The organism is Bradyrhizobium sp. LMTR 3 (genome assembly GCF_001693485.1).
In the GTDB taxonomy this organism is placed as follows: domain Bacteria; phylum Pseudomonadota; class Alphaproteobacteria; order Rhizobiales; family Xanthobacteraceae; genus Bradyrhizobium.
The window spans coordinates 1-110697 of the sequence record NZ_MAXC01000033.1; the positions used below are offsets into that span (position 1 = coordinate 1).

The 110697-nt window shown below is 61.6% G+C and carries 115 protein-coding genes and 2 pseudogenes (1 of these 117 only partly in view); 68 read left to right on the plus strand and 49 right to left on the minus strand.

What is annotated here, in order from left to right; all coding sequences use genetic code 11:
• Positions 1-295, plus strand: a 295-nt coding sequence (locus tag LMTR3_RS38945) for a hypothetical protein (protein WP_210184723.1), incomplete at its 5' end; no start/stop codon positions are given.
• Positions 296-465: 170 nt separating this feature from the next.
• The gene (locus LMTR3_RS38625; protein ID WP_176721956.1) at positions 466-639 is read left to right on the plus strand and encodes a hypothetical protein; all 174 of its coding nucleotides are present in this window, start codon (positions 466-468) and stop codon (positions 637-639) included.
• 185 nt (positions 640-824) lie between these two features.
• Here LMTR3_RS38625 and LMTR3_RS20730 read toward each other — a convergent pair whose 3' ends face one another.
• The 4 genes from LMTR3_RS20730 to LMTR3_RS20740 form a co-directional block, all read right to left on the minus strand.
• Positions 825-1166 (minus strand): DUF6894 family protein, encoded by a 342-nt coding sequence (locus tag LMTR3_RS20730; RefSeq protein ID WP_349643818.1) that lies wholly within the window; start codon positions 1164-1166, stop codon positions 825-827.
• Between the two features lie 1137 nt (positions 1167-2303).
• The gene (locus LMTR3_RS20735; protein ID WP_176721957.1) at positions 2304-2705 is read right to left on the minus strand and encodes a hypothetical protein; all 402 of its coding nucleotides are present in this window, start codon (positions 2703-2705) and stop codon (positions 2304-2306) included.
• Positions 2706-3745: 1040 nt separating this feature from the next.
• On the minus strand, positions 3746-3922 hold the full coding sequence (locus LMTR3_RS38630) for a hypothetical protein (protein WP_176721958.1): 177 nt from the start codon (positions 3920-3922) through the stop codon (positions 3746-3748).
• A gap of 77 nt (positions 3923-3999) precedes the next feature.
• Positions 4000-4224 (minus strand): helix-turn-helix domain-containing protein, encoded by a 225-nt coding sequence (locus LMTR3_RS20740; RefSeq protein WP_065747334.1) that lies wholly within the window; start codon positions 4222-4224, stop codon positions 4000-4002.
• 506 nt (positions 4225-4730) lie between these two features.
• Here LMTR3_RS20740 and LMTR3_RS20745 point away from each other — a divergent pair.
• The 3 genes from LMTR3_RS20745 (at position 4731) to LMTR3_RS20755 (ending at position 6333) form a co-directional block, all read left to right on the plus strand.
• Entirely contained in the window at positions 4731-5183 is a 453-nt protein-coding gene (locus LMTR3_RS20745; protein WP_065746896.1) for an Hsp20 family protein, read from the plus strand.
• Between the two features lie 85 nt (positions 5184-5268).
• Positions 5269-5592 carry a hypothetical protein gene (locus LMTR3_RS20750; RefSeq protein WP_065747335.1) on the plus strand — a complete coding sequence of 108 codons (324 nt, stop codon included), beginning with the start codon at positions 5269-5271 and terminating at the stop codon, positions 5590-5592.
• Between the two features lie 471 nt (positions 5593-6063).
• Positions 6064-6333 (plus strand): hypothetical protein, encoded by a 270-nt coding sequence (locus tag LMTR3_RS20755; RefSeq protein ID WP_349643814.1) that lies wholly within the window; start codon positions 6064-6066, stop codon positions 6331-6333.
• Between the two features lie 832 nt (positions 6334-7165).
• On the opposite strand, the gene LMTR3_RS20760 is transcribed toward LMTR3_RS20755, so the two are convergent.
• The 3 genes from LMTR3_RS20760 to LMTR3_RS20770 form a co-directional block, all read right to left on the minus strand.
• Positions 7166-7402 carry a hypothetical protein gene (locus LMTR3_RS20760; RefSeq protein ID WP_065746897.1) on the minus strand — a complete coding sequence of 79 codons (237 nt, stop codon included), beginning with the start codon at positions 7400-7402 and terminating at the stop codon, positions 7166-7168.
• Between the two features lie 560 nt (positions 7403-7962).
• Entirely contained in the window at positions 7963-8175 is a 213-nt protein-coding gene (locus LMTR3_RS20765; RefSeq protein WP_245319958.1) for a 4-fold beta flower protein, read from the minus strand.
• A 438-nt stretch (positions 8176-8613) separates the two neighbouring features.
• Positions 8614-9615 (minus strand): alpha/beta fold hydrolase, encoded by a 1002-nt coding sequence (locus LMTR3_RS20770; protein ID WP_065746898.1) that lies wholly within the window; start codon positions 9613-9615, stop codon positions 8614-8616.
• 200 nt (positions 9616-9815) lie between these two features.
• Between LMTR3_RS20770 and LMTR3_RS20775 the strand changes: the two genes are divergently transcribed.
• Complete coding sequence (locus tag LMTR3_RS20775) at positions 9816-10445, plus strand: phasin family protein (protein WP_065747338.1); 630 nt, start codon at positions 9816-9818, stop codon at positions 10443-10445.
• 178 nt (positions 10446-10623) lie between these two features.
• Here the strand turns inward: LMTR3_RS20775 and LMTR3_RS40350 are convergent.
• The 4 genes and pseudogenes from LMTR3_RS40350 to LMTR3_RS20800 all read right to left on the minus strand — a co-directional run.
• Positions 10624-10855, minus strand: a pseudogene (locus tag LMTR3_RS40350) (IS110 family transposase); the annotation flags it as partial.
• Positions 10856-11646: 791 nt separating this feature from the next.
• Positions 11647-12030 carry a PRC-barrel domain-containing protein gene (locus LMTR3_RS20790; RefSeq protein WP_065746900.1) on the minus strand — a complete coding sequence of 128 codons (384 nt, stop codon included), beginning with the start codon at positions 12028-12030 and terminating at the stop codon, positions 11647-11649.
• 553 nt (positions 12031-12583) lie between these two features.
• Positions 12584-12850 carry a hypothetical protein gene (locus tag LMTR3_RS20795; RefSeq protein WP_065746901.1) on the minus strand — a complete coding sequence of 89 codons (267 nt, stop codon included), beginning with the start codon at positions 12848-12850 and terminating at the stop codon, positions 12584-12586.
• A 59-nt stretch (positions 12851-12909) separates the two neighbouring features.
• Entirely contained in the window at positions 12910-14193 is a 1284-nt protein-coding gene (locus LMTR3_RS20800) for a DUF892 family protein (RefSeq protein WP_065746902.1), read from the minus strand.
• Between the two features lie 180 nt (positions 14194-14373).
• Here LMTR3_RS20800 and LMTR3_RS20805 point away from each other — a divergent pair, with 180 nt between their 5' ends.
• Both LMTR3_RS20805 and LMTR3_RS20815 read left to right on the plus strand, forming a co-directional pair.
• Entirely contained in the window at positions 14374-14898 is a 525-nt protein-coding gene (locus LMTR3_RS20805; protein WP_065746903.1) for a DUF421 domain-containing protein, read from the plus strand.
• Positions 14899-15658: 760 nt separating this feature from the next.
• On the plus strand, positions 15659-16657 hold the full coding sequence (locus LMTR3_RS20815; protein ID WP_065746905.1) for a zinc-binding metallopeptidase family protein: 999 nt from the start codon (positions 15659-15661) through the stop codon (positions 16655-16657).
• A gap of 694 nt (positions 16658-17351) precedes the next feature.
• Here LMTR3_RS20815 and LMTR3_RS36710 read toward each other — a convergent pair.
• Complete coding sequence (locus LMTR3_RS36710) at positions 17352-17870, minus strand: septal ring lytic transglycosylase RlpA family protein (RefSeq protein WP_084029773.1); 519 nt, start codon at positions 17868-17870, stop codon at positions 17352-17354.
• A 1475-nt stretch (positions 17871-19345) separates the two neighbouring features.
• Here LMTR3_RS36710 and LMTR3_RS40355 point away from each other — a divergent pair.
• Positions 19346-19927, plus strand: a complete 582-nt coding sequence (locus tag LMTR3_RS40355) for a DUF6894 family protein (protein ID WP_502686657.1) — start codon at positions 19346-19348, stop codon at positions 19925-19927.
• Between the two features lie 8 nt (positions 19928-19935).
• Here the strand turns inward: LMTR3_RS40355 and LMTR3_RS20825 are convergent, their stop codons facing one another.
• From LMTR3_RS20825 to LMTR3_RS20835, 3 genes are all read right to left on the minus strand, one after another.
• On the minus strand, positions 19936-21204 hold the full coding sequence (locus LMTR3_RS20825) for a DUF892 family protein (protein WP_065746907.1): 1269 nt from the start codon (positions 21202-21204) through the stop codon (positions 19936-19938).
• Between the two features lie 326 nt (positions 21205-21530).
• Positions 21531-22010, minus strand: a complete 480-nt coding sequence (locus LMTR3_RS20830) for a DUF2269 family protein (protein WP_065746908.1) — start codon at positions 22008-22010, stop codon at positions 21531-21533.
• On the minus strand, positions 22010-23287 hold the full coding sequence (locus LMTR3_RS20835; RefSeq protein ID WP_065746909.1) for an SDR family oxidoreductase: 1278 nt from the start codon (positions 23285-23287) through the stop codon (positions 22010-22012). Before LMTR3_RS20835 ends, LMTR3_RS20830 begins: the two co-directional genes overlap by 1 nt.
• Before the next feature lie 249 nt (positions 23288-23536).
• Between LMTR3_RS20835 and LMTR3_RS20840 the strand changes: the two genes are divergently transcribed.
• Genes LMTR3_RS20840 through LMTR3_RS20855 form a run of 4 tightly spaced genes read left to right on the plus strand, consistent with a single transcriptional unit; the run spans position 23537 to position 25596 of the window.
• Positions 23537-24175 (plus strand): phosphatase PAP2 family protein, encoded by a 639-nt coding sequence (locus tag LMTR3_RS20840; RefSeq protein ID WP_065746910.1) that lies wholly within the window; start codon positions 23537-23539, stop codon positions 24173-24175.
• Positions 24162-24767 (plus strand): cupin domain-containing protein, encoded by a 606-nt coding sequence (locus LMTR3_RS20845; RefSeq protein WP_065746911.1) that lies wholly within the window; start codon positions 24162-24164, stop codon positions 24765-24767. Before LMTR3_RS20840 ends, LMTR3_RS20845 begins: the two co-directional genes overlap by 14 nt.
• The gene (locus LMTR3_RS20850; RefSeq protein WP_065746912.1) at positions 24764-25111 is read left to right on the plus strand and encodes a DUF3147 family protein; all 348 of its coding nucleotides are present in this window, start codon (positions 24764-24766) and stop codon (positions 25109-25111) included. Before LMTR3_RS20845 ends, LMTR3_RS20850 begins: the two co-directional genes overlap by 4 nt.
• A complete protein-coding gene (locus LMTR3_RS20855; RefSeq protein WP_065746913.1) occupies positions 25108-25596 on the plus strand; it encodes a DUF3147 family protein in 489 nt (162 codons plus the stop codon). Before LMTR3_RS20850 ends, LMTR3_RS20855 begins: the two co-directional genes overlap by 4 nt.
• A 12-nt stretch (positions 25597-25608) precedes the next feature.
• Here LMTR3_RS20855 and LMTR3_RS20860 read toward each other — a convergent pair whose 3' ends face one another.
• Entirely contained in the window at positions 25609-26124 is a 516-nt protein-coding gene (locus LMTR3_RS20860; protein WP_065746914.1) for a YciE/YciF ferroxidase family protein, read from the minus strand.
• Between the two features lie 145 nt (positions 26125-26269).
• On the opposite strand from LMTR3_RS20860, the gene LMTR3_RS20865 reads away from it, so the two are divergent.
• The gene (locus LMTR3_RS20865) at positions 26270-27340 is read left to right on the plus strand and encodes an ROK family protein (protein ID WP_065746915.1); all 1071 of its coding nucleotides are present in this window, start codon (positions 26270-26272) and stop codon (positions 27338-27340) included.
• Between the two features lie 283 nt (positions 27341-27623).
• Here the strand turns inward: LMTR3_RS20865 and LMTR3_RS20870 are convergent, their stop codons facing one another.
• A complete protein-coding gene (locus LMTR3_RS20870) occupies positions 27624-28799 on the minus strand; it encodes a zinc-dependent alcohol dehydrogenase (protein WP_065746916.1) in 1176 nt (391 codons plus the stop codon).
• 133 nt (positions 28800-28932) lie between these two features.
• Between LMTR3_RS20870 and LMTR3_RS20875 the strand changes: the two genes are divergently transcribed.
• The 6 genes from LMTR3_RS20875 (at position 28933) to LMTR3_RS20900 (ending at position 34120) form a co-directional block, all read left to right on the plus strand.
• The gene (locus LMTR3_RS20875) at positions 28933-29724 is read left to right on the plus strand and encodes an SDR family NAD(P)-dependent oxidoreductase (RefSeq protein WP_065747339.1); all 792 of its coding nucleotides are present in this window, start codon (positions 28933-28935) and stop codon (positions 29722-29724) included.
• 646 nt (positions 29725-30370) lie between these two features.
• Entirely contained in the window at positions 30371-31354 is a 984-nt protein-coding gene (locus tag LMTR3_RS20880) for a DUF3618 domain-containing protein (RefSeq protein ID WP_065746917.1), read from the plus strand.
• Positions 31355-31365: 11 nt separating this feature from the next.
• Positions 31366-31947 (plus strand): hypothetical protein, encoded by a 582-nt coding sequence (locus tag LMTR3_RS20885; protein ID WP_065746918.1) that lies wholly within the window; start codon positions 31366-31368, stop codon positions 31945-31947.
• Positions 31944-32360 (plus strand): phage holin family protein, encoded by a 417-nt coding sequence (locus tag LMTR3_RS20890; protein WP_065746919.1) that lies wholly within the window; start codon positions 31944-31946, stop codon positions 32358-32360. Before LMTR3_RS20885 ends, LMTR3_RS20890 begins: the two co-directional genes overlap by 4 nt.
• On the plus strand, positions 32357-33091 hold the full coding sequence (locus LMTR3_RS20895) for a hypothetical protein (protein ID WP_065746920.1): 735 nt from the start codon (positions 32357-32359) through the stop codon (positions 33089-33091). Before LMTR3_RS20890 ends, LMTR3_RS20895 begins: the two co-directional genes overlap by 4 nt.
• Positions 33092-33874: 783 nt before the next feature.
• On the plus strand, positions 33875-34120 hold the full coding sequence (locus tag LMTR3_RS20900; RefSeq protein ID WP_065747340.1) for a hypothetical protein: 246 nt from the start codon (positions 33875-33877) through the stop codon (positions 34118-34120).
• A 420-nt stretch (positions 34121-34540) separates the two neighbouring features.
• Here LMTR3_RS20900 and LMTR3_RS36720 read toward each other — a convergent pair whose 3' ends face one another.
• Positions 34541-35077, minus strand: coding sequence for a DUF6766 family protein (locus LMTR3_RS36720; protein WP_210184724.1), 537 nt, complete (start codon positions 35075-35077; stop codon positions 34541-34543).
• A 512-nt stretch (positions 35078-35589) separates the two neighbouring features.
• On the opposite strand from LMTR3_RS36720, the pseudogene LMTR3_RS20905 reads away from it, so the two are divergent.
• Positions 35590-35790 (plus strand): annotated as a pseudogene (locus LMTR3_RS20905) (DUF892 family protein); the annotation flags it as partial.
• A gap of 561 nt (positions 35791-36351) precedes the next feature.
• Here LMTR3_RS20905 and LMTR3_RS20910 read toward each other — a convergent pair.
• From LMTR3_RS20910 to hspD, 4 genes are all read right to left on the minus strand, one after another.
• Positions 36352-36612 carry a hypothetical protein gene (locus LMTR3_RS20910; protein WP_065746922.1) on the minus strand — a complete coding sequence of 87 codons (261 nt, stop codon included), beginning with the start codon at positions 36610-36612 and terminating at the stop codon, positions 36352-36354.
• Positions 36605-36835, minus strand: a complete 231-nt coding sequence (locus tag LMTR3_RS36730) for a hypothetical protein (protein WP_349643815.1) — start codon at positions 36833-36835, stop codon at positions 36605-36607. Before LMTR3_RS36730 ends, LMTR3_RS20910 begins: the two co-directional genes overlap by 8 nt.
• A 28-nt stretch (positions 36836-36863) precedes the next feature.
• A complete protein-coding gene (locus LMTR3_RS20915; protein WP_065747341.1) occupies positions 36864-37184 on the minus strand; it encodes a hypothetical protein in 321 nt (106 codons plus the stop codon).
• 68 nt (positions 37185-37252) lie between these two features.
• On the minus strand, positions 37253-37711 hold the full coding sequence (gene hspD, locus LMTR3_RS20920; protein ID WP_065746923.1) for a small heat shock protein HspD: 459 nt from the start codon (positions 37709-37711) through the stop codon (positions 37253-37255).
• Between hspD and LMTR3_RS37850 the strand changes: the two genes are divergently transcribed.
• The gene (locus LMTR3_RS37850; protein ID WP_141686728.1) at positions 37704-37928 is read left to right on the plus strand and encodes a hypothetical protein; all 225 of its coding nucleotides are present in this window, start codon (positions 37704-37706) and stop codon (positions 37926-37928) included. The two genes, hspD and LMTR3_RS37850, sit on opposite strands and share 8 nt — an antisense overlap.
• 1244 nt (positions 37929-39172) lie before the next feature.
• On the opposite strand, the gene hemA is transcribed toward LMTR3_RS37850, so the two are convergent.
• On the minus strand, positions 39173-40408 hold the full coding sequence (hemA, locus tag LMTR3_RS20925; RefSeq protein WP_065746924.1) for a 5-aminolevulinate synthase: 1236 nt from the start codon (positions 40406-40408) through the stop codon (positions 39173-39175).
• A gap of 61 nt (positions 40409-40469) precedes the next feature.
• Positions 40470-41108, minus strand: coding sequence for an SCO family protein (locus LMTR3_RS20930; protein ID WP_065746925.1), 639 nt, complete (start codon positions 41106-41108; stop codon positions 40470-40472).
• A 187-nt stretch (positions 41109-41295) separates the two neighbouring features.
• Here LMTR3_RS20930 and LMTR3_RS20935 point away from each other — a divergent pair, with 187 nt between their 5' ends.
• From LMTR3_RS20935 to LMTR3_RS20970, 11 genes are all read left to right on the plus strand, one after another.
• Positions 41296-42051: a carboxypeptidase regulatory-like domain-containing protein gene (locus LMTR3_RS20935; RefSeq protein ID WP_065746926.1), complete on the plus strand. Its 756-nt coding sequence runs from the start codon at positions 41296-41298 to the stop codon at positions 42049-42051.
• A gap of 132 nt (positions 42052-42183) precedes the next feature.
• Positions 42184-43314 carry a metallophosphoesterase family protein gene (locus LMTR3_RS20940; protein WP_065746927.1) on the plus strand — a complete coding sequence of 377 codons (1131 nt, stop codon included), beginning with the start codon at positions 42184-42186 and terminating at the stop codon, positions 43312-43314.
• 11 nt (positions 43315-43325) lie between these two features.
• Positions 43326-43781: a c-type cytochrome gene (locus LMTR3_RS20945; RefSeq protein ID WP_065747342.1), complete on the plus strand. Its 456-nt coding sequence runs from the start codon at positions 43326-43328 to the stop codon at positions 43779-43781.
• 108 nt (positions 43782-43889) lie between these two features.
• A complete protein-coding gene (locus LMTR3_RS20950; protein ID WP_065746928.1) occupies positions 43890-45347 on the plus strand; it encodes a cbb3-type cytochrome c oxidase subunit I in 1458 nt (485 codons plus the stop codon).
• Positions 45344-47032 (plus strand): cbb3-type cytochrome c oxidase subunit II, encoded by a 1689-nt coding sequence (locus LMTR3_RS20955; RefSeq protein ID WP_084029739.1) that lies wholly within the window; start codon positions 45344-45346, stop codon positions 47030-47032. Before LMTR3_RS20950 ends, LMTR3_RS20955 begins: the two co-directional genes overlap by 4 nt.
• Positions 47033-47038: 6 nt before the next feature.
• A complete protein-coding gene (locus tag LMTR3_RS20960) occupies positions 47039-47230 on the plus strand; it encodes a hypothetical protein (protein WP_065746929.1) in 192 nt (63 codons plus the stop codon).
• Positions 47190-47399: a hypothetical protein gene (locus tag LMTR3_RS36735; protein WP_084029740.1), complete on the plus strand. Its 210-nt coding sequence runs from the start codon at positions 47190-47192 to the stop codon at positions 47397-47399. The genes LMTR3_RS20960 and LMTR3_RS36735 overlap by 41 nt, the downstream gene beginning before the upstream one ends.
• Before the next feature lie 63 nt (positions 47400-47462).
• Positions 47463-47585, plus strand: coding sequence for a hypothetical protein (locus tag LMTR3_RS39860; RefSeq protein ID WP_283809312.1), 123 nt, complete (start codon positions 47463-47465; stop codon positions 47583-47585).
• 13 nt (positions 47586-47598) lie between these two features.
• Positions 47599-47721, plus strand: a complete 123-nt coding sequence (locus tag LMTR3_RS39865; protein ID WP_283809313.1) for a hypothetical protein — start codon at positions 47599-47601, stop codon at positions 47719-47721.
• A 57-nt stretch (positions 47722-47778) separates the two neighbouring features.
• A complete protein-coding gene (locus tag LMTR3_RS20965; protein WP_065746930.1) occupies positions 47779-48498 on the plus strand; it encodes a sulfite exporter TauE/SafE family protein in 720 nt (239 codons plus the stop codon).
• Positions 48495-50666, plus strand: a complete 2172-nt coding sequence (locus LMTR3_RS20970) for a heavy metal translocating P-type ATPase (RefSeq protein ID WP_245319960.1) — start codon at positions 48495-48497, stop codon at positions 50664-50666. Before LMTR3_RS20965 ends, LMTR3_RS20970 begins: the two co-directional genes overlap by 4 nt.
• Before the next feature lie 17 nt (positions 50667-50683).
• Here the strand turns inward: LMTR3_RS20970 and LMTR3_RS20975 are convergent, their stop codons facing one another.
• The 5 genes from LMTR3_RS20975 to groL all read right to left on the minus strand — a co-directional run bounded on the left by LMTR3_RS20975 (position 50684) and on the right by groL (position 55010).
• Positions 50684-51907, minus strand: coding sequence for an NAD(P)/FAD-dependent oxidoreductase (locus LMTR3_RS20975; protein WP_245319961.1), 1224 nt, complete (start codon positions 51905-51907; stop codon positions 50684-50686).
• A gap of 41 nt (positions 51908-51948) precedes the next feature.
• Positions 51949-52266: a c-type cytochrome gene (locus tag LMTR3_RS20980; RefSeq protein ID WP_245319962.1), complete on the minus strand. Its 318-nt coding sequence runs from the start codon at positions 52264-52266 to the stop codon at positions 51949-51951.
• 80 nt (positions 52267-52346) lie between these two features.
• Complete coding sequence (soxZ, locus tag LMTR3_RS20985; protein WP_065746933.1) at positions 52347-52673, minus strand: thiosulfate oxidation carrier complex protein SoxZ; 327 nt, start codon at positions 52671-52673, stop codon at positions 52347-52349.
• 21 nt (positions 52674-52694) lie between these two features.
• On the minus strand, positions 52695-53042 hold the full coding sequence (locus LMTR3_RS20990; RefSeq protein WP_245319963.1) for a thiosulfate oxidation carrier protein SoxY: 348 nt from the start codon (positions 53040-53042) through the stop codon (positions 52695-52697).
• Positions 53043-53366: 324 nt separating this feature from the next.
• Positions 53367-55010: a chaperonin GroEL gene (gene groL / locus LMTR3_RS20995; RefSeq protein ID WP_065746935.1), complete on the minus strand. Its 1644-nt coding sequence runs from the start codon at positions 55008-55010 to the stop codon at positions 53367-53369.
• 232 nt (positions 55011-55242) lie between these two features.
• Here groL and LMTR3_RS21000 point away from each other — a divergent pair, with 232 nt between their 5' ends.
• Entirely contained in the window at positions 55243-56187 is a 945-nt protein-coding gene (locus tag LMTR3_RS21000; protein WP_065746936.1) for a LysR substrate-binding domain-containing protein, read from the plus strand.
• 61 nt (positions 56188-56248) lie between these two features.
• Here the strand turns inward: LMTR3_RS21000 and LMTR3_RS21005 are convergent, their stop codons facing one another.
• The 6 genes from LMTR3_RS21005 to LMTR3_RS21030 form a co-directional block, all read right to left on the minus strand.
• Positions 56249-56896, minus strand: coding sequence for an ABC transporter ATP-binding protein (locus LMTR3_RS21005; RefSeq protein WP_065746937.1), 648 nt, complete (start codon positions 56894-56896; stop codon positions 56249-56251).
• Complete coding sequence (locus LMTR3_RS21010; RefSeq protein WP_065747343.1) at positions 56883-57614, minus strand: ABC transporter ATP-binding protein; 732 nt, start codon at positions 57612-57614, stop codon at positions 56883-56885. Before LMTR3_RS21010 ends, LMTR3_RS21005 begins: the two co-directional genes overlap by 14 nt.
• Entirely contained in the window at positions 57611-58540 is a 930-nt protein-coding gene (locus tag LMTR3_RS21015) for a branched-chain amino acid ABC transporter permease (protein WP_065746938.1), read from the minus strand. The genes LMTR3_RS21010 and LMTR3_RS21015 overlap by 4 nt, the downstream gene beginning before the upstream one ends.
• A complete protein-coding gene (locus LMTR3_RS21020) occupies positions 58537-59433 on the minus strand; it encodes a branched-chain amino acid ABC transporter permease (RefSeq protein ID WP_065746939.1) in 897 nt (298 codons plus the stop codon). Before LMTR3_RS21020 ends, LMTR3_RS21015 begins: the two co-directional genes overlap by 4 nt.
• A 45-nt stretch (positions 59434-59478) precedes the next feature.
• Positions 59479-60753 carry an ABC transporter substrate-binding protein gene (locus tag LMTR3_RS21025; protein WP_065746940.1) on the minus strand — a complete coding sequence of 425 codons (1275 nt, stop codon included), beginning with the start codon at positions 60751-60753 and terminating at the stop codon, positions 59479-59481.
• 255 nt (positions 60754-61008) lie between these two features.
• Complete coding sequence (locus tag LMTR3_RS21030) at positions 61009-62742, minus strand: acyl-CoA synthetase (RefSeq protein ID WP_084029742.1); 1734 nt, start codon at positions 62740-62742, stop codon at positions 61009-61011.
• Between the two features lie 342 nt (positions 62743-63084).
• On the opposite strand from LMTR3_RS21030, the gene LMTR3_RS21035 reads away from it, so the two are divergent.
• From LMTR3_RS21035 to LMTR3_RS21075, 9 genes are all read left to right on the plus strand, one after another.
• A complete protein-coding gene (locus LMTR3_RS21035) occupies positions 63085-64281 on the plus strand; it encodes an ABC transporter substrate-binding protein (protein ID WP_065746941.1) in 1197 nt (398 codons plus the stop codon).
• A gap of 78 nt (positions 64282-64359) precedes the next feature.
• Positions 64360-65253: a branched-chain amino acid ABC transporter permease gene (locus tag LMTR3_RS21040; protein WP_065746942.1), complete on the plus strand. Its 894-nt coding sequence runs from the start codon at positions 64360-64362 to the stop codon at positions 65251-65253.
• A 13-nt stretch (positions 65254-65266) separates the two neighbouring features.
• On the plus strand, positions 65267-66178 hold the full coding sequence (locus LMTR3_RS21045) for a branched-chain amino acid ABC transporter permease (RefSeq protein WP_065746943.1): 912 nt from the start codon (positions 65267-65269) through the stop codon (positions 66176-66178).
• Positions 66171-66911: an ABC transporter ATP-binding protein gene (locus LMTR3_RS21050; protein WP_065746944.1), complete on the plus strand. Its 741-nt coding sequence runs from the start codon at positions 66171-66173 to the stop codon at positions 66909-66911. The genes LMTR3_RS21045 and LMTR3_RS21050 overlap by 8 nt, the downstream gene beginning before the upstream one ends.
• A gap of 8 nt (positions 66912-66919) precedes the next feature.
• Positions 66920-67636: an ABC transporter ATP-binding protein gene (locus LMTR3_RS21055; RefSeq protein ID WP_065746945.1), complete on the plus strand. Its 717-nt coding sequence runs from the start codon at positions 66920-66922 to the stop codon at positions 67634-67636.
• A gap of 19 nt (positions 67637-67655) precedes the next feature.
• Positions 67656-68546, plus strand: coding sequence for a branched-chain amino acid ABC transporter permease (locus tag LMTR3_RS21060; protein ID WP_065746946.1), 891 nt, complete (start codon positions 67656-67658; stop codon positions 68544-68546).
• A gap of 3 nt (positions 68547-68549) precedes the next feature.
• Positions 68550-69479, plus strand: coding sequence for a branched-chain amino acid ABC transporter permease (locus tag LMTR3_RS21065; protein ID WP_065746947.1), 930 nt, complete (start codon positions 68550-68552; stop codon positions 69477-69479).
• A 14-nt stretch (positions 69480-69493) separates the two neighbouring features.
• The gene (locus tag LMTR3_RS21070; RefSeq protein WP_176721960.1) at positions 69494-69901 is read left to right on the plus strand and encodes a FixH family protein; all 408 of its coding nucleotides are present in this window, start codon (positions 69494-69496) and stop codon (positions 69899-69901) included.
• A 339-nt stretch (positions 69902-70240) separates the two neighbouring features.
• A complete protein-coding gene (locus tag LMTR3_RS21075) occupies positions 70241-73834 on the plus strand; it encodes a filamentous hemagglutinin family protein (RefSeq protein ID WP_176721961.1) in 3594 nt (1197 codons plus the stop codon).
• Between the two features lie 434 nt (positions 73835-74268).
• On the opposite strand, the gene LMTR3_RS39430 is transcribed toward LMTR3_RS21075, so the two are convergent.
• Positions 74269-75093, minus strand: a complete 825-nt coding sequence (locus LMTR3_RS39430) for a hypothetical protein (RefSeq protein WP_245319964.1) — start codon at positions 75091-75093, stop codon at positions 74269-74271.
• Positions 75094-75372: 279 nt separating this feature from the next.
• Here LMTR3_RS39430 and LMTR3_RS21085 point away from each other — a divergent pair, with 279 nt between their 5' ends.
• Both LMTR3_RS21085 and LMTR3_RS21090 read left to right on the plus strand, forming a co-directional pair.
• Positions 75373-75798, plus strand: a complete 426-nt coding sequence (locus LMTR3_RS21085) for a hypothetical protein (protein WP_176721962.1) — start codon at positions 75373-75375, stop codon at positions 75796-75798.
• 462 nt (positions 75799-76260) lie between these two features.
• Positions 76261-76635 carry a hypothetical protein gene (locus LMTR3_RS21090; RefSeq protein ID WP_028345561.1) on the plus strand — a complete coding sequence of 125 codons (375 nt, stop codon included), beginning with the start codon at positions 76261-76263 and terminating at the stop codon, positions 76633-76635.
• Positions 76636-76704: 69 nt separating this feature from the next.
• On the opposite strand, the gene LMTR3_RS21095 is transcribed toward LMTR3_RS21090, so the two are convergent.
• Positions 76705-78051, minus strand: coding sequence for a polysaccharide deacetylase family protein (locus LMTR3_RS21095; RefSeq protein WP_065746951.1), 1347 nt, complete (start codon positions 78049-78051; stop codon positions 76705-76707).
• A gap of 131 nt (positions 78052-78182) precedes the next feature.
• The gene (locus tag LMTR3_RS21100; protein ID WP_502686659.1) at positions 78183-78665 is read right to left on the minus strand and encodes a polysaccharide deacetylase family protein; all 483 of its coding nucleotides are present in this window, start codon (positions 78663-78665) and stop codon (positions 78183-78185) included.
• 105 nt (positions 78666-78770) lie between these two features.
• Here LMTR3_RS21100 and mgtE point away from each other — a divergent pair, with 105 nt between their 5' ends.
• The 4 genes from mgtE (at position 78771) to tolA (ending at position 82621) form a co-directional block, all read left to right on the plus strand.
• Complete coding sequence (gene mgtE / locus LMTR3_RS21105; protein ID WP_065746953.1) at positions 78771-80204, plus strand: magnesium transporter; 1434 nt, start codon at positions 78771-78773, stop codon at positions 80202-80204.
• 143 nt (positions 80205-80347) lie between these two features.
• Entirely contained in the window at positions 80348-80686 is a 339-nt protein-coding gene (locus LMTR3_RS21110) for a helix-turn-helix domain-containing protein (RefSeq protein WP_065747346.1), read from the plus strand.
• Between the two features lie 216 nt (positions 80687-80902).
• Positions 80903-81721, plus strand: coding sequence for an aldo/keto reductase (locus LMTR3_RS21115; protein WP_065746954.1), 819 nt, complete (start codon positions 80903-80905; stop codon positions 81719-81721).
• A 114-nt stretch (positions 81722-81835) separates the two neighbouring features.
• The gene (gene tolA, locus LMTR3_RS21120; RefSeq protein ID WP_349643816.1) at positions 81836-82621 is read left to right on the plus strand and encodes a cell envelope integrity protein TolA; all 786 of its coding nucleotides are present in this window, start codon (positions 81836-81838) and stop codon (positions 82619-82621) included.
• 269 nt (positions 82622-82890) lie between these two features.
• Here the strand turns inward: tolA and LMTR3_RS21125 are convergent, their stop codons facing one another.
• Complete coding sequence (locus tag LMTR3_RS21125; protein WP_065746956.1) at positions 82891-83709, minus strand: phytanoyl-CoA dioxygenase family protein; 819 nt, start codon at positions 83707-83709, stop codon at positions 82891-82893.
• 246 nt (positions 83710-83955) lie between these two features.
• On the minus strand, positions 83956-84633 hold the full coding sequence (locus LMTR3_RS21130) for a DUF599 domain-containing protein (RefSeq protein ID WP_065746957.1): 678 nt from the start codon (positions 84631-84633) through the stop codon (positions 83956-83958).
• A 103-nt stretch (positions 84634-84736) separates the two neighbouring features.
• On the opposite strand from LMTR3_RS21130, the gene LMTR3_RS21135 reads away from it, so the two are divergent.
• From LMTR3_RS21135 to LMTR3_RS21150, 4 genes are all read left to right on the plus strand, one after another.
• Complete coding sequence (locus tag LMTR3_RS21135; protein ID WP_065746958.1) at positions 84737-85393, plus strand: glutathione S-transferase family protein; 657 nt, start codon at positions 84737-84739, stop codon at positions 85391-85393.
• Positions 85394-85684: 291 nt separating this feature from the next.
• Positions 85685-85888 carry a hypothetical protein gene (locus LMTR3_RS21140; RefSeq protein ID WP_108517906.1) on the plus strand — a complete coding sequence of 68 codons (204 nt, stop codon included), beginning with the start codon at positions 85685-85687 and terminating at the stop codon, positions 85886-85888.
• A 151-nt stretch (positions 85889-86039) separates the two neighbouring features.
• The gene (locus tag LMTR3_RS21145) at positions 86040-87014 is read left to right on the plus strand and encodes a hypothetical protein (protein WP_065746959.1); all 975 of its coding nucleotides are present in this window, start codon (positions 86040-86042) and stop codon (positions 87012-87014) included.
• Between the two features lie 56 nt (positions 87015-87070).
• The gene (locus LMTR3_RS21150; RefSeq protein WP_057845841.1) at positions 87071-87511 is read left to right on the plus strand and encodes a DUF1489 family protein; all 441 of its coding nucleotides are present in this window, start codon (positions 87071-87073) and stop codon (positions 87509-87511) included.
• A gap of 19 nt (positions 87512-87530) precedes the next feature.
• Here LMTR3_RS21150 and panC read toward each other — a convergent pair whose 3' ends face one another.
• Complete coding sequence (gene panC, locus LMTR3_RS21155) at positions 87531-88382, minus strand: pantoate--beta-alanine ligase (RefSeq protein WP_065746960.1); 852 nt, start codon at positions 88380-88382, stop codon at positions 87531-87533.
• Between the two features lie 335 nt (positions 88383-88717).
• On the opposite strand from panC, the gene LMTR3_RS21160 reads away from it, so the two are divergent.
• The gene (locus tag LMTR3_RS21160) at positions 88718-89653 is read left to right on the plus strand and encodes a division plane positioning ATPase MipZ (protein WP_065746961.1); all 936 of its coding nucleotides are present in this window, start codon (positions 88718-88720) and stop codon (positions 89651-89653) included.
• 23 nt (positions 89654-89676) lie between these two features.
• Here the strand turns inward: LMTR3_RS21160 and LMTR3_RS21165 are convergent, their stop codons facing one another.
• On the minus strand, positions 89677-90759 hold the full coding sequence (locus tag LMTR3_RS21165) for a zinc-binding dehydrogenase (protein ID WP_065746962.1): 1083 nt from the start codon (positions 90757-90759) through the stop codon (positions 89677-89679).
• 107 nt (positions 90760-90866) lie between these two features.
• Between LMTR3_RS21165 and LMTR3_RS21170 the strand changes: the two genes are divergently transcribed.
• The 4 genes from LMTR3_RS21170 (at position 90867) to LMTR3_RS21185 (ending at position 94585) form a co-directional block, all read left to right on the plus strand.
• On the plus strand, positions 90867-91652 hold the full coding sequence (locus LMTR3_RS21170) for a helix-turn-helix transcriptional regulator (RefSeq protein WP_065746963.1): 786 nt from the start codon (positions 90867-90869) through the stop codon (positions 91650-91652).
• Between the two features lie 346 nt (positions 91653-91998).
• Complete coding sequence (locus LMTR3_RS21175) at positions 91999-92898, plus strand: alpha/beta fold hydrolase (protein WP_065746964.1); 900 nt, start codon at positions 91999-92001, stop codon at positions 92896-92898.
• Positions 92899-93006: 108 nt separating this feature from the next.
• A complete protein-coding gene (locus tag LMTR3_RS21180; RefSeq protein ID WP_065746965.1) occupies positions 93007-93771 on the plus strand; it encodes a vWA domain-containing protein in 765 nt (254 codons plus the stop codon).
• Positions 93772-93856: 85 nt separating this feature from the next.
• Positions 93857-94585: a DnaJ domain-containing protein gene (locus tag LMTR3_RS21185; RefSeq protein WP_065746966.1), complete on the plus strand. Its 729-nt coding sequence runs from the start codon at positions 93857-93859 to the stop codon at positions 94583-94585.
• A gap of 255 nt (positions 94586-94840) precedes the next feature.
• Here the strand turns inward: LMTR3_RS21185 and LMTR3_RS21190 are convergent, their stop codons facing one another.
• Positions 94841-96676 (minus strand): D-alanyl-D-alanine carboxypeptidase, encoded by a 1836-nt coding sequence (locus tag LMTR3_RS21190; protein ID WP_065746967.1) that lies wholly within the window; start codon positions 96674-96676, stop codon positions 94841-94843.
• A gap of 396 nt (positions 96677-97072) precedes the next feature.
• On the opposite strand from LMTR3_RS21190, the gene LMTR3_RS21195 reads away from it, so the two are divergent.
• Positions 97073-97411 carry a phasin family protein gene (locus tag LMTR3_RS21195; RefSeq protein ID WP_065747347.1) on the plus strand — a complete coding sequence of 113 codons (339 nt, stop codon included), beginning with the start codon at positions 97073-97075 and terminating at the stop codon, positions 97409-97411.
• 87 nt (positions 97412-97498) lie between these two features.
• Here LMTR3_RS21195 and LMTR3_RS21200 read toward each other — a convergent pair whose 3' ends face one another.
• The gene (locus tag LMTR3_RS21200) at positions 97499-97759 is read right to left on the minus strand and encodes a hypothetical protein (protein WP_065746968.1); all 261 of its coding nucleotides are present in this window, start codon (positions 97757-97759) and stop codon (positions 97499-97501) included.
• A gap of 366 nt (positions 97760-98125) precedes the next feature.
• Between LMTR3_RS21200 and clpS the strand changes: the two genes are divergently transcribed.
• The gene (gene clpS, locus LMTR3_RS21205) at positions 98126-98458 is read left to right on the plus strand and encodes an ATP-dependent Clp protease adapter ClpS (RefSeq protein ID WP_028345585.1); all 333 of its coding nucleotides are present in this window, start codon (positions 98126-98128) and stop codon (positions 98456-98458) included.
• A 267-nt stretch (positions 98459-98725) separates the two neighbouring features.
• Complete coding sequence (gene clpA, locus LMTR3_RS21210) at positions 98726-101128, plus strand: ATP-dependent Clp protease ATP-binding subunit ClpA (RefSeq protein ID WP_065746969.1); 2403 nt, start codon at positions 98726-98728, stop codon at positions 101126-101128.
• Between the two features lie 81 nt (positions 101129-101209).
• Here the strand turns inward: clpA and LMTR3_RS21215 are convergent, their stop codons facing one another.
• The gene (locus tag LMTR3_RS21215) at positions 101210-101566 is read right to left on the minus strand and encodes a PilZ domain-containing protein (protein ID WP_065746970.1); all 357 of its coding nucleotides are present in this window, start codon (positions 101564-101566) and stop codon (positions 101210-101212) included.
• A gap of 237 nt (positions 101567-101803) precedes the next feature.
• Between LMTR3_RS21215 and LMTR3_RS21220 the strand changes: the two genes are divergently transcribed.
• The 4 genes from LMTR3_RS21220 (at position 101804) to tsaA (ending at position 104593) form a co-directional block, all read left to right on the plus strand.
• A complete protein-coding gene (locus LMTR3_RS21220) occupies positions 101804-102754 on the plus strand; it encodes a lytic transglycosylase domain-containing protein (protein ID WP_084029746.1) in 951 nt (316 codons plus the stop codon).
• A gap of 189 nt (positions 102755-102943) precedes the next feature.
• Positions 102944-103687: an AzlC family ABC transporter permease gene (locus LMTR3_RS21225; protein WP_176721963.1), complete on the plus strand. Its 744-nt coding sequence runs from the start codon at positions 102944-102946 to the stop codon at positions 103685-103687.
• A complete protein-coding gene (locus LMTR3_RS21230; RefSeq protein WP_057845843.1) occupies positions 103684-104028 on the plus strand; it encodes an AzlD domain-containing protein in 345 nt (114 codons plus the stop codon). Before LMTR3_RS21225 ends, LMTR3_RS21230 begins: the two co-directional genes overlap by 4 nt.
• 73 nt (positions 104029-104101) lie before the next feature.
• Positions 104102-104593, plus strand: coding sequence for a tRNA (N6-threonylcarbamoyladenosine(37)-N6)-methyltransferase TrmO (gene tsaA, locus LMTR3_RS21235; protein ID WP_065746972.1), 492 nt, complete (start codon positions 104102-104104; stop codon positions 104591-104593).
• A 139-nt stretch (positions 104594-104732) separates the two neighbouring features.
• Here tsaA and LMTR3_RS21240 read toward each other — a convergent pair whose 3' ends face one another.
• From LMTR3_RS21240 to LMTR3_RS21255, 4 genes are all read right to left on the minus strand, one after another.
• Positions 104733-105155, minus strand: coding sequence for an HIT domain-containing protein (locus LMTR3_RS21240; RefSeq protein ID WP_065746973.1), 423 nt, complete (start codon positions 105153-105155; stop codon positions 104733-104735).
• Positions 105156-105208: 53 nt separating this feature from the next.
• Positions 105209-106447: a GNAT family N-acetyltransferase gene (locus LMTR3_RS21245; RefSeq protein ID WP_065746974.1), complete on the minus strand. Its 1239-nt coding sequence runs from the start codon at positions 106445-106447 to the stop codon at positions 105209-105211.
• Positions 106448-106555: 108 nt separating this feature from the next.
• Complete coding sequence (locus LMTR3_RS21250; RefSeq protein ID WP_065746975.1) at positions 106556-107308, minus strand: glycerophosphodiester phosphodiesterase family protein; 753 nt, start codon at positions 107306-107308, stop codon at positions 106556-106558.
• 15 nt (positions 107309-107323) lie between these two features.
• The gene (locus LMTR3_RS21255; protein WP_057845844.1) at positions 107324-107791 is read right to left on the minus strand and encodes a RidA family protein; all 468 of its coding nucleotides are present in this window, start codon (positions 107789-107791) and stop codon (positions 107324-107326) included.
• A gap of 252 nt (positions 107792-108043) precedes the next feature.
• Here LMTR3_RS21255 and LMTR3_RS21260 point away from each other — a divergent pair, with 252 nt between their 5' ends.
• The 3 genes from LMTR3_RS21260 to LMTR3_RS21275 form a co-directional block, all read left to right on the plus strand.
• Positions 108044-108910 (plus strand): cell envelope integrity EipB family protein, encoded by an 867-nt coding sequence (locus LMTR3_RS21260; RefSeq protein ID WP_065746976.1) that lies wholly within the window; start codon positions 108044-108046, stop codon positions 108908-108910.
• A 458-nt stretch (positions 108911-109368) separates the two neighbouring features.
• Positions 109369-110454 (plus strand): pyruvate dehydrogenase (acetyl-transferring) E1 component subunit alpha, encoded by a 1086-nt coding sequence (pdhA, locus tag LMTR3_RS21270; RefSeq protein ID WP_065747349.1) that lies wholly within the window; start codon positions 109369-109371, stop codon positions 110452-110454.
• Positions 110447-110697 carry the 5' portion of an alpha-ketoacid dehydrogenase subunit beta gene (locus tag LMTR3_RS21275; RefSeq protein WP_065747348.1) on the plus strand. The gene runs 730 nt beyond the window's last position, so 251 of the gene's 981 nt are visible here — the first part of the coding sequence; its start codon is at positions 110447-110449; its stop codon lies off the right edge, out of view. Before pdhA ends, LMTR3_RS21275 begins: the two co-directional genes overlap by 8 nt.

Genomic DNA, 110697 nt, shown 5'->3' on the forward strand with positions numbered 1-110697 from the left:
CCGACGTTGCCAGCCGTGCGCCACGCCATCCTCGAACTCATCGCTCGACTACCGCCGCAGCGATGCCCGCATTGCCGAAAATGGATTTGCAACGAGCGGCGGCGTGAGTAAATCTGCCAAAGTAGTGCTAGCCGCTGTCGCCAATTTCCACTTCTTCCCGAAATCTTTCTACTTACCAACCAATCGTGAACGGCATGAACTCGCCCACCTTCACAATTGTTGGGGAGCACGTCGTGAGATGGGTTCTACCTGCTCTCATGGACGATCCAGTCAAACAGCCGAAGTACTGGCGTGATCGCGCAAAGGCGACACGCGCGAAAGCGAAGCAATTGCGCTACGACCCCCGCAAAATGCGTCGAATGCTGCGAGTCGCTGAGGAATACGACAAGTTAGCTGATCGTTGTGCTGAGTGGCAGGGCAACTCATCGGAACGGCGTGAACAGGTCCCTGTACGAATAGCCAGCAATGACCATTCGCCCTGATCCTCCCGCTGTCATCGCTATGCAATATTTGATGTGGGCAATTGAGTACATCGACAAAACCGGCGATCTCAAGGCTGCGCGCCACGCCCGCCTTGCCTTGGAAGCGCTGCGCGAGCGCGCCCCTCGATCAACTGATACTGGCGAGCACGCGCCCTAGGCCTCGCCGGTCCCAAGTCCCACAGCCCGACGCCAAAAAAGACCCCAGCCGGGGGAAGCTGGGGCCGCTCTTGAAACGTGCCAACCGGGGACGTTGGTCGGCACACACGGCTAACGGCTCTTGCCCGGTGGGGTTCCACGAACGAACCAGCGATTTCGGGATTTCTTAGTTCTGCCTGGCGCGCGTTACTGCCTATGCTTCTCAAGTTCGAAGGTGAACTTAGCCTGTAGCACAGGGCCGCTGCCGTCGCGGACTTGGATTGACATCTGATGACCAAGGATGGTTTCGGCCCCTGTCCATACTGCGTGCCTTGCGATATCGACCAGCGAGCGGGCAGCTTCAATCTGGACGGCCCGCATGTTTGGCAGCTCCAGTCCTTCTTCATCGACGGCGAGTTCGTTGTTCTCGCACAAGTCGAAATAATAGCGTGGCATGCGCGTCGAGATTCCAAGCAGCGAAACCGAAGGGGAAGCGCGTGGAACAACGGATAGTTCCAAAGGAAAATTGGACACGTACACGCCGAGCACCAAGAGCCCAGCTCGGGACGTGAAGCTGAGACACCCTTGAGAACCAAAAAGGGCCACGCCGAAACCACAGCACCGGACAGTGTCTCTCGCTACAACAAAAGTTAGCCGCGCTAGGTCTGCAGCATGCCCCCGGAACCCAACGCCTGCACCGACATTGGCTTTGTTGGAGCGCGAATGTCGATGCGGTACTGCGCCAGGTGCGACAATACGCGGTGGGTTTGCGAAAACAATTTAGATCGGCCGTTTTTGGGTGGAAGGGCCTGCGGTTGCGGCGGCGCTGGCGCGCCTTGCCCGGCCTGCAACAACGTCGACGCGACAGATCCGGACGACGTCCCCGCAATGCCTAACGGCTTTAAGCCCGATATGAGTTAGCGCTTCGACGGAGCGACCAAACCACCTTCTAATATCACCGAGCACTAGCGAAACATCCGCCGATTTTCTTAGGAACGATCAGGCTTAGACTGTGTTGCGCGTCTGTGCCGGTAGTGACGGCACACGCAAACATTGACTTTGCTCCAAGTGAACTGACGGCCCCTGATCCCCCCGGGGGGCCGTTTTCGTTTCGGCGGTCTTAAGGGACGAGGCCGCCTTGACCGTGTTGAGCCCCTGTGCCGAAAAGAGAACGGCACACTCTAATGGTCAATACTCAAACTAACGGCCCCCGATGATTAGGGGCCGTTTTTTGATGTCGCTAGGAACGATCCCGTCGCCGCTGGGTTGCGCCTCTGTGCCGTTTGATGCGGCACTTGCACAAGGAACTGTTCCTGTGACTACGGCCCCTGCGCTCCAGGGGCCGTTGTTGAGAACGATCCCGCTCAGCATCTGTTGGTTTGGATAGACCGGAGGGGACAGCCACGCCACGAAATCGAGACGGCCCCGCGTGAGTAGAGCCGTCTCCCGCTCACCACGGGGCGGCCGTGAGCGAGCGCGCCGACGCTAACCGGAGGCCTCCGACGCCGCGAGTGCGGCATCTATGTCGCCGTCGGCGGCGGACCATGACTCCGAAGCCCGCTCCGTAAAAGTGAGCCGCTCTGACCTAGCGCCCGGATCGTCCCAAGAAAAAGCCCGCCGGGTGAGGCAGGGGCTTTCGTAGTGGTTCGCGGAATTCTGGTCGGGCCTTGCGAAACGAGCGTATCCTTACCGCCGTTTCACCTTCCTTTTTCTCGACGTCGCAGCTCGGGTGATGGTCTTCCCCGCCTTTTTGACTCGCCTGCTAGCCGCCTTCGTCGCTTTTTTTGCCGCTTTTCTTACCCCCGCCGTCGCCTTTTTTGCCCTCCGTGCACTCGCAGCTCGGGTGATGGTTTTGCCAGCCTTTTTGACGGTCCTTGGAAGTCGCTTGGCGACCTCCTGCTTTGCTTTTTTTGCTGCTGCTCTTACCCCTGTCTCGGCGAGGTTACCGGCGGCTTCAGCCGCCATGTCAGTCATCTGATCGATAATCGGCTTTTTCTCGTTATCTGTTTTCTCCGTATCCATATTGAGGTTCCCTCTCTCTTCAGGGGGCGAACGCATGGCTGCACGGCTCGTTCCTAAGCGCTCCATTCCCCCGTGCCCTCCCGCTGGGGCTGTGCCTCCTTCATGAAATCTACCGGTCCATTACAGCGGTCCGTTCGCGTTCTTCGCGATTTCTCTCGATTGTCGCAATCGTCTCAGGCGTCTCGAATTCATCTTCTTTGATCAACGCCGCGACCCATTCGCAGTCGAGATGAACAGCGGCCCGGCTTGAACCCATCGTGATGTTTTGTTCGAGTGAGGCGAGACTGGTTGCGGGCTTGGTTTCTTCCGACCTAGCCGGGAGAACTCCTTGCGCGCTTACTGCCAGGAGCGCGACCAAAAGGTGTCGCATGGGTTTGCTCCAGCTTCGTGACTTGATCAATCAACGGCACGCTGCGGAGCTGGTTCCGGCGACTGTTCCTGCCGGGAATGTCCCCGACCTCTAGTGCGTCCCAAATCCCGGGCCTCGCAAGAATAATCCCATAAGTCCGGTGCCGGGCGGTCAAAGGTTCCGCATGGAACTAAGGTCCAAGCATCACCGCAGGATGGGCATTTACCGGTGACGAGAACGCTCGGTTGCGCTCCCGCCTTCCTCGAATGGAATGGAGCAGCGCCATGCAGCAACGACGCCGTTTCAAACAGACCCAGTCACGACGCCTTTTCTCAGACTGGGCTCTGAAATCCCCGTCCAGAGAGGAAGGTGCAATGCGTGTGCCACAGGCGCATGACACCACGGTAAGAAGCGGAAACGCCTCGCAGTATAGTGCGCTGGAGCTGCGCTCAATGACGCCCGTCCAAGGGTGCTCATCCGCTAGGCACGTCAATGTCATAATTCCGTAAAATGTAGGGCGCTGCTACCGGCGGAGAATAGCGAAAGCGAACCGTCTCGTTGGAAACGCGTTGTAGATGCCCTGAATTTGAGACCCGGCACCTTTGGAATGAACATTGATTTGAAGAAGCTCTTCGAGCGGCGGAAGAGATGATGTCTTCGGCGGGCCGTATGCAACGGATGTTTTGTCTCATCGATCGACCGAAGCGCGCCTTGCTACTTGAGGCGACCACATTCAATTTTTACGCCGAAATGTGTCTCAACCCGTCTTCCAGTTTGAAGCCTCCTGCGATTTTCGCGCTACCCGGGCCTCACGGTACACTGCAGCTAACCGGGCAAGTCGCATCTGCAGGGAGGTGAAGAAGGTGGCAGCAGCCGCAAGCGCGTCGAGCGCCGGCTCGTTAGGAACGCGATCGATGGTGGTGGGTTGAGACATGTCGCATCTGGTCCCCCGCTGCGACTCCTCAGTCCAAGACGGGTCTCAGTGAGCTGGCTAGGATCTCTTCTCGCTTTCTACGTTGCGATGCCGATTTCCTTGATTGCTTGAGCAGCAATGTCGGCCGGGTCGCGGATGCCCGTCTGTGCGACTTCGATGATTTTCCTGGCTAGCAGCTCTGCCAGCGGGTCACCCCGGTCAATAATGCCGATGGCGCGTAATGCTTGCTCATAGGCGGTCGTCAAGCGGCCAATCTCTTCCGGTCCCATCGGCATATTTTGCAGCAGGCGATAAATGGGCATCGGTATCCCCTGGCTTTGGGTAGTATCATAGAGGTTCGCAGATGGAACGCCAGACACCGGAACAGCCTTTTGTTCAGTACTGAACAGACGTTGCCATCTTTTCCCGCTTCTATTTTGGACGCCAGACAGGCCCCACTTGTCTGGCTGTAGAAGGAAAGCGACTTGAATGGCCTCGGTGCACGGCTCGCGCTGGGGCCATTTTATCTGGCCAAGCCAGCGCAAACCGATCCGCGTCCTCAGCGTCTGGTGGAAGCGATATCGCATCCTCACCCCTGTGCGATTACTAAGCCCAGGAAGGGTCTTAGCGGAGAGGGGCCTCAAAGGCGGAAGGTGCCACAGCCTCAAAAATTTTCGTTCTGCTCCTTGAAACTTTTTCCCGGCTTCCAAATTTTTTTGTCGCCGCAGACGTTGCGGTCGGGGCGCCTGCGGGGCCCCGAAATCAAGGCGGGCGCCGGAAGGTGTCCGGTGCCAGCTCGTACCCAACTTGCTCTTTGGAGGATTTGGCTATGAGGTATGATTGGACTCCCCTGTGGAGGTCGACCATTGGCTTCGACCGCCTGTTTGACGTGCTCGACGAGGTCCAGCGGACCGCCGAAGAGAGCTATCCCCCCTACAACATCGAACGGCTCGACGAGAACCGCTTCCAGATCTCGGTGGCGCTTGCCGGGTTCACACCGGACGAGGTGACCCTTACGGTGGAACAGAACGTCCTGACGTTGGAAGGCCATAAGGCCGAGAAGGACGAGAAGACCTTTGTGCATCGCGGAATGTCGACACGCTCGTTCAAGCGCCAGTTCACCCTGGCCGACCACGTCGAGGTCAAGGGCGCTCGCTTCGAGAATGGTCTGCTGGTCATCGAGCTTCAACGCGAGATTCCCGAGGCCATGAAGCCGCGGCGCATTGCCATCACGGGCGCAAGCACCGGGCAGGTCAAGCAGATCGAGGGCAAGGCCGCTTAACCGACCCGCGGCTTTGGACCGATCACTGCCGCGCGGAGATTTCCGCGCGGCCATCCCTTAACGCGTCTCATGATTGGAGGCAGCCATGCGGACGACGCCCGCGCACGACAACGTCTTCGATTTCAACTCTCTTCTTCACCCTGGCTCAGTGTTCGCGCACCCGCGCGACGTGGTAGCGCATCTGGAACTAAGCTTGGCCGAGAAGCGCGCCATCCTCGCGTCATGGGCTTCCGATGCTTCGGCGATCGCGTCTTGTCCAGCACTTCGCGCGCCGGATGAACTAAAGGCTCCCGTTCATATCGACGAAATTCTCGAAGCGCTTTGCGCGCTGGACGGGAACGGCCCGCGCCGCCCGCCAGGTGGCAAGCCCATGCGCCTGCGTTCAACCGAGCGGCGAGCGGCAGCCTGACAAGGAAGGAGACAACGATGGAAATGACCGAATCGCACCGCGACGCTGAGCGGATCGAAAAGGCCTCGGCGCAAATCTACGCCGCGAGGTTCGTATGTGGAGGAAGGCGCGTTCCCTACGACATGGAATGACCGAGACGGGCGTTCCTGTCGTGCGGCACGCCTGCTTAGGTCAGAAAAAACCAAAAGCGGTCGACTGATCATGCCATACCACGTCTATACGAAAGGGGACCCTGGTGCGTTCGGCGTCATCGTCGAAACGGCACGGGAAGCGCTCGCCAAAGCCGCGCGGAAGCATCCTCACACATTCGGCTGTCAGTGGCTCGCCGAAGCAGGGCGGCATTTGAGCACTCTGCTCAACAGACGATACTCGAGTAAATCACGAAGGCGTCCAGTCGATGGGCCATCTAACCTTTGTTGTGTCCCAGCAGCGTCCGTTAGGCACATACTTTCCTCATCACCGCACGGTAGTATGGCAGTCATCGGTGATGAGAACGCCTTTCGCGCTCCCGCCTTCCTCGAACGAACGGAGCAGCGTATGGTCATCAAGCGTCGCCGGTTCAAACAAACCCAATCACTTGAAGAGCGTCTTGCTCAAGATACATTGAAACTGCGCGAGCAAGCTAAGAAGCTGCCGCCTGGTCCCGCTCGGGCCGATGTTGCGCGTAGGATCAGACAGAACGAGGCTGCCTCGCATTTTTGCGAATTGCTTCGTTCGCCAGAGCTCGAGCTTTCCGAGTAAGGACTTTTCGATCACTAGGTATCAGGCGTACTTTGTCGGATCGGACGGGAGTTTCGCTCACTGCCGCGCGTTTACATGCGACACGGACGCAAAGCAGCTGATCGAGGGGCGACCGGTGGAGCTTTGGAGCGGCGCGCGAGTGGTGAAGCGTCTCGCCCCTCTGGACGATAGCCAGGCCGTTCCATGCGAAATCGATGAAGAAAGCCAGTGAAACTGCCTTGAGGTCAGGGCCGACCGATTGCTGCCATCTGAGCTAGCTTGCTAATGCAGCTAACTTTGGTTGTGGCCGGAGACGTCTATCCGGTGCCGTGCTTCGGCGTGGCCCTTTGTGGGTGAAGGGCTGGCCTCCAAGGGCCTCAGCTCCACGTCCCGGAGCTGGGTGCTAGCCTTGGCTTCGACCATATTGCTCGGGATTGCTAGTCACGAACTCTTCCCATAATTCTCCCATCAGTCTCATAACATCCGGCACTGGATAGGCCTTCGCATTTGCGGGCTGATTAGCGAGCTGGCCCACTCGAAATCTTCCCGAATATGGGTTACCGGGAGCCGGGATGAAGGCGCCTTCGGTGGGCTTATGAACGACCCCATCCCGGGTGACGTTGAACTGGTTGCGTGTGACAAGTGCACTATCCATGTCCGGGCAACCGGAATAAACGGGCGGAGTTCCTAATTCCTTGGCGGCGATTGAGCGTACTGCACGGCAAGTTCGACACGGAAGCACGCAAGGAAGCCGACCGGCTCGCCTGCGAGGCGTAGAACAAGCGCATGCTCGGCTTTCCCGACTATGATCCAGCGGCCGAAATAGACGCCGGTCTGGCATTGGGCGAAATCGTCACCTAAACTCCTCGATCAGCGCCTTCCAGCCGAGCGCATCGTTCCTCATCAGCAGCAAATCGCCAAGCGCGGCCAAGTGGTGTGGCAATTCGCAATCGGGACGGGCATTCATATTATTGACGAACGAGGCGACCGCGTTTCTGAGGTCGCCTCGGTCGAGATAATCGAAGGCTCGTTGCTTACATCGCTCGACATATTTGTCGCGCGGAACATCGGCAATAATTGAACGATCCATTTATTGGCTCCCAACCGACCAGAGCATTGAATGAACCGCATTTGACCTGTCGGTTCGAAAAGCAACAAACAGACGCTTTTTAGTCCCAGTGTGGGGATTAGGACACAAACGCGCGCAAGCCGAGCCGTACATGGTCGGGCGATCATCGCTCCCGGAAGCGCGACGCGCTGATCGCGTTGCACGAATTGATACAGGGTGCGATTGACGACATCGATCTGAATGAAAGGCCGAGCGAGTGACCCTACAGCCGCTGCACGCGGTTGATGTTGCGAGGCTGCTGACCTGTCCTCCGGCCATGGTCTTGCAGCGGCCCCCCGCCTTCTGACGTGGCCGTATCGCCTCAGACTACTTGGGCCGGCGACCGCGAGGCGCAAACTTTGGGGGCTGCAATCGATCGGCCGCACTCCGTAGCTGGCCAGCTTCCTTGAAGGCCTGAGAGCGAGCAAGGCCCGGCGGCAGGTTGCGGGCATATTCTAGTGCTGCATCAGCTGCCGCATCTGCCTGTTCAAAGTCGTTGTTATCATCGCTCACTTCTTTGCCTCAGGCTGAAGACGATACGGCTACTTTCGTGTTCCGAACAACCTGTCAGCGGATTTGTCCAGCCGTCTGTCTCCGGCGGCGGAGTTAAGGTATCCAACCAGTTCTCCGGTAGGCTTATAGATTTTTTGTCCTCGGAGATCATAGAGCTTCTTACCCGCCAGATCGTAGATCTGGTTTCCTCGGACGTGGGCAACATGATGCCCGTCGCTGCTGTAGACCTTGCCGTCCATCATCCGCTCTTCTCTGGCCGATTTTTTCGAGCATGCCGGAATGGACTGTGTCGCTGCGCACTCGAATCAACAAGCGCGAACTTGAGCTTACCGGGAAAAACAGGCAAGATGTAACGAATCGATAGCGCAGCATTTTGGTCTCGACCCGCCCCGACTACGATCTGAGCACTCGCGCAGCTCATCCTGAGTAATGCGTAGATCGCTGCTGGCTCAGCCCAGCGACGGCTTTTGCCTGCGGCAATTGGCGGAGGTCCTTTTTTCGCCGGATTTCTGTCAGCATCATTTCGTGTATTTGAAAACTTATTAGGAGAATTGACGCGGCAATCCTGAGCGGCTAGGGCGTCGACCATCGTTCCGAAACGCAGTACGCTTAGCGTCTTGCGTCTCGCAAGATCACGCCAACCTCGAGTCGAACACGTCACGCACCTCGCGGCAGCGCCGCTACCCAACGTTCGTGTCTGCTGTGCCGATCTCATCCGTTGAAGAGATGATCCGCAAAGGCTCTTTAGGCGCACTCAGGCTGTCGACGGCCTGCGCAATGGTGTCATCGTCGGCATAAGTCACCATATGCCCGGCCTCATTCACGAGATGCAGATCGGAGTGGCCGAGCACTTGATGTAGACGTCGGGCCTGCTCGGGTTCGATAAGCTGGTCCCCTGTTCCGTGGAAAATATGGACCGGACACTGAATGGTTGAATAGCGGGACTGCAGTCGCGCCACTTCCGGAATGAGAAATGCGCTTTCCTCCGCCGCCGCCCTCAGTTGCTTCGGCCGAACCGTCAGCGAGGCTGGAAAGCGATACCTGAAATTGCCCGGAACGGGGCGAGGCGAGAAAAGCTTACGAAGCAATGCAGGCAGTGTGGCCCACGAGATAATCGGGGCCACGGTGTAGCGCATCAAATCACCCAACACCGGCACTGCTGGACCTGACATCATCCAGAAGTCCCACCGCCGTGTCGGAAAGTAGTAACCGGAGGCAAGCACAAGACCACGGACGGGGTAGTTATCGTGCAATCCGATGGCGACGGCAACTAGCGCACCCCATGAGTGGCCCAATACGACGGGCTCGCGCACACCGAGTTGGCCAAGGGCCTTCACGAACAGCGCCGCCTGGGATGTCGAGGTCCATGCGCGCGCGCGGGGCCGTTGACTGTATCCGAAGCCTGGCCGATCGAAGCATAGAACCCGGTTGTGGCGAGCAAGACGGTCGACAAGCCCGCTGATGATGAGATCCTGGATCAACGAGCCGTTGCCATGGAACAGCACGACGCTCGGCGCTACCGGATCCCCACGCTCGAGGAAATGAAGCCGCACGCCGTCACACTCGATGAAACTACCGATGGGCGGGTTCTTCCGTTCAGCTACGAACGAGAACACGATGTTTCCGATCACTAGAACAAGAAGAATGCTCACAACAATGAAAACGATTTCAGCTGAGTGCATTTGGTGAGCCTCATAACGTGAGTAGCCTGCCGAATACGGCAGTCGAAGCGCCCGTTTGCAGCATAACTATGTTACGTAGCCCATGTTCCTAAGCGACGTCGATGATCGCGGAAAAGCCTAGCAGACTTGGGAACGGTCGCATCCAGATCGCGTTGCTCGTGCGGGAGTTGAGGCAAGTCATTAATCACCGGAGAACGAAGATGACAAATCCACGCCAGGAGGAAAAGTCTACACAAGGTATGGAAGACGCAACCCGCCGGGCCGGCGAGAGGACCGCTGAGCAGACCAGTCGTATCGGACAAGCTGCAGCCGATCAGACAGCGCGTGTTGGGCAAGCTGCGGCTGAAGCTGGGGAGGAGGTGGCTCGAGCAAGTGCCAATCTGATCAAGCAAAACGTCGAGACGTTGCAGAACGCATGTCGCTTCGGCCTGGACGCGGCGACCTCAGTCATGGGCCGATCTACCGAGCAGTTTGGTCGCACGCTTGGCCTGTCAGGAGAAGGTGTGCAAGAGGCAACGGAGCGGTCAGCTCGCAACGCGCAAACCATACTTTACACCGGCACCGCTGCTGCCAAGGCGATGAGTGGAATGTCTCAAGAGTACTTCGAAATGATTCGACATCAAGTTGAGAAGAACGTGGGCCGCATGAACGAGTTATGGGCTTGCCGGACTCCTCAGGATTTTGCCGCTATACAGAGTGACATGGTGCGAGAGACGGTGGAGACCGCTCTGGAGAGCAGCCGACGGATTGCGGACATGTCGCTCAAGATGGCCGATGAGGCCGGAAGGCATATCAAAAAAAGTATGGAGGAGATTGGACGGGCGGCCTAGGCGAGGTTTAATTGCGAATTGAAAAGAGCGCCGACCAGTCGGCCGCTCTGGCGGTTTAGGCATGCGGAAGACCAATCCACGGAGGCGGCCTCTGGATGCGATCACGCGGTATAGGCGGTCTGCTGCTAATTCAACGAGTGGATAAATTCAAACGACCTCGGGCCCCGGTCTGAGAAGTGCGCGGCTGGTGCCCCAGTCGGCGCAGCGCCCGGCTGACAAAGTGGGCGCTGAGGCACGCCTCCATGCCGACCACGCTTGGGGGGCAGCCGTCTGAAGGTCTCAACGAGCGCCAGTCGCTTGATCTTACGACGAAAAGCAATCTTGCCGTCCGTGCCAAAACCAACGACGTGGAAGACTTCCTTCCCGATGTCGATGCCGACCGAGGCCAAGGGTGCAGAGGTGGTGTCCATGGGCTGCTTCTCCGGATGCTGCGGGGTAGTCTTTGCAGACTATCCCCGTGGGGAAAGCAGCCCGTCCATCCCATTAGCGGAAGTCGCGCCTTTTGACGCTCACTTGATTCCCAGAACGTCCTTGAGCTCTGCCGCTTTCTTCATGCACTCTTGCTCGTTGCCAGCCGCGGACAACTTGCGGGCTTCGGCAATCAGCTGGTTGGCATTTTCGGCGCTCTGGGTGCCGCGCTTGGTAACTTGCTCCTGATGCGGTCAAGTGGGAGTCACAGCCGGTGCCGTTGAGCCGGTGGTTTCAGGCTCACCGCTCTTTTGCTTGGCGGCCAGAACCTCCTCTTGGTGCTTGGTCCCCGGCATTCCCGTTTCGCTCGTGCTCGCGCCGGTCCCGGCGGCTACAACATTCTGTTCGAGCGCTTTCAGTTCTTGGTTACAATCAGCAGACGCTGGCGCCGCGAGGATAAGGGCGAATGCTGCTGTGATTGCTATGCGTGTGGACATCTGAACCTCCTGCTTGAGGTTGTCTCTCGCTCGAAATGAGGGATGCAGGAAAACGTCCATAGATCTTCGCTGGTTCCTTCAATCTGGCTACGATCTGGTCTGCAGAGGTCGACTGTCTGGCAATACAGAGCGGCACCGATGGTCAGGCCCACTGGTCGCAAAGCGTTGTTTCTCGATAGTCGAGACTCGGGGTTAGATCTCCTTGTGAGCCCTAAGCAGGCATCCGGTTGGCCACAAAAAGGCCCACAGTGTTATGAGCGCTGGGGCCTTTTATCGCTTAGCTGGAGATGCGCTGCCTAGCGTATCATGCCACCTCGTGACTCCCAGTACGTCGGTGTCCCGTAGTACTGGTGGGTGCGCGTTTCCCAGTCTCTGTCCTGCCACGAGTCATCACTGAACTCTGGCGCGTCCCTCAGCTGTTGTTCAGTGATAGCGGTTTGAAAGCCACCAAGCGACGTATCGTAGGTAAGAGCAGCCCAAGGAATGGGATAATGGCTGTGCCCCAACCCAACGAATCCGCCAAAGCTCATGACGGCATAAGCTACGCGGCCTGACACCTTGTCGATGATGAGGTGATCAATCTCACCGATATTCTTTCCATCTGCTCCATAAACCTCGGTTCCTTGGATGTCTTCGCTCGAGATGCATTGATGATCCGGATGTGCTGTTGCGCGGGCCATGACTGGGCTCCCTCAAAGGTGGGTTTGATCGAATTAACTCGACCCGAATGGGGGCGTTCCTGCTTCCAAGAACATTTCAGCGCTCATTACCGATCTATCGTCGCAGACACCGAATTAACAACCGCAAGTCGGGATGAGCGCGGCACATCAGCCGGCAGAGGCGCCGCGGACTTCTAGCGGGAGCGGCAAAGCCCGAAGCGCGAGAAGGCCGAGGTGATGGCTGCGTTCGCCGGCCACAAAGATGAGGTTACCGCCGGCTCCGCATCGAGAGCCAAGCGCAGTGAAGCATCCGGGGTGCCCTTCAAAGCCGCCGAAACGATAAGACCTATACTCCCGCAAAGCGTCATAAGGTCCTACAGAACGAAAAACGGCCCCGAAACCCGGGGCCGTCAGTTTGGAGTATTAAGCTTGCGGTACTAGTGCTGTTTCCACTTGGCACAGACGGGCAACATATTCAGGGCGGCATCGTTCCTAAGAAACATCATTGCCATTCTAGCCGTAGACGCGCGGTCGATTTGGCGCACGCGTCTTCGCAGTTGCACCAATGCATCAACTATTGGCGGTTTCGCTTCACCGACATATCGCTCTGGGGCATTTTATCGCGTCCGCCGTTCATGTTGTCGTCCTTGCCGCCGGATGTGGATGTGCCGCTACCACTGCGCGAAGAACTGGAGCCGGTGGTTTCGGTCGGTGCTGCGCTCGGATTGGCTGAGCTGGCTGCGGGGTCGCCTTTGGTTGAACCGCGTCCGCTGGGATTGCCTTGTGCCAAAGCAAAAGACAAGCTGCTGAGCAAAACGAAGAATATCGCGATCAGCCTCATGCTGTTTCTCCTATGTAAAAGCACGGCCCGCCAACGCGCGGCAGGCTTGCGCTCACCATCTAATCCTCAACAGTCTGCTCGATCGGTGCTGGCATACGCGCTACCGACATCAGAGACCTCGCGACCTGGTTCAGCAGCTGATCTGAATTCTCCTCTTCCGCAAGCGATTTCGAAAGCAATACGACAAGGGCGCTATGTCGGAGCTGCGAGGCTAGATTGCGGGCGCTCGTATAGCCAGCGATCTCGTAATGCTCGACGCGCTGCGCAGCGCCGATCAGCGCCAAGTCCGCCGCCGCGTCCTCCTTCTCCTCCTTCTCCTCATTCTCCTCCATGATCTCCTGACCTTCTGCAACGAGGCCCTGCATTCCCTTGCAGGGCTTTGTGCGGGCGGTCTTGCCAAGTCGATCGAAGCATTCGTTCAACCGCTCGATCTGGGCTTCGGTCTCTGTCAGGTGGATTTCGAAGAGTTCGCGAAGTTGGTCAAACCGGGCTGCCCCCGCCATCTTGGGCAGGGCCTTGGTCAGCTGCTTCTCAGCATGAAGCAAATCGCGCAGCTCTTCGATCAGGAGATCCTGAAGGCCTGCGACGTCGTCGGGCGGCGAACTTTCGGCCACGATTGATGGGGCAGGTGTTTCAGTAGTCTGAACGGCTGGAGAGTCGGTAAAGACCCAATCATTGCCCTCGTTCCATGGACCGCGGGCATCAATCTCGCCGTGATCGCCCCTGCCGGTCGAGACATTGAAGTACTGATTGGCAAGGCCGGGTGTCGGGGCAATGCGGCCGATGCTGAGGGATGGTTTGCCCATGCTTTCCAAGGCAATTTCAAACGCCTTCATGTGAGCGATTTCGCGCGTCATCAGGAATTGCAGCGCATCCTTGGTGCCGGCGTCGTCACAGAAATTGATCAGCCGCTCGTAAACGATTTTGGCGCGCGCTTCCGCCGCGATATTGCTTCGCAGGTCGACGTCAAGTTCGCCTGTGATCTTCAGGTAGTCCGCTGTCCAGGCATTGCCCTGCGAGTTGAAAAGGTTGATACCACCGCCTCCGCAGATCGCAATCAGCGGATCAGCCTCGGCGGCCTGCCGGTCAAACTTCGAAGGCTTGAGATGCATCCGCGCTAGCGTCCCGACCACTTCGAGATGGCTTAACTCCTCGGTTCCAATATCCATCAGGAGGTCTTTGCGGTCGGAATCTTCGCAGTTGAGACCTTGGACCGAGTACTGCATCGCGGCCGCCAATTCACCATTCGCGCCACCGAATTGTTCGAGAAGCATGTTGCCGAAGCGGGGATCTGGTTCATCGACGCGTACGGTGAACATGAGTTTCTTGACGTGGTGATACATGGAGACCTCCGATTTTCTTTCGGAAAAAAGTATTCAAGGCATCGTTCGTTCCTAAGAATCGCCTCGAGCTATGCTGACCCCGCAAAGCGCATGGAACGCTTGTTGGACGTCGAATACGCAGCGGCGCCAGGAACTCGACTTTTTCAGTAGGCGTTGGCCTCGAAACGCGAGGGCTTTGTTATGCAGATTGACTGGAACGGCGTCTTCGTCCCGAGCCTTGGCATCGCCGAAATAGTAGTCCGGGGCACCCTCATGTATCTGGGCCTTTTCTTGATCCTTCGCTTTATGGCGCGACGCCAAGCGGGGCACTTTGGGCCGGCTGACCTGCTGGTGATAGTGCTGATTGCGGACGCGGCGCAGAACGGGCTTGGCAAGGAATATCAATCCGTCACCGAAGGTCTGGTCCTCGTGGCAACCGTTGTAGCCTGGGAATATCTTATCGACTGGCTGACTTTCCGGTTCCCGGCCTTGAGGCCTTTCCTAAGACCTCCTTCTCTGACCTTGATCCGCGATGGGAAAATTGTCGAAGAGGCAATGCGCAAGGAAATGCTATCGATGGACGAACTCTCATCTCAGCTGCGTCAACAGCAAGTCCGGGAGGTTGCCGAAGTAGCGCTCGCTAAGCTGGAAGGCGACGGACGCCTCAGCGTACTGCGGCGTGAAAAACCGCAAGCCACCGGATTTAACGTCGAAAACCGTACATAGCGTGATAGCATCGCGCACAAGCGGAAGCATTCCTCGCCTACGTAGTATCGAGCGCGACGTGACGCGCGTTCTGCACGCCCGATGTGTGGCGCGACACTAACGCGGATTCATGCCCTTCAGCGGTGAGCCTTGCGTCGCGATCAAATGGCTTGGTTACCGCCGGCTGCGTATCGGGGGCCACGCGCGGCTGAAGCGTCTAACGGCGTTCCACTTAATCCCAGATTGGGTGGGAAGCTGGCCACGCTAACACGGCGATCGGATGGAAGGGACGGGCAGCCTATGATCTGTTCAAGCTGCTATCGCGGTAACTGAAGCCGAACTCAAAGACAAAAGATGATCGACAGTGGTCGTCCGGCACCGAGGGTCATTGGTTCGAATTCCTGCGTCGAACCGGACTCGAATGAGGAACCCTCAAATTAACGCCGCGTTCTCTCGCCAGGGCAAAACGAACCACAGTACCGATGGTAACGCAGCCTGTCTGACTATCGGAAGTTCATCCGATTGCCGTGAGCGCCTCCACGAAGAAGCAGAAGCCACGGTCGAACAAGATAAGTTCGGCCAAGGCGGCTTTCTCAGGCGAAGTCCTCTAAAAGAGCAACGGTTGTTGCTCGGCAGAGCGGAAGACATAAAGGCAAGAAGACGTCTGAGCGCGTTCGGAAGCAAGTCACGCCTCATTGCGAAGTACAGTAACGTCGCGAGAGTGCTTGTTAGCTCGCCTTCGCTCAAGGAATTCCCAGTCGATCGTCGGGGGTTAAGTTAAGTGCGAGAGTTTCACTGCCCATCCTGTCAAGAGCAAGTGTCGTTCGAACAATGCGTATGCACATCCTGCGGCGATCGATTGTTATTTGACCCCGCCACCCTGAAGATCGCACGGCTTCAGGGTGGAAGCCCCTGCGACAATCGCGAAATCATCGGCTGCAACTGGTCGGTTGAGGGCGGTGGTCGTTATTGTAGCTCCTGCTGCTTCAATCGCACGATACCCAACCTCTCCGTTCCTCGGAATATTCTGCTTTGGAGGCGAGTAGAAGAAGCTAAGCGTCGTCTGGTGTATGATCTACGCCGTCTCCAGCTCCCGCTCGTTTCGCGAACCGGTGTCCAAGTCGCATTTGATATTCTCTCGGAAGAGACGGGACCAGTTCTGACAGGCCATCTCTCTGGTCTCATCACGCTAAACCTTGCGGAGGCCGATGACGTCGAGCGCGAGTCACGTCGCGCAGCTTTTAGGGAGCCCTACCGTACTTTACTCGGTCACTTTCGACATGAGATTGGCCACTTTTATTGGGATCTGCTGGTCGAGGGTTCTAAACTACGGGCCCCCTTCAATCTGATCTTCGGAGACGCTGCGCAGGACTATCATGGCGCTCTCGATCGCTATTACAAGCGCGCCGAGAGTGCCTATGACCGCAAGAGCTTTATCAGTGAATACGCGACCTCGCATCCTTGGGAGGATTGGGCCGAGACGTTCGCTCACTTCCTTCATATTGTGTCGACCCTCGATACGCTGGCTGGCTTGCCATTGGCGCTCGATGATCGCACGAAGCAGGTCCTGAAAGATCCTTATCTTGAAAGCGATTTCGAGGCGCTACTGGCGTCGTGGAAGCCCGTCGCCCGCTCGATCAACGAACTGAACCGATCGTTGGGGCTGGGCGATGCATATCCATTTGAACTGGCTCCAGCTATCATCGGCAAGCTGCATCTTGTTCATATGGCAATTGGGCAATTTCCTAGCGGGTCTCCGCACTCGCCGGTGAATCTCTAACGCCGTTTCGCCACTGCCCATTGACTGGCGATGGCTATGGTCGATTTCAGAAATGCGTCCGCGTTGTCGGAAGCTGCGATTGTAGCAGCGGCGAACTGTTCAGGTGGATAGTTGGTCTGACTGTTGAAGATTCACTTCCTTGTTTATGGCTGAGATTGAGTTGCCGACTTTCAACGCGACCTGAGTAAGCTCGGTCTCGGAAACCCGTAGTCTCTTGCGCAGCACACGAACCTGGACGCGATCGGCCAAGTCGAGCCGATTGCGGAAGTAACGAGGTTTAGGCGGACGCATCGTTAGGCTCCTATTCTTAGCCAACATGCACTTGGATCATTAGTTCCCGGCTTCGCGGCGAGGCGCGGGCCGAAGCTGCTTCGGCGGTGTGGTTCCGGGCTAGACACGCGGGCCATCCAATCCACTGTTACGATCCGGAGAGTCAAAGCGCGCGTTCCTGATCGGCCGTGGCGGAAGTGTGAGGGACGCTGGGAATGAAAGGACGGTGACAGATCAGGGCTAATCAGTCATTTTGGCACGTATTGTCGCCCATTGAACTGCTCCGGCCATGGCATTCAGATCAAGCAGCAGTAAGAATATGGACTGAGGACGATGATCGGCCTGGCCCTTTCTGACCTCGTCCAATGTCCGCTTATGGCGGCATCACGTGGCTCTGGAAGGGGACGAAGCCGTGGCGACGTGTTCAAAGCACCTCAACGCGAACCTGAGCCACGCCGCGTTCCGTGATCCCTAAAGTGCGTGCGGCACCGAGTGAAAGGTCGAGGACGCGATCGCGAATCCAGGGACCGCGGTCGACAATACGCACTATCACTGTCTTGGTGCTGGCAAGATCAGTTACGCGAACTCTTGTGCCGAAGGGCAGGCTGCGGTGAGCTGCGGTCATGGCATACCGATCGAAAGTCGCGCCGCTAGCCGTTTTGCGCTTCGAATACGAATAGAAGGACGCTTTTCCGGAGAAGGCCCGACTGGGAGATCGAGGACCTAAGCGACCTTCGGATGATTGCGTCGGTTGTTGTGCTTTCTGGGGCGGGTCTGGTGATTTCTGCTTCGTTTGGTCGGGTGCTTCAGGAGCCGGTTCCGCGCGGGCTTTCGGAATAATAGACCATCTATCATTGAAGTCTTGTGCTGCAGCAGAATTTACATGGACGCCTAACCAAGCCGGGATTATCGCAGCCGCGACTATTCTAAACAGAAGACGCATGATCAACCTCACGAACAATGAGAAACAAAAAGACAATGTAATCCCGTGAAGCTGTGTTCCTCCGAGATGTAGAGCTGCCTGCGTAATAACGGTGGTACGGTACCGATGAATTCGAGATTTGTGGACGTTGGCGTGCTTGGAGGCGCTGCAACAAGAGCAGAGTCTTTGTCTCGTTTCGCGCGGATATCCCTCAAAGCAGGCTTATCGTTGCTCGCCTGCATTACTTCAACGGCGCGATTGTCCCTGTCGATGGCGATTTTCTCCCGGCATGGTTAGGCTTTGTCCTGAATTCTTTTCGCATTCGGTTACGGCGCGGAAGAGGAGCGTGCCGGCTTTGTGCCAGCCGGCGGACCGGGGTTGCGCTGTTTCGCGCCCGCCCCATTGCGCTTGCCCTGCCTTGGCTCATACTGATGCGTGGCTCACGTGACGGGCAAGTACCGTTACGCGTGCAGCAATTGCCGCACCGGGCTCTCGTGAACCGAGCCGCGCCGCGTCTCGGTAGGGTAGGCGCGGGAACCTCGAAGAGGATATCCCTAGGCCTCCCCCCAAACCGTGCGGGCATTTTTCAATGCACACGGCTTTCCATACGCGCATACGGCAGCCGCCGACCTGAGCGCTGCTATCTGACTAATAAGCTACATTGCGCCTGACCGACGTCCCACAAACAAAAAGCAGCCCCTGGAGCGCCGGGGCCGTCAGTTTGGGGGGAATCGAACTTTGAGCTTTTGGTGCAAGTGCCGTAGTCCAATCGGCACAGAGCCGGAATACGTTTAGGGCAACATCGTTCCTCCGAAAATTCATTTCCGGCGAGCTCCTAACCGATCCGAAGCAAAGGGATCGGTTTGGATGCTCAACGATGCGGACAGCTATCAGGCAGCAGCTCGGCCGGCGAAGAGGTCACGGACGCGGATACGCTATTTAGCAAGCTCAAGGCGCAGGTGAAAACCGACCGCAATAGTAAAGGCCAACTCAACTGTTGCAAAGAAGACCCCGAAGACTTCGACTTCGAGGCCGGTGAAAGGCTCAACGAGACAGCCGAGCGATCCTGACCGATGCAACGCGCCCGATCGTCATTTTCAACCGCGCAGGGACGACAGTCACGGTGGTCAAACGCGAACTTGAGCGAGGGGACTAAGCCGCCTCAGTTGGCCGAAACATGGCCTTCGTCTACCCAGATCAGCGTGTCGCAGCGAACGCAGCGATAGACGTAGACGGTGGATTGGTTTTTTGTGTTCGGCATGCGCAGGTAGAGGCGAGGGACCCCATCGCATTTGGGGCAGTGGCTTGGTGTCTCTTGCGGCAATTGCTGCACGGCGCACGCTATTTTCAATGGCGGGAGCGCAGTCGCGCTCTCGCATAAAAACTATGTCACTGCCCGCCGCAAAATGGTTCAAAGGAAGTCATCCCACTGTTCGTGATGTAGGAACAGACCCGAGCCTGCTGCTTTCCTAATCTTTGGAGAGATGGAGGCGCGAATGCCCCGTTATTATTTTGACATACGAGAAGGCGACGAATTCGCCCCTGACGATGAGGGTTTGGAACTCTCCTCCATCCAGGCGGTGCAGGAACAGGCCGCTCGATCACTGGCGGATATGGCCCGGGATGCCGTTTGGACGCGATACGGCGGAGCGGAGCATTGGATGGCAATCGAGGTCCGGGATGATAGTGGGCCTTTGCTACAGGTTAAGCTCACGTTCGAGGTTGACCGGTACAAGCACTACGGCGCCGCCCCTGCCACTCAGTTCAGTACCTCATATTCGAATGCCACGCCTTCCACGTCGCAGATCAAGTTTCAGCCGCGCCCACGTTGGGGACCTCCGCGTGATCGATACCGCGGCCGGGCGCGGCCGGATCGCGGCAAAGTGCCTAAATCGCTCTCGGAACAACACAATGGACCTAGCAGTGGTTGCAGTCCTGGGGCCGGCCATTCGCTCATATGCGAGCCGGTCTCGGCTCGTCCCGCTTTCCGTTCGATAGCGTCGTTGTACGCTCGGAGCGATTCGGCTTCCTCACGCATGCGCGTCGGCCGATCGGCGAGGCGTTCTTCGAAGGACTGAATTCTGTCTTATTCGGCCTGTTCAATCGCGGCTGGCATTTTTGCTACCGACATCAGCGATCGGGCGACCTGGTTGAGTAACTGATCCGAGTTCTCTTCTTCTGCCAGCGACTTCGACAGCAGCGTGACGACCGCGCTGTGGCGTAATTGCTGCGCAAGGTTCTTCGCCGTCGTGTAAGCCGAGATCTCATAGTGCTCCACGCGCTGCGCCGCCCCGATCAGCGCGAGGTCGGCGGCCGCCGCTTCCTTTTCTTCGCCTTCCGCCATGATCTCCTGGCCTTCCTCGACAAGCCCCATCATGCCCCTGCAAGGTTTGGCGCGAGCCGTCTTGCCGAGGAGCTCAAAGCACTCATTGATGCGCTCCACCTGATTCTCGGTCTCGACGAGATGCTGCTCGAAGAGTTCGCGCAATTGATCGAAGCGCGCGGCTTCCGCCATTTTGGGAAGCGCCTTCGTAAGTTGCTTCTCGGCGTGAAGGATGTCACGAAGCTCATCGATCAACAGGTCGCTCAAGCCGGCTTGCTCGGCCGGCGGCGAACTTTCCGTAACGATTTCTGTAGAGGCGCCGGGTTCGGCCTGTATGGCCGGCGATTCTGTAAAAACCCAGCCGTTGCCCTCGTTCCATGGACCGCGAGTGTCGATCTCACCATGCTCTCCCGTTCCGGTGGAGCCGTTGAAGAACTGGTCGACCAATCCTGGCGTCGGCGCGATGCGACCGATGCTGAAGGCCGGCTTGCTCATGCTCTCGAGCGCCAACGCGAAGGCCTTCATGTGGGTAATTTCCCGGGTCATCAGGAACTGCAGCGCGTCCTTGGTGCCGGCGTCATCGCAGAAATTGATCAGCCGCTCATAAACGATCTTGGCGCGGGCTTCGGCGGCGATGTTGCTGCGCAGGTCGACGTCAAGCTCGCCCGTGATCTTGAGATAATCGGCAGTCCAGGCGTTGCCCTGGGAATTGAACAGATTCACTCCGCCGCCGCCCGCGATCGCAATCAGGGGATCGGCTTCGGCCGCCTGACGATCGAACTTCGTCGGTTGGAGGTGCATGCGGGCAAGGGTGCCCACGATTTCGAGATGGCTCAGTTCTTCGGTGCCGATATCCATCAGCAGATCTTTGCGATCCGGATCCTCGCAGTTCAGGCCCTGAATCGAGTATTGCATCGCGGCCGCGAGTTCGCCGTTGGCGCCGCCGAACTGTTCAAGAAGCATATTGCCAAAACGAGGGTCCGGTTCATCGACGCGGACGGTGAACATCAGCTTTTTGACATGGTGATACATAGAGCGCCTCGGGAGCCAGAGAGAATATCATCCCGAACGGTATCCAGTGTCGTTTGTTCCTACGCGGACGAAGGATTCACTCCGGGGGTGCCATCATCGATTTAGAGATAAGCCGGGCGCGAATAAAGAGCGCATCTCGGCTTCGATAGGAACATTGGTCGCCAGTATAATGTTTCCGCCAATTTGGCCGGGGTTGGGAATGGATTGGCAAATGACTTCGATGGCTCGCGCAACTCGCGATTAGCTGACATTCAACCCACGATCCGGCACAGACGATACGTGCTAACCGGATGTCTCATTCAGCGTCTTTGACCAAGTACATCATACTAATCCCAGTATGGAATAGGTGGGCGGGCAATCATCAGCCAGAAGATCATGAGCACTGCGGCGAATGCCGGAAATCCGAAGGCAAACCACCAGCGGAAAAGACGGTAATACTCGGCTGGCAGCTTGGCGTTCGTCTCGACCGCATGGATGGCAAGATCTCGCATCCGCATCTGCATCCACACCACCGGCAGCCAAAAGGCGCCGGTCACGAGATAGAGCACGATGGAGGCGGCAATCCATCCATCACCCAGAGAATATCCGCTCGACCACGCCAGCCACGTGCCGGTGATCGGCTGAAGAATTATTGCACTCGCCGTAAACAGGAAATCGGCCAACACCACCGTCCGCGCAACACCGGCGATCTCGCGGGGATCGCCGCGCAGATGCGCCACCAGCATGAAGAAGGCGATGCCGGCGCCGGTGCCGAGCAGGACGGCAGCGCCGATGATATGCACCATCTTGAGGAGAAGGTAGAGCATTAGCGATCCTCCCGAATCGCCATAGCGACCAGATTGAGCATCAACACCGGCCAGATCTTCAGCATCGGCCCGAGCGGATCGGCCCACAATCGCGGTACCAGCGTCGTTCCGATCACGACATAGACCAAAGAAATGATGAGGGCCGCCCAAAGGCCATAGCGGCTCGACGGTCGCCAGAGAATAGCCAGGCCAATGAGGATGTCGGCGAGCGCTCCCGCGATGACCGTGAGCGCAGCGAAATTTTCCCCCAGCCCGCCTTCCCGGACATACGACATACCGATTTCCCAGCCGGGTCCGAGTGAGATGATGCCGGTGACGATCCAAAATAGGCCGAAGACGCCGAATATCAGCGGCTTCAGCGCGTATAGCCGCGCAAACCAGCGTTCCTGAACCGAGGCGGGCTCTAGTGCGAGTGCGGTCTCAATGTCGCGTGGCTCCGCGCCCGTCGCCTGACGCCAAGGACTGGGATCGCCGGTCGCGCCGCGCCGCATTTCCGCCTGTGCCGTCGAGTTGACCGGCGTTCGCCAGCCCAGCATCTGCGCGACATCTCCCGCACGATAAGCGGCGGAGGCCACCCATGCGGGCAGTTGGAAGCGGTAAGCGGGCCGCCTTCGCAGCCAGTGGCGAAACAGCGCGACGGCGTCGCTGAACGCCATCTGCCGCGGGCCGGCCAGATCCAGTACGACACGCGAGGGTGCGTCCGGCTTCAGAAAGTAGAGGACCGTTTCGATGACATCATCCAGATGCACCGGCTGAATCGGCGCCGTGCCGGGCATGACCGGTAGAACCGGTAGTGACGCAAGCCCGCGCAACAGCGCGCTGCCGCCATAGGCGGCCCGGCCGACCACGACGGAAGGCCGCAGCACGACCCAATCAAGGTCGCGCGCCATCAGCGCGGCTTCGCCCTCCTGCTTGGTGCGTGAAAAGTCGCTTCGTGCTTCGCGATTGGTGCCGATCGCAGAAAAGAGGATCACGCGGCGGACGCCTGCGCTTTCGCAGGCCGCGTACAGCGCCGCGCTGCCCGCGACATGAACGCCCTGCATGTCCTGTCCCTGCAGCGCACCCGCCGCATTGATGACGGCATCGATACCTGCAAGGACTGGCTTCCACGCGGAAGCATCCGTCGCCTGCGCAATATCGAGCGCGACGTGACGCGCGTTCGGCACCCCCCCCGATGTGTGTCGCGACAGCAATACGCATTCGTGCCCTTCAGCGGCGAGCCTTGCGTGGATCGCCGATCCAATAAGGCCCGTACCGCCAACGAGAAGGATACGCATTGAGCTAGTCCTTTCGCTTGCCGGGCGCGATACCGCAATTCTATGCCCGCGGCAAAGGAATGGGCCGATAGCCACTTGCCATTCCTGTTTCGGAGCCAGTTCCTTAAGCGACCTAGCCCCGCTGCAATTATTCCAAGCTGGATGAGTTGGTTTCAACGTTGGTAAAGAACTGCGGCCGCCTTTGAGCCGCTTAGGACCTTGCCGCGATCTGGCGCGTTGAAATGCGCTTTCCTTTCGAATCCATGAGCCATGTTGAAGCAAGCCGAATTTCTAGGACGTCGCCTTCGCCGCGCAAGAAGCTTTCCCATCGCGATCCGACCAACGAAGGCGGACATCGCTGTCGCCCGCGAAATCGCCCGCAACACGGCTCCGGCCCCGGAGTACGCGGCCCGCGCCCTGACTTGGGGCGCCGACGAAAAGGTCTTGCTGGTTCTGGCCACGGCCGGCTGGATCGTCTCCCGCGGCTGCAGCGAGCCGCTGCGGCGCGCAGGTAATCACGCGCTGCTCGTAACAGCAGCGACGTCTTTGTTGCCACACGTCATGAAGTCGTTTTTCGACCAGACCCGACCCGATCGCAGGACAGTGATCGGGCATATCCATGGGGTCTCCTTCTCCGGAAAGCGCGACGACGCCTTTCCTTCCGGGCATGCGATGCACATGGGCGCGTTGGCATCCGCAGCCGGGACATTGCCGGCCGGTCCTCGCCGGGCGATCCGAGCCTTCGCGATCGGCCTCTCGCTGACGCGGGTTGTGGTCCTGGCGCACTGGGCGAGCGACGTCGTCGTGGGCTTCGCGCTCGGGGCGGCCCTCGAGCGCCTGCTGCGGCTATGGACGGTCTATCCGATTGCCGCGGCCAGTTCGAAGGAGAACGAACATGCCGATACTTGAGAACCTGAAGGAATACGCCGAACGTGCGACCGGTCTCCGGAGACCCGGCCGACGGAAAGCCCGCGCGTTCGCCCAACCGCGCAAGCCCCACACGGTCCGTTTCAGGGACGACGGCCTCGTCCCGAACCATCCGCGATGGCCGCTGATTATCTATCGGGGCGCCATTGATCTCGGCGAAAGCCACGATCCGGCGGCCGTGATCGAGGATCTGTTCGAGGCCAACGGGTGGGGCGAGACCTGGCGCGATGGCGTCTACGATTATGTGCACTATCACTCGCGAATCCACGAGGTGCTTGGCGTTGCGAGCGGCAAGGGGAGGGTCCGCTTTGGCGGCGCCAAGGGACGGATATTCACCTTAAAGGCAGGCGACGTCGTCATTCTTCCAGCTGGCACGGGCCATCAATGCCTCTCCGCCGATGACGACTTCCTCGTCGTGGGGGCCTATCCGGCGGCCGGCACCTACGACGAGTGCACCACGGTGGATGACCGGCCGCGGGCGTTGAAGACCATTCCGAAGGTGCCGGTGCCGCGTAAGGATCCGGTCTATGGGGCCGGCGGGTCGCTATCCAAACTTTGGAAGAAGCCCAAATGACCGAGTACATCGTCCGCTTTCTCGTTGGTGGCACGGTTGTTTCGACCTTCGCGATGCTCGGCGACGTCCTGCGTCCAAAGAGCTTTGCGGGCCTTTTCGGTGCGGCGCCCTCCGTGGCGCTCGCCACGCTTGGCATCGCGGTTTACGCGCAAGGCGCGGGCTACGCTGCGGTACAGAGCCGATCCATGATGGCTGGCGCGATAGCGCTCGCCGTCTACAGCGTCGTCGTCTGTCATCTGCTCGTTCGCGTGCGGCTGCGGGCCTTGCCGGCGACCATACTGTCGCTCGCAGCTTGGCTCCCGGTTGCCTTTCTTCTGCTGTCGATCGCCGGAGCGCAGACATGACGCCCGTCCGCTTCTCGCCGTCGTCTCTCAAGGAAAGCCGGTGGTACGAATACCTCATCCGCTTTGTCCTCGGCAGCGTGGCGACCGTCTTCACCGGTCTTATCAGCAGCCGCTATGGAGCGTCCGTCGGCGGCCTCTTTCTCGCGCTTCCAGCCATCTTCTGCGCCAGCGCAACGTTGATCGAGAAGCACGAAATTCGCCGCAAACGGGAAGCTGGCCTCTCCGGCGAGCGCCGCGGCCAAATGGCCGCCGCGGTCGATTCCGCCGGCGCCACGCTCGGAGCACTGGGTATGCTGGCGTTCGCAGCCGTTTTTTGGCTCACCGTGGAGCGCAGCGTTGCGGGCGCGTTCATTGCAGCATCGTTCACGTGGCTGGTCGTTTCGATTGCCGCCTGGTACGTGCGACGCAAAATGCGGTCGGTTCGGAGAGCGGGAAGGCTCCGAAAAGCAAACGGCCCCGCTCTCTCGCGGAGCCGTTCTAGCTGATCCGAACTGCTGTCAGGCCGCGCTGGATGCCTTCGCATTGACGCCCTTACGGAGTGCCACCGTGTTGAGCTTGGTATTGGCCGCCTTTTCCTCGTTCAGATTGGTCGTCAGGAAGCGAACGATCTCGTCGTGGCCGAGTTCTTCGGCCCAAGCGATCAGCGTGCCGTATCGGCACATTTCATAGTGCTCGACGGCCTGCGCGGCGGCGACGAGGGCGGCGTCGAGCACCGCCTTGTCGTCGATCTCGCCCGCGGTCTCGTCAGCCTCCTTGATGATGCCGTCGATCGCGGGACACTGCGTGCCGCTCGGCTCCTTGCCGAGCTTCTCGAACACCTTTTGAAGTCGCTCGACCTGCTTATTTGTCTCTTCTAGATGGGCTTTCAGCCCCGCGGCGAGGTCGCGGTTGGTCGTCTTTTCGATCATCTTGGGTAGGGATTTGATGATCTGCTGCTCGGCGTAGTAGATGTCTTGAAGGCCATGGATCAACAAGTCCTCCATGGTTTTGATGTCCTTGGTGAAGATTCCCATATTCGACGTCTCCTTTCGCAATGATGGCAATGGAACGTCGTTGCCCCTTGGGGGTTCCCATCCATGTGGTCGCAGCCGTGGCTGCCGGCCGCATCATTCAGCGCTCTGCAATCGGCGAAACCGGATCTAGGGCGAAAGTTGCAGGATGGCCGAGCAAAAGATCACGACGACCGGTATCACCGCCCATGGCTCCTCTCGCCTGCCGTCGGTCGATGTCGATAGCTTCAACATCGAACTTAAGGACGAGGAAGGATTCCTTGGCGACCGCGCCAGCAAGGGCGCCTTCAGGGACATTCTCGAGAGATGGCGGAAGCCACTGCGCAAGTCGGGCGAGGATCCCTTCGGTAAGGAGCACTCAGAGAACATCAGCAAGAAAGCTCTCGACGCGATCCTGATTGGCGACGATACCGAGGCTTCGGCCGTCGTCCACAGCGCCGTCGAGGACTTCGCGCAGGAACTTGCCCACGTCACGCGCCGCATCCTCAATACCAAGGCCTGGGACAAGACCGAGAGGATCGTGGTCGGCGGCGGCTTTCGCGATAGCCGGCTCGGCGAACTGGCGATCGCCCGCACCGAGATCATTCTCAAAGCCGAAGACTTCAAGATCGAGATGCAGCCCATCCGCCACAATCCGGACGAGGCCGGTCTGATCGGCGCTCTTCACCTGGCGCCCTCCTGGATATTCGAGGCGCACGACTCGATCCTGGCCGTCGACATCGGTGGCACCAATGTCCGCTGTGGCGTAGTAGAGACGCGCCGGAAGAAGTCTCCCAATCTATCAAAGGCATGCATCTGGAAGCCGGAGTTTTGGCGCCATGCGGACGATGAGCCGAGTCGCGAGAGCGCAGTGAAGCGTCTCATCAGGATGCTCGAGGGGCTGATCTCAAAGGCGGAAAAGGAAGGTTTCAAGCTCGCGCCATTCATTGGCATCGCTTGCCCCGGCGTCATCGAGAGCGACGGGTCGATCGAGAAGGGCGCGCAGAACCTTCCGGGCAACTGGGAGAGCAGCAAGTTCAACCTGCCGACAAGCCTGGTCGAAGCGATTCCGCGTATCGGAGATCACGACACGGCCATCGTCATGCACAACGATGGCGTAGTGCAGGGCCTTTCTGAAGTCCCTCTCATGCAGGACGTCAAACGCTGGGGCGTGCTGACAATCGGCACGGGGCTCGGCAATGCTCGGTTCACCAATCGCAACGGGAAAGCTGACAAATGACGTGATTTCGGAGCACTTGTTGCTTGCTTGGAGAAAGCCGACTCATCCAGCTGTCAAACACGCCAAAAAAGACCAAAGCCTACGAGGCCCTGATGAAAGTCGATGCCGACAGCGATGGCCTGCGCTGTAGGCACAGCGCTCAACATGGCGTCCCGTCTTGCAATGGTGGCAACTGTCATCCAGTCGACTGCGGGCTGAGGAGGGACGAGAACGTACTGCTGACAAGGCCGGGCTGAGTGGCCGCCACCCAATGAGACTTCGCCTCATCGCGGCTACCCCTTCATCAGCCGAACGGCTTCATGACCACCTTGATGCAGCCGTCCTTCTTGGCCCGGAACGTCTTGTAGAGGTCTGGGCCTTCCTCAAGCGTAGCGCGATGGGTGATGACGAAGCTTGGATCGATCTCGCCTTTTCCGATGCGTTCCATCAGTTTGGGCAGGTAGTGCTGAACGGGGGTCTGGGCCATGCGAAAGGTTAGGCCGCGATTGATGGCGCTGCCCATGGGAATGTTGTCAAGCATGCCTCCATAGACGCCGACGATGGAAACGGTACCAAAGTTGCGGCAGCATTGGATCGCCTGCCGCAAAACATGCGGACGATCCGTGCCCATGAAGGTTGCTACCTTGATACGGTCTATAACGGAATCCGCGCTTGCCCTGGTTTCGGGCTCGGTGCCGACCGCATCGATGCAGGCATCGGCGCCGCGACCTTGCGTGAGTTCTTGGATGCGCTCGTAAATATCTTCCTTCATGAAATCCAGCGTGATGGCGCCTGACTTCGTAGCGAGCGCCAGGCGCTCGGGTACCGTATCGATCGCAATCACACGCTCGGCGCCCAGCAAGAATGCGCTCTTGATTGCAAATTGGCCAACCGGTCCGCAGCCCCACACCGCAACCGTCTCTCCGCCTTTGAGGTTGCAGAAATCGGCGGCCATATAGCCAGTCGGGAAGATATCTGACAGGAACAATACCTGCTCATCCGTGAGCCCCTCTGGAATCTTGTAGGGACCGACGTCGGCATAGGGGACGCGCATGTATTCCGCCTGGCCGCCGGCGAAGCCGCCCAGCATATGCGAATAGCCGAAGAGGCCGGCTGGAGAATGGCCCCAGAGTTTCTCGGCCTGCTTCGCGTTGGGGTTGGAGCGTTCGCAGCCGGAGTAAAAGCCATTCTTGCAAAAGAAGCATTCGCCGCAGGCAATGGTGAACGGCACCACTACCCGATCCCCCACCTTGAGCTTCGTGTTGTCCTTGCCGACCTCGACAACCTCGCCCATGGTCTCGTGGCCAAGTACGTCGCCCTTTTCCATCGTCGGCATGATGCCGTCGAACAGATGCAGATCCGAGCCGCAGATCGCGCAGGCCGTTACCTTGATGATTGCGTCGCGCCCATCCTGAATCTTCGGATCGGGAACCGATTCACAGCGAACGTCGCTCTTGCCGTGCCAGGTGAGGGCTTTCATGGACTGCTCCAAAGAGATGTTTGACGAGACCAAGCGTCAGCGCAGCGGCTTGTTCCTTTTCCAAATAGGAACGGTCTCGCGTCAGTTCGATTAGGTCCAAAGCGCCCTAAAAATGCGGAAAGCCTAGATGGAGATGGCCATGGCCGGACAATTTGCGATCGTGACAGGCGCCTCGACCGGCATTGGTTTTGAGCTTGCCCGACTTTGCGCGGCCAAGGGCTACGACCTTCTGGTCGCGGCGGATGAGCCCGAAATCGAGACGGCCGCGCAAGCGCTGCGCGACGAAGCGAACAGTAGCGCCTTCGTGACGGTTCAAGCCGACCTTGCCACCGTCGAAGGTGTCGACAAGCTCTATGAGGTCGCTCAGGACCGCAAGGTTGACTTGCTGATGGCCAATGCCGGCCGCGGCCTAGGCCATGCTTTCCTTGATCAGGACTGGGACCGCATTCGTCGGGTCATCGGCACTAATGCCACCGGCACCACCTGTCTGATCCACCGTGTTGGCCAGGACATGCGGCGTCGCAATGAAGGACGCATTCTGATCACCGGCTCGATTGCCGGCTTCACCCCCGGCAGCTTTCAGGCGGTCTACAATGCGACCAAGGCCTATTTGAATTCATTCTCATTCGCGCTGCGGGAGGAACTGCGCGGTACGAAGGTTACCGTGACCTGCCTGATGCCCGGGGCTACGGAAACGGAGTTCTTCGTCCGTGCGGACATGCTCGATACTAAAGTCGGATCCGAAGACAAGGATGACGCCGCCATGGTCGCCCGAATGGACTTTGAGGCCATGATGAAGGGCGAAGGGGATGTTGTCACCGGCCTGAAAAACAAAATCCAATCGGCGGTTGCCAATGTGACGCCGGCCGAACTCCTTGCCAAGCAGCATCGCAAGCAGGCGGAACCTGGTACGGCAAAATCATAAGGCTGATATTTATGGCAAGTGCTTCGCCCCCAGCCCGCCGCGTTTGCACTGATCTCGATAGGCCGGCGATGCCAGATCCAATCACGGCCGCCTCGCATTCGAGATCGCCCGGCTGCGAGCTTGCGGTTGGAATGACGTCCACGTACTTCCACGGTGACTTGCTTGCCATTCGTCGTTCCTAAACCACTGAGAAGGTCGGCGCACGCGCGGGTTTCCAATGCTTAGCTCGATGCACAAAGCCCCGCCACCGTCGCGAGCCAGCCCAGCCGGGCCGCGAGTGGATACGTGATCAGCATCGCCCATCCGACCGAGCCCGAAACCGACGATCGCCTGTAATCGCAGCCGATCAGAGTCGCCGACGGCGAATAGGATCGAGGCCGCGGCTAAATGCCGAGTCGGCTCTCTGCCGCGGCTGGTTGCGGCCTTTCGGGCGCCGGCTGCGACGCCGCGCATGCAACAAGAATGGGAACGCTCCCGCGGGCGCAGCGTGCGGTTGGTGAGCGGCACCGTGAAATTAGAGCGCTATAACTGCGCACCTTTGTCATCCGCCGGCGTGCTTGTACATCCCGACCGATGCCTTCGTCTGCCCGAGGAACGATTCAACACAGCGTGAGTTCGTCCCGAAAGAAATCCAAGGGGATAAGTCATGACACGATCAGTGGAAGATCTGAGGCGTGAGTCCGAGCGGAGCCGTGCCGAGTTGGCGGCCACGGTCGATCAGTTGAGGGAGCGGATATCAGATACCGCCGATGACATCCGTAACAAGGTTTCGCCGCAACACATCAGATCGGAAGTTTCGGGTTACATCAGCCACAAGACCCAGAGCTGGATCGAGGCGATGAAGCAACAGGCCATGGATAATCCGATGCGTGCGGTCGCCGCTGGTACGGCGGTCGCGGTCCCGCTGCTGCGCCTCGCGCGTGGTTTCCCGCTGCCGCTTCTGATGATCGGCGCCGGACTCGCCCTGACCTCAAAAACAGTGCGCGACGGCGCCGCCGAGGCGGCCGCCCCGGCGATGGAGAAGGCCGGGGAAATCCTGGGTGAGGCGGCGGATCGCGCGCAGGCATTGCGGGGCGACGTCAAGGACCAACTCGCTTCGGCTCAAAGCGAGGCCGCCGGCATGGCCAGTGACGCGCGACATACTGCCGCTGGCGTGACCGACGATCTCCGGAATCGGGCAGCTGAGGCCACCAGTACGGTCGGCGACAAACTCAGGAGCAGCGCGGATGCCGTCAAGGATACGGCAGGCACGGCAAGGGACGCGGCGGCGACAGCGCCTGCAAAAGCCCGCCAATTCATCGGCGACAACGCGGCGTTGATCGGCGGCCTGGGGATAGCAATCGGCGCGATCATTGCCGCGGCTCTTCCCGAGACCAAGGCCGAAGTCAACGCGATGGGCGAGGCGAGTGACAGCGTGAAGCAGGCGGCGGGCGAGGCGGCGCAATCCGGATTTGAGGCTGCCAGGGATGCGACGATGTCGGCGGCCGACGCTGCGGCGAAGAGCTTCTCCGAGGCCGATCTCGGGCGACACACCAGCCGCATGACACAAAACATGGCCGACACGCTCAAGGAAACCGCCGACGACGTGGTGAGCGCGGCCTTCAATCCTTCTCGAAACCCGAACACCTGAAAGTAGATACCATGAGCGATTTGGACCTGACCAAAAGGACGAATTTCACCCAGAATCAGAATACCGGCGCTTCGCAGAGCCTGAAGGATCAGATGGCGGATGCTGGAGCCGAAGTGAAGCAGCGCGCCGGCGACGCCCTGCAAGCGTCGACCGATGTTGCGCGCGACAAGTTCAAGGAAGCGGCTGACGCCGCCAAGGACGTGGCCTCCGGGACAGCGGACCAGATCGAGGACCAGACGCGCGACAAGCAGCGGTCGGGCGCCGACTTCGTCGAGCGTCTTGCCGGCAACATTCGCGAAGCGGCCCACGCCTTCGAGAGCGACGCGCCATTCGCTGCCCGCGGCATCAATTCCGTCGCCGGATATGTGGACGATGCCGCCGAGAAAATCCGCAACGGAAGCTTCCGCGACCTCGTCGACGGCGCCACCGACTTCGCGAGGCGGCAGCCAGCGGCGTTTCTCGGGATCTCCGTGCTTGCTGGGTTCGCGGCAGTCCGCTTCCTCAAGGCGTCCAGCGGGCAGTCTTCAGCTTCGAAACGGCCTGAAAATGCCCGGGAGCAATCGTCATCCACACAGCGAAGCAACATGTCATGAGCATTCAGAACGATATCAGAACGAGCAAGGACGACCTTCGAACCATCTCCACGCTACTGGGAGATGCGCTGTCGCAGTTCGCCAAGCTATTTCAGAACGAGATAGATCTCGCCAAGGCTGAATTCGGCGAGAAGGTTCAGAAGGTCAGTGGCGCGCTGGGCTTCATTGCCGGCGGCGCGGTGCTGGTTATCCCCGCCCTGGTCATGGCGCTGTTCGCGTTGTCCGCGGCATTGATCGCCGCAGGTTGGTCGCAGCCGGTTTCCTATTTGATCTCGGCTATCTTGGCCGCGGTAATTGCCGGCGCGCTGTTTGCGATCGGCATCAATCGGCTCGACACGCGAAATCTCGCGCCTCGTGAAACAATCCGGCAGCTCGAAAAGGACAAGGACACCGTGAAAGGAATGGTGCGATGAACAGCACGCAAACCGGCTTTTTCGATAGCCTGGTCGCGGAGATCCGCGAAAATCCCCTTGCGGCGGCCCTTATCGGAGGCGGCGCGTTCTGGCTATTGGTCGGCGACAAGAAGCTGAAGAGCGCTGCGTATTCAGCGACGGCCGCGGCATCGCCGATCGTCGATACCGGCGCGCGCAACGTTCGTGCGGCCGCGTCCGGACTCCAGCGGACCGCGTCGCCGCCGACCGCACCCGAAATGAACCAAGGAGGCGTCATCGGCGTCGGTGAAACCCTGCGCGAAGCCAGCAGTGTCGCTTCCGACTCCCTTTCAGGAGCGGCTGACAAGATCCGGGAAACAGTCGACGAAGGTGTCGCCTATGCCCGGGAAAACTTTGACAAGCTAGGCAATGTACTTCCTGGAAAGGAGACTCTCACGAAAGCGCAATCATCGGTGGCAGACGTGCTCGAACGTCAACCTCTCGTCCTCGGGGTTTTGGGCCTGGCGATCGGAGTAGCAGTAGCAGGAGCGTTTCGGGCGTCCGACCTCGAGAACGAATGGATCGGCGAGCTCAGCGACGATGTGAAAGCTGATCTGAATACACGTGCTGGCGCGGTATCGAAAAGCCTGCGCGAAGCCTCCGATACGCTTAACGCCGAACTTGGCGACACGGGTGCCGAAGCCATCGATCGGGTGAGGCAGGCCGGCATGGATGCCGCAGACGCCGCACGCGAAAAGATAATGTCGTCCTAACTGGCCCGGGTTGAGCCGGAGGCGCTTCGATATGGTGATACGCGCGCAGAAACGGTATCGCAGTGGCTGCTCGAAGCCTCGGATACGCTAAGGCTGAAGTCAGCGGCACGGGCGCCGAAGTTGATGATCGGGTGAAGCAGACCGGCATGCCACAGACGCCGCTTCGGGAGATTTACCCGGCGTGCGAGTTCGACGTACTCACGCTCGACCTCTTGGTCTCGCCTTAGCTGTTGCCGTCCTTATCCCGTGGGGAGATGATCCCCAACGGCTGCTCCAGCTCGAGCAGTCGAAGCTCGTGGCAAAGTGCTTGATCGCGCGGAGAGCCGGCTTTCAGGCTTGAGCCTACTGCCACCGAAAAACGGCACCACAGATTATGATAACGAGGACGACAGCAAACGTCGTCAGGAGCCACGGCATGTCTCGGCGTTCGCGGGGCGTCACTCGAAATTCCTTTAATCTTAGAAGTGGCCTCAGCACGGAAGCGCTGGGGTTCTCGCTTCGATAGACCTTTGCTTAAACAGTCCCGCCTAGTGGACGGCGCGAACCAAATAGTATCCGACGCCCCCCACGACGATAATGGTCGGGACAGCCCACAACAATATAACCGGCATAGTTGCTCCTCCTCAGTTTGCCCTCAATGGAGCAACTTGGGCCATTGCAACTTGCTCCCGATCCGTCACCGTGTCTTGCAACGCAACACACATCCGGTCCTTGCTCGTGCAGTTCGTGGAACAGTTGCGTTGCAGGGTCGTTGTAAAGCATCCCCCATTTGGAGCTTTCACCATGCGACAACAGCGCACGCAACGAACGCCTGCGGCGGCGCGAGTGACAACGATCAGGGCGCCGACCGACCTTCCGACAAGTGGTTACGTCCTCATCGTGGATGGTCACGCGAAGCGAGAGTTCGAGACCCAGGATTCTGCCATCCAAGCAGCCAAAGACTTGAAGACGCGTTTTCCCGGCCTTCAGATCAAGGTTTACGATGCGGAAACCAAAAGGGCTGAGCAGATCGAACTCGCTCCAGCCTAAAAAACGGCCCTGGCAGCGGGGGACAAGACTCGCAGGCGTGTGCGAACATTTCCTTGCCGTCACGAATCTGGGGAAGGGCGCTTTGACGCCGATTGCCGCCGGCTTCTTACGCTGAAACGCCACGCCGCAAGCTCCACTAACAAAACAGATCGATCAAATGGTCCCGTGAACGTCCCGGACTTGGCGTCGCTTCCCGATTTCCGGAACCTTCGGAAGCGTCAAGGTTTCTCCCTTCGTCATCGGCTGTAAACCAACGGGAGGATGAGAGCACCAGTCAATGCCCGGAAGGGCGGGGTGAAGAAGCGATCGCAGGCGAAGCTAGCCTGGGCGGCGCAACGGCATGGACCAAGCGCAGCAAAACGTCGGGTGAGTTCATGGCGGTAAAGAAGCCGGCTAAAAAGACCAAGGCGGCCAAAAAATTCAAAGGCGTGCGCGTGGAGAAAAAGGCTGGGAAGAGGAAAAGCGCTCTGAGGCGGGCGACCCAGATGAGCTAACCCATTTTGCGGTGGGCCTGAAAGATAGGCGCAGACTTATCGCGCTATCGTTTGCGCTCCAGTTCGCGCACAAAGCGGGCGTCGGTATTCCGGCCCTCATACTCCTCATCGATGCGCTTGAGGAGTTCGTCGGCTTTCTTTGGCTCAACGGCCAAGAGGATCGCGTCGATCTTGGCTCCATCCGATCATCGCCTTCCTTTGATTGCGGCGAGCCTACATGCAGGAGAATTGCGAGCCCGGCAACCTGCCAGATCAGTTGCAGGAATTCGGATTGCCAGTTTTCAAGGGTGTCGCGCATCATCTGGATCGTATAATCGCCGATCTCGATCGGCTGCTGGTGCGCCTGCTGCTCGTTGACATAGGCAAACCATCCGAAGATCCAGTGGCCAGAGAGCGTGATGACGAACAGGGCGCCCGTTACCCAGGCAAATCCGTAACGCTTCCAGATCGAATGTCGGGCCATGATCAAGGGCTCTCTCTACCTCGGTTAGCCCTTCAATCGCGCGATAGGATTGTATTCCGCAGGAACTGCGCGCCTTCGCGATATCCCACGCTTACATGATGCAGGCCTCGACGATTGATGCGAAGCGAACTCAGCCTAGGGAGAACTGCGGTCGTCGACGGCATCTGAAAGAGAAGACCCCAGCTATCAAGTCGGATAGCTGGGGCCGCCAGCCCCGAGTCTTTCTTCCGGCGGGCGCTTCGGGAGCAAAAGCCGGAAGCCACAAACAGACTCCGCTGGCGGGCGGTTGTTCCTCAGAGTGCCACTTTTCCCGCGGCCGCTTCAAGATCACTCGCAGGTATCCGAACGTCAACTGCCCCAGCAACTTGGGCGTTGAGGTTGGGGCCGTCATTCCAATGCGCCAGTCTGGAAAGCTAACTGGCGCGAGCATCCAACGGCTCCCGGATGCAGTTCGTTCCAGATCCTAGTTGAGAAGCTTGCGGAGCTTTTTGAGGAGTTCTCGCGGGTTGTTGGCGCAGCGCGTCGAACATTATGAGATGTCGGCCTACACGACGGCAAAAAACCTCGCCCAGCAACTGCGCCACAGCGCAGTCGTCGCATTGTTGTCAAAGTCATTGGCCGAAGAAGAGAATTCGGATCAGCTCCTAAATCAGGTGGCGATATCGCTCATGTCAGTGGCGAAGATGCCGGCTGCTGTCGAGCAAGCGGAATAGGGAGCTGCTGCACTCGTTCTGTCTACGGACTGAACGAGTGCTAGCCTGGTCCGGGCAACTATTTCGGCAATCCCTTCTGCTGGCCTTGTGGCGTAGGTTGCCTGGCGGTTTCCGGCATCGTGTCCCGGCCTTGATCGGCATTATCGTCCCGGCCGCCCGAAGTAGAGGTGCCGCTGCCGCTGGGGTTATTTGTGGACCTGCCTCGGGGCGCCGGCTCTTTATTTGGATTCGCGGAGCTGGCAGCCGGATCTCCAGTAACCGAGCCACGGCCTGACGGATTTCCCTGCGCATAGACGCTCGCGCCGGACATTAACAACGCTGCCGCACATACGATCGCAATCCTCATGGGAGTACGTCCTTGATCATCATGAGATGAGCCCCGACCGCAAACGCCAGTAAGCGGCCGACATCCATCTCGACAGGGTGCCGTTTGGAAACACTGAGCGGCGCTTTTGGTTGCTAAGCGCGATAAAGCTTAGCCGCATCTCACCGGTCGTCTGCAAACAGGCGACCGAAGATATGCACGGGGCTTGCGAAAGCGGCGCTCGGCCTCTTTGAGCATTAGATAGATTGGTGGCTTGCTCCACGAGCATTAACGATTTCGCGCAGCGAGGCCGCGACGATGTTCACGTGGCGGCCGACTTTACGCAGTCGTTGCGCACCGTTACCGCTGCTTGATAGGTGTAGCGCCTCGCTCTCCTCGTCCATGCGGTTTTGGAGGCGCTGGCGTTCCATCTCAGATATCGCGCAGTGCCGCAACCAGCGATAATGGTCGATAACCGTCTCATGTCCACGGATAACAAAAGCATTCAACTCAAACATGGCGGCTCTCTTGGCCGGTTTGCACGCGCGTGCGACGTGCCGCAGGCAGGCTAAACGGAAACGTTTCTTGGGAAAGGGCATCTATGGAAGCCTGCTCCTCACCTAGTCGGCGCTCAATGTAGGCACGTTCGAGATCCGAAAGCCGGGTTGCGAGCAGCCTCCGGTATCGATGTACATTGTTGCGATGAGCCCGCAACCGAGCCAAATTCTCGTCGATCATCATCGGTTTCTCCTGATAACCAATCCAAGCTTCAGGCGGCGATGGCACGTTCGGTCGATCGCAACCGATAAGGCTTTCCGCCGGGAGGGTTACGAGGACCACCATCCAATTCGCACAGGGCCTCCAGGATCTCGTCGATTGAGACGGGCCGCTTCAGTCCGGCAGGCGAGCGCATCGACGGGCAGGACGCGATCGCAGACGCGTCCGAAGCCCATGAGGCGAGAATCGCTCGCTTCTCGCCCGCCGTAAGGCCGGAATGGCGCACAACATCCTTCGGATGCTCGAACACAGTGCCGGGGTGAAGAAGCGCGTTGAAGTCAAAAACGTTGTCGTCGGCAGTCGTCGGCCGCATTTTTCCCTCCTTTGATTGACGATAAAGGCAGCCGCGCGACGAATCGCGCGGCGCCGACAAAGCCAAGCCTAGGCGGCTTTGGCTTCCAGCTGCTTCTGTGCGCTGTCCGCCGGAACACCGTTGATCGCGATGCGGCGCGGCTTCATGGCTTCCGGGATTTCCCGTACCAGCTCAATCTTGAGCAGGCCGTTATCGAACCCGGCGCCCTCGACCTGGACGTAATCTGCGAGGCTGAACTGGCGCTTGAAGTGTCGGGTCGAGATACCCCGGTAAAGGAAGTCGCTCTCGGCCTTGTCGGATTTGCTGCCCTCGATGGTGACCACGTTCTGTTCGGCCGTGATCGAAATATCGTCGGGCGCGAAACCCGCGACCGCCAACGAGATCTGGTAGCGGTCGTCGGCCAGCCGTTCGATGTTGTAGGGCGGGTAATTATCTTCACCCTCTCGCTTGGCCAGTTCTGCGAGGTCAAAGAGGCGGTCGAAACCGATGGTCGAGCGCCACAGGGGGGAGAAGTCATAAGTGCGCATAGCCAAATCCTCCAAAGAGCAAGATGGTTACGAGCGGCACCGGACACGACCGGTGCCCGTCTCCTTTGATCCGGGCCCATCAGGCGCCCGAACACCACCGTCCGGTGGCGACAAAAAAATTAGCAAACCGTTTTTGGTTTCAAGAGGCGGCAAAAATTTTTTGGCTTTGGCGCATTGGGAGCGAGTGCAGAAGCCCGCCGAGGCGAACTTGCTGTGAGGAAGCCGAGTTACTTCCGCCCGCGTCCGGTATGTGATGACGTGCTCCAGCCGGCTTGCCAAGCTCAGGCGCATCTCGCCGAATGGTTGCAGTCACGTTGTCCCAGGGCCTCCGTGTGAGCACGTCAAGTGTCTGTGCTGACTGCCCCTGGTTGGCAGGGTCAAGACGTGGCTCCGGCTTGCCCCGGCGGGGCCCTTCATTAGCCGGTGCGCTCCGCAAGATCGGGCGTTGCTGGGACCGATCCCATCCAATCTCTCTTTCTAAGGTATTGTTGGGCTTGCTCGCGTAAAAGATGTGCATTGTCGTTGAAATGACCTTCGGTAAGCGGGCGAGCAACCCTTTTGAAAGGCACTTTCAGGCACGAAATGGACCTGATGTGTTTGTCTATCTGGACAAGTCATTGAAATCGCAGTCAATGCGACCGCCCTCCGAGCGCACCAAGGGAAATAACCCATTGTTGCGAAAAGTATTTTCGCTGTTCTTATTCCCACCTTGTTACTCGCAGCGAATGTTGGTGCTTTGTTTCGTCCAAATCTTCCCTGTTTGATCTCGCGCGTCTCGATCCAGCGCCTGCTCTTGTGGTGGTTACATCTTTGCTTGAACCAACGCCCCGCGAAGGAAAACCACCATCTGCTCACGAGGGGGCAGTGGCGTAGCCCAGCGTAGAAATCGGCGGGCTCGTGCTCTCATCCGTGAGCGACTGCGCGGCCTCCCGAGCTGCGTTTCCGTCAAACGACACGCGGGCAGGGTGCCGTCGGCACCCCGCCGATTAGTCTTTGAGCAACCCACTGCCTCATGCCGGTGTCGCTCTATGACAGCCAAGGCGGCGTCTCAATCCACAAGAGAAAGAGCGGACCGAATGTCGAGGTCAGCCTTCTTGCCGCGGCGAAGGAACGGACGTCCAAGCGGATGCGTGTGACCTGATGACCAATATGACCAATGATGGATTGGAGCGAAAGTGCAATTCATTCAAATGATTAGAGCGCCGCGTGCACTGGGAGATCAGGAGAAATCTATTAATGGCAGCAAATCTGAGCGGCTCTCTCCGAGGCGTGTTGTAGACGTCGGGGGTGCGTGCGACGCGGACGGATCGGATTGATTGCAGCCGAATGCTCCGCTTCCGATTGAGCAGTTGGACTCACTCTTCTGACATGGAGATCGGGACCGACCTTCGTCTTTGCCGGCCGGGCGGGGAGTAGCTGGTTCAGAGCGACGAAATTCCCAAGAAGGGAGTTCGTCCAGGTCTACGCGCTCATCTGCGCGAGTACCCGGTCCGCGCGCGGCAGGTTAAGCCGCTGCCAGACATTGATCAGCGCAGTGGCGAGCGCGTCGATCATGCCGTCGTCGTGATGTGGCGAAGGCGTGATGCGCAGCCGCTCCATGCCACGCGGCACGGTCGGGTAGTTAATCGGCTGGATGTAGATTCCATGTTCGGTGAGTAGCAGGTCGCTGGCCGCCTTGCAGTTCTGCGGATCACCGACGAGGACCGGTACGATGTGCGTTTCGCTCGGCATGACCGGGAGCCCGGCCGCCGTAAGCACTGCCTTCGTGCGCGCCGCGCGGGACTGATGCTGCTCGCGCTCCCAGTCGGAACTCTTGAGGTGGTATATCGCCGCGGTTGCGGCGGCACAAATGGCCGGCGGAAGAGCCGTAGTGAAAATGAAGCCAGGCGCGTAGGAACGCACCGCATCGATCAGCGCGGTACCGCCTGCAATGTATCCGCCCAGACAGCCGAACGCCTTGGCAAGCGTCCCTTCGATGACGTCGACGCGGTGCGCTGCGCCCTCGCGTTCTGCAATGCCGCCACCGCGCGGGCCATACAACCCGACCGCATGCACTTCGTCGCAATAGGTCATCGCCTCGTAACGTTGGGCGAGATCGCAAATGCCGTTGATGGGGGCGACGTCACCATCCATCGAATAGAGGCTCTCGAACACGATCAGCTTCGGCCGCTGGGGCTCGGCCCGTTTGAGCAGCTCTTCGAGGTGGCCGAGATCGTTATGGCGCCAGATATGCTTCTCCGTCCCGGACTGGCGCACGCCCTCGATCATCGAGTTGTGGTTGAGCTCGTCGGACAGGATCACGCAGCCTGACATCAGCCGGGCAATCGTAGCAATACCGGTCTGGTTCGAGATGTAGCCGGATGTAAATACGAGCGCCGCCTCCTTGCCGTGCAAGTCCGCCAGCTCGTGCTCAAGCTCGACCAGCGGATGACTGGTGCCGGCGATGTTACGCGTGCCGCCCGCGCCGGTGCCCATGCGAATCGCGGTTTCGACCATGGCGCCGATCACCTTCGGATGCTGCCCCATGGCGAGGTAGTCGTTGGAGCACCAAATGACGACGCTGCGCGGGCCCGCAGGCGAGTGCCAGATGGCGCGGGGATAGCGTCCGGCGATGCGTTCAAGATCGGCAAAGACCCGGTAGCGCCGTTCGTTCCGTAACCGCGCGAGGGCGTGAAGGAAATAGCTGTCGTAATTCATGATAGCCTTCCCGGCTGCGACGCTCTCAATGTCCGTGCAATTCCTTGGTCAGGACGAGCTCTCATTGCGTTGATCGTCCCCGCTGACTTGCATTCTGGCGCGCCTTTGCCATGGCGCCGCGCACCGCCTCGGCGATGCGGTCGCCTGGCGTGTTGGCGTTAAGACCGCGCACAAATTTGCCATCGGCGTCCATCAGGTAGAGATAGGTACTGTGGTCCATGACGTAGTCCTCTGCGCGCGGCCCGCTCCTACGAGGTTCGAAATAGGCTCCGTACTCCTGGGCAACGGCAGCGATCTGCTGCGGCGTGCCCGTGAGCCCGACGATCCTCGAATCAAATGACTGGGTGTAGTTCCCCATGACCGTCGGCGTATCGCGCTGCGGATCGACGGTGATGAACAACGGTTGGAGCTTGTCAGCGTCGGAGCCGAGCTTCTCGAGCGCGGCGGAAATCTCAAGGAGCGCCGTTGGGCAGCTATCGGGGCACGAGGTGAAGCCGAAATAAACCAGAAGCCACTTGCCGCGGTAGGTCTGCTCGGTGACCGTCGTGCCGTCAGGTGAGGTGAGTGTGAACGGGCCGCCGATCGTCACCGGTGAGTTGGCTGCACGCACGAGCGGTTGGCTCAACACCAACGCGGTGGCGACAGCAATCCCGAAAGGCATTGCCCGCCCGAGGGCCGAAAACATGGAGCGGCGACGCATCAAATGCCTCCCCGCGGCGGTGCTTATCTCGATTCAGCAAGTACTTCTTAGACGATTTCTTGCCCTCAGGGCTCATAAGCTTTGCTTAAGGTTTCGCAAAGGAGTTCTGACTTTCCTAGTCCCTGCAAATGGCGGTTAGCTCTCGACGAATTTTCCTGCGGACATTACAGATCAAGAGAGTGCTGCGATGACTGGCTTAGTCGTTAAGTGGCTGATCGGGGCGTCGTCGCTGGTCGCGGCGGCGGCAACGCCGCTCCCAACCGAAGCCTACGAAGCGAGCGCGGTTACGGGTGGCGGATCGATCACCGGCAAGGTCGTCTTCAACGGAACCCCCGGCACCCGCAAGGTCATTCCGACCAAGGACATCGAGGTGTGCGGCGCCCCCTTCGAGGAGACACTCATTCAGGTCGGGCCGGACAAGAGCGTACAGAATGCCGTCGTGTATCTGGCCGATATCACGAAAGGAAAAGCCTGGCCGGCGGAAGCCAAGAAGCCGGAGATCGATAACAAGAAGTGCAAATTCGAACCCAGCATTCAGGTGATACGTGTGGGCGGCCTGGACGTCGTCAATAGCGATCCGATGCTCCACAACACGCACGGCTATTACGGCAAGCGCACCGTGTTCAACCTCGCGCTCCCCAACCAAGGTCAGCGAATTCCCGTCGAGTTGCCGCGGCCGGGCGAAGTGCGGATCGATTGTGACGCACATGGCTGGATGGAAGCGTTTATCTATGTCGCCGACAATCCCTACTACGCCGTCACCGGCGCCGACGGCAAATTCACCATCTCCGACATTCCGGCCGGAAACTACAAGCTGCTCGTGTACCACCCCTTCACCGGTCCAAACGAGCAGGCGGTGACCGTTGCGGCGGGGAAGCCGAGCGATCTGAACATCGAACTGAGGAAGGGCGCCTCTTCGATCCAAGGCGGCTCCGGCAAGTAACGGGCTTTTGCGGCTCCACTCGCGACAATCGAGCCGAAGAAACAAGAAATGCGGTGACGTCGCGAACGGTCGGAACCGCGTCGCGGGAGAGGAGCGACGCCTTGTAACGACCCATCGCAAGGGAGGAAACCCATGTCCGAGCTTGAGCGCGATCGGCATGAAATAGCCGCGGTGCTCCAACAGCCCGGGGTGCGTCCTGACCCCTCGCTACGGATTACCCGGCGCACCTTTGTTCACAAATCATGTCTCGTCGGAGCCGCGACAGTAGCCGAGACCTTCGCCTGGTGGCCGCTGCTCAACACCCTCGACGTCGCTTATGCAGCTGAGGCGCCATTCAAGTTTGCCTGGATTTCCGACACCCATCTCTATCCGAAGTCCCTCAATACGCGCTTCGTCGAGAAGACGGTGCGTGCCGCCAAGGAGGTGCAGGCGATGAGTCCGCCGGCCGACTTCCTGATCTTTGGCGGCGACTTGGCTCAGCTTGGCAAGGTCGAGGAACTCGAGCTCGGCGTAGAGATTCTGAAAGAAATCAACATCCGCAAGGTCTTCATCCCGGGCGAGCACGATTGGTATCTCGACATGGGCAAGAAATGGGGCGAACTGTTCGGTCAGCCCAACTGGACCTTCGATCACAAGGGCGTGCGCTTTGTCGGGCTCGACACCGTCAGTCGCGGTCCGGACTATTGGACGGCGAAGAAGATGAGTCCCGAAGAGCGCATGGGTCACATGGCCACGCTCGACGGCACCGTCGCTGGCCCGTGGGCGGGCGTCGGTCGCGATCAGCTCGACTGGCTGCAGAAGACGCTTTCCAATTGGGACCAGAACCGGCCGGTCGTCATCTTCAGCCACAATCCGCTCTATGAGTACTATCCGCCATGGAATTTCTGGGTGCGCGACTGGCGCGAGGTGAACGAGGTGCTCAAGCCCTACACCAAAGTTACCAACATCCACGGTCACACGCATCAGGTGCTCTACAACGAAATCGGCACCATGCGCTCGATCGGCATGCTGGCAACCTCATGGCCTTGGCCGTACGCGCCGGAGGGAGTGCCGAAGCTTACAAAGCCGATGATACGGGTCGACCCCGGTGATCACTTTGACGGCGTAGGTTGGGCCAAGATCGACGTCAACGCCCAGGACAAAGTCGAAGCCGAATACGTCATGTGGCGCAAGCAGGTATTCGCGCAGTCCCCAGATGACTATGCGAAGAGCATCCCCGAAGTTTTGCGGGCGCGGATCGCCGACAATATCTGGCCATACTAGGAGGAATGGTCATGACCGCGCCCATTACATGGAGTTTCACCCTGTTCCGCGCTGCCCCGGCGGTAGCGCTTGCCGTTCTGGTCGGCCCTGCGGTTGCACACAAGGATCCGGTGACGCCGCAACTGCTGAACTCCTACCAGCAAGTGTTCATGGAGCAGGTCCGCAAGGGCGACCTGCTGTTCCACGGTGACGCAGCAACCGAGGAGGCGATGGGTGTCGTGTTGTCCAAAACGGGAATGGCATGCGCTATGTGCCACCCCATGACGGCCGATACGCACCCCGCCACGTTCCCGAAGTTCCAGGCGCAGATGGCCAAGTTCGCGACGCTGCGCGACATGATCAACTGGTGCATCGAGAAACCCAACCAGGGAGAAAAGATCGCCGACGACTCGGAAGCGATGAAGGCTTTGGAGGCGTACATCTACTGGTCGCAGAGCGGCACGGTGTTGAACCCGGGCAAGTTCTGATTTCGATACTGCGAAGCGGAGGCTTCTAGCGCGCGTCATTGCTGTCGAAGCGGGTCTACCCGAGAACAGGAGAGAGCGCATTAACAGACAAGCAAGGGGGAATGCTCCATGGCGGAGGTGTTTCCTGCAGAGAGACTGCGCGGCAGGTTCAGCGGCGTCAACTTGGATGATCTGGTCGATTGGCGGGTGGTCCGAACCTGGCTTTATTTTGGCATGTTCTGGCTCCTCGTCACGCCTTCGATCGGCGTGGCGATCTCGGGTCTCTTCAACTATCCGGATTATCTTGGGACCAGTAATCTAGGGCTGACCTTTGGCCGGCTGCGGCCGGTGCATGTCAATGGCGTCATCTTCGGCGCCTTTTCCGCCCTCTTCATCGGCGAATGTCATTATCTGGTTCCGCGCCTCTGCGGCGTGCGGGTACCATGGGCACAATGGGGCGTGCCGCTCGCGTGGTTGTACAACATCAGCTTGGCGGCGGGGCTGATCTCGCTTCCCTTTGCGCAGAACCATGGTCTGGAGGCAGGCGAACTCCCGCTCTTCGCAGAGATTCCCATCTTCATCGTCATCGCGGCGACGACGGCACAGTTCCTCTTCACCATCGCGCAACGGCTCGAGGCGCCGCTCTATGTGGCGCTCTGGTATCTCATTGGCGCCTTCGTATGGACGACGATGAATCTGCTGCTGGGCAGCTTTATCCTCCCCTACACGATTCCAGGCATTAACAGCGCCGCGTTCCACGGCCTCTACATCCACTACATTGTCGGACTATGGATCACGCCCGCAGGCTACGTGCTCATCTACTATTTCCTGCCGGTCAGTGTGCGCAATCCGCTCTACGCACACCAGCTGTCGCTGGTGGGCTTCTGGTCGCTCGCGCTGTTCTATCCCTTCGTTGGTATCCACCATTATCTGTATAGCCCGATCGCCGATTGGACCGAGACTCTCGCGATCATCACCTCCATGTTGCTGATCATTCCCGTGTGGACGGTGCTCGTGAATTTCTTCGGCACCGTGAAGGGGCGTTGGGATGGTTTCGGGAAGAATCTCCCGGCGAAGTTCTTGATCATGGGATCGCTGATGTACCTGGCCGGTTGCTTCCAGGGCTCGACCGAGGCGCTGCGGTCGATCCAGCAGCCCACCCATTTCACCGATTTTGTCATCTCACACTCGCACCTCACCGTTTTCGGCACGTTCGTGGTCTGGGCGATGGGCGGTCTGATTTACGTGTGGCCGCGCGCGTTCAAACGCGAGCTTTGGTCATGGACGCTTGGCAACTGGTCGTTCTGGCTGATCACCGTAGGTATTTCCACAATGGGTCTGGTGCTGACCGCCGGCGGTCTGCAGCAAGGCTTCGAATGGATGAATGGCACCGAGTGGCTCGACACGGTGGTCCGAATGAAAGCCTATTGGCTGGTGCGTACGCTCAGCGGCATCACGATGGACCTCGGCATGTCCCTGCTGGTCTTCAATCTTATGATGACCGCGCTCAGTCGTCCGGCCGAGGCAAGAGAGCCCGTTCCAGTCCCAGGTGCTGCCCCAATTCCCGCCGGAGGGCCAGCCGAATGAGTGCGCGCTTTGTCGCTCTGGTGGCCGGGGTTTTCTTCTTCTTCCTCGCCGTGGTCACCCAGGGCATCCTACCCTTTATTGAGCCGACGGCGCGGACGACCGACGTGACCGCCGTGGTCCGCACTGATTTCGGTCAGCTCAAATGGATAATGACCGATGCCACTGATTATACACCGCTGCAGCAGCTCGGCCGCCAGGTGTATCTGCGTGAGGGGTGTTGGTACTGCCATTCGCAATACGTGCGTCCGGTGACCGGCGAGACGCGCCGTTGGGGTCCGGTCTCCGAAGCAGGCGAATACGCCTTCGACGTGCCGCACCTATGGGGCACCCGGCGTATCGGGCCGGATCTGACGCGGGTCGGGCTCAAGTTCAGCGACGAATGGCATCTGGCGCATTTCTGGAATCCGCGAATGCTCTCGCCGGATTCGAATATGGCGCCTTTTCGGGGACTGTTCGACACATCCGCAGAACAGGTCAAGATTGTCGATGACGGAGCTGGTAATCGCAGCCTGGAACGAACGCCCGTTACTGAGAAGCTCTTCGCATTTGAAAGCAAGGAGCAGGTCAAGCTCACCCCGAACGCCGATGGTCTTCTGTTCGTGCCCATGGAGGCGCGCGGCAAGGCTCCGATCGTTTGGACACCGAACAAGGAATATACCGGCGACACCGTCAACATTGCTGCCGAGACGGAAGCGCTGCAGGGGCTCATCGCTTATCTTCAAAAACTTGGCATGAATCGCGGCAAGTGGCGAGACCTGTTTGAGCCGCAAAAGCTCGACGTTACGGATGCTACGGTGCCACGATCGAGCGAATGGATCGCCTACGGCAAAGAGGTCTATCAGCGGCGATGCCTCGGCTGCCACGGGGAGAGCGGCGACGGCAATGGACCGGCTGCAACCTTTATGTACAAGCAGCGCCCGCGAAGCTTCGCTGCGGCGGTTTTTAAGTTCAGGCTGACCAAGGAGCCGTTGCCAACCGACGGCGACCTTCTGCGCACCATTACACGCGGCGTTCGGGGCACGGCGATGCCGGCCTGGCACGAGCTGCATATAATCGACCGCCTCGCCGTCATTCAGTACATCAAGTTTGAACTGGCGGTCGACCGTTCCGACCCGGCAAAGCCCTATGCCTATTTCAAAGAAGAACCGCCAGGTGCGCCACTGTACATCGGGCGGCCGCCTGTTCCGTCTGAGCAGATGCTCACTCGCGCCAAGGATGTGTGGCAGAGTGCAAAGTGTTGGGAGTGTCATGGTCAGACCGGGAAGGGTGATGGCGAAAAGGCTCCCGGGCTGAAGGACGATCTGGGCTTTCCGAGCCCTCCGGCGGACCTTACCGCTGGCCAATTCAAGTCAGGTCCTACAGTTGAGGACATCTTCCGCACCATGACGACCGGGTTGAGCGGCACACCGATGCCATCCTACCGGGATCCGCTGTCAGAAGAGGACCGCTGGGCGCTCTCCTACTACGTGCTTGCGCTATCGGCCTACAAGGATCCGCTGTCGGGTGAACCGCTGCCGATCGCCCCCAGTGATCGCAGGGCGCTCAACGATCCCGCGCTCGAGGCCGGCACGCCGGACAAAGCCTACGTTCCAAGCGGCCGTGCCGCAGCGAGCCGCGTCGGCACTCACGTCCAAGTCGGCCGCAACGCGAACAGCGTAGCCGAGCAACGGGCTGCCAAGGAGTAATGAGCGATGACCATCTATTTCGAGATCGTCGGCCCCTACATTGCAGCCTTGATGATGAGTCTCGGTGCACTCTGCATCTTCATTTGGGGCGTGCTCTCGGGCGCCTTTAGCGGCGCCAACGATGCATCCATACGGTTCCTGCAGAGGGAGATCGGCGATGACGGATCCGACGCACACGCCAAACACGACGGCGAATAACAGCTCACCCGCCGATAAGGAGGAGATGGAGGAGTATGCGGGTGGCACTATTCAGTCTCGCCACGGCTACATCCCCGTGTGGCTGCTGGCTGTCTATGTCGTCCTCTTCATCTGGGCGCTGTACTATCTTGTCGTTTATTGGGGCGGGTTGGGACCGGGACGGATCTAGCGATCGCCGCCCACGCGCAAGCTGGTGACTGACTGATTCCGATTCGAAAGAAAGGAGCAGGAATTGCCGGTTCAGAAGGAGCAGAAGGTGCTGGTAGCCAGGATCATTCTCGCCCTCGTGGCCTTGAATCTGCTGTTCCTGTTCACCGAGTTAGCCATAAACGTAATCCGCGTCTATTTCGGCTGACAGGAGGGCGTGCATGATCGAGAATCCGGTTTTTTCGCTCGCCGATGCGAGTGCGATCCAGATCATCGGGTTTGTCGGCTTCGCGATAGCCACCGTCGCCTTTTTCGTTTGGGTCGCCTATCTCGTGCGTGGGTAGCGGCGGCGAAGCGGTGCCGTCGCTGCACAAGCGTTGGACGGGCAGGGCAATCTGCCGATGAGCGCCTATCTCGTAATCTTCGTCGCAGGGTTCGCAGGCAGCTTTCACTGCATCGGTATGTGCGGCGGGTTTGCTTGTGCGCTGGGCCGCGATCCGCAGGGACGCGGTGCGACAGTTCTGCGCCATCTGCTGTACAACACCGGTCGATTGACGACCTACTGCTTTATCGGCGGACTCGCGGGCGCCCTCGGTCAGGTCATATGCACGCCGCAGGGAACGACAGTCCCGCTGCTGAGCGGTCCGCTTGACACCGGTCAGCGGATTCTCGCGATCTTCGCCGGACTGCTGATGATCGCCATGGCGCTGCAGTTCTTTGGCCTGCTGCCGCACCTGCATCGCGTCACCGCCGGCTTCGGCGCCAGTACGCTCGCGGCATCGCTGCGCAGCCTGTTGACGGCACCGGGACATGCCGCCCCGCTCGCGTTTGGCGTATTCAATGGCTTCCTGCCTTGTCCGCTGGTCTACGCGTTTGCCGCGCAGGCGGCGAGCACGGCCGCAGCGTTGCCGGGCTTTCTCACCATGGCAGCGTTTGGGCTTGGGACCTTCCCCGCAATGCTTCTGATGGGCGGCGTCGGCCGAGCGCTGGCGCCGGCGTGGCGGCAGCGCGGCGTGTGGCTGGCCGGCAGTTGCATTCTGCTCCTCGGTCTCGTCACCGCTGGCCGCGGCATCCTGCCCTTCGCCGTGCACGTCGCGCATGGTTGGACAGAACCAGCATGACGGCCCAGGACCATGCGCTGTGCAGCCACTGCCTGTTACCCATCGGGCGGCGGGCGATGCGGCGCACGGTGAACGGTGAGGCTTGCGCATTCTGCTGCTACGGCTGCTGTATCGCCTACCAGGTCAAGCACGGCCAAAACGAGGAGTGGGAGGCCGCTTGGCTGCTGATCCGGCTCGGGGTCGGCGGCTTTCTCTCCATGAATATCATGCTGTTCAGCCTGCTCCTGTATACCGGCGCCTTCAGCGGCGCAGATGCCGAGATGCTTCCCTGGATTCATCTCCTGCTCTGGCTGTTTGCCACGCCCGCGGTAATCATTCTCGGCGGACCGTTTCTGCGCGAGACGTGGCTCAACGGCAAGGAGGGACGCCTGACCTCCTCGGCGCTGATCGTCCTTGGCGTCGGCGCCGCCTATCTCTATTCCGCCTTCGCCGTCATCGAGCGCGCCCCCAATGTCTATTTCGACACCGCAAGCATGGTGCTGATGCTGTTCACCGTGGGCTACTATCTCGATGCCGTCGCGCGGGCACGGGCGGCGCGTGACCTGCAGCCGCTATTGGCGGCGGAAAGCGAGTGGGCGACCGTCGTTGTTGGCAACGGAGAGTATCGCCGGCCGGTGCGCGAGGTCGGCGCCGGTACGTTGGTGCGGGTGCGGCCGGGGGAGCGCATCCCCGTCGATGGTGTGGTCAAAGAGGGCGAATCGCACACCGACGAGGCCGTCATTACCGGCGAAAGCCGGCGGATCGCCAAGGACGTCGGATCGCAAGTGATCGCCGGCAGTCTCAATCTTGACGGCCCGCTCCTGATCGAAAGCAGCGGCGCGGCAGATGCGACCCGCTGGGCGCAAATCTGTCGATCGGTGCGCGATGCGCTCACCTGTCGCAGCCCAAGCCAGCGCCTTGCCGACAGCATTGTCGCCGCATTCGTACCGATCATTCTTATGCTGGGGGTTGGAGCGTCGGTGTACTGGGCACAGCGCCTGGCGTTTGACCGCGCCTTCTTGATCGGCCTCGCGGTACTGGTGGTGGCCTGTCCGTGCGCGGTGGGACTGGCGGCGCCAATGGCCACGTCCCTGGGCATCGGACGACTGGCGCGGCACGGCTGCCTCGTGCGCGACCCTGCCGCGCTCGAGGCGCTCGCGCGCATGCGGTTGATTGCCTTCGACAAGACCGGCACGCTCACTTCAGGCGAGACCCGCGTTGTCGCCATTGATACCGACGGCACCAGCGCCGACGTGGTGCTCGCGCATGCCACGGGACTGGAATGCCATTCCGAGCACGGCCTGGCCCGCGCCGTCGTTGCAGCGGCCGCGGCGCGTGGACTCGAGCAAGTGGCCAGCCGCGACGTTCGGGTCGTACCGGGACGCGGCATCCGCGGCAACTCGGGCGGTCAGACCGTGATGGCCGGCAGCGCGATCTTGATGCGCGAGTTGGGTTGGCCACTGGCGACCGCTCTGGCCGAGCGGGGGCGATTGCGCGAAGCGACGGGCCATTCGGTGATCTATGTCGGCTGGGGCGAGCGGGTGCGTGCCGTGCTGTCGCTTGACGATACGCCGCTCCCAGAGGCGCGCGCGACGGTCGAAGCTTTGCGTTGCCGCAAGGTGCGCGCGATACTGTTGACCGGCGACCTTCCGGCGGCCGCGCAGCGAATTGCCACGGCAGTCGGGATTGCGAGCGACGATATCGAGGCGGGCCTTTTGCCGGCGGCCAAGCGCGCGGCGCTGGAACGGCGACGGCGGAACCATGGCATGGCCGCGATGGTCGGTGATGGCCTTAATGACGCGCCGGTGTTGGCCGGAGCCGATGTGGGGATCGCGGTTGGTTCGGCGACTGACCTCGCCCGCGAGGCTGCCGCGGTCGTGCTCCCTCCGGGAGGGCTATGGATGCTGCCGTGGGTGATCGACGTTGCTCGCGCCGTTCGCGCGACTATACTCACCAACCTGGCGTGGGCGTTCGGTTATAATCTCATCGCCGTGGGTCTCGCGATGGCCGGATTACTCCTGCCGGTGTGGGCGGCGGCAGTGATGGCAGGCTCAAGCATTGTCGTCGTGTTGAATTCGCTGCGGCTGGAGCGGCTGCCTGAGCCAGCTCCATTCGCCGCGGCGGAGAGCGCTCCTCCACCTCGCAGCACCGCCGTTTCGGTCAATAGTGAAGTTCTCCAAGCGGGTTGACCCTTCGGAAGCGGGAGCTAGCCGAACGTGTCATGCGTAAACGCAGCGTACCAGCTTTGCGCCTCGCGCGCGGCCCGGTGGCGGGTTTCGGCGCTTTCCTGCACCTGGCTGACGAAGTTGTCGATGATCTTGATCGTTCCGGCAACGGGCTTGAAGCTGACAGCATTGCTCACCGCATCATCGGGACTAAGAAAAGTATAGCAAGTGTTGAACAAATGAGGCGGAGCGCGCTCGGACGCCGCAAGCGCCTCGACGATAGCAAATGCACAGGCCTTGGCCTGGCTATTCGCAACAAATGCCGATTTCGGCATGTCCCCGGCGCTGGCTGCATCGCCTACGACGTGGATTCCGGGCTGCAGCTTCGATTCGAATGTTATGGGATCGACCGGGCACCAGCCAGACTGATCCACCAGACCGATCTGCTGCGCGAACTGGCCGGCCTGTTGCGGGGGTATGACATTTGCGATGGCGGCCTTGAATGTCTCGCCCGCAGTCCTGACCGATCGTTCCTTCACGTCGATCGCCTTTATTCCACCGGTGAATTGGGCGGGTAGCCATTCGATCATACCCCTGTAGTGACGTTCCCAGGCATCCAGAAATAGATCCTGTGAGTTGAAGTTGTCTTTCGCATCGAGGATCAGGATCCTCGAGCCCGGCTTATGCTGTTTGAAATAATAAGCAATCAGAGAGGCACGTTCGTATGGGGCGGGCGGACAGCGGAACGGGTTAGGGGGCGCGACGAGCACGAAGACGCCGCCATCGTCCATGCTTTCGAGTTGTCGTCGCAGCAGTTGCGTCTGTGGGCCCGCGTTCCAGGCGTGCGGGATAACCTGCGTTGCCGCCTCGTCATACCCCGCGAGGGCGTCGTAATTGAAAGCGATGCCAGGGGCAACGACGACGCGGTCGTAAGGTAATTTTGGACCACTCTTAAGCCAGACGGTTTTTGCGACCGGATCAACCGCTGCCACGGAGTCATGAATGACATTTATGCCGTATCGTTGTGCGAGTGTCTTGTAGCCGTGCGTAAGCGACTCGAACGAGCATAGCCCGGCGAGATAAAGGTTGCTGAAAAAGCAGGTCGTATAATTCGGCTTTGGCTCAACCAGCGTGACCTCGATTGTTCGCGCGCTGGCGGCCAAGTACTTGGCTGCCGTGGCACCGCCGATGCCGCCGCCGACGACGACAACCCTCGCCTTGGCCTCGCCTGCCGCCAATCGAGGGCCGAGCGCCGCGAGGGCCATTGCTCCCGTCAAGCGACCGAACTCTCGACGTGTCCGGGCCCTCATGGCCTGACCTGCTTATCGAGCGCTGCGAGATAGCGCGCCACGGTCGCGATTTCTTCATCACTGAGCGAAAGGGCGATGGCGCGCATGATATGGCTCGGGCGCTCACGCGATCTGTACGCGAGCATTGTGCGAGTGAGCATCTCCGGACTCATGCCAAGGATCGTCGGAATACCACCATCGCCGCCATCCAGACGATGGCACGACGCACACATCGCAGCGAGTCGGGCTCCACGATCGCGATCCGCTGCCAGGCTGGGATCGGTGAAAGTAATGAACGAACCTGCAGTAATGGAAGCGGCAATGATTTTGCGCATGCTGAATCCGGCTCTATCCCGTGTCTGCGATCGCCAATCCCTTCTGCTCATGGGAGCATGGCAACATCTCTACAACACCATTAGGCGACAGTGAGCTGGTGCTCCAATTCATAGATGCCGCCGCCATCCTCTTCCCAAACGAACTGGAGCCGGCCGCTTTCTGTCGCACGCAAGTAGAACTCAATGAAAGGATTCGCTGCCATGGCTTCGTGGAGATCGACGCTGAATACCACGACCCCGTTGTAGCGGCAGATGAACTTGTTGACGATCTTGCGCGGGATGACGTTGCCGTGCTCATCCTGCCGCAGCCCGGTCTCCATCCGATGGCTGATCAGGGTCTTGACCGAAAACACTTCACCGCTCGCGGCGGCGCTTGGCACTTGTACACGGGGTGTCGGTGCGAACATTCCGCACCTCCTTCCGGGAAGTCATTTGCATCCGTTGGTGGCGACCTCGACCCAGGTCTCGGTCATCAGCAACGTGCCGTCGTTCATCTCCGCCATCGCCAGAACATATTGCGGTTCGGCAAGGCGAATGCGCGTCGACACGCGGGGCTCGCTGCGTTGCGGGAGGAAATGAAAGGTGGCGACCTCAATTAGCGGGTTTCGTGGCGCCAGCACAGAAACGTGCCTGACGTGATCGGCTTCCGTCATGGGACTATCGATCGCGAGCGTAAGCGGCACCGTGTATCCATTCGGAAAGCTCCGCGGCATCACCAGATGCAGACGATCGGATGCGGTCGGGGTTTTTCCGGTCAGTTGCTTGACGAGATCCACCGCGTAATCGTTCGGGGGCTGTGATAAGGCGAGAGCGGCGCTTGCAAAGCCGGTGCTCCCCGCAACGGCGGCAGTCAAGACGGTTCGGCGTGTAAAGCCAGGTAGCCTTGTCTTCTCCAACGCGAGATCCCTCCTATCGGCAGGCGGAACTCTCGAAACGAGCGCTCGACGTTCTCGATATCTTTGTGCGTCGAAATCCTACCATGGGTGCTCCGACTGGCCCTCGCGGGGCCCTGCGACCATTGGCGCAGCTCGACATTAATCCTATTGACGGGCATAGCCGAAGAGGCGCGCTGCAGGCGGCCGTATGCGGCTCGCGATTGATCAGAACTCCATGTTGCCGCGATGGTGGTCGTGATCATGGCCCGGCAAGGGTGGAGGCGGCGGCGTCGGCAGCTCGGCGACCATGGCTTCAGTGGTGATGAGCAGGCCGGCGACCGAGACCGCGTCCTGCAACGCGGTGCGCACCACCTTGGTTGGATCGATGATGCCCCTGGAGACCAGGTCGCCGTACTCGCAGGTCTGGGCATCATAACCCCAGTTGTACTGCTCCTCCTCCAGGATTTTACCGATCACCACCGAGGCGTCGTCGCCGGCGTTTAGTGCTATCTGCCGCGCTGGCCAACCGATTGCCTTCTTGACGATGTCAACGCCATGCTTCTGGTCCTCGTTGGCAGGCCTCATGCGGTCGAGCACCTTGGCGGCGCGCAGCAGCGCGACGCCGCCGCCCGGCAAGATGCCTTCCTCAACCGCGGCGCGCGTCGCATGCATCGCGTCGTCGACGCGATCCTTGCGCTCCCTCGCATCGATCTCTGTGGCCCCTCCGACATGGATCACCGCCACGCCGCCGGCCAGCTTGGCGAGCCGCTCCTCCAGCTTCTCGCGGTCATAGTCGGAGGTGGTCTCCGCGATATGCTTCTTGATCTGGTTGATGCGGGCCTCGATGTCCTCCTTCTTGCCGGCGCCGCCGACGATCGTGGTGCTTTCCTTGTCGATCATTACCGTTCTGGCGCAGCCGAGCATGTCGAGCGTGGCGTTCTCAAGCTTCATGCCGAGATCTTCCAAGATGGCGGTACCACCGGTAAGGATGGCGACGTCTTGCAGCATCGCCTTGCGGCGATCGCCAAAGCCGGGCGCTTTCACCGCCGCTACGTTGAGGCTGCCGCGCAGCTTGTTGACCACGAGGGTGGCGAGTGCTTCTCCTTCGATTTCTTCGGCGATAATAAGCAGCGGCTTGCCCGTCTGCGCCAGGGCTTCCAGCAGTGGCAGCAGTTCACGCAGGTCCGAGAGCTTCTTCTCATATGCGAGGACGTAGGGATTCTCCATCTCCACCCGCATCTTGTCGGCATTGGTGATGAAGTAGGGCGAGAGATAGCCGCGATCGAACTGCATGCCCTCGACTACGTCGAGCTCGGTCTCAATCGACTTCGCTTCTTCCGCCGTGATCACGCCCTCATTGCCTACCTTTTTCATGGCCTCGGCGAGCAACCTGCCGATTTCGGCATCGCCATTGGCGGAGATGGTGCCGACCTGCGCGATCTCGTCGTTGGAAGTTATCTTCTTCGAGTTCCTCTTGAGATCCTCGACGACCGCCTCGGCCGCAAGGTCGATGCCGCGCTTCAGGTCCATCGGATTCATGCCGGCGGCGACTGCCTTGGCGCCTTCGCGAACGAGGGAAGCCGCCAGCACGATCGCAGTGGTTGTGCCATCACCGGCGACATAGGAGGTCTTGCTCGCGACCTCGCGCACGAGCCGCGCCCCCATGTTCTCGAATTTGTTCTCGAGCTCGATATCTCCGGCGACCGTCACACCGTCCTTGGTAATGCGGGGTGTGCCAAACGACTTTTCCATTACCACGTTGCGGCCCTTGGGCCCGAGCGTCACCTGCACCGCGTTGGCGAGCATGTCGATACCGCGCAGCATGCTTTCACGCGCCCTGCCGGAAAATGCGATTTGCTTACCTACCATGGATGGTTCCCGACTTGATCAGGTGACCTCGCGGGCGCCGCGGGCGTATAAGTCCGAATTTGCGGGTCTCCCTTTGCTTGTCCGTACGACAACGACCCTCGGAGCGTGCACGTGCGGCGCGCTTGCGCTGGTGATTTCAATCCACACGATTTCAGGCCGTCCAATGTTTTAAGCTAGCGGCCAAAAAGCCAATCAAATTGCTTTGCCGCGGCATTAAGAATATCTTATCGAGGTGATCACGACCCGGCAGCTCTGTTATCTTGATGCGCTTGCCCGTCATCAGCATTTCGGACGAGCCGCGGCGGAGTGTTGTGTCAGCCAGCCCGCTCTTTCAATGCAGATCCACGAACTGGAGGGGCTTCTCGGCATAGAGTTGATCGAGCGGCGCCCGGGCGCGCCGATGTTCACCGAACTTGGCATCGAGATCGCGCAACGCGCCGGAGCGATCCTCGGTGCAGTGCGCGACCTGACAGACCGGGCTCAACATGGAGCCAAGGTGTTGAGCGGAACGTTGCGCCTTGGCGTTATCCCCACGCTGGCACCGTATATCTTGCCGCGGTTGCTACCGCAACTGGAGCACGGGTATCCCGATCTGCGCCTTGATTTGGTGGAAGCACAGACCAAGGTGCTGCTCGCTGATCTCGAGCGTGGCGCTCTCGAAGTATTGTTGTTGGCGTTGCCACTCAAGATGGCCGTGGTTGAAGTTCTCCATCTTGTGAGAGACCGCTTCCTCTTTGCTGTACCCGCCGATGACCCTCTTCCGGAAACTGCGCGCGTGACGCCCTGCGAGGTGAAGAAGCGTAAGCTTATCCTGCTGGAAGAAGGCCATTGCTTGCGGGATCAGGCGCTCGACTATTGCGCCAAGGGGCGTTGGAATGTCGCCTCGAGCCTCAGTGCGACGAGCCTTCCAACGGTCATGCAGATGGTGGCGAGCGGATATGGCGCCACGCTACTCCCAGAAGTCGCGGCCGATGCCGAGTTGCGCGACGACCGAGTGAAGCTCCTACGTTTTGTCGAACCGCAGCCGGCCCGCAGTATCGGGCTGGCCTGGCGCCGGACGTCTCCACGCAAGGGCGACTTCCTGGTGCTTGGTCAGATGGTGAAGAATGCACTGAGCGTACCAGCCCGACCGCAATGTATTCGCCACGAGCGCACCGGTTCGCGAACGGCGATCTAGTAGCAAGCAGTCGGATCGATGGCTGTGGTGCCGCTCGCAGTGCCGGCGTGTGCGTTCCTCTTCAACTCCTCACGCCTACCGACCCGCGGTCAATGGTGAACACCCGATCGAGCAGGCCATGCGCGTGTGTCATGCTCGATTCGGAGAGAATCACCGACAATCCGGACTTGCGCAGCCCCGAGATCACCTCGGCCAGGCGCCGGGCCAGCACCGGCGCCACGCCCTCGAACGGCTCGTCGAGCAAGAGAAGCTTGCGTCCCGCCATCATCGCCCGACCCAGGGCCACCAGCTTCTGCTGGCCGCCCGAGAGCTGCAAGGCCTTGCGTGCGCGCAAGGTCGTCAGCTCCGGGATGATGTTGTAGATGTGCGCGAGCTGCACCTTTGCGTCGTTCGCGTCCGCGGCCCAGGCAGGCAGCAGGATATTCTCCTCCGCCGACAGGCCAGGCACAAGCCGCCGATCCTCCGGCATGTAGCCGATGCCGAGCCCTGCGCGACGGTAGGTCGGCAAGTCCGCCAGCTCCAGGCTCTCGAAGTCGAGCCGTCCGGACGCCGGTGCCTGCAGCCCCATGATGGTGCGCAACAGGGTGGTCTTTCCTGCGCCATTGCGCCCGATCAGGCCGGCGAACTCCCCTGCGCTGACCTCCAGATCGACGCTGCGCAGAATCGTCACCGCCCCGATCGACACGGAGACACCCTCAAGCCGCAGCATGGGGTATCTCCTCGCCGATCACGTAGCGGCGTACGTTCTCTGCGCGCAGCACGGTATCGGGCGATCCGTCCGCGATGACGCTGCCGTCGTAGAACGCCACCACGCGCCCGGCAAATCGCGCCACGATGTCCATATCGTGTTCGACGAAGATCACCGTCACCCCGGCGATACGCGCCGCGCTCATCACGACGTCCATGATGGCGAACTTCTCGTCGGCGGAGACGCCGCTCGTCGGCTCGTCGAGCAGAAGCAGCTTGGAGCGGCTGGACAGGGCCATGGAAACGTCGAGCAGCTTGCGGATTCCTTCGGGCAACAGGCCGGCCTTCTGCGCCGCATAGGGAGCGAGCTCGAACCGCGCCAGCGCCTCATCGGTCGCAGCCCGGGGATTGTCAGTCGCGGCGATACTCTCGGCGAGCAGCAGATTCTCGCGAACGCTCAGCGAATTGAAGAGCTGCGGTATCTGAAACGAGCGCGAGATGCCGAGCTTGGTGATCTGGCGCGGGCTGAGGCCTACGATGTCGCGTTCGCCGAACAGGATTTGCCCGCTGTCGGGCCTGAGGTAACCAGTCACCATATTGAGAAAGGTCGTCTTGCCGGCGCCGTTGGCACCGATCAGGCTGACGACGATGTCGGGATCGAACGTCAGGCTGATGTCGGCTGCCGCCCGTACGGCGCCGAAGCTCTTCTGCAACCCTTGAGCTGTCAGCACCGCACTCATGCGGACCTCCGCCGCCGCTCGGCGAGCGTCCACAGGCCGGCGGGCAGGAACATTATGATGGCCAGCATGGCAAGGCCGAGCGACATCTGCCACACGTTGGGCGCGTACTGGCTGGCGATCGTGCGCAGAGCCTCGAAGATGGTGGCCGCCATGAACGGTGCCAGAATGCTCTGGATGCCGCCCAGGATGGCGATGAACACGAACTCGCCTGAGGTCGTCCAATACGTCATCTCGGGATCGACATGGCCGACCGCGAGTGCCGCGAGGGCGCCGCCCAGGCCCGCAAGGGCACCCGCGATCAGATAGTTGACGTAAACCACGCGGTAGGGTGAGGCGCCGAGATAGGCCACCCGCAGCTCGTTGTCGCGCACGCCGGTGGCCAATCGCCCCCAGTGTCCGCCCAGCAGCCTGTGCACCAATAGCGCCACAACCACTGCACAGACCGCGCCGGCAATGAGAAACACCCGCCGCTCCATGCCGGGCGCCAAGGCAACTCCGAAGAATGTGCGCGCATGCAGGTTGAACCCGTCCGTGCTGCCGAGCGCGGCGCTCTTCACCAGCACGCCGTACAGGATCATCGAAAATGCCAGCGACAGCATGGCAAAGAAGATGTCGCGATACCCGGCGAGCAGCAGGCCCAGCAGAGCGGCGACCAACCCGGCGGCAGCGGCGCCTGTGAGCAGCATCACGGCCGCATCGGCAACATGCAGATGATGCGAGAGGAGGGCAGCCGCATAGGCGCCGATGCCGAAATACAGCCCCTGCCCGAACGACACGAGCCCAGTGCGCATCAGCACAAGAAGGCCTAGCACCACCACGCCTTTGGCGAGAGCCAGCATGGCCATGAACACCAGCCATTGCGGCGAGAGCAGAGCCAACCCTGTCAGCGCGACGAGGGAAGCGATTGCGACGATTGCAGCTTTCATATCTTGCGCGCCTCCTGCGCCGCGAACAGTCCCTTCGGGCGCGCAATGAGCACCATGGCCATCACCGCGTAGATGGAGAACAGCTCGGCCTCCGGCCAGTAGCGCACCGTGGCCGAGCGGACGAGGCCGACCAGAAGCGCGCCGAGCGCCGCTCCGCCGAGACTGCCGAGACCGCCGATCACCACCACCGCGAAGGCGAGCACGATCACCTCCACGCCGATGCCGGGCGTCACGGCTATCGTCGGCGCCGTGAATGCCCCGCCGAGCGCCGCCAGCGTCGCACCGACGGCGAACGTGGCGAGATAGACCCGGCTCACGTTGATGCCCATGGCCATGCTCATCTCACGGTCGTGGATGACGGCGAGCAGCAGCTTGCCCTGGCGCGTGCGATAGAGCGCCCAGGCAAGGATGAGCCCGGTCGCCAACGCCAATGCGATCAGCAGTACGTTGTAGACGGGGTAAGGCAGGCCGCCGAGCTGAAAATTTCCGGGCAAAGCGTAGGGCTCGGGCAGCAGCAACGAGTCCACGCCCCAAACCAGCTTGATCACGTCCTCCATGATCAGGAAGACAGCATAGGTGATCAGCACGAGCACCACCTCGTCCTTGCCGTACATCCACTGCAGCAGGCCACGCTCGATCAGCGGGCCGACGAGGGAGCCGACGAGGACGGCCGCGAGCAGCAGCATGGCGAAGCTGCCGGCCGCGGGCAGTCCGCCACCGAGCCATGCGCCGGCAAGCGAGCAGGCCGCATAGGCGCCCAGGGCGTAGAGGCTGCCATGGGCCACGTTGAGGATGCGCATGACGCCATAGATCAGCGTCAGCCCGGCTGAGATCAGGAACAGCCAGGATGCATAGGCGATGCCGTCGAAGGCAACGGGCAGGATGCTGCTCATTGGAAGTGAAGCGGCGGCAGCCTGCAGAGCTGCCGTCCCTGATTGCTATTTCTTGAGGCCAGACTTGATCCAGGCTTCGCTTTTCACGCCGTCGGGTGGATTCACCTTGTCCGCGGAATAGCGTGCGACATCCACGATCTTGAGCTCACCGCCCTCGACCTTGGTCGTGCCGACAGCGGCATCCATGATCGCCTGGTGGCCCTTGCCGAGCGCCATCTTCACCGGCCCACCGGGGCCTTCAAAGGTCAGGTTCTCGAGCGCAGCGATGATCTTGTCTTGGTCGGGTGCCCCATTGCCGCTGCCCTTGGCCTTCTCGTAGGCCGCCTTCACGCCGAGGATTGCCTGCGTCATCTTGAAGGACGCATAGTTCGGCGGGACGTGGTAGCGGTCCTGGTAGGTGGTCTTCAGCCAGCGCGCGAGATCAGTGTCCGGTGCGAAGGGCCCAAACGGACCACGCGCCCCCAGAATGGTTCCGTCCGGAATCCGCGTGCCCAACCTGTTGATGGCCGGTTCGCCGGCCGACAGCACCACCTTGTGCTTCTCGAACAGGCCACGCGGTGCGCCCTGCAGCACCAGGCCCTCAAGATCGCCGCCCCACATGCTGGAATGGACCACCTCCGCACCGCTACCGAGGAGAGTGGTGATTTCGGCGCCGAACTGACCCGCAAAAAGCTTCGGCATCTGCGAGGTCTTCACCTCGATGCCAGGCTTGAGGGTCTTCATGGCGTTCTCGAAGTCCGCCCAGGAGTCCTGACCCCAGGCATAGTTCTGATTGAGGCCGGCAATCGACTTTACGTTGGGAGTACGCTCCACCAGATAAAGCGCAACGGAGACGTTATCCATCGTACCGGTTGGACCGGTGCGAAACACGTATTTATAGCTCGCGTCCTCGAAGATGCGAGGCGTGCCGCAGTCGAACAGGACGGTGAGCTTCTTCTGCTCCTCGGCAACGGGCGCAATCGCCAGGCAATCGCCGCTCGAGATGTAGCCGATTACGATGTCGACCCTTGGCACGAGATTGCGATACTCGGCCACCTGCTTCTGTGGGCCGCCCGCCTCGTCGATGATGACGAGTTCGATGGGCGTCCCGCCGAAGCCCTTCTGGGAATAGGGTGCGGGCACGGTGCCCGCGTTGAGCAACTCGGCCGTCAGCTCGGCGGCGTTGCGGGCCGGGACCCCGAACGGACCGGCGGCCGGACCGGACAGGAACGTCACGATGCCGACCTTGAGGGGTTGCTGCGCCTGCGAAGCCGGCACCGCCAGCAGAACGACGAACGCGGCCAAGGCCGCGCGCAACCCGAAGCTCGATAATGGTCGCATTTGTTTCTTCCTCCACGTTGTCGGTCTGATTGGACCCATGGACCTAGCGGTCTCTTGCAAGCCACTTTACTCCGCCTTGAACCCGTTAGAAGGCCGGCGAGGATTGCCGGCGGTTTTTCTGCGATCTTGCGTGCCGGATGATGGCCCGTCGTCAGGTGGCCAGTGCCAATCGGCAATGGCTGTGAGTTGCTGCCCGAATCCGGGCTCAGAAGACCTTGGTGTGTGGAAAGACCATGTCACGGCCTTTAGTACCTCTTACAGGCTTCGTGCGCGCTCCCTCAGCGTGAACTTCTGTACCTTGCCGGTCGCCGTCGTGGGCAGCGGCCCGAACACTACCGACTTTGGCGCCTTGAAGTGCGCGAGCCGGTCGCGACAGAAGGTGATGATCTCGTCCTCGGTCGCCTGAGTGCCGGGCTTGAGCTGCACGAAGGCGCAGGGCGTCTCGCCCCATTTCGAATCCGGCCGCGCGACCACGGCGGCGAGCTGCACCGCCGGGTGCTTGTAGAGCGCGATCTCGACTTCGACGCTGGAGATGTTCTCGCCGCCCGAGATGATGATGTCCTTCGCGCGATCCTTGATCTCCACGTAGCCGTTCGGATGCTCGACCGCGAGGTCGCCGGTGTGCATCCAGCCACCGCGGAAGGCGTCGGCCGTCGCCTTCGGCTCCTTCAGGTAGCCGAGCATCACCGTGTTGCCGCGAACCATGATCTCGCCGATCGACTGGCCGTCGCGGGGCACCGGCTTCATCGTCTTCGCATCGGCCACCATGTGCCCTTCGACCACGGGATAGCGGACGCCTTGGCGCGCGACGAAGCCGGTGCGTTCGGCAAGCGGCAGCGCCGACCAGTCATCCTGCGGCGCGCAATAGGTCGAAGGACCCTGCAGCTCCGTCATTCCGTAGATGTGCGTGACGCGGAAGCCGAGTTGCTCCATCGCTTCGATCACCTTGGCCGGCGGCGGCGAGCCCCCGGTCTGGATTTCCACCACATGGTTGAATCGGCGCAGTTGCTCTGCCGGCGCCGACGTCAGCATCGTCAGCACCGTCGGCGCGCCACACATGTGCGTCACGCCGTTCTCGACGATCATCGGGAAGATCAGCGCCGGATCGACCTTGCGCAGGCACACATGCGTGCCGCTCATCGCCACCACCGACCATGGGAAACACCAGCCGTTGCAGTGGAACATCGGCAGCGTCCAGAGATAGACCGGCTTTGGCGGCATCGGCCAGGCCATGATGTTGCCGACGGACTCGAGGAAGGTGCCGCGGTGATGATAGACGACGCCCTTCGGTTTTCCGGTGGTGCCGGATGTATAATTGAGCGCGATCGCGCTGCTCTCGTCGGCCGGCGCACTCCAGGCGAAGTTCGGATCGCCCTTGGCGATGAACGTCTCGTATTCGACCTTGCCGAGCCGCTCGCCGGCCCCGGAATGGAGCTCGTCGTCAACGTCGATCACCAGCGGTCGCTTTTTCAGTGCCGCAAGCGCAGGACCAACCTGCGCCGCGAACTCGCGGTCGGTGATCAACACTTTCGCCTCGGCGTGCTGGAGGATATAGGCGATCGTTGCCGCCTCGAGACGAGTGTTGATGGCGTTCAGCACCGCGCCGAGCATCGGCACGCCATAATGCGCCTCGACCATCGCCGGTACGTTCGGCAGCATGACCGAGACAGTATCGCCGCGCTTGACGCCGGCGCCCTCAAGCACCGATGCAAGGCGACGGGCGCGCTCATAGAACTGGCGATAGCTATAGCGCCGCTCGCCGTGGATTACCGCGATCCGATCCGGATAGATCTCGGCCGAGCGCGGCAGGAACGAAACGGGCGTGAGCGGGGTGAAGTTTGCTTTGCTGCGGCCGAGGCCAGAAAACACGCCGTTGCCGGCCCCGTCGCGCGGCCGTCGATTGGACTTCGCCGCACGCGTCTTGCGTGCTGGCCTGGAGATCGTTCGCTTGGGCCGTGCCGCACGCTTGCCTTGCGGTGCTCGTACCATCGCTGCTCCTCCCGGCGCCCGAGCTGTGGCGAAGCGTCGGCGCACGCCGTCCGATCCGGTTCTTTTAGACCAAGGCGCTGAGCATATACCAAACCGCGCCCCCCGACTGTCAGCAAGGCGAAATTCTTCGGCCCGCCCGATCATCTGCCATTCGATTGCTGCGGCACGGCATAATTCCGCGCCGGAAAGACAAGGGACTTGCAAACGAGCGTGACATTCCTCAGGCTCACCATCGTCCGCGGACGGTCAAGTGCAGGAGGTGCGACGCGGGACCGGCCTTGCAAGATTCTCAACCACAAAGGAGGCGGAAAAACCGCCCGCTTTTCAGCAGGAGGAGACACCATGAGAACTGTCAGTGTTGCGGCGGCTGCGCTGCTTGCCGGCATGATGACCAGTGTTTCGGGCGGCGCTTTGGCCCAGGAGCGTACCGTCAAGATCACCGGCTTCGGGGCCAAATCCGGCGTCGTCCGCGTGTTCGGCGTCAACAGCGAGGCGGCGATGAAGGCGGCCGCCGAGGAGATCAACAAGGCGGGTGGCGTCACCTTGGGCGACGACGCGAAAGCGAAGCTTTCGGTCGAATTCCTCGATGACCGCTGCAATGCCGAGGAGGGAATCTCCGTCATCCGCCGCATCGCCTCGTCGGATGCCTTTGTGGCCGTCGGGCCGACCTGCTCGAACGTTGCCGAGTCGCTTTTCGGCATCCTGCAGAAGAAGGTGGGCGATGCCTCCGACAGCGGCCTGCAATTTCCGGTTTTCGCAGACGTCGCTGCCAAGGGCGGCCTCGCCGCGATTTCCGAGTGGGCGTTCCGCAACGTCCCGAGTGAGCTCGAAATGTACAAGTCGCTGTTCGCGTGGCTGAAGCGGGAGCACCCCAATCTGAAGACGATCTACGGCGGCGTCGAAAAGGACTTTGCGCATTCCAACGCCACCTACGGCGTGATGAAGAAGCAGGCCGAGGAGAACGGCTTCCAGTTGCTCGGGACCGGCGAGTGGCTGCTGAATGACACGAACTTCTCGACGCAGGTGCGCGAAATGCGCCGCGCCAATCCGGAGATCGTCGCCATTTCCGCCCACCCGTTCACGACCTGCGGGGTGCTGCGTGAAATGGACCGCCAAGGCGTCAAGCCGAAACTCCTGATCGGCCTGACCAGTTCCTCCAGCATCGAGACGCTGCAGGGCTGCGCCAAGCAGGCGGAAGGCATCATCATACCGACCAGCTTTGCGCCGGTCACCGCAGAGGCGAAAACTGCGGCCGAGAACGTTTCCAAGCAAGGGGGCAGCATGGATCTGCACAGTGCGGCTGCCTACGAGATCATGTTCATCCTCAAGGACGTGATCGAGAGCCAGAAGATCATGGCAAAGCCCGATACCGTGCAGGCTGACCGCAACAAGATGCGGCAGGGGTTGGCCGCGTTGAAGGAAACAAAAGGGCTGCTCGGCACGGTTGGGCGCACCAACGACCGCGAAGCGATCAAGCCGTACCTCTACGTGTATGCGAAGGACGGGAGCTGGCAGGTCCTCCACAAGCCTTCGTCGTGATCGCCGTCAATGACGCGGCGGGCCCGGCTGGCCCGCCGCATCCTGTCAACCTGACCCTGTAGTGTGGGGGGCACCGCAGTGGACCTGCTTGATCTGATCGATGCCGCGCAGTCCGTCGCCGACGGGTTGCTGTTCGGCTCCACTTACGCGCTGCTCGGAATAGGTTTCACGCTCATCTTCGGTGTGATGCACAAGATCAACCTTTCCTATGCCGCCGCGTCGATTGGCGCTGCTTACGGAAGCCTGCTGCTTCTCAGCGGCTTCACCGCCGCGCCGGCAGTCATCGTCTTCATGGCCGCGGCGCTGTGCGGCGGGGTGATCGGCGCGCTCGTCTATTTCATCGGCTTCAAGTTCATCCCCGTCGCCAACCCGCTGGCCACCTTGATGTCGACCGTCGGGCTGCTGCTGCTAATTGACGAGATCATCGTGCACACGACCGAGGGCGTGCCGCTCGCCTATCCGGCGCTGTATTCCGACGTGGTCGTGCGGCTTGGCCAGTTCATGCTGCGCGGCGACCTGATGTTCGTCTTCGTCCTTGGTTGTGCCTGCATGGTGCTGTTCCTGCTGCTGCTTTATCGGACCAGGCTCGGCATCGCCACGCGCGCCGTCTCGCAGCAGCCGATCGCCTCGCAGCTCTGCGGCATCAGCATCCTGCAGGTGAACGTTCTGACCTTCGTGGTCACCGGCATGCTGGGGGGCATTGCCGGTGCCATGAGCGGCGCGGCGATCGGCATGCTGTCGCCGCTGTTGGCTCAGCCGCTCACCGTCAAGGGCCTGATTGTCACCGTGATCGGCGGCCTCGGCAGCATACCCGGGGCGATCATCGCCGGCCTGATCGTGGGCGCGCTGGAGAGCCTGTTCCAGTTCCTGCGCGGTGTGACCGAACGGGACCTCTACATTATGATGCTCCTGTTCGCCTTCCTCGTATTCCGGCCGGGAGGCATTTTCGCCAAGGCGCCCGGGCGCGACTGAGAGGGGAGCGGGCATGGATTTCTATCTCGGTCTCGCACAGGTCATCGGCGTCCATACGCTGCTGGGGCTCTCGGCCTATTGCGTCCTGCTCACCGGGCAGGTGAGCCTGGCACAGGCGGCCTTCTTCGCCGTCGGCGCCTATGTCGCGGCGATCCTCACCGTCATCTTCAAGTGGCATCTGTTTGCCGCGCTCGGCGTTTCCGCCGTCGTCTCCGGTCTGACCGCCTGTGCCGTCGGCTTCCCGGCGCTGCGCGTGAAAGGATTGATGCTGGTGGTCGCCACGCTCGCCTTCGGCGAGGCCGTGCGTCTGTTCTTCTTTAATTTCACCTACCAGATCCAGGCGGGCGAGCTGAAGATCGGTCCGCACGGCGCCGAAGGTTTTCGCCAGATCCGCTACTTCCCGGAGCATGGCTGGTCCACCTTCGACGTTCTCATGTTCATCTGGCTGATGGTGGCGATCGTCATGGCATGCCTGTGGTGGCTCGATCAATCGCGCGCCGGCGCCGTGATGCGCGCGGTCGGCGAAGACGAGGTAGCGGCGCACAGCTCCGGCATCAACGTCACGGCCGTGAAGGTATTGGCCATGACCATCGGCGGCGTCATCGCCGGAATCGGCGGCGGCATCTTCGCGCACTATACGACGCACATCGAGCATGTGCAGTTCGGCGTCATTCTCGCGACATTCGCCATCGCCTATCCGATCCTCGGTGGGCTTTCGAACGTGTTCGGCACGCTGCTTGCCGTCATCTTCATCCAGGGCTTCCTGATCGAGGGCCTGCGCTTTCTCGGTGATTGGCGCAATCTGCTGTTCGGCGCGCTGATCGTGCTGGCAATGAACCTGCGGCCGCGCGGCTTTCTCGACGCGGGCGGCGTCGCCTCCCTGAAACGCATGCTGTTTGCAGGCAAGGAGAGCTCCGGTGCTTGACCTTCAGGGCATCGCCAAGCATTTCGGCGGGGTCCACGCGGTGGACGGAGTAGATCTGACCGTGAAACGTGGCGAGATCCTCGGCCTGATCGGGCCGAATGGCTCCGGCAAGAGCACGATCGTCAACTTGGTCTCGGGCCTGTTTCCACTGACCTCCGGCCGGATTCTCTTCGAGGGCGACGACATCTCGGACCTGCCGTCCCATGCGCGGGTCGGCCTTGGCATTGCGCGGACTTTTCAGAATATCCGCCTGTTCGGGCAACTGTCGGTCTGGCAGAACCTGTGGGTCGCGCAGAACTCCCGCCAGCAACGGCAGGAGGTGTTCTTCAAGCGCTGGTTCGGCGGCTCCGCGGGCGTGCAGGCGGAAATCGAGCGGACGCTCGAATTCTTCGACCTGGCGCACAAGCGCCACGAACTCGCCGCCAATCTCTCCTTCGGAGAGCAGCGGCGGCTGGAATTCGCCCGCGCCATTTCCGCCAGGCCCAACCTGCTGCTGCTTGACGAGCCGGCGGCGGGCATGAATGCCGAGGAAGTGGATCAACTCGATGCCCGCATCCGCAAGATGCGCGATGACGGGTTTACCGTCCTGTTGATCGAGCATCACGTCGAGCTGGTCATGTCGGTCGCTGACCGGATCGCCGTTCTGAACTTCGGCCGCAAGATCGCCGAGGGGCCGCCGGCTGCCGTGCAAGACGATGCTGCCGTGCGCGAAGCCTATCTCGGCACGCGGTGAGGTGAATCATGCTGGACGTGTCGGAGCTTGTTACGACTTACGGTAAGATTGAAGCGCTCAAGGGCGTGTCGCTGCACGTCGCGGGCGGGAAGATCACCTGCCTGCTCGGACCGAACGGTGCCGGCAAGACGACCTTGATGATGACCATCGCCGGAATTCTCAGGCCCCGCCGCGGCTCGATCAAGCTCGAAGGCGCCGAGCTGGTCGGCCTGTCGCCCGCGAAGATCGTCTCGCGCGGCATTGCGCTGGTACCGGAGAACCGGCTGGTCTTCCCGGAGATGTCGGTACGCGAGAACCTGCTCGCGGGGGCATACCAGCGAAGAGACAAGAGCGAGATCGCTGCCGATATGGAGCGCATGTACGCGCGCTTTCCGCAACTGAAGGAGCGGAGGGAACAGCTTGCTGGTACGCTGTCCGGCGGCGAACAGCAGATGCTGGCGGTTGCTCGCGCATTGATGTCGCGCCCGCGCGTGCTGTTGATGGACGAGCCCTCGCTCGGACTCGCGCCCCTTATCGTGGCGGAGATCTTTGATATCGTCGCTGCGCTCAATCGCGACGGCACCACCATGCTACTGGTGGAGCAGAATGCGCACATGGCGCTGAAGGTGGCGCACCAGTTTTTCCTGATGGAGCAGGGCCGCGTCACCTTCCAGGGCACGCCCGGTCAGTTGGCGGAAGACGAGGTGATTCAGCGGGCCTATCTCGGTACCCGCCGCGCCGGATGAGCCGGCAGGTCAGGAGCCGATGATCGATTTCATCCAGAATACGATCGACGGCGTGATGATCGGCTCGTCATACGGGCTGCTCGCGCTCGGTTTCACCGTTATCTTCGGCGTCATGCGGCGTCTCAACCTGTCCTACGGGCCCACCGTGATGATCGGCGCTTATTTCGGCACCGTGCTCTATCTGGACTTTGGCGCCGGGCTGCTCGCAGTCGCCGCCGCCGTTGTCGCCGGAGCGGTGATCTCTGGCGTCTACGTGGAACGACTCTGCTTCGCGCCGATGAAGGCTGGTGCCGGAATCGCGTCGATGGTGTCGAGTTTTGCGATCTGGATGCAACTGGAGCAAGCGGCGGTTCTGGTCCTGCCGCGTCACACCTACCCGTTTCCGCCGCTGGCGACCGGGCCTGCGCTCGAGATCGGTCCATTGCTCGTCCGTCCCGACCACCTGATCATGCTGGGGGGCGCGCTCCTGCTCGCCGCTGTCGTGCAGCTCGCGCTCTATCACACGCGCTTCGGCCTTGGCCTGCGTGCGGTGATCGCCAACCCGATCGCGGCGAACCTGGTCGGCGTGGATGTCGGGCGCTTGGTCATGCTGGCGTTCGCCGCGGCATCGGCCATCGGAGGGGTGGCCGGCTTTCTCGTGTTGGCGGTTGACCAGCAGGTGACCCCGATGTTCGGCATGTGGGCAACGCTCAAGGGCCTGATCGCGATGATGATTGGCGGCCTCGGATCGATACCCGGCGCGCTGCTCGGCGGACTGCTGCTCGGCGTCGTCGAGGTGCACAGCCACTGGCTGTTCGGGCCCCAGGTGCGCGATTTGTTTGCCTATTTCGTGCTGTTCGCTTTCCTTGTGGCGCGTCCGGGCGGCCTGCTCGGCCGCACGGCCGACGTCGAGCTGTCGCACAGGGTGTAACCGATGGATGACTATCTGGTCAGCGTATTGTCCAACATCGGGGTCATCTCGTTCGTCGCGCTGTCCGCCTATCTCCTGCTGCTCACCGGGGAAATTTCCTTCGGGCAGCAGGCGTTCTTTGCGATCGGCGCGTATGCAGCCGGCATGGCTACTGCGATGTGGGGCTGGCCGCTGGCGCTGGGTATTGCCTGGGGCGCAGCGGTGGGTGCAGCTTGCGCCGTATCGCTTGGCATCCCGACATTGCGGCTTCGCGGACTTCAGTTCTCGATCGCGACGCTTGCGTTCGCCGAGATGGTGCGAATCCTGTTCGAGCTGTTCCGTTATCAGGTTGACATCGACGGCGAACCAGTTGGACCCAACGGCACTGACGGCTTTCGCAGTATCCGTTACATCTTCGATCACAACATCGAAACTTTCGATTTCATGATGCTGATCTATACGATGCTGGCGGTCACGCTCGCTGGCTTCATGCTGCTCGAACGCTCGCGGCTTGGCGTCATCTTCCGCATGATCGGTGAGGATGCGACGCTTGCCTCGCTGCAGGGGATAGCGGTCGCCCGCTACAAGGTTCTCGCGGCCGGCATCGCCGGCGCGCTCGCCGCGGTCGGCGGCGGCCTCTACGCCCATCTGACCACCTATGTGGAGCCACGAACCTTCGATGTCATGCTCGGTGTGCATTCCCTTGCCTATGGTCTGATCGGCGGGCTCGGCACTGCGCTTGGACCGCTGCTCGGGGTCGTCATCGACGTCGGGCTCCTCGAGTCAGTGCGACTGTTTGCGGGCTACCGCATGATCATTTTCGGCGGTCTGGTTGCGCTGCTGCTGATTTTTCGTCCGCGCGGCCTGCTCGATGAGCGACTGGTGAACAGAATTGGCCGATTGTTCCGGAACGCGATATCCGGATCGACCCGAACCGGACGAGGATCGCGATGAGAACGATCGTTTGCATGCTTGTTGCCGTGGCGGCATTGACGGCCGGTTATCCGCAAGCCGCGCACGGCCAGGTGCGCGCCAAGGCCGCTGTGACCTGCGTCTCGGCCGGGCAGGTGCTGGAGTACGACTGCACCATCAGGCTCGCGAACGCGCGCTCCGGCGAACCGCTCTCCGGGCTGACCGTATCCGTCGGAGCGGACATGCCCTCCATGCCCGGCATGCACAACGTGCGCGCCGTGAAGGCGACCGAGCAGGCGGAGAAGGGCGCTTATAAGGTCCGCCTCGAGCTCGAGATGCACGGCGACTGGGCGGTGCAGATCGATCTGCGGGGCGCCGTGCGCGACCGCGTGATTTCGATGTTGCGCTTCGAAGAAGCGGACGTCACTGACGTCAAACCGTCTTCGGGCCGGCGCGGGCATTGAAGCGCGCCCGGGGGGCGGCCTTCGAAATCGGGACTTTTTGAAGGGATGGTCATGCCGAGAACCGGAAGGAATATCGCAGCTCCACCGAGTGGGGAAAGGCGGTAGCGCTTTGTAATGGTTCTTTCCTATTGCGGCAGGCCCTTCTTAAGGAGTTATTGGCACACGTGCAGCGACAGACGACCCACCCGCTATCTGGGTTTGAGCTTCGGCGCGACACAGACCGCTTTTATCCCGACTGTCTTGCAGGATATTCGCGCCTCGTCGCTGCACGTGCCCTATAGCGCCGCTGCCAACTCAGCAGCGGCCAAAGGAACGATGGCGGGTGGGGCGGGCGACGCCGTGAAGTACGCAGACCTGTTCCCGGGCGTTAGCCAGGGCGGCGGTCAGGCGGTTGCGCCGGCCTCGTGGTCCTACACGCTGGTTGCCGGCGCGACGGCGCCCGGTCAGGCTGCCGATCCTCTGCAGCGCATGGCCGGCACGTCCGGCAGCATCCTGCTGCAGGAACAGCCGAGCTTTACCTACACAGCGAATCCCGCGCAGCAGACTCGTAACTCGGTGGTGATCGATCTCAATACCGGCTTCAGCACCTCGTCGCCGCCGAATACGAACTCCGGCACAACCGCTCCGGAAAACTGGTTGACCCCGATCACGAGCTATAGCGGGGTAAACGACAATGCGACTGCGGTCGTCGCGGTCGGCAGGCTCGATGCGATCCCAGCGCGCGCGCTGTTTGACCAGCTCTTCGCCGAGTTTATCGCCGAGAAATCACTGGTGCGGAATTCGACGGACCCGGCGAAGGGCTACAAGATCATCGAATCCTCGTCGAGCGGCTACAGCTTCGTCATGTCGGTGGCGAACTTCAAGTTGTTCTACAATGAGAAGATCGTTCCCAATCTGACCGCTATCCTCGCCGCGTACACGCTGCCGACGCCGCCTGTCCCGCCGGTCCAGACTACCGCCAGCGCAGCCACCATGGTGCGCACAGGAACGGGCGACATCAACATAGCGGCGAGCGGCGATATCCAATTGAAGGGTGGCGCGTCCATCTACACCGCCGGCCGGCGCGATCTCACGGTCTTTGCCGATTTCACGACCGGGCCGGCAACTGCCAACTACGGCGTGGGCGGTGGCCATGTTCACGTTGCCGCCGGCGGCAACATCGATGTTACCCTGCCGACCGATCGCTCGCAGATGCAGCACTATACCGAGTGGCTGAAGCGGCAGGGGACGGTCAATTCGTCCTACGTTTTCGGGCCAGTCTGGCAGAGCGGCCTGCCGGATCGTCCCCCCGAACAAAGCTCCTGGTGGATCGATTACACCAATTTCCAGCGCGGTGTCGGTGCCCTCGGCGGCGGTAATGTGGACATCAGCGCCGGCGGCGATCTCAACAACCTGACGGTTGCGGTGCCGACCAACGGCCGCGTGCGCGGCGGACGCACCGCCACCGAACAGAAAATCCTCGAGTTACGCAACGGCGGCGCCATGACGGTCGAGGCGGGTGGTGCAGTGCGCGCCGGCTACTATTACCTCGGACGCGGCGCCGGCACGATCGAGGCCGGCGAATTCGCGGTCGGACGCGAGGTCAAGATCACGAACAGCGGACGGGTGACGACCTATCCGATCGCGCCAATCCTCTCGCTCGGCGATGCCACGCTGAACGTGCGCACCGCCGGCGATCTGCGGCTGCAGACATTCCTCGATCCGCTGATGATCGGTAAGGGGGAAAGCCATGAGTTCAACTTCATGAGCGGCCAGACAGATCGCACGGCGCTGAGTCTCACCTCGACCGGCGGCGACGTGATCCTGGTCGGCCAAACGACCTATCTGTCCAAGGACCTGAACTCGACGGGCGGAGCCTCCGCGGCGTGGGCCAACGTCAACAACTTCGCCGGCAACATCTATCCGTCGAAGCTGCGTATCGCTGCGTTGAACGGCTCGGTGATCAACGAGGCGCAATATAACACGACGACGGGCTCGGTGCCGACGCTTTACACGCTGCCGGGCAGCAGTCCGGAGCTGCGGATTGTCGCCGCGGACGACGTTCTTGTTGGCTCGATCCTCATGAGCCGCGCCATGCCCGCAATGATCCCTTCACCTTTCGAGCCGGTCGCCGGAACCACCCTCGTGCACGTCAACCTCAGTGGGATGCATAGCGTTTTGACGAATCCCATCGGAGGGCCGCCCTTCACACCGCACGTTCTACACCTTTACAGTCTGAGCAATCCCGAGCATCTGCCGAACGAGAACGACTACGAGCCAAGCCGCATCTATGCCTTAGACGGCTCGATCATCGGCACCACCTATAGCTCGGGCGTCTCGATCGCCACGGCCGGCATTATGGCCAACGAGCAGACCTGGTTCCGCGCCGGCACGGACATCCGCAACATCAACTACAATTTGCGCAACATCCATCCGACCGACGTATCGCTCGTCGAGGCCGGTAACGACATCGTCGGGGGGCCGATCTATGGTTCGATTTACGCGCAAGGGCCCGGTGCCGTTGTGGTGAGCGCCGGCCGCGACGTCTATGCGCCCGAATTGCATATCATGACGGTTGGCAATCGCGCCTACGATACGAACAACCGGCCAGTCGATTTCTCGCAGATCTTCGGTCTGCCAGATGAGGGCGCGGCCATCACCGTGATGGCGGGTTTGAAAGGTAAACAGCCGTCCTATGACGCGTTTCTGGCGGCCTATCTCGATCCGTCGAACGTCACGGCGATGCCGGACTATCTGAAGACAACCCTGGCGGACGGCACAATCGTACCAATCTACTTCACCGACGCTTACGAACTCCGCAAGTCCGGACAGTCGCATAAAATCCGCTCTGGTCTTGTCTCGTTCGTCAAAGGCGTGACGGGCGAGACCCTGACGCCGCAGGATGCCTGGGCCAGGTTCCAGAGCCTGCCAATGCTGACCCGCGAACGCTTCGTACGGCAAGTCTATGTGCAGGAGCTGCGCGAGGCCGGTAAGGATCAGAAATCGCCAGGCGAAGACGGCAGGCCGCGCAATGTCGGCTACAACCGCGGCCATGCGGCGATCGAAAAGCTGTTCCCCGGCCAGGACTGGAAGGGCGACGTCACTGTCGGCAACACCCTGTTCCGCACCATGGCGGGTGGCAATGTTGAAGTGCTCACCCCCGGCGGCGGCTTGCAGGTGGCGGCGTTGGGCAAGAATGCCCCGTCGGGGTACGGCCTGGTGACGTTGGGCTATGGCGACATCAATATCTTCGCCCGTAACAGTGTCGTTGTGAACCGCTCGCGCATTAACACCTTTGGCGGTGGCGACGAGATCATCTGGTCAACGGTGGGTGATATCGACGCCGGCCGCGGCGCCAAGACCGCCCGCGTGTCGTCGGCGCCGGAGGTGCACACGGATATCGACGCGGTGACGCGCATTCTGGAGAAAGCCGACATGTCCGGCAGTGGCATCGGCACCATCGTTGGCTTCACCGGCGTGGAGGAGGGCGACGTCCATCTGATCGCGCCAGAGGGCACGGTGAATGCCGGCGACGCCGGTGTGCGGGTTAGCGGCAATCTCAATATTGCGGCCCTCTTCGTGCTGAATGCGAACAATTTCCAGGTATCAGGTGAAGTCAAAGGTTTGCCGGCGCAAGAGAGTTCGGCGGCTCCCTTGAAGGTCGAGGGCGGCGACGCCAGCCAGAAGGCGGCTACCGACGCGGCAAAGGATGTAACGCAATCCGGTGCAGGCCAGCAGGCTTCCATCATCATCGTCGAGGTACTCGGCTTCGGCGGCGGCGCCGGCGAAGCCCCGGTCAATCAAGACGAGCAGCAGGAGCGGCGAGGCGGTGTGAATGAGCAACGGACTCAAAATCCGGACAGCGCCTACCAGGTTCTGGGCGCTGGCCAAATGACGGCGGACGAGGCCAGGCAGGTGATAGCCGAGCGCCGTCGCGTCTCCGGACGGCGATGAGGCGCGAAAGATGTTCACTACGTTCGGGACGCAGGGGACTGTCAATTCTAACCCCGGCACTCAAGCGAACCGAGCATCGCGGCGATGACGTTGATTTGCGCGTCGTGTCAAACGTCTTCGCGTCGCCCGAAGCGTCCTTGCAACCGCGATGCTATGGGGTTGTTTTCGATATTTTAGTTGGGGCGGACATGCTCCGCGGACGGGCAGGGTTAAAAACATCAAGTCGCATTGAACCGGTATTGCGGTTAAGCAATTGAGATGGAATGGAAATTCTCCGTCGCAAGCCAGGAAAGCCGCCGTTGCAAGGGCAAGGCAATCGCGCGCGACTATGGAGCCGATAGCGTCTCTTATGAGCAGAGTTCAGTCTCCGGTCGATCGCGAAGAACTGCGGTGAGGATAACATTCCTGTCACGGCTGCGGAGGGGGTAAACCCGTCACGGCTTGGCCGGGCTCGATCGAGCTTTGAGCGGGATTTGGAACGTCTTGTATCGCGCTATCTCAGGAAAGCTGTCCGCGGCTCTGGTAGAGACTAACCCGACGACCGCGGCCGGAACTTCTTTGCCGACCAGCCGGCTGATCGCCGTGGTCTGACCTTTGCTCAGTTGGACGTCGGATGCACCCGCTACCGCCATCGCGGTCCTGACGCGGCTCATCGACGACTCGGAATATCTATCGTCGATCGCAATCGTCTTACCGGTCAGGTCGGAGACCGACTTGACGTCGGGACCTGCCACGAGGACGGCCACGAGAGCGTCCAGCGATGCATCCAATGTCGGGACCGACATTCGCTCCGCGACGGCAGATGCGGCCGCCACCTGCTCCTCTGTCGTTCGGGTCGGCGGAACGTCAGTCGTTGGATGCGGATCGGTGGCGCTTGCTGGAGGCGCCTGGGCAGCAACGGCATTGCCTGTCGTCTGCTGGTTTGCTTGCGGAGAAGGAACCGGCACAGGAATGGCAGCTTTCGCCACGACCTTGATCGGCTTGGGTGTTCGACGGACCGCGTGGTCCGCGTGAGATCGGGGCGGCCTGTCACCGCGCAAGGCGACGGCGGATACGGGTTTCGTTGCGGCAGAATCGCTCTCATACGACTCAGGTTCGATCGGCACATGAACCGCAGTCAGGCAGGCTAACGGGTTCAGGCCAACGCAGGATGGCTGTGTTGGTTGTTGGCTGCTGCAACCGACCAAGGCGACAGCCAGCGCGCAAATAAGGAGCGTCCTCAATCGATCCTCCTGAAAGAGGTTGAGTGCTGCCCGCAATTCTTGCGGCGTCTAAGATGTTGCGCTGGAACATCAATCAATGATGCAAAACCGTTAAATGCGCATTAAGCGTCGATCGCCGCGCGCTCGTGATGAGCCGGCATGGTTAATGCGTGAGCCGGTGTCGCTTCTTCTCAACAGAAGCGCCTCGACACCATCCCACGGTGCTTGCATTCACACGTCTGCCTTTTCGTTGCTTTCTTCCATGCGGGATTTCGCCACGAATCGGTCGCCATGCTCATGCGCTGGGGTTTTTCATCGAGTGATGGAGAATGACCGATGGCGAGTATCGAACGACTTCACAAAACTGCGCCGCTGGATTTAGCCAAGCTTGAGGAGGATGTGGTAGGGAGCCTTCCTGCGATCAGGGTGGCCCCATCGGGGCCGATGCCGGATTACGTCGAGCATGAAGAGGGCGTTACACGCGTGGGCGCGCTCACAGCCGAGGCCGTCGTACGCGACTATGAAGCCGCGGCCAAGGAAATCGAAGCAATGGGAGCAGAGCTGATCAACGCGGCGAAGAAATGCGAGGCAATGACCGCCGAAGTGCATAATGCCATTGCCTTCATGCGCGATACCGCGGCCTCGTATCGTGAGGAAGCCAAGAAGATCTTCAAGCGCATCGAGGAATGCTCGATCTTCACGGAACAGGTTCGCAAGACCTGCGAGACCGTCAAACTGAAGATGATCGAAGGCAAGCCATAGCCGCCTTGAGGTATCCGGAACATCGACCAGCTTTGTCGTCCCGATGGGAAGACCCGTTTTTCGAATTGTGTGTGTGAATTGCGGTACACGCTGGTGCCGCGAATCAGCTTATTTTGTAGTCTCTCCCTAGACTCGCACCCGTCGCAAATGGCGGGTTCTCTTTGCGATATCCGGCAGTCGGGATCGCGCGACATCGGTGCTGCGATGGCCGCACGCCTGATCAGGCAGGTCCGCATCAAAGTTGCAGGTTTTCCCTTGCACAATCGGCCCGGGTGAGGCGGGTGCGTGTCCGCAATGACACGCCGCCGCAATTCCTGTGGGACGGGGCGCGGGTTGATGCCCCTGCCGTCGCACCGTTCGCGTAAACTGAATGGGCCGGCCGGCTGCTGATTCCCGCTGGCTTCGCCGCGGTTCGGCGCTTCCAAGACGTTCGAGACTACCAAGACCACCCGGAGCATCTTCATGCTGTTTCTGAGCTACGCCTATCGATTCCTCTCCAACTTCGTGTTCTTGGCGCTGGTCTATTTTGCTCTGAATTTCCTCGAAAAGTACCAGCATCGCGTGGTCGTCGCGGTTCTCGTGCTGGTCTATGCCGGCATGCATGCGGCTTCCGCGCTGCGGTCGTTTCACTTCTTCCAGCGCATCGAACGGCTGGAACTGGAGGCTCGCCGTTTGGTGGCGGCGCTGGGCGAGGGGCCGAATTCGACGTCTACGCGCAAGCAGGTGATCGCCGAAGTCAGCGGGCTCCGCCAGGCCGGCGAGATCAAGGCCTATATCGACCTGCTGTTTCTCGCCATCGTCATCCTGCTCTGCATTGCCAAGATCGTGGCCAGTTGAGCCTTTGTCGCGATGGCGGGCGAGCGGCGCCCGACGTCAGGAAAACGGATCGGCCGGGACCGCAACCGATCAGCGCTTTTTCAAGCCCGCAACGCGAACCGACCGCGCATTCCGCTTGGCTTGTGCCGCCGGCTTCGGCGCGGTCCCGCTGGCGCCCTCCGGCGCCTGCACGGTCTGTCCGGCTGATGTCGGCGGCTGAGCGGTCGCTGCGCGGTCGTGGCGACGGGATTTCCCGGCGAGGCTTGCCGAGGAGACTTCCGTTGACCGAACTTGCACAATCGACGTCGTTCGCCGCGCGGACAAGGCCAGCATGGCTACGCGCGTCGATTCCGGGATCTTGAAAATACTCTCCGCCGGAATCGGTAGCGCGGCCAGCGTGCCGGCCGGCGGCAAACTCGTCTGGCGCGGCCACGGCGTTGCCGGTGGCAGGGGTGCACCGCGCCCGCGTCGCCGGGTGTGCGCACCAGGATCGGCCGTGTGCCAGTCGAGATTGGACAAGGCCGGGGCGGGCAGCGCGGCGGGGCCGGCAGCAGCGAATTTCGAGACCTTCGGCCAGCGCGAAATCGCCACCACTTCCGACGGCGGACGCAACTGCCATTGCTGCGGCTCGGTCGGCGTCGCCGGCCGCTCCGGCGTCGCCGGCACCACATGGACGATGCGATAGCCGCGCGCCTTCAGTTCGCTCAGGATTCTCGGCAGCGCCGTGACCGTGCGTGGCTGAATGTCGTGCAGCAGCAGGATGCCTTTTCCCTTGGCCTCCAGCCGCTTGAGCGCGAGCTCATAAACGCGTGCGGCGGACACATCGCGCCAGTCATCGGCCGGGAAATCGGCGCTCCAGAGCTGAAGTCCCTTGGAAGCGGCGAATTCCTCGATCTCGTTGGTGCGGCGCAGTCCGGGAATGCGCAGGAACGGCGCCGGCGCGGTGCCGTCGCCGAGCGCCGCGGTCACCGATGCGATGCCTTGTTCGATCTCCTGTTTGGAGCGGTCGAACGGCAGGCGATCCATGCCGGCGGGATGATTCTGGCTGTGGGTGGCCACCGTGTGGCCGGCATCGCGCACCTTGCGCACGCCTTCGGGATTGGCGTTGGCCTGGCTGCCAACCAGGAAGAAGGTCGCCTTCGCGCAATGGGCGGCGAGAATATCGAGAATCTGGTTGCTGTATTTCGGCAGCGGTCCGTCGTCGAAGGTCAGCACAACCTCATGGTCTTCGAGCGGGAGCGTCTTGCCATACTGCATGGTGCCGATGATGGGATAGGCGCGCGGATCGACCACGATGGTGCGTGATGTGCCGATGGCGTCGGGACGACCTGGGCACTCGGCGGCGGAGGCTGTTTGGACGGTGAGGCAGGCCAGCGCTCCCATCCACAAGGCGGCCCATGGCCGCGCTCGGGGGCCTTCGAATACGCTAACAATCATTGAACACCGGCTTCATTCCAACCCTTGGTTCCGACGACCAGCACCAAGGTTCAATCTTTCAGGCGGGCCATGCTTACACGAGACGCGATGAATCGTGCTTTAATCGACTGAACTTCATGCCGATTTTGGCTCTAATGTGCCTTGCCGGACACGGTTTTGGCATCTGCCGGGACGAGGTGGACCACGCGGTAGTGATTGTCGCGGAGGTAGCGCAGAAAGGCCGGCAGCATCGCCGCGGTCTGCGCTGTGTGGTGCGCGATGGTATGGCCCTGGGCGGCCATTCTTCGCACCAGTTCGGGATGTTCGGAGGCGCGCCTTCCGAGCAGGAAGAAGGTGGCGCGCACGCATTCCTGCGCCAGTGCCGCCAGTATCTTCTGGTCCGTCGGCTGCCACGGTCCGTCGTCGAAGGTCAGCACCACCTCGCGGTCTTCCAGCGGAAGCGTCTGCGGAAAGCTCTTGAGGCCCACGCGCGGGTAGGTGGCGGCATCCACCGCGAGAACGCGTGAGGTGCCGAGCGCGTCCTTGCGGGGACATTCGGCAGCCGTCGCTGCCGCAACGAAGGTGATCAATGTCGCGGCCGCCATGAACGGTGCCGCACTGAAATGTCGGGTCATTTGCGATCGGACATATTTGGCATTGCGCTGGGTGTTGCCGATTGGGTAAGCGTGCAGCGTAACTCAGACAAGTTCCCTCAATCTGTCAAACTGGCGAGGCGTGGCATGGCCGAGAATATCGACGTTGCCCAAGCCGAAGCGCGACCGGGCCAGGGATCGGTGCTCGATCATCTGTTGATGCGGGACGAGGAGGGGCAGCTCCGCCGCGAGTTTGTCGAGGAGATTGCGCGCGCGATCCATGCTGCCGACCGGCCGTTGTTGTGCGAGGTGGTGGCGGAACTACACGAGGCCGATCTCGGCGATTTGATCGCGGCCCTCGAGCCCGAGGACCGCGTCACCCTCGTCGAGATCACGGGCACCGATTTCGACTTCTCGGCGCTCAACGAGGTCGACGACGCCGTCCGCGAGGAGATCCTCGAGGAGCTCGAGCCGGAAACAGTTGCCGAGGGCGTTCGCGAACTGGAGTCCGACGACGCCGTCCAGTTGCTCCAGGGCCTCGACGAGGAGGACCAGGAAGAGATCCTCGAAAGGCTGCCGCCGCCCGAACGCGTCGCGATCGAGCGCGTGCTGCTCTATCCGGAAAATTCCGCCGGCCGCCGGATGCAGACCGCGTTTATCTCGGTGCCACCGGATTGGACGGTCGGGCAGGCGATCGACTACATGCGCGACACGCCCGATCTGCCTGACCGCTTCTACGAGATCTACGCGGTCGATTCCGAACAGCACTGGCAGGGCGCGGTTTCGCTCGACACGCTGTTGCGGGCACGCCGCCCGGTGCCGCTTGTCGACTTGATCGAGGAAGACCGCCGTCGCGTCTCGGTACTCGACGACCAGGAAGAGGTCGCGCGGATGTTCGGCAAGTACAATCTGGTTGCGGCCCCCGTCGTCGACACCACCAACCGGCTGGTCGGCGTCATCACCATCGACGACGTCGTCGACGTCATCGAGGAAGAGGCTGATGAAGACCTGAAGGCGCTCGGCGGCGTCACCAGCGACGAAGAATTGTCCGACAATGTCTGGACCATCGCGCGCGGCCGATTCAATTGGCTGCTGGTCAATCTGGCGACGGCGTTTCTGGCGTCCTCCGTGCTCGGCCTGTTCGAGGGCCAGCTCGAGAAGATGGTGGCGCTCGCCGTGCTCGCGCCGATCGTGGCGAGCCAGGGCGGCAACGCCGCGACCCAGACCATGACGGTGGCGGTGCGGGCGCTGGCGACCCGCGAACTCGGTTCCAACAACGCCTTCCGCGTCGTCATGCGCGAGGCGATGGTCGGCCTCGTCAACGGTCTCGCTTTTGCCGTCATCACGGGCGTCGCTGCGGTGGCATGGTTCAAGATCCCCGGCCTGGGCGTCGTGATCGGCCTCGCCATCATCTGCAACCTGGTGGCCGGCGCGCTCGGCGGCATCCTGATCCCGATGGTGCTGGACCGGGTGCGCGCCGACCCGGCGGTGGCGTCGGGAACTTTCGTCACGACGATCACCGACGTGGTCGGCTTCTTCTCGTTTCTCGGCATCGCCACGCTGTGGTTCGGGCTGAAGTAGCATAGCGTTTTCAAGCAAAGCATGCCCTCGGACTTGATCCGTGGTCGATTCCGGCTCGTGAAGAAAACCCGTCAAAACGAGGTCATTTATCGTTAATCGGACCTTAAGGCGCTTCGCCGATGATGTTGATCCACGAGGTCAACATGCAGCGGTTGCGGCTGAAAGCGGACGGGCGGATCGTCGAACTGCGGGACGGGCAGGAATTCCCGCTCGCGCCAGCGCTGCCTTCGACTGAGACCGTCATACCTGACGCAACGCCGGGAGAAATCGCCGGGCTGCCCGCCGTGCGCGACCTTCGTCGTCGCGCCTGCCTGACCCAGATCGAATTCGCGGCACGGCTCGGCGTGCCCGTCGAAACCATCCGGAATTGGGAGCAGGGCAAGCGCGTGCCGCGCGGGCCGGCGCGGGCGCTACTCGCGGTGATCGCCCATTCGCCGGAAACCGTTTTCGCCGCGCTGGCCACGGAACCGTCACCGGCCTAGGGCCTTTTCGGTTCTGATTGAATCAGAACCGGGCTCTAGGTTTTTGTTTTGACGCGTTTTCTTGACGCGAACCGGCGGCCACTTCGCTGGAAAACGCTCTAGCGCTTATTTTGGTGCGCTTCTTCACGCGCACCGGAATTCGCTCCGCCCCAAGCGCTATCTGTTGGCACGGCTGTTTCCGCAGCCCATAATGGGGACGGTCCGCGGATACAACCAATGCTATTTGTCGAAGCCAATGGCGCAAAAATTCCGGCGATTGGGCTGGGCACCTGGGAATTGCGCGGACGCACCTGCGCGCGGCTCGTCGAGCAGGCATTGCGGCTGGGGTATCGCCATATCGACACCGCACAGATGTATGACAATGAACGCGAGGTTGGTGAGGGGCTGCGGGCTGCGGGCGTCAAGCGCGATCAGGTTTTCATTACCACCAAGGTCTGGCCCTCGCATTTCGCGCCCCACGATCTGGAACGTTCCGCCAAGGAAAGCCTGGTGCGGCTGCGCCTGACCGAGGTCGATCTGTTGCTGCTGCACTGGCCGAACCCGCAGGTGCCGCTGGTGGAGACGCTGGGCGCGCTGGCACGGGTCAGACAGCAGGGCCTCGCCCGCCACATCGGCATATCCAATTTCACCGTGGCACTGATCGAGGAGGCGGTGGCGGCGTGCCCCGAGCCCTTGGCGTGCGACCAGGTCGAATTCCATCCCTATCTCGACCAGACCAAGGTCAGGGAAGCCTGCGCGCGCCACGGCATGGCCGTGGTGGCCTACAGTCCGGTCGCCAAGGGCCGCATCAAGAACGATCGCGCGATGCAGCGGATCGGCGACCGCTATCGCAAGACGGCGGCGCAAATCTCCCTGCGCTGGCTGGTGCAGCAAGGCGTGGCGGCGATTCCACGCACCTCGAAACTCGAACGGCTCTCGGAGAACATCGAGATCTTCGATTTCGAGCTGTCGGACGAGGACATGCAGGAGATCTCCGCCATGGGCAGCGCCGGCGGCCGGCTCACGGATTTCGGCTTCGCGCCGAAATGGGATTGAGGAACCGCGCCGCCGAACGCTATTCTGGCGACCGTAAGAGACCAACCTCATTTCGGTACGATGGAGCTTCGGCGGATCATACCTACTGAGATCACGGCGTCGGCAGTCGCACATGTGTCGCTGCTGACGCTGTTCCTGCTGTTTTCGGAGGTGCATCCGTTCGGCTCGGTGACCGCCGAGCAGGTCCCGGTCGAGATCGTTACGCCGCAGGAAATTCCCGAGCAGCCAAAGCCGGCCGAACAGCAAGCCGTTGAGACCAGGGCGGATCCGGCGCCAACGCCGCAGCCTGATTTCTCGCTACTGGAAACGCCTGCCGCTGCCAGTCCACCTCCGCCATCAGGGCAGCTACGGCCGCCGCCGCAGAAGCAGGCTGCGCTTGCTGCGCCGCCCGCTGCCTCGCCTCAGCCGGTGGCACAGCCACCATCGCAACCGGCGGCGCCAGCGTACGCGCCGCCCGAGCCGGATATCTCGATCAAGTACCAGGTGCTGCTGGGTTTGCCGCCCGACCTCTCGCTGCAGCCGCAGGCACCGACGCAAGCCCGCAACAAGGACGACGACAATTTCGATGGGCCGGCGACCGAAGCCGCCGACATCTCGAGCACGCTGATCGCGGAATTCCGGAGGCACCTCAAGACCTGCTCGAAACTGCCGGCCTCGCTATCGGGCACCGACGACGACGTCAGGGTCAAGCTGCGCGTCGTGATGACGCCGGACGGCAGGCTCGCCGCGGAACCGATCCTGATCGAGGCCAGCGCCTCCATGAAGGGACCATTGCTGATGCAGGGCGCCATCCGCGCGCTTTCGGCCTGCCAGCCCTATGCCATGCTGCCGGTAGATCGCTACGGCGAATGGAAGGTGCTCGATCTCAGCTTTACGCCGCAGGATTTTACGAGCGGCTAGAGCATGATGAAATTAGGTTTGCGACCACGAAGAAGGTGCGCTCCCTCTCCCGCTCGCGGGGGAGGGCTGGGGTGGGGGTGTCTCCGCAGGCGATACTGCCCGAGTGGAGAGAGCCCCACCCGGCGCTTCGCGCCGACCTCCCCCGCAAGCGGGAGAGGTGAAGCACGTCTGCGGCCAAATCGGTCTAACCAAAAATCATCATGCTCCAGCAACTTTCGCGAATGCCGCCCGGTTCGGGGCTCCCAACCCGGGCGGCATCAGTTCGCTTCTCAATTCGGGCTTTCCTGCAGCGCGCGCCGGATCGCCGTTTCGACCGGCGAATATTCGCCGTCCTCCCGTTCAAGCCGGATAGGTTCGGCCGGATGCAGTGGCGGCTGCGCCATGAAGCGTGGGCTCGAACCGTGGTGCGGCTGCGCAGCATGGATCAGGAAAGGATGACATAGATAGACCGTGCCGGCCTTTCCGACGGCAAGCGCTTCCGGACGCTCGGCCGCCACGTCGGCGAGCATCAGGTGCGACATGCCGGCTTCTCCCGCAGGTTTGAGCAGTCGCGCCATATCGAGGTGCGAGCCCACCCGGACACGGGTCGGCGCGTCCAGTTCGCCAATATCGGAAAACAGGAAGAGCATCAGCAGCGCGCGGCCACGCGATGTCACGTTGACTCGCCACGAGGCGAAATCGTTGCGCTCGTTTGGATCGTCCGACGGGGCGGGGAAGCTGAGGTCGACGTGCCAGCCGGTATCGCCGGGATCCTCGGCATGCGGGAAGCGCACCGGAAAACTGCCGAGGTCCGCGCGCGGCCACCAGCGGCCGCGCCCGACAAGCTGATCGAAGGCTGCGTGGAGCACCGGCGTGTTTACCGCTTGCCGAAACGGCTCCTGTCCGTAATAGCCGAGCCGGATCACCGGTCGAGTCCAGGTCTTCTTGTCGAAGGGATCGCATCCGGTGTCGCGCCAGAGAATGGCGCGGCCTTCCTCGGCAAGCTGTTCAGGGAAAGCGTTGTCCAGTCGGACAAACCCGTCTTGAACAAACTGATTCAGTTGTGCGTCGCTGAGCGCGGGCACGTGTCGAATTGTATTAGAAGGCATGAAATCCTCATATCGCTTGGCCAGCCAGCATCATCGCGCGCAGCGAGAATGGGTCGGCTCATTCGGTCCTTTGAATCGCGCTGGCGCCGAGAACGGCACAAACGCGCTCGTTTCCGCCCGCTGGCGCGGGCAAGCCGTCAGCGGCTGAGGAAAAAGGCCGAAGCGATTTTGAAGATGCGGATCATCATCATGGTGACCGGAGAAATAACACAGCCGGTTTGCGGCATCAACAAAGCCACCGGCCCGTCAGTTCCCCATTGCCCGCCAGGCGTTCGAGGCGAATTGCCGCCGCCAGGTCACGATCACGACGAGTGCGGTCGTGATCAGCAACAGCCAGGGGCTGACGAACCAGCCGAGATAGCCGAGCGCGAAGAAGAACGCGCGCTGGCCGCGATTGAAATGCCGCCCCGCCGCCTCGAAAAGGCGCGTCGTGCGCATGACATGGGCTTCTGCTTCCGCCGTGTCGCGCTGCGACGAGGGCGGCATCGCGCCGAGCAGGATCGCGACATAGTTGAACAGGCGATACGACCAGGCGAATTTGAAGAAGGCGTAGATGAAGATCAGGATCAGCCCGACACATTTGATCTCCCAAAGCGCCGGCGAGGGGGTGAGATCGACCGGCAACTCGCGAAGCACAGCCAAGGCGTCGTTGGTCGCGCGCAGCAGCGCCAGTGCGCCGCCGATCGCGATCAGGCTGGTGGAGGCGAAGAAGGCGGTGCCGTTCTGCAGCGAGGCCATGATCTGCATGTCGACCATGCGTGCCTCGCGATCGAGCATGTTGCGCACCCAGACCTCGCGGTAGGCATTCATGCGCGCCGACAGACTGTCGCGGCCGTAAGCCGTGTGTTCGAGCGTGAAGCCATAGGCCAGCCACTCGACGACGAAGAAGGCGACGGCGGCGATATCGACCCAATAAGCGCCCATGTGGCGGCATCTCCGATGATGGCTTGCGCGATCGTGATGTACAGGTTGGACGTGTGCCGTGCACTATGGCAAGATGCCGGTCCCAACAGGATTTCCCCCGCAAATGTTGAAATTGGTCATCGGCAACAAGAACTATTCGTCATGGTCGATGCGGCCATGGCTGGCGCTGCGCGCCAATGACATCCCCTTTGAGGAGGTGTTCATCCCGCTCTACACCAACGACAGGGCGGACAAGGACCGGATCCTGAGCTTTTCGGATTCGGGCAAGGTGCCGACGCTGATCGATGGCGATGTCACGGTGTGGGATTCGCTCGCAATCATCGAGTATCTCGCCGAAAAATTCCCGCAGGCGAAGCTGTGGCCGGAAGACCGCGCCCGCCGGGCGCATGCGCGTTCGATTTCGGCGGAAATGCATTCGGGATTCATGCCGCTGCGCAACGAATGCGGCATGAACCTGCACCGCCCGATCGGTGCCGTCGATCTGTCGGACGATGCACGCGCCAATGTGGCGCGCATTCAGGATATCTGGTCCGATTGTCATCGCCGTTACGGCAAGGACGGACCGTTCCTGTTCGGCGCGTTCGGCGGGGCAGACGCGATGTTTGCGCCGGTGGTGCATCGCTTTCGCACCTATGCGATCGAGGTCACGGGCGAGGCGAGGCACTATTTCGATGCGATGATGTCGTTGCCGGCATTCCAGGAATGGACCCGCGCCGGCCTTGCCGAAACACTTGTCATCGATCGGTTCGAGACGGTCTGACGACGGAGCGGGCCGGCGGGTCCTGCGGCTCCGCCCGCGGCTAGCGGCCCCCTCGATCAATCTGCCGCCGGACTGTCCGATTTTGGGAAAGACGACTTCGATGCCAGGTAGGCGGATGACCGGGAACCGCCTGGATTGGCGAGTATCGCCCTGAAAAACATGCAGAATTTGCGCATTTGCCATGCCTCGATGCCGCTGGCTTTTGGGCGATGGCCTGTGCTAGGTTGCCGCAGGGTTCTCAAGTCGGCCGAAAGCTAGCGGGACCGTGAGCGCGGCTGGCGTTCTTGCGTAATGGAGAGGGCGTTGAAGCATAAGTACTCCGTTGGAGAGACTGTCTATTTTACTGCCAGCAACGTGGCCCGTCCGGCCGCCAGCGGCACCTATGAGGTGATCCGGCTGCTGCCGACCGATGGCGACGACTGTCAGTATCGCATCAAAAGCTCGACCGAAGCTTTCGAACGGGTCGCCAAGGAAAGTCAGCTCGCGATTTCCTGAAACAGTTGTGCGCAAGCAGCCGGCTGACGGAGTTCCATTCGAAGCGCCGTCAAAAGGCCCCGTTCGCAGAACCATTCTGCCGAAAAGCGAATGCGATAAAGACGCATTCGCCTTTCGATCGCGTTTGATGCTGCGTTGAGGGACACTGCGCATGAACTGGGCCTGGGCTGCTTCGCTGGATCAGATCTGGCGCTCGCCGAACCTTCCTTTGTACCTGACGCTGGCCACGGCCGGCTTTGTCGGGGTTGTCGTGCTGATCACGCTGCTGCGCTCGGAGAGATCCGTGGCCAACGGCGTGCTGGCGCTCATCACGCTGCTGGCGATCGGCGTCGCGGGAGCCGTGACCTTCCGCGGTTTCAGCACGGCAAATGCGGTTCAGCCGACGGAGGCACGGCCGGTTTCAACCGCCACCGCCGCATTGCCGCAGCTTTCCTGTATCGACGAGCTCGCCGGTGATGCCGTCCTCGCCGCATGCGAGAAGGTGCTGTTCGGTTCGGCCGAGTCGGTGGCGGCGGCGGTTGCCTACGCCGCCTCGCAGATCACCCTGTTGACCTCGCTGGGCGATGTCGCCACCGCGAACAAGGGAGCCGGCTCCGATTTGCTGGCGCTGCGCCGCGCCGTCGAGCGCGACCGTTACGGGTTGATGGCCTATGTGCTGACGGCGCGCGACCGTTGTACGCCGGCGGCTTGCCGCGCGTTCCGCTCGCTGACCGACACGCGCCAGGTCGCGGCCAACATGGAAGACCGTGTCTACGAAAGCCTGGTCATGCGCCACGCGGCGTCGTGGAACGCGCCGCCGCAGACCGCGGCCGGCGTGATGGCGGCGCTACCGCCGTCCCAGCCGACGGGGAAGCCGACCAATGCCGAATTCCCGACCTCGGCCTCTACTCCGCCGGTCAGCATCATGACGCCCGAGCCGCCGGCGAAGCCGTCGGCACCGGCCGCTGCTGCGCCCACCCGGCCAGCCGCGCCGCGACCGGCCGCGGCGCCGCCGGCACCATCAGCATCACCCTCGCCAGCGCTGACCGCTGCCAAGAAGCCGCCGCCGGCGCCGAAGCGGCCGTCCACTGCGGCGCCGGTCCAGCTCGCGCCGTCGGCTTCGGGGGCTGCCGACAACGAGCAGTGATCTCCGCAAGGAGTGATCTTTTCAAAGCGTGCCTGGGCCGCTACATCGGCGGGATCATGCCTCTTCATCTCATCAAGCTCGCCGTTGGCTGCGAGTCGGTCAAAGAACTCAAAGGGTGGGTTGCCGAACGCATGGCAACCGCCAAGAAAAAGGGCCTGCCGCTTCGTCACGTCCACATCACGCGGATGACGCCGAAGCGCGACGGCGAGATCCTCGCCGGCGGCTCGCTCTACTGGGTCATCAAGGGTGAAATCGCCGCCCGCGAAAAAATCGTCGCGATCGAACCGTTCCGCGACAAGGACGGTATCGGGCGGTGCCGCCTGGTGATGCAGCCCAAGGTGTTTGCAGTCTCGCCGCGGCCGATGCGCCCGTTCCAGGGCTGGCGCTATTTGACCGAGGACGCAGCCCCCCCGGACCTCACCAAATCCGCCGCCGCCGGCGTTGCCGCAATGCCGGAACCGATGCGGCGCGAATTGCGCGATCTGGGACTGCTCTGACCGGGGCTGCGGCTACGTCTTAAACGCCGATGTTATCGATCAAGCGGGTCGTGCCGAGCTTCGCGGCGACGAGGATCCGCACCGGTCCTTCCTTGGTCGATGCGATCGGTGCCAGCGTCCCGGCGTGACGGGCCTCGAAATAGTCCAGCGCGAAGCCGGCGGCGGTGATCAGTTCGCGGCCGGCCGCCATCGCGGCCTCGAAATCCTCGCCGGCCTTCAGCCGTTTTGCGCTTTCCTTCATCGCGCGATGGAGCGTCGGTGCTGTCTGCCGTTCCTCGGCCGAGAGGTAGACGTTGCGCGAGGACATCGCCAGCCCGTCGCGTTCCCGCACGGTGCGTGAGCCGATCACCTTAACGCCGAGGTCGAGATCGGCGGCCATCTGCGTCACCACCCGCAGTTGCTGAAAGTCCTTCTCGCCGAAGATCGCGACGTCCGGCCGAACCTGCATGAACAGCTTGCCAACCACGGTGGCGACACCGCCGAAGAAATGCGGCCGGAAACGATCCTCGAGCCCGGCGGTAGCCGGACCTTCGGGCACGATCCTTGTGGCGAAGCCGTCCGGGTACATCGCCTTGACGTCCGGATTCCAGACCAGATCGACCTTCTCGGCGGTGAGTTTGGCGAGGTCGGCCTTCCAGGTGCGCGGGTATGAGCCGAAATCCTCCGTCGGCGCGAACTGCGTCGGGTTTACGAAGATCGAGACGACGACTTTCTGTGCGCGCCGCTTGGCGAGCCGGACCAGCGACATGTGTCCGTCATGAAGCGCACCCATGGTCGGCACCAGCGCGACGGCGGCCTTGCGGGCGCGCAAGGCCTCGACGGCGCGGCGCAATGCGGGAACGGTACGGACGACCATGGGACTTCGCGACATCTTGCCTCGATCTCTTGCAACTTGTGACGGGGTGAGGGAGCCGGTGGCCCCGATACTTTCGGCGGGCGCGCCGACCTTATAAGGCCAGAGCTTTGCCGCCAAGTTACTCGGGCAACGTTACTCGGGAATGGCAAGCCTGCGGCAGCTCAACGCGAAAGCTAGATGTGTGCGCCTCGCTGGTTGAAAAGGCTGCGAGCAGATCGCTGCAACGGAACGAAATCCGCACCATCGGATTCATGATTAAGACACACCGCGAGCGAATTGAATGCGTCGTCACGCATTTCACTTGACCGCAGCCGCGCTGTGATTTGAAGATATCGAGCGGGGGTTGAATCATGTTGCTTCAGGCGAGTCAGGGTCAATTTGGTTCGGCGCATGTCGTCGTGCTCGGCAACGAGAAGGGCGGTTCCGGAAAATCCACCACCGCCCTGCATATTGCTGTTGCCCTGCTGAAGGCCGGGCAGCGCGTCGCCACCATCGACCTCGACTGCCGCCAGCAGAGTTTTACCCGCTACATCGCCAACCGGAGCGCGTGGGCCCGCCGCACCGGTCTCGATCTCGAAATCCCCGTGCACTACTGCATCAAGCTCGGCGAGACGATGCAGATCGCCGACAACGAAAACTCCGAGTTCCAGCAGTTCGCGGCGGCGGTCGGCTCGGTCGAGCGCGCGTTCGACTTCATCGTCATCGATACGCCCGGTTCGGACTCCTACCTGATGCGGCTGGCGCATTCGATGGCCGACACGCTGGTGACCCCGATCAACGACAGCTTCCTCGATTTCGACGTGCTCGGCACCGTCGATCCTGCAACCTACACGGTAACCGGCGAGAGCCACTATGCGGAGATGGTGCGCGACACCAGGCGCAAGCGCCGCCAGCTCGACGGCGCCACCACGGACTGGATCGTGGTGCGCAACCGCCTGTCGATGATCGGATCGCGCAACAAGCAGCTCGTCGCCGACAGCCTGAAGGACCTTTCGCTGCGGCTCGGCTTCCGTTCCATCGATGGATTCGCCGAGCGGGTGGTCTACCGCGAATTCTTCCCGCGCGGACTCACGGCCCTGGACAATATCGACGAGGCTACCCTCGGCACCCGGCCCAGCATGGGCCATGTCACGGCGCGCGAGGAAGTAACCAGCCTGCTGCGCCAGCTCAAGCTGCCGCTCGACGAGCGCGGCCGCCGCCGCGCCGCCAACCGCGCCGAATGGTTCACCCAGGTCGACAAGCCTCTCGAAGTCCACGACATCATCGGCGACATCATCAGCGCCTGATCTCCATCGGCAGCCGGCTCGGCCTATCGCGGCTGGATGACCGTCATCTTGAACGGACCACTGTGTGCGGCGGCATGCGCGACCGCCTCGTTGGCGCGGTCGAGACCGAACGCGGTGATCTCAAAATGATCGAGATTGACCAGGCCGGCGCGGATCAGGCCGGTCATCAGCACGGCCGCATGCGGTGGGTACATCCATTGCCCCTGCAGGGTGATGCAGTTTCGCATCATCCAGGCGTAGGGCAGATCGAGGCCGGCGCCGCCCGGCATGCCGACGCCGCCCATCAGCACCACCCGGCCGTGAGGCCGCACCGCCATGATGGCGGTTCGCACCTGCGCGGCGTTGGCTGCCGGCGGGAGAATGTCGAGCACGCAGTCGATCGGGCCGGGCGCCGCCTGCAGGATGCGGGCGCGATCGTCGGCCTCGTGGCCGCGCATCGGCACGGTCCGGACGCGCCCACCGAACTGCCGCGTCAGCTCAGCCAGCGCCTGCTCGTTCCGCCCGGTCGCGACCACGCATTGCGCGCCCATCCCCAATGCGACCGCGACGGCCGCGCTGCCGAAGCTGCCGGTGGCGCCGTTGACCAGCGCGATCTCTCCGGCTTGCAGTTGTGCGGCAAGGAAGCCGCCGAAGGGTACGAGCAGGGTGCCGAGCGCACACCAGCAGCCAGCATCCTTCTCATCGATGTCGCCGATCGGAACCGCGTTTTCGGTCGGCACGCGCATCTGCTCGGCCCAGGCGCCGTTGTGGAAATGGCGTTGCAGATGCAGCCCGCCTTCGCTGCCGGCGGTGAGGCCCTGCAGGGCGATGTCAGGCGATAGTGCGTTGTCGCGCGAGCGCACGGTCGGATCGCAATAGACCCAATCGCCAGGGCGAAGGCGGGTCGCGTCGGGGCCGATGGCCCGGACACGGCCGATCGCGCCGGGGCCGGGCACCATGGGTAGTTCCATCAGGTACTTCCGCTGCCCGCTAAGCGCTTCGTTGGCATAGGCCAGCACGCGGCTCGCCATGACATCGACGATGACCTCGCCGGTGCCGAGCAGCGGGTCGGGAAGGGTCTCGATCGCAAGCGGCGATGCGAACGCGTTCAGAACGGCAGCCTTCATGGGGCCTCCTCGTTTCGATGAAGCCGCATTCTCGCAGGCTTCATCGCCTCAACAAGACCTGGTATTATCCTAGGACTGAAGAACCCTTCCTCGGGGGCGCGGCGCGCATGGCAGAACCAGGCAAGAATTCAAGGCAAAGCGAACTCGGCGACTTCCTGCGCTCACGGCGGCAGAAGCTGACGCCGAAGGCGGTCGGTCTGGCCGGCGGCCGGCGGCGCCGCACGCCCGGCCTGCGGCGGGAGGAAGTGGCCGACCTCGCCGGCATCGGCGTCGACTGGTACATCCGTCTCGAGCAGAGACGATCCGTCAGCCCTTCGCAAGCGACAATCGATGCGCTGGCGCGCGCGCTGCGGCTGACCAGGGCCGAACACCGGCATCTGAGAGAGCTGACGCAAAATGCCGACCGGCGCGCCTTTGTCCGCGAGACCGTTCCGCCCGCCGTCCGCCGCACGGTCGAGCAACTCTATCTGCCGGCTTATGTCACCGGCCGGCGCTGGGACATCCTCGCGTGGAATGCGGCCGCCGACGAAATCTTTGCGTTCAGCCGGCTGGCGGAAGGCGACCGCAACAGCCTGCTCTCCGTACTGACCAATCCCGCGACGAGGCGGCTGTTCGGTGCTTCATGGGCGGATGAGGCGCAGCGCATGGTTGCCCAGTTCAGGGCGACGCATGACCTGTGGGCCGGCGATCCAGCCTTTCGCGACTTGCTGGCGCGCCTTCGCGAAGGCTGTCCGGAATTTATTGGCTGGTGGGAGGCCCATGACGTCAGCGGCGTCGCGGCAGGACGGAAATCCTTGACCCATCCCAAAAAGGGGCGGCTCAAACTGGAGTATGCGAGTTTCCAGGCCAATGACGACCCGGCCTTGAAGCTTGTCATCTACACGACGGTTTAAGAATCCCTCTGAGGACCCGCCGCTGGTATTGACGCACCGTGACGCATTGTGACGCACCGGGACGCAGCGAGTTCCCGGGAACCGGTCCTGCACTACGCCGTTTTCACTAGACTTTTATCGGATGTTCGAACCGAAGCTTGAAAGGAGACGTCGTAGTAAAAAAAGAGGTCGAATTTGTGGAACTGAGTGGGCTGCACAGTTGATGGGTGCATCGCACAATGATCAGGCGGTCAATACACAACATTTGGCCTTTATGTCACGCCATCGTGACATATATCATCAACAAGGGACCGAAAGAGTCTCAAACAGGGTTGAGCCCCTAGCGGGCGCGAGGACGAAGACAAATATGAAACGTGGAATTCTCGTTCTGCTTTCACTCTCCGTGCTGGTCGCTGTCGCGTATGTCACCGCGAACAAGTGGGCGATCCGGCACGAGACAATCGCGTTTCATGATCCCGTCCGCGACAATCGTCTGGTAGCGGTCAGTATCGCCGTTCGCCGCGACAAGGAAATGCAGGCCAATGCCGGCTTGATCAAGCTGCCGGTTGCGATCCTCAATCACGGCAACACCGTCAAGAACACCGAGTATTCATTCCTGTCGACGGTGTTCGCCTGGCGTGGCTATCTTGCGGTCAGCCCGCAGCACGATCTACCGACCGATCCGCCGATGGTGACCAAGATCGGTGAACCCTATGTAGGCCGTCTGCCGCAGATTCAGCGCGGCGTCGCCAACATCCATTTCGCTGTCCACGAAATGAAGAAAATCCAGCCCAATGCCGACTATGACAAGGTGACCATGGTCGGCCATTCGATGGGCGGCGACATCTCGATGTATTTCGCCAAGCAGTATCCCGACGAGATCAAAAAGGTCGTGACGCTGGACAATTTGCGCGTGCCGTTCCTGACCGACGGCAAGTTCAAGATCCTGTCGTTCCGCTCCCAGGACACGCATTTCAAGGCGGACCCCGGCGTCGTGCCCGACGACGAGCAGTGCGAGCAGGCCGGCATCACCGTCGTGAACACCGGCTTCCAGCATAACGATATGCGCGACACCGGCCCTGACGCAGCCAAATCCTCGATCCGGTCGATGCTCGACAGGTTCCTTGAGGAGTCCGACAAGAGTGATGTGTTGAAGCCCGTGCCGACCAAGGTACCGGACGTTCTGACCAGCAGCCCGGGACCGGTGCCGCTGTCCGTTCCGCTGGCCAGCAATCCCGCGCCGAAAAACAAGCCGGTCACGAACTAGGCGGCCCACCATCATCCTGCGTGCGCGGCTACTGCGTCACTGTCTCCTCGCATTGACCGGCGCGGATCGCCGTCCCACATAGAGCTTGCTGTTTATCCGCGAGCGCTCATGGCCGGCGAACCCACCAAACCCAAATCGGCAGGCGATGTTGCTTCGGCAAGAGCCGAGGCGCGCAAAGGCGGCCCGTTGCCGGAGACCAAGCCGTCGGCGTCGGAGGACATCGCAGCCTTCGTGGCGAAAGCGCGCGCGATGTCGCCGCATCGCCCGGACGCCAGGGGAAGGCTGGTGTTTGCGCTCGACGCCACCATGAGCCGGCAGCCGACCTGGGACATGGCCTGCGCGCTGCAGGCCGACATGTTTCGCGAGGCAGCCTCGCTCGGCAGCCTCGATATCAGGCTGGTCTATTACCGCGGCTTCAACGAATGCCGCGCCACGAGCTGGATCTCCGATTCCGCGCAACTGGCACGGCTGATGAGCAAGATCGGTTGCCAGGGCGGCAATACCCAGATCGGCAAGGTGCTGTCGGAAGCGCGCCGCGAGGCGGTGGCGTCCGGCGTGCGCGCCATGGTGTTTGTCGGCGACGCCATGGAGGAGTCCGTCGACGACCTCTGCGCCAAGGCTGGCGAGCTCGGCCTGCTCAAGGTGCCCGTGTTCATGTTCCAGGAAGGCCACGACCCGACCGCCGAGCAGGCGTTCCGGGAGATTGCGCGGCTCACCGGCGGCGCATGGTGCAGGTTCGACCCCGGCGCCGCGGCGCAGTTGCGCGAGCTGCTGCGCGCCGCCGCAGCCTACGCCGCCGGCGGGCGCGAAGCGCTGCTGCGGCTGTCGAAGACCACAAGCGGCGCGGCCGCACTGATCGGCCAGATGAAGTGATTACGACTTTGGTTGCCGGATCACCGGGGCGCGAGAAGGTGCCGAACGTCATGCTTTTCGGCGCCAGTGCCGCTATATTAGAGCCATGGCAACCCTGATTGCCGGCGTCGTCGCCGTTGTCCTTCTGTACTTGCTGCTGCAGATGTTTCGTGCAGCCAACCCGGTCGTGCTCGCGCGCGCGATCAAGATCGTGGGCGGCGTGGTGGCGCTGGCGGTCGCAGCTTTCACCGGGCTGCGCGGCGAGCTTGCGGTGGCAATTCCGCTCGGCATCTTCGGCGCCGGCCTGCTCGGCTGGTCGCCGTTCGGGCCGGGCGGATTCAGCAATATCGGCGGGATCTTCGGCGGCGGCGCGCAGCGTTCGTCGGGGCAGGCCTCGCGCGTCCGCTCGCAATTTCTTGACATGAGTCTCGATCACGACAGCGGCGAACTGTCGGGGCGGATCGTGGACGGGCCGAATGCCGGGCGTTCGCTCGGCGAGTTCGACCTGCCGCAATTGATCGCGATGATACCGGCCTTCGACGCCGAGAGCGTCGCCTTACTTGAAAGCTATCTTGACCGCCGGTTTCCCGCTTGGCGTCAGAACGCGCAGGGCGATGCGGCAGGGGGGCAGCGCCGCACGGCGGCGAGCGGAAAAATGACGGACGAGGAAGCCTATCAGATCCTTGGCCTGCAGCCGGGGGCGGGGCGTGACGACATCGGCCGGGCGCACCGAGCCCTGATGAAGAAACTGCATCCCGACCAGGGGGGCTCGACGTACCTCGCTGCCCGCGTAAACGAGGCCAAGGATACTCTTCTTCGCACGCATTTCAGCTAACTCCGGCTCACGCCACCGACGCTACAAACCGCGAGTTGCTTCCATGCCGTTCTCTGACTGACGCCCCATATCGCCCGCCGTTGTCCGGCGTGGTCGATCGTTCATTGCAGGGAAACCTAACCGGAAATTCTTGACGAGAAGTTTTCGCGGACCGCCTTGGGCGTGATCTCGCGAGAGCCGTCGCGACTGTGTTTGGAAAACAACAAAGCCGGCGCCTGCGGCGCCGGCCTTGCCAAATTCAAAGAGGCGTCCGGATCAGTTGCGAACGGTGATGCAGGAAATGTCGGCGCGCTTGAGGGTCTTGCATACCGCTTCGGCCTGATCGCGCTCGAGGCCGGCGAAGCGGGCCCGGTAGAGCGTGCGGTTGTCCTTGGCGACCACCGGCTCGGTGAACGGATCGGCCTTGCCGAGCAGCGCGCTGGCTTTGGCGCGGGCGAGATCGATCCGCTGCTTGGCCTCGCTTTCGCTTTCGAGCGCACCAACCTGAATGATCCAGCCGGTGCGGACCGCCGCCGGTGCGGCCGGCTTGGCGGCACTGTTCTGCTGGACGGCCGGCGGCTGGGCGTGGGGGGCCGGATCGGCATAGGCCAGCGCCTGCGCGTGCGGGGCTTGCGAGGGGATCTGTGTCAGGCTGGAAGCGGGCAACACGCCGAGCACGCCCTGTCCGGTACCGTGATTGGCCGGCTGCGGCGGCATCGCGACCCTGGCGGCTTCGGTCTTGGTCTCCGCGGCCTTTGCGACGACGGCACTGGAAGTCTCGGCGATTTCAGGGCGGGCCGGAATGGTGTTGGTGATCGGCGGCGCCGCGGGCTGCGAGGGGCCGGCTGAAGCGAGCTTCATCGGTCCAGCCTTGACCTGAACCGTCTTGACCTTGACCGGCTTCATCGGCTCAGCCGAGCCGGGGATCGCTGATATCGCCTGGGTCTGGATGACGCCGTTGGTCAATGGTGCGGGTTCGGGCCTGACTTGCTGCTCGAACTTGTTCGGTTCGACCTTGGTGGGCGGCGGAGGCAGGGCAGCGGCAGCCGCCGCCATCAGAGACGGCTTGGCCGGCGCGATCGAGCGGGTGGCCGGCATGGCGGCGGGCCCGGGTTCGGCGCCGCCGGACTGAGCCGTTTCGGCCGGACGTGCACCGGTCTCGGCTGCGGCGACATCGACGGTGCCGTCGGCGGGATTGCGTTCGGTGATTGCAACGACGGTACGCTTGGTCGCGCCCTTCTCGAGGTTTTCGGCCAGCAGGTTGCGCATGGTGGCATCGCGCGAACCGCCGCTGCGGCCGCCCAGCACCACGCCGATCAGGTGGCGGTTGCCGCGGCGCATCGAGCTTACGAGGTTGAAGCCTGACGCGCGGGTGTAGCCGGTCTTGATGCCATCGACGCCTTCGACATTGCCGAGCAGGCGATTGTGATTGCGGATCGACTGTCCCCGATAATTGAACACCGAGGTCGCGAAGTAGCGGTAGTAGCGCGGGAAGCGATCCTGGATGGCGCGGCCGAGGGTCGCCTGATCGCGGGCGGTGGTCAGTTGCTCGTCGTTGGGCAGGCCGGAGGCGTTGCGATAGGTGGTTTTGCTCATGCCGAGCGCGCGCGCCTTGCGTGTCATCAGCCTGGCGAATTCGGCTTCATCGCCGGCAATCGCCTCGGCGACCACAACGGCGGCGTCATTGGCGGAACGCGTCACAAGACCCTTGATGGCGTCCTCGACCTTGAGGGTCTGGCCCGGACGCAGGCCGAGCTTGGTCGGCGCCTGCTCGGAGGCGTGCTCGGAGACTTCCATCTCGGTGTCGAGCTTCATCTTGCCGGATTCCAGGCGCTCGAACAGCAGATAGAGCGTCATGATCTTGGTCAGCGACGCCGGGCGCCGGATACCGTCGGGATTGTTGGAGGCGAGCACCGCGCCCGAATTGCCGTCGACGATGATGGAGGAGAATTGCGGGCTGTAGCTTTCGCGCGCGACGTGATGGTGGCGGCGGTGCTTGTAGCGGCGGGCTTCGGCGCTCTCGCTCGAGATCAGTATTGCCGTGGTGAAGGTAAAGAGGCCGAGGGCGCACACTCGCAATGCGCGCGAGGAAGCCAAGGTTGTACGAAGCATTTACTTCCCCGTCCCAATTTCTGTCTTGATCACCGGCTCGTGAGGCAAAATTGTGCCCACCAGCCGGTGATGGTTCCCCGTTCGAAGCGCTGGTCCGGCCATGACACGAGGCTGGAGTGGCCGATCAGGTCGCTTTTCTAGCTAAGATGCTGTTCACAAACAGCTTTCGGGCTGTCTGTCGGAACGCGAACCAGTCCAGGAATCAGGTTAGGCGGAGCGAGTTTCCAAAAGATTAATTAACCGTTGCGTAAGACCCCGGGTTTTCCGTTAATTGGGCGCATTTGTGCGACGCACAAGATTTCTTGACTTTATTGTGCGGTGCACATATAGAGGCCTTGGTCAGGGGGCCGGGACCTCCCGGCAATCGGAACGCGCAGTCTGGGAAAGGACTCCATGATGGTCAAAATTGAAGACATTCAGAACTACGGCAAAGAGCATCTCGAATCGGTTGCCGCTTCCGCAACCAACCTGCAGAGCGGCGTTCAGGCGATCGCCACTGCTTACGGCGACTACGCCAAGAAATCGTTCGAAGACACCAAGTCGTTTGTCGAAAAGCTCTCCGGCGTGAAGTCGCTGGACAAGGCGCTCGAAGCCCAGACCGAATTTGCGCGTTCTTCCTACGAAACCTTTGTCGCGGAGTCGCAGAAGATTGCCGGCCTCTACACCGACCTCGCCAAGCAGGCCTACAAGCCCTACGAAGGCCTGGTCGCGAAGTTCACCCCGGCCGCGCACTAACGCGCAGTAATTCGCGGGTCCATACTTCGAAAAACAAAAGCCCGGCCGCTACGGCCGGGCTTTTTTCTTTCCGCCTCGATGAGGCGCTTATTTCGCGACGCGCAGCTTGGCCAGCGACTGTCCAATCGAATTGAACACCGTCAAAGTCTGGTCGGCCGACTTGATGTGATAGAACTTATCCGGACTGCTGGCGCATCCCTTGAGCACGGCAGACTCGGCATCCCCGCCGGTATTGACCTGGACGGTGTAGACCGTGATCTCGGCCGCCTTGGCGTTTTCGCACAGGATCTTTTGGCAGGCATCGATCTGCGACGCGTTCGAATACCAGCGGTTCCCCGGTATGCTCAACGGCGGCTAAACGGGCCGTCGCCGTCCTTTGTCAAATCCGGCAGAAACGATTAACCTTGCTCCGGATAGCCGAGCCGGAATCGGGCCGGTCGCGGGACGTGGCAGGGCAACATCAATGCGCTTGCGGCGATCCGGCGGCGGACCCATATTCCAGGTGCCGATCCGGCCAACGGGTCGGACCGGGAGCGGCGATCTGGAATACGCGTTACTGGGTACCAGGCGGTGGCTCACGCCAGAGCCGATCGCGTGTGGGCCAGGATGCGCTCTCCGGTCATCCCTTTTGGAATTTCGAACGCCTGAGCCATGTTGCAGCCAACCTTCAAAGCTTGTCCGTCCGTGCCGGCAAAGTCATCTTCTGCTCTCCGAATGAGCAATGACGAGAACCGCAACGCCGGAACCGGCGGACCGTCAACATCGGTCATCACCAAGGTCAAGCCGAAGACCAAGCGCCCGAACCTCTATCGCGTGCTTATTCTGAACGACGACTACACGCCGATGGAGTTCGTCGTTCATGTGCTGGAGAAGTTCTTCCAGAAGGACGCCGAAGCGGCCACCAAGATCATGCTCCATGTCCATCACCACGGGATAGGTGAGTGCGGCGTGTTCACCTACGAGATTGCCGAGACCAAGGTCACGCAGGTGATGGATTTTGCGCGCAAGCACCAGCACCCGCTGCAATGTGTGATGGAAAAAAAATAGTCGCGCGTGGCTCGCGATCCGGCCGGAAATAAGGAACGGGATTGCATCGATCGGTGTTGATGGACGCCGACCGTATTCCCGGCAGCTTTTTTCGGGGGAGAGGTCGCGTGCCGCCGCCGTGGTGCCGCGAATTTAGAGGAAAACCACGCTTGCGGAACCGGTCTTTCGCCATGATCGTGTGTAACTATATGACAGGGGATGACGAAGGTTGTTGTTGCCTCACCGGGTAATGGCGATCATGATGACCGGGGGCCATAGAGGACGCGAATGCCAACTTTTTCCCAAAGCCTTGAACAATCCCTGCATCGTGCATTGGCGATTGCAAACGAGCGCCATCATCAATATGCGACGCTCGAACATCTTCTGCTGTCGCTGATCGATGACTCGGATGCGGCTGCGGTGATGCGTGCCTGCAGCGTCGATCTCGACAAGCTGCGCACCAGCCTCGTCAATTATCTCGAGACCGAATTCGAAAATCTGGTGACTGACGGCGCCGACGACGCCAAGCCGACGGCCGGTTTCCAGCGCGTGATCCAGCGCGCGGTGATACACGTACAGTCCTCAGGGCGCGAGGAAGTCACCGGCGCCAACGTGCTGATCGCGATTTTCGCGGAGCGCGAAAGTCACGCCGCCTATTTCCTGCAGGAGCAGGACATGACGCGGTACGACGCGGTCAACTACATCAGCCATGGCATCGCCAAGCGGCCGGGCGTCTCCGAAGCGCGCCCGGTGCGCGGCGTCGACGAGGAGACCGAGACCAAGGGCAACGAGGACGCCAAGAAGAAGGGCGAAGCGCTCGAGACCTATTGCGTCAACCTGAACAAGAAGGCGCGGGACGGTAAGATCGATCCGGTGATCGGGCGCAATGCCGAGATCAACCGTGCCATCCAGGTGCTGTGCCGCCGGCAGAAGAACAATCCGCTGTTCGTGGGCGAGGCCGGCGTTGGCAAGACCGCGATTGCGGAAGGGCTGGCCAAGCGCATCGTCGATTCCGAAGTGCCGGAAGTGCTGGCCGCCGCCACCGTGTTCTCGCTCGACATGGGCACGCTGCTCGCCGGCACCCGCTACCGCGGCGATTTCGAGGAGCGGCTGAAGCAGGTTTTGAAGGAACTGGAAGCGCATCCGAACGCCATCCTGTTCATCGATGAAATTCACACCGTGATCGGCGCGGGCGCCACCTCCGGCGGTGCGATGGACGCGTCCAACCTGCTGAAGCCGGCGCTGGCTTCCGGCACGATCCGCTGCATGGGTTCGACGACCTACAAGGAATACCGTCAACATTTCGAGAAGGACCGCGCACTGGTGCGCCGGTTCCAGAAGATCGACGTCAACGAGCCGACGGTGGAAGACGCGATTGCGATCCTGAAGGGGTTGAAGCCCTATTTCGAGGACTATCACCGGCTGAAATACACCAATGAGGCGATCGAGGCGGCGGTGCAATTGTCGTCGCGCTACATCCACGACCGCAAGCTGCCGGACAAGGCGATCGACGTGATCGACGAGTCGGGCGCGGCGCAGATGCTGGTCGCCGAGAACCGGCGCAAGAAGACGATCGGCATCAAGGAAATCGAGACCACGATCGCGACCATGGCGCGGATTCCGCCCAAGAGCGTGTCAAAGAACGATGCCGAGGTGCTGAAGCATCTCGAGCAGACGCTGAAGCGCGTGGTGTTCGGCCAGGACAAGGCGATCGAGTCGCTATCCGCCTCGATCAAGCTGGCGCGCGCCGGCCTGCGCGAGCCGGAGAAGCCGATCGGTTCATACCTGTTCTCCGGGCCGACCGGCGTCGGCAAGACCGAAGTGGCAAAACAGCTCGCGGCCTCGCTCGGCGTCGAATTGTTGCGCTTCGACATGTCCGAATACATGGAGCGGCACACGGTGTCGCGCCTGATCGGCGCGCCTCCCGGCTATGTCGGCTTCGACCAGGGCGGCCTTCTGACCGACGGCGTGGACCAGCATCCGCATTGCGTGGTGCTGCTCGACGAAATCGAGAAGGCGCATCCGGATCTCTACAACGTGCTGCTGCAGATCATGGACCACGGCCGGCTCACCGACCACAACGGCAAGCAGGTCAATTTCCGCAACGTGATCCTGATAATGACCACCAACGCGGGCGCCGCCGACCTCGCGCGGCAGGCCTTCGGCTTCACGCGCAACAAGCGGGAAGGCGACGACCACGAGGCGATCAACCGGCAGTTCGCCCCGGAATTCCGTAACCGGCTGGACGCGATCGTCTCGTTCGCCCATCTCAACGCCGATGTCATCGGCATGGTGGTCGAGAAGTTCGTGCTGCAGCTCGAGGCGCAGCTCGCCGATCGCGATGTCACCATCGAGCTGTCCGAGCCCGCCAAGGCCTGGCTGATCGAGCACGGCTATGACGAGCAGATGGGCGCGCGGCCGATGGCGCGCGTGATCCAGGAGCACATCAAGAAGCCGTTGGCGGACGAGGTGCTGTTCGGCCAGCTCAAGGGCGGCGGCCATGTCCGTGTGGTGCTGGTCAAGGACGCCGAGGGCAAGGACAAGATCGGCTTCGAGTTCGTCGAGGGTCCGGTCACGCCGAAGCCCGAAAAGCTGCCGGGGGCGCGCAAGCGCAAGCCGAAGTCCGGCGGCCCCAACGGAGGCGGCGGCTCCAAGGGCCCGGCCTCGAAGGGCCCGCTGGTCAAGGTGTGATCGCGGTTCGACCGAGCGATGCGAGGAGAGAATGCAAAAAGGCCGGCGACAGCCGGCCTTTTTCTTTAGCGTCTTGTAGCTTCAGCGCTCGCTGAGCAACTCGTCGATCCGGCGCTGGAGCTGCCGCTTCTTGATCTCGCTTCTGCGCAGCCGCTCCTCGAGATCGGAGACCGGCTCGGCTGGGCTTTCCGCCCTGAATGCGACGCCGACAAAATTGTCGCGCCACCAGATGACCCTGGCGAGGAAGGAGCGGCCCTTGCGCGCGATGCGCAGCGAGAGCTGCTCTTTCGGCAACTGGACGTCATTGCTGAATTCGATGGTCGCACCGTTATCGGAGATATTGCGGACGATGCATTCGCGCGTCGCGCCGCATTCGCCGATCTCGGCGACGCCGCCATACATCACCTTGTCGCGCACGCTCTCGCGCCGGTCCTGCATTGAAAGTCTCCCAAAAAAGTGAGGAGACTTTTACCCCGCTTTGTTGCCCGTAAAAGTCCGGCCGCCGCAAAATGCGGCGTTAACGTAAATTAACGCCGGTTCCGATGGCGGGGATTTCGGAGCAATTGCAACGCAAAAAGGCCGGCGCGGAGCGGAGGGGCGGCGGATCCATCGGCAAGCCATGATCGTTTGACTAACGCTTTCATCGCAATACGCATTCCCGGATTGCGAACTGCCATGCAAAGAGGTCGGTTTCTTCGCGCCCTGTGGTGCACGCTGTGGCTTTTGTCCTCAGTTGCGAACGCCTTCGCCGAGGATGCGGGTGAGGCTACCCGGTCGAGCGGGACAGCTAGCCAAAAGCCGGCCACCGCGCGCGAGAGCGAGGCGCGCGAGGCGATGTGCCTGATGATCGAGTCGGCGGCGAGGGCGTCGGACCTGCCGCTGGAGTTCTTCGCGCGCGTGATCTGGCAGGAGAGCCGCTTTCAGTCGGATGCGGTCGGGCCGGTGACGCGGAGCGGCGCGCGGGCGCAGGGCATTGCGCAGTTCATGCCGGGAACGGCGAACGAACGCGGCCTGCTCGATCCCTTCAATCCAGTGCAGGCGCTGCCGAAATCGGCCGAGTTTCTCGACGAGTTGCGCAACCAGTTCGGCAACCTCGGGCTCGCGGCGGCAGCCTATAATGCCGGCCCGCGTCGGGTGCAGGAATGGTTGGCCGGCACCGGCGGGATGCCGCAGGAAACCCGCAGCTACGTGATCGCCATCACCGGTTCGACGGTGGAGGAGTGGGCCGCAGCGGGAAAGGGCGGCAAGCAGCCCGAACGAATCCCGACATCGAGCTGCCGCGAATTGATGACGCTCTTGAAACAGGCGCCCAATCCCTTTGTCGCCGGGCTGGAGCAGCGCGTGAAGCTCGCCGCCGCGAAGGTGTGGGGCGTGCAGCTCGCCGCCGGCTTTTCCCGCGACAAGGCGCTTGCGATGTATGGGCGCGCGGTCTCGCGGCTTTCGAGCGTGATCGGCAATCGCGACCCCAGCATTCTCGCCTCGCGCCTGCGCAGCCGCGGCCCGGCGACGTTCTACCAAGTGCGATTTGGCGCCGACACACGCGGCGAGGCCGACGACCTCTGCAACCGCATCCGCAAGGTGGGCGGGGCGTGCTTTGTGCTGAGGAACAGGGGCGTGCCGGGGTGAGGGGGCGTCGTTACGGATCTCGTCATTGCGACTATCCGTTATGCCGCGCTATGGATTGCTTCGCTGGCAATGACGGTCGGGCAGGCGGGCCTTACTCCTGCATAACAGCTCTGTAGCTAGCATTCCTTGACGCAGGGCCCCTTCGCCAGCCCTATGCCCGCGACGACTCAAATCTCCATCTGGTCATCCGTGGCGCTGCCTCCACTCGACTCTCCCCAATGGAAAAGCCCCATTCGCGCCTTCGCATGGGGCATGAGTTCGGTCGCGTCCACGGTGCTGACGCTGGTGCTGTTTGCGACGTATCTCGGCATCGGCGCGCTGGCCCATGACAGCCATTTCAGTCTGGGCTGGGTGCTCGGCAGCACGCTGCTGGTCTGGGCGGGGCCGGCGCAGATCATCCTGATTTCGACGCTCGGCTCCGGGGCAACCGCGGTGCAGGCAGCGATTGCGGTGACGGTGAGCGCGATCCGGCTGTTTCCGATGGTGGTATCGGTGCTGCCGCTGATGAAGACGCCCAAGACGAGGCGCCGTCACCTCGTGCTGGCGACGCATTTCATCGCCGTCACGCTTTGGGTCGAATGCTATCGGCTGCTGCCAAAAGTGCCGCGCGAGCGGCGTATTGCGTTCACGCATGGCCTCGGCTGCGGGCTGGTTATCGTGTGCATGGTCGCGACCACGCTCGGCTACGAGCTTGCCGCCAAGCTGCCGCCGCTGTTTGCGGCGGCGATCCTGCTGCTGACGCCGCTGGCATTCCTGCTGTCGACGGCGCGCAACTGCAAGCAGATCTCGGATGTGCTGGCGCTGGTGCTGGGTCTGGCGTTGTTTCCGCTAGTCTCGATGCTGCATACCGGCGTCGATATCCTGATCAGCGGCGTCACCGCCGGCAGCATTGCCTACGGCGTGCACTGGTGGCGAGAGAGGGCGCGCGCATGAGCGAATTTTTCGGCAGCCCGCACGCGCTGTTGGTCCTCGTGCTTGCAGGTTTCCTGCCCAACGAGATCTGGCGGATGGCCGGGCTGTGGTTCGGCGCCGGCGTCGACGAGGGCTCGGAAGTCCTGGTGTGGGTGAGGGCGGTGGCGACCGCGATTCTCGCCGGCGTCATCGCGCAAATCCTGGTGCAGCCGCCGGGCGCGCTGGCCGGCGTGCCGGATTGGCTGCGCTATGGAGCAGTCGCGGCCGGCTTTGCGGTGTTCATGCTGACGCGACGCTCGATCTTTGCCGGCGTGGTCTCCGGCGAGATTATCCTTCTGGCCGGCAAATGGTGGCTCGGTTGATTGCATGGCCCATAATCCGGTACTGTCCCGCGCGCAAGAAAAGCGATCGGTGCCCATCTCACTGGATTAGGCAATGGTTCAGGATACCAAACTCCGCGAGGGCGAAGTTACCGTCGACATGCCGCCGGCCCGCGATGCCGGGCTGGTGTTCATCGGTCGCATCCGCACGCCCTGGAAGTCGCGGCTGGAGACGCCGCGGCAGGGCCGCCACGACGGCCCGGTCTGCCGACTCGAGATTTTCGAACCCTGGGTGCCCGCGATCAAGGGCGTCGACTTCTATGAAAATCTCGAAGTGATCTATTGGCTGCATCACTCGCGCCGCGATCTCGTGCTGCAGAGCCCGAAGAACAACCGGAAGACCCGCGGCACGTTCTCGCTGCGCTCACCGGTACGGCCGAATCCGATCGGCACCTCGATCGTGAGGTTCGTCGGCGTCGAGGGCAACACGATCCTGGTGCGCGGCCTCGACTGTCTCGACGAAACGCCGCTGCTCGACGTCAAGCCGGACCGCTGCGAGTTCTCGCCGCTGGCGCAGCCGAAGGGTGGGGATGTGGAGGGGGAGTAGGCTTCTCCACGTCATTGCGAGGAGCAAAGCGACGAAGCAATCCATATCTCGGCTTGCGGCGCGATGGATTGCTTCCGCCTTCGCTAAAGCTTCGGCGGACAAGTCGCTGCGCTCGCAATGACGGGGTGAGACTGCCCGACTACCCCAGCGCCGCCATCAGCTTGGTCGCGTTGTCCTCCAGCACTTTCACGTCTTCCTTGCGGCTTGCGGGCGGCAACAGCGCCACGCCATCGTGGCGCGGCATCACGTGCATGTGCAAATGAAACACGACCTGGCCGCCGGCGGGCTCGTTGAATTGCTGCACGGTGATGCCGTCGGCCTTGAACGCCTTCATGGCGGCGGCGGCGATCTTGTGGGCGGCGCGCGCGACGTGGGCGTAATCATCGGGCATGATGTCGAGGATGTTGCGGGCAGGGACTTTTGGGATCACCAGCGTGTGGCCCGGCGAGCGCGGCATGATGTCGAGGAAGGCCAGCACATGGTCGTCCTCATAGACCTTGTGGCAGGGAAACTCGCCGCGCAGAATTTTCGCGAAGGGGTTGTTGGCGTCGTAGGCGGGCATGGGCTTCTTCCCTCAAGGTTTGATCTCAAATCTCACGTCGCCAGCTCAACCGGTCAAGTCTCGTCGGCGGCCTTTCGGAACGGGCCGGCCTCGGTCAGTTCCCGTCCGACCTCGGCCACATAGGCGCGCTCGCGCTTCAGATAGTCGGCAATCGCGCGGCGTAAATCGGGATCGGCGATGAAATGCGCGGAATAGGTGGTTTGCGGGAGGTAGCCGCGGGCCAGCTTGTGCTCGCCCTGCGCGCCGGCCTCCACGACCTTCAGGCCGCGCTCGATCGCAAAATCGATCGCCTGATAGTAGCAGACCTCGAAATGCAGGAACGGGTGATGCTCGACCGCGCCCCAGTTGCGGCCGAACAGTGTGTCCGATCCGATGAAATTGATGGCACCCGCAATCCAGCGGCCGTTTCGTTTGGCCATCACCAGGAGCACGTCGCGGCTCATGCTCTCGCCGATCAGCGAGAAGAATTTTCGCGTGAGATAGGGGCGGCCCCATTTGCGCGAGCCGGTCTCCATATAGAACGCGAAGAACGCATCCCAAGCGTCCTCGGTGATATCGGCTCCGGTCAAGCGGTGGATCGTGATGCCGGCGGCCACCGCCTCGCGTCGCTCGCGCTTGATCGCCTTGCGGTGGCGCGAATTCAGCGAGTTCAGGAAATCGTCAAAACTACCGTAGCCCTCATTGTGCCAGTGAAACTGCTGGTCGTTCCGTTGCAGGAAGCCATGCTGACCCAACAACTTCGCTTCCGCCTCGCGGGCAAAGGTCACGTGCACCGAGGAGGCGTTGGTCGCGTTGCACAGCGCCATCAGCCCGCGCGCCAGCGCCGAGCCGATCTGTTTGCGGTCGACGCCGGCGCGGATCAGAAGTCGGGGGCCGGTGGCAGGCGTGAACGGCACCGAGACCTGCAGTTTGGGATAATAACGTCCGCCGGCGCGCTCATAGGCGTCCGCCCAGCCGCGGTCGAAGACATATTCGCCTTGCGAATGGGCTTTCAGATAGCAGGGCACGACTCCGACGATCTCGCCGTTGAGCCGTGCCAGCAGATGCCGAGGGCCCCAGCCGGTGCGGGCGCAGGCCGAGCCGGAAGCTTCCGCGGCTGCAAAAAAGGCATGAGAAACGAAGGGGTTATAGGCCGGCTTTGCAGCGGCGCAGGAGCCATTCCGCGCAGCCAGCGTGTCCAGGTTTTCGAGGCCGTTCGGGTCGCCCGTCGGATTGGCGCAGGCGTCCCAATCCGCAGCGTTGATGTCGCTGACGGAGGGGACGGCTTCGAGGGTGATTTCGGATGATGCCATCTAGAAATTCAAACCGGTCCCATCATGCGATCAGCCATCGCGCATGGCGACCAACGCCCTGCAAAGATCGTGCATTGGGCAGGCGAGTTCAAGGTGGCGCTGACAGCATCAGGTTCCCGGCAGGAACCCCTCGAAGATCATCTGGTCGGCGTAGCGCGCCGCCTGCGCACGCTGCTCCGGTGTGCGCACGGTCCAGGCCAACAACGGCAGGCCCAAGACGTTGCGGGCGATCCAGGGCGCGGCCGCGGGCAGCCCATTCACCCAATAGGCGACGAAATGCGGCCGGGTGCGAAAAGCGTGGCGCAGATGCGTCATGCCGCGGCGCTGTTCCGCTGATGCTTCCGGCCACTCCTCGGCGGTATAGTCGCGCTCGGCCACGATGCCGCGGGCGCGGCCAGGGATCAGTTCGCGCAACGCCACCACCTGGTCCGGATCGAAGGACATCCCGACCGCCGCGCCGTCATAGGAGGCGAGAACCTCTGCCATCCGTTTCACCAGCCGGCGATCGCCGTCGAAATGGCTTTTCACCTCGATCACCAGCGGCACGCGGCCGGCGACCAGCGCGCAGAGATCGCCGAGCGTCATCATCCGTTCCGGCGTATCCTTGAAATTGACGGCCTTGAGTTCGGTCGCGGTCTTGCCAAGCAACGCGCCCGAACCGTCGGTGAGGCGGCCGAGCGCATTGTCGTGGTGGACCATCGCCTCGCCGTCGGACGAAAGCTGGATATCGCATTCGATGGCGAAATTGCCGTCGACGGCGGCCTGCGCGGCCGCCGGCATGTTTTCGACGATGCCGCGCGAAATATCATGCAGGCCGCGATGAGCGACCGGCCTTGCCGTCAGCCAGTCCGGCGCGCGCACGAGAGCCGCTCCGCTTCAGGACACCTCGAAGATCGCGTCGACCTCGACGGCGGCATCCGAGGGGAGCGAAGCGACGCCGACCGTGGTGCGGGCGTGCCGTCCCTTGTCGCCAAATGCCGTGACCATCAGGTCGGAGGCGCCGTTGAGCACCTTGGGCCCGTCGAGAAAATCAGGCGCGGAATTGATGAAGCCTCCGAGCCTGACCACGCGGACGACCTTGTCGAGATCGCCGAGCGCCGCCTTGACCTGGGCCAGCAGGTTGACGCCACAGCCCTGCGCCGCGGCGTATCCCTGTTCGATCGTGACGCCGGCCCCGAGCTTACCCTTGGCGATCAGCTTGCCTTCGGCGTTGGCGCAGACCTGGCCGGAGACGAACAGCAGGTTTCCCGAGCGTACGAAGCCGACATAGTTCGCCATGGGGGTGCGCGGCTCGTTCAGGACGATACCTTGTGCCGCCAGCTTCTGTTCGACCGTACCCGCCATGTTTTGCATCCCCGCTTGATGTGACCGTTCCTGACCTGCGGTCAGGCGCGCATTGTTTCGCGCATCGCGCTTTGTCTTGCAAGCGACGGTGGGGCTTCCGTCCTGCATGGCGATCGAAGCGGATCGTGCCCGAAATGCCAAAAACGGTGCGCCTCGGCCTCGAATTCTTGCGTTTTCGCGGCGCCGCCCTAGTTGCGGCGCAATGGACCCATCACTAATGTAGTCGAATCTCCTTCGAGGAAAAAATAGGACATGGCTAGCTCGTTCCCGATTCCGGTTCGTGCTTTGGTATTTTCGGCTGCCGCCACTTTGCTCTCAGGCTTCACAAGCGGTCCGGCGCTGGCTGGCGCCAGCGGGCCATTTCTCGCCCATCAGGCGCTGTATGAGTTGAAGCTGGTCAAGTCGCGCGGATCCAATGCGATATCGGGTGCGCGCGGGCGCATTCTCTACAATTTTTCAGGCAGCGCCTGCGAAGGCTACACCTCCGAATTCCGCCAGGTGTCCGAACTCGACAGCGGCGAGGGCAGGCTGACGCTGAGCGATCTTCGCTCGCATTCCTGGGAAGATGCCGCCGGCAAGAGCTATCGCTTCAAGATCGACACCCGCATGAACGATACCGACTCCGCGCCGGTCAACGGCGTGGCGGAACGGGTCGGCGACCGCATCACGGTCAAGCTGAAACAGCCGGTTGCGAAGACGTTCGAGCTCGACGGCAAGGTCGTGTTCCCGACCGAGCAGATCCAGCACATCATCGCCGCCGCGCGCGCGGGCAAGTCGGTGCTGGAGCTGATGGTCTATGACGGCTCGGATAATGGCGAAAAAGTCTACAACACGCTGTCGGTGATCGGGAAGCCGATCCCGGGCACCCAAAGCATTGCCACGCCCGACCCCTCGACCGCCAACGACCAGATGAAGGCGCTGACCCGCTGGCCCGTGACCGTGAGCTATTACGACCGCGACGCCAAGGCGAAAGACGGCGAGCAGACGCCGGTTTACGCCATGTCGTTCGAGCTGTTTGAGAACGGCGTCTCCCGCGCGCTGGTGCTCGATTACAACGATTTCGTGATTGCCGGCGCCATGGGCCGGTTCGACGTCAGGGATTCCAAGCCGTGTAAGTGACGGCATCCTGAATACGGTCGCGCCCGGAGATCGCACGGCGTCTCACACTTTTGCTTGATATCACCCGCGCGTGAAATCGCCGGGCTTCAATCCGAGCGCCTGGACAGCCGGGGCCGGAAGCGGCCCCCAGGCCTCGACCCTTTCATTCGGGGCCATCATTGCTGCGATGATTGCCTCGGCCTTTGCCGGATCCCGTTCAGCCACATAGTAGACCGAGCGAACGGGTGCACCGCCTCCCAACGGTTCAGTTGTTACAAGGACAACCTGACCATTTGCCATGGCTTGATATACCACTGACGCGGTGTCGTTTCCACGGTGCCAAAGGCCGCCCCGCGAGCGCGGTGCAGCAACGGCCATACAAGATGGGTGCGCCCATCTTGTATTGTTCCGACCCAGCACCAATTACGAATTGTGGGATGCAGAATCGCTCTGGGAGCGAGGACGTGGCCAGCAAAAAAATGTCAGACGGAGGACTTCCCGTCATCGCGCGCTTTGAGGTGCGCCACCGCAATTACCTCGCGCCAGACGGCTCGATTAACCGGCCGCTCCCTGCATTCGCCTCCGATGCCAACCTTCTCACTGCGCTCTATCGAGCGATGCTGCTGCTGCGCAACTTTGACCGAAAGGCTGTCGCATTGCAGCGCACCGGCCGGCTCGGGACGTACGCCGTTTCGCTCGGCCAGGAGGCGGTGTCGGTCGGGATAGCCAGCGCGATGCGCGCAGAGGACGTCCTGTTGCCCTCCTATCGCGACAATGGCGCGCTGATCTGGCGTGGCGTCAAGCTGGAGGAGATCCTGCTGTTCTGGGGAGGGGACGAGCGGGGCAATCAATTCTCCGGACCGGTTCAGGATTTCCCGTTTTGTGTTCCCGTGGGTTCGCAGGCGCCGCATGCCGCCGGCGTTGCCTATGCCTTCAAGCTTCGCAAGCAGCCGCGTGTCGCCGTATGCATGTTCGGCGATGGCGCCACTTCGAAGGGTGACGTCTACGAGGCGATGAATTTTGCCGGGGTGCACAAATTGCCGGTCGTGTTCGTCGCCACCAACAACCAATGGGCTATTTCCGTCCCGTTACGACTACAGACCGGTTGCGAAACGCTGGCGCAGAAAGCCATCGCCGCCGGCTTCATCGGCGAGCAGGTGGACGGCAGCGATGTTGTGGCGATGCGCGCCGCGGCCGAAGACGCCATTGCCACCGCCCGTGAGGGCCAGGGCCCGCGCTTCATCGAGGCGGTCACCTACCGGCTCGGCGATCATACGACCTCCGATGACGCGTTACGCTATCGTTCGGCTGACGAAGTCCAGGCCCGCTGGAAGGAAGAGCCGATTACGCGCCTGAGGAGCTATCTCGTCGGTCAAAAAATGTGGAGCAAGGCGCAGGAGGAACAGCTCGCGGCGGAGTGCCATGAGCGCGTCGAGGCGGCGGTCGAGCGCTACCTGGCAACGGAGCCGCGCCGGCCGGAAATCATGTTCGATCATCTCTATGCCGAGCTGCCCGAGACGTACGCCGCGCAGCGCCGCCAACTCGCGGGAGACGGCGATGCCTGAGGTGACGTTGGTCGAGGCCGTCAATCTGGCGCTCGCCCGCGCGATGGAGGATGACCCTGATGTCGTCGTGCTTGGCGAAGATGTCGGCATCAACGGCGGAGTCTTCCGCGCAACCGTCGGCCTGCAAACGCGCTTCGGCCCCGAACGCGTCCTCGATACGCCGCTTGCCGAACTCCTGATCAGCGGGCTCTGTGTCGGCATGGCGGCGCAGGGGGTGAAGCCCGTCGGCGAGATCCAGTTTAT

Bases quoted from the DNA above. Each gene is read 5' to 3' on its own strand.
- LMTR3_RS38625 (WP_176721956.1), top strand. From the start codon at position 466: ATGACCATTCGCCCTGATCCTCCCGCTGTCATCGCTATGCAATATTTG.
- LMTR3_RS20735 (WP_176721957.1), bottom strand. From the start codon at position 2,705: ATGGAGCGCTTAGGAACGAGCCGTGCAGCCATGCGTTCGCCCCCTGAA.
- LMTR3_RS38630 (WP_176721958.1), bottom strand. From the start codon at position 3,922: ATGTCTCAACCCACCACCATCGATCGCGTTCCTAACGAGCCGGCGCTC.
- LMTR3_RS20740 (WP_065747334.1), bottom strand. From the start codon at position 4,224: ATGCCCATTTATCGCCTGCTGCAAAATATGCCGATGGGACCGGAAGAG.
- LMTR3_RS20745 (WP_065746896.1), top strand. From the start codon at position 4,731: ATGAGGTATGATTGGACTCCCCTGTGGAGGTCGACCATTGGCTTCGAC.
- LMTR3_RS20750 (WP_065747335.1), top strand. From the start codon at position 5,269: ATGCGGACGACGCCCGCGCACGACAACGTCTTCGATTTCAACTCTCTT.
- LMTR3_RS20755 (WP_349643814.1), top strand. From the start codon at position 6,064: ATGGCAGTCATCGGTGATGAGAACGCCTTTCGCGCTCCCGCCTTCCTC.
- LMTR3_RS20760 (WP_065746897.1), bottom strand. From the start codon at position 7,402: ATGGATCGTTCAATTATTGCCGATGTTCCGCGCGACAAATATGTCGAG.
- LMTR3_RS20765 (WP_245319958.1), bottom strand. From the start codon at position 8,175: ATGATGGACGGCAAGGTCTACAGCAGCGACGGGCATCATGTTGCCCAC.
- LMTR3_RS20770 (WP_065746898.1), bottom strand. From the start codon at position 9,615: ATGCACTCAGCTGAAATCGTTTTCATTGTTGTGAGCATTCTTCTTGTT.
- LMTR3_RS20775 (WP_065747338.1), top strand. From the start codon at position 9,816: ATGACAAATCCACGCCAGGAGGAAAAGTCTACACAAGGTATGGAAGAC.
- LMTR3_RS20790 (WP_065746900.1), bottom strand. From the start codon at position 12,030: ATGGCCCGCGCAACAGCACATCCGGATCATCAATGCATCTCGAGCGAA.
- LMTR3_RS20795 (WP_065746901.1), bottom strand. From the start codon at position 12,850: ATGAGGCTGATCGCGATATTCTTCGTTTTGCTCAGCAGCTTGTCTTTT.
- LMTR3_RS20800 (WP_065746902.1), bottom strand. From the start codon at position 14,193: ATGTATCACCACGTCAAGAAACTCATGTTCACCGTACGCGTCGATGAA.
- LMTR3_RS20805 (WP_065746903.1), top strand. From the start codon at position 14,374: ATGCAGATTGACTGGAACGGCGTCTTCGTCCCGAGCCTTGGCATCGCC.
- LMTR3_RS36710 (WP_084029773.1), bottom strand. From the start codon at position 17,870: ATGCGTCTTCTGTTTAGAATAGTCGCGGCTGCGATAATCCCGGCTTGG.
- LMTR3_RS40355 (WP_502686657.1), top strand. From the start codon at position 19,346: ATGCCCCGTTATTATTTTGACATACGAGAAGGCGACGAATTCGCCCCT.
- LMTR3_RS20825 (WP_065746907.1), bottom strand. From the start codon at position 21,204: ATGTATCACCATGTCAAAAAGCTGATGTTCACCGTCCGCGTCGATGAA.
- LMTR3_RS20830 (WP_065746908.1), bottom strand. From the start codon at position 22,010: ATGCTCTACCTTCTCCTCAAGATGGTGCATATCATCGGCGCTGCCGTC.
- LMTR3_RS20835 (WP_065746909.1), bottom strand. From the start codon at position 23,287: ATGCGTATCCTTCTCGTTGGCGGTACGGGCCTTATTGGATCGGCGATC.
- LMTR3_RS20840 (WP_065746910.1), top strand. From the start codon at position 23,537: ATGTTGAAGCAAGCCGAATTTCTAGGACGTCGCCTTCGCCGCGCAAGA.
- LMTR3_RS20845 (WP_065746911.1), top strand. From the start codon at position 24,162: ATGCCGATACTTGAGAACCTGAAGGAATACGCCGAACGTGCGACCGGT.
- LMTR3_RS20850 (WP_065746912.1), top strand. From the start codon at position 24,764: ATGACCGAGTACATCGTCCGCTTTCTCGTTGGTGGCACGGTTGTTTCG.
- LMTR3_RS20855 (WP_065746913.1), top strand. From the start codon at position 25,108: ATGACGCCCGTCCGCTTCTCGCCGTCGTCTCTCAAGGAAAGCCGGTGG.
- LMTR3_RS20860 (WP_065746914.1), bottom strand. From the start codon at position 26,124: ATGGGAATCTTCACCAAGGACATCAAAACCATGGAGGACTTGTTGATC.
- LMTR3_RS20865 (WP_065746915.1), top strand. From the start codon at position 26,270: ATGGCCGAGCAAAAGATCACGACGACCGGTATCACCGCCCATGGCTCC.
- LMTR3_RS20870 (WP_065746916.1), bottom strand. From the start codon at position 28,799: ATGAAAGCCCTCACCTGGCACGGCAAGAGCGACGTTCGCTGTGAATCG.
- LMTR3_RS20875 (WP_065747339.1), top strand. From the start codon at position 28,933: ATGGCCATGGCCGGACAATTTGCGATCGTGACAGGCGCCTCGACCGGC.
- LMTR3_RS20880 (WP_065746917.1), top strand. From the start codon at position 30,371: ATGACACGATCAGTGGAAGATCTGAGGCGTGAGTCCGAGCGGAGCCGT.
- LMTR3_RS20885 (WP_065746918.1), top strand. From the start codon at position 31,366: ATGAGCGATTTGGACCTGACCAAAAGGACGAATTTCACCCAGAATCAG.
- LMTR3_RS20890 (WP_065746919.1), top strand. From the start codon at position 31,944: ATGAGCATTCAGAACGATATCAGAACGAGCAAGGACGACCTTCGAACC.
- LMTR3_RS20895 (WP_065746920.1), top strand. From the start codon at position 32,357: ATGAACAGCACGCAAACCGGCTTTTTCGATAGCCTGGTCGCGGAGATC.
- LMTR3_RS20900 (WP_065747340.1), top strand. From the start codon at position 33,875: ATGCGACAACAGCGCACGCAACGAACGCCTGCGGCGGCGCGAGTGACA.
- LMTR3_RS36720 (WP_210184724.1), bottom strand. From the start codon at position 35,077: ATGGCCCGACATTCGATCTGGAAGCGTTACGGATTTGCCTGGGTAACG.
- LMTR3_RS20910 (WP_065746922.1), bottom strand. From the start codon at position 36,612: ATGTTTGAGTTGAATGCTTTTGTTATCCGTGGACATGAGACGGTTATC.
- LMTR3_RS36730 (WP_349643815.1), bottom strand. From the start codon at position 36,835: ATGATGATCGACGAGAATTTGGCTCGGTTGCGGGCTCATCGCAACAAT.
- LMTR3_RS20915 (WP_065747341.1), bottom strand. From the start codon at position 37,184: ATGCGGCCGACGACTGCCGACGACAACGTTTTTGACTTCAACGCGCTT.
- hspD (WP_065746923.1), bottom strand. From the start codon at position 37,711: ATGCGCACTTATGACTTCTCCCCCCTGTGGCGCTCGACCATCGGTTTC.
- hemA (WP_065746924.1), bottom strand. From the start codon at position 40,408: ATGAATTACGACAGCTATTTCCTTCACGCCCTCGCGCGGTTACGGAAC.
- LMTR3_RS20930 (WP_065746925.1), bottom strand. From the start codon at position 41,108: ATGCGTCGCCGCTCCATGTTTTCGGCCCTCGGGCGGGCAATGCCTTTC.
- LMTR3_RS20935 (WP_065746926.1), top strand. From the start codon at position 41,296: ATGACTGGCTTAGTCGTTAAGTGGCTGATCGGGGCGTCGTCGCTGGTC.
- LMTR3_RS20940 (WP_065746927.1), top strand. From the start codon at position 42,184: ATGTCCGAGCTTGAGCGCGATCGGCATGAAATAGCCGCGGTGCTCCAA.
- LMTR3_RS20945 (WP_065747342.1), top strand. From the start codon at position 43,326: ATGACCGCGCCCATTACATGGAGTTTCACCCTGTTCCGCGCTGCCCCG.
- LMTR3_RS20950 (WP_065746928.1), top strand. From the start codon at position 43,890: ATGGCGGAGGTGTTTCCTGCAGAGAGACTGCGCGGCAGGTTCAGCGGC.
- LMTR3_RS20955 (WP_084029739.1), top strand. From the start codon at position 45,344: ATGAGTGCGCGCTTTGTCGCTCTGGTGGCCGGGGTTTTCTTCTTCTTC.
- LMTR3_RS20960 (WP_065746929.1), top strand. From the start codon at position 47,039: ATGACCATCTATTTCGAGATCGTCGGCCCCTACATTGCAGCCTTGATG.
- LMTR3_RS36735 (WP_084029740.1), top strand. From the start codon at position 47,190: ATGACGGATCCGACGCACACGCCAAACACGACGGCGAATAACAGCTCA.
- LMTR3_RS39865 (WP_283809313.1), top strand. From the start codon at position 47,599: ATGATCGAGAATCCGGTTTTTTCGCTCGCCGATGCGAGTGCGATCCAG.
- LMTR3_RS20965 (WP_065746930.1), top strand. From the start codon at position 47,779: ATGAGCGCCTATCTCGTAATCTTCGTCGCAGGGTTCGCAGGCAGCTTT.
- LMTR3_RS20970 (WP_245319960.1), top strand. From the start codon at position 48,495: ATGACGGCCCAGGACCATGCGCTGTGCAGCCACTGCCTGTTACCCATC.
- LMTR3_RS20975 (WP_245319961.1), bottom strand. From the start codon at position 51,907: ATGGCCCTCGCGGCGCTCGGCCCTCGATTGGCGGCAGGCGAGGCCAAG.
- LMTR3_RS20980 (WP_245319962.1), bottom strand. From the start codon at position 52,266: ATGCGCAAAATCATTGCCGCTTCCATTACTGCAGGTTCGTTCATTACT.
- soxZ (WP_065746933.1), bottom strand. From the start codon at position 52,673: ATGTTCGCACCGACACCCCGTGTACAAGTGCCAAGCGCCGCCGCGAGC.
- groL (WP_065746935.1), bottom strand. From the start codon at position 55,010: ATGGTAGGTAAGCAAATCGCATTTTCCGGCAGGGCGCGTGAAAGCATG.
- LMTR3_RS21005 (WP_065746937.1), bottom strand. From the start codon at position 56,896: ATGCTGCGGCTTGAGGGTGTCTCCGTGTCGATCGGGGCGGTGACGATT.
- LMTR3_RS21010 (WP_065747343.1), bottom strand. From the start codon at position 57,614: ATGAGTGCGGTGCTGACAGCTCAAGGGTTGCAGAAGAGCTTCGGCGCC.
- LMTR3_RS21015 (WP_065746938.1), bottom strand. From the start codon at position 58,540: ATGAAAGCTGCAATCGTCGCAATCGCTTCCCTCGTCGCGCTGACAGGG.
- LMTR3_RS21020 (WP_065746939.1), bottom strand. From the start codon at position 59,433: ATGAGCAGCATCCTGCCCGTTGCCTTCGACGGCATCGCCTATGCATCC.
- LMTR3_RS21025 (WP_065746940.1), bottom strand. From the start codon at position 60,753: ATGCGACCATTATCGAGCTTCGGGTTGCGCGCGGCCTTGGCCGCGTTC.
- LMTR3_RS21030 (WP_084029742.1), bottom strand. From the start codon at position 62,742: ATGGTACGAGCACCGCAAGGCAAGCGTGCGGCACGGCCCAAGCGAACG.
- LMTR3_RS21035 (WP_065746941.1), top strand. From the start codon at position 63,085: ATGAGAACTGTCAGTGTTGCGGCGGCTGCGCTGCTTGCCGGCATGATG.
- LMTR3_RS21045 (WP_065746943.1), top strand. From the start codon at position 65,267: ATGGATTTCTATCTCGGTCTCGCACAGGTCATCGGCGTCCATACGCTG.
- LMTR3_RS21055 (WP_065746945.1), top strand. From the start codon at position 66,920: ATGCTGGACGTGTCGGAGCTTGTTACGACTTACGGTAAGATTGAAGCG.
- LMTR3_RS21060 (WP_065746946.1), top strand. From the start codon at position 67,656: ATGATCGATTTCATCCAGAATACGATCGACGGCGTGATGATCGGCTCG.
- LMTR3_RS21065 (WP_065746947.1), top strand. From the start codon at position 68,550: ATGGATGACTATCTGGTCAGCGTATTGTCCAACATCGGGGTCATCTCG.
- LMTR3_RS21070 (WP_176721960.1), top strand. From the start codon at position 69,494: ATGCTTGTTGCCGTGGCGGCATTGACGGCCGGTTATCCGCAAGCCGCG.
- LMTR3_RS21085 (WP_176721962.1), top strand. From the start codon at position 75,373: ATGGCGAGTATCGAACGACTTCACAAAACTGCGCCGCTGGATTTAGCC.
- LMTR3_RS21090 (WP_028345561.1), top strand. From the start codon at position 76,261: ATGCTGTTTCTGAGCTACGCCTATCGATTCCTCTCCAACTTCGTGTTC.
- LMTR3_RS21095 (WP_065746951.1), bottom strand. From the start codon at position 78,051: ATGATTGTTAGCGTATTCGAAGGCCCCCGAGCGCGGCCATGGGCCGCC.
- LMTR3_RS21100 (WP_502686659.1), bottom strand. From the start codon at position 78,665: ATGACCCGACATTTCAGTGCGGCACCGTTCATGGCGGCCGCGACATTG.
- mgtE (WP_065746953.1), top strand. From the start codon at position 78,771: ATGGCCGAGAATATCGACGTTGCCCAAGCCGAAGCGCGACCGGGCCAG.
- LMTR3_RS21110 (WP_065747346.1), top strand. From the start codon at position 80,348: ATGCAGCGGTTGCGGCTGAAAGCGGACGGGCGGATCGTCGAACTGCGG.
- LMTR3_RS21115 (WP_065746954.1), top strand. From the start codon at position 80,903: ATGCTATTTGTCGAAGCCAATGGCGCAAAAATTCCGGCGATTGGGCTG.
- LMTR3_RS21125 (WP_065746956.1), bottom strand. From the start codon at position 83,709: ATGCCTTCTAATACAATTCGACACGTGCCCGCGCTCAGCGACGCACAA.
- LMTR3_RS21130 (WP_065746957.1), bottom strand. From the start codon at position 84,633: ATGGGCGCTTATTGGGTCGATATCGCCGCCGTCGCCTTCTTCGTCGTC.
- LMTR3_RS21135 (WP_065746958.1), top strand. From the start codon at position 84,737: ATGTTGAAATTGGTCATCGGCAACAAGAACTATTCGTCATGGTCGATG.
- LMTR3_RS21140 (WP_108517906.1), top strand. From the start codon at position 85,685: ATGGAGAGGGCGTTGAAGCATAAGTACTCCGTTGGAGAGACTGTCTAT.
- LMTR3_RS21145 (WP_065746959.1), top strand. From the start codon at position 86,040: ATGAACTGGGCCTGGGCTGCTTCGCTGGATCAGATCTGGCGCTCGCCG.
- LMTR3_RS21150 (WP_057845841.1), top strand. From the start codon at position 87,071: ATGCCTCTTCATCTCATCAAGCTCGCCGTTGGCTGCGAGTCGGTCAAA.
- panC (WP_065746960.1), bottom strand. From the start codon at position 88,382: ATGTCGCGAAGTCCCATGGTCGTCCGTACCGTTCCCGCATTGCGCCGC.
- LMTR3_RS21160 (WP_065746961.1), top strand. From the start codon at position 88,718: ATGTTGCTTCAGGCGAGTCAGGGTCAATTTGGTTCGGCGCATGTCGTC.
- LMTR3_RS21165 (WP_065746962.1), bottom strand. From the start codon at position 90,759: ATGAAGGCTGCCGTTCTGAACGCGTTCGCATCGCCGCTTGCGATCGAG.
- LMTR3_RS21170 (WP_065746963.1), top strand. From the start codon at position 90,867: ATGGCAGAACCAGGCAAGAATTCAAGGCAAAGCGAACTCGGCGACTTC.
- LMTR3_RS21175 (WP_065746964.1), top strand. From the start codon at position 91,999: ATGAAACGTGGAATTCTCGTTCTGCTTTCACTCTCCGTGCTGGTCGCT.
- LMTR3_RS21180 (WP_065746965.1), top strand. From the start codon at position 93,007: ATGGCCGGCGAACCCACCAAACCCAAATCGGCAGGCGATGTTGCTTCG.
- LMTR3_RS21185 (WP_065746966.1), top strand. From the start codon at position 93,857: ATGGCAACCCTGATTGCCGGCGTCGTCGCCGTTGTCCTTCTGTACTTG.
- LMTR3_RS21190 (WP_065746967.1), bottom strand. From the start codon at position 96,676: ATGCTTCGTACAACCTTGGCTTCCTCGCGCGCATTGCGAGTGTGCGCC.
- LMTR3_RS21195 (WP_065747347.1), top strand. From the start codon at position 97,073: ATGGTCAAAATTGAAGACATTCAGAACTACGGCAAAGAGCATCTCGAA.
- clpS (WP_028345585.1), top strand. From the start codon at position 98,126: ATGAGCAATGACGAGAACCGCAACGCCGGAACCGGCGGACCGTCAACA.
- clpA (WP_065746969.1), top strand. From the start codon at position 98,726: ATGCCAACTTTTTCCCAAAGCCTTGAACAATCCCTGCATCGTGCATTG.
- LMTR3_RS21215 (WP_065746970.1), bottom strand. From the start codon at position 101,566: ATGCAGGACCGGCGCGAGAGCGTGCGCGACAAGGTGATGTATGGCGGC.
- LMTR3_RS21220 (WP_084029746.1), top strand. From the start codon at position 101,804: ATGCAAAGAGGTCGGTTTCTTCGCGCCCTGTGGTGCACGCTGTGGCTT.
- LMTR3_RS21230 (WP_057845843.1), top strand. From the start codon at position 103,684: ATGAGCGAATTTTTCGGCAGCCCGCACGCGCTGTTGGTCCTCGTGCTT.
- tsaA (WP_065746972.1), top strand. From the start codon at position 104,102: ATGGTTCAGGATACCAAACTCCGCGAGGGCGAAGTTACCGTCGACATG.
- LMTR3_RS21240 (WP_065746973.1), bottom strand. From the start codon at position 105,155: ATGCCCGCCTACGACGCCAACAACCCCTTCGCGAAAATTCTGCGCGGC.
- LMTR3_RS21245 (WP_065746974.1), bottom strand. From the start codon at position 106,447: ATGGCATCATCCGAAATCACCCTCGAAGCCGTCCCCTCCGTCAGCGAC.
- LMTR3_RS21255 (WP_057845844.1), bottom strand. From the start codon at position 107,791: ATGGCGGGTACGGTCGAACAGAAGCTGGCGGCACAAGGTATCGTCCTG.
- LMTR3_RS21260 (WP_065746976.1), top strand. From the start codon at position 108,044: ATGGCTAGCTCGTTCCCGATTCCGGTTCGTGCTTTGGTATTTTCGGCT.
- pdhA (WP_065747349.1), top strand. From the start codon at position 109,369: ATGTCAGACGGAGGACTTCCCGTCATCGCGCGCTTTGAGGTGCGCCAC.